The organism is Ensifer sesbaniae (assembly GCF_013283665.1).
GTDB classification, from domain to species: Bacteria; Pseudomonadota; Alphaproteobacteria; order Rhizobiales; family Rhizobiaceae; genus Ensifer; species Ensifer sesbaniae.
This window is the reverse complement of sequence record NZ_JABEKU010000003.1, coordinates 176544-289220: the sequence shown is the minus strand read 5'-3', so window position 1 is coordinate 289220 and position 112677 is coordinate 176544. Positions and strand designations below refer to the sequence as shown.

At 63.0% G+C, this 112677-nt stretch carries 101 protein-coding genes, 1 tRNA gene, 1 other RNA gene and 2 pseudogenes (2 of these 105 running past the window's edge); 52 read left to right on the top strand and 53 right to left on the bottom strand.

Going from position 1 to position 112677, the window contains the following annotated elements; all coding sequences use genetic code 11:
* From glmM to tolQ, 9 genes are all read right to left on the bottom strand, one after another.
* Positions 1-996, bottom strand: partial view of a phosphoglucosamine mutase gene (glmM, locus tag BHMPCIPO_RS29930; protein ID WP_173520459.1) — the 5' portion only. Its footprint begins 357 nt before the window's first position; only the first 996 of its 1353 coding nucleotides appear in the window; its start codon is at positions 994-996; its stop codon lies off the left edge, out of view.
* Between the two features lie 313 nt (positions 997-1309).
* The gene (gene ftsH, locus BHMPCIPO_RS29925; protein ID WP_173520458.1) at positions 1310-3253 is read right to left on the bottom strand and encodes an ATP-dependent zinc metalloprotease FtsH; all 1944 of its coding nucleotides are present in this window, start codon (positions 3251-3253) and stop codon (positions 1310-1312) included.
* A 101-nt stretch (positions 3254-3354) separates the two neighbouring features.
* Entirely contained in the window at positions 3355-4671 is a 1317-nt protein-coding gene (gene tilS, locus BHMPCIPO_RS29920; protein ID WP_173520457.1) for a tRNA lysidine(34) synthetase TilS, read from the bottom strand.
* Between the two features lie 13 nt (positions 4672-4684).
* A complete protein-coding gene (gene ybgF, locus BHMPCIPO_RS29915; protein ID WP_173520456.1) occupies positions 4685-5719 on the bottom strand; it encodes a tol-pal system protein YbgF in 1035 nt (344 codons plus the stop codon).
* 259 nt (positions 5720-5978) lie between these two features.
* Entirely contained in the window at positions 5979-6512 is a 534-nt protein-coding gene (gene pal, locus BHMPCIPO_RS29910) for a peptidoglycan-associated lipoprotein Pal (protein ID WP_173520455.1), read from the bottom strand.
* 182 nt (positions 6513-6694) lie between these two features.
* Positions 6695-8005 (bottom strand): Tol-Pal system beta propeller repeat protein TolB, encoded by a 1311-nt coding sequence (gene tolB, locus BHMPCIPO_RS29905; RefSeq protein WP_173520454.1) that lies wholly within the window; start codon positions 8003-8005, stop codon positions 6695-6697.
* Between the two features lie 78 nt (positions 8006-8083).
* Positions 8084-9163, bottom strand: coding sequence for a cell envelope integrity protein TolA (gene tolA, locus BHMPCIPO_RS29900; RefSeq protein ID WP_173520453.1), 1080 nt, complete (start codon positions 9161-9163; stop codon positions 8084-8086).
* Positions 9164-9172: 9 nt separating this feature from the next.
* Entirely contained in the window at positions 9173-9625 is a 453-nt protein-coding gene (tolR, locus tag BHMPCIPO_RS29895; RefSeq protein ID WP_173520452.1) for a protein TolR, read from the bottom strand.
* A gap of 26 nt (positions 9626-9651) precedes the next feature.
* Positions 9652-10374 (bottom strand): protein TolQ, encoded by a 723-nt coding sequence (tolQ, locus tag BHMPCIPO_RS29890; protein WP_173520451.1) that lies wholly within the window; start codon positions 10372-10374, stop codon positions 9652-9654.
* 97 nt (positions 10375-10471) lie between these two features.
* Between tolQ and BHMPCIPO_RS33925 the strand changes: the two genes are divergently transcribed.
* The 3 genes from BHMPCIPO_RS33925 to ligD are packed head-to-tail and all read left to right on the top strand — an operon-like array spanning position 10472 to position 14429.
* Positions 10472-10978 (top strand): hypothetical protein, encoded by a 507-nt coding sequence (locus BHMPCIPO_RS33925; RefSeq protein ID WP_376741734.1) that lies wholly within the window; start codon positions 10472-10474, stop codon positions 10976-10978.
* Positions 10978-11826 carry a non-homologous end joining protein Ku gene (ku, locus tag BHMPCIPO_RS29880; protein WP_173520450.1) on the top strand — a complete coding sequence of 283 codons (849 nt, stop codon included), beginning with the start codon at positions 10978-10980 and terminating at the stop codon, positions 11824-11826. The genes BHMPCIPO_RS33925 and ku overlap by 1 nt, the downstream gene beginning before the upstream one ends.
* Positions 11827-11834: 8 nt before the next feature.
* The gene (gene ligD / locus BHMPCIPO_RS29875; RefSeq protein ID WP_173520449.1) at positions 11835-14429 is read left to right on the top strand and encodes a DNA ligase D; all 2595 of its coding nucleotides are present in this window, start codon (positions 11835-11837) and stop codon (positions 14427-14429) included.
* Positions 14430-14538: 109 nt separating this feature from the next.
* On the opposite strand, the gene ybgC is transcribed toward ligD, so the two are convergent.
* Complete coding sequence (gene ybgC / locus BHMPCIPO_RS29870) at positions 14539-14994, bottom strand: tol-pal system-associated acyl-CoA thioesterase (protein WP_173520448.1); 456 nt, start codon at positions 14992-14994, stop codon at positions 14539-14541.
* A 124-nt stretch (positions 14995-15118) separates the two neighbouring features.
* Between ybgC and BHMPCIPO_RS29865 the strand changes: the two genes are divergently transcribed.
* Genes BHMPCIPO_RS29865 through BHMPCIPO_RS29855 form a run of 3 tightly spaced genes read left to right on the top strand, consistent with a single transcriptional unit; the run spans position 15119 to position 18095 of the window.
* A complete protein-coding gene (locus BHMPCIPO_RS29865) occupies positions 15119-16339 on the top strand; it encodes an NAD-dependent epimerase/dehydratase family protein (protein ID WP_173520447.1) in 1221 nt (406 codons plus the stop codon).
* Entirely contained in the window at positions 16336-17196 is an 861-nt protein-coding gene (locus BHMPCIPO_RS29860; RefSeq protein WP_173520446.1) for a glycosyltransferase, read from the top strand. The genes BHMPCIPO_RS29865 and BHMPCIPO_RS29860 overlap by 4 nt, the downstream gene beginning before the upstream one ends.
* Positions 17193-18095, top strand: a complete 903-nt coding sequence (locus BHMPCIPO_RS29855) for an NAD-dependent epimerase/dehydratase family protein (RefSeq protein WP_173520445.1) — start codon at positions 17193-17195, stop codon at positions 18093-18095. The genes BHMPCIPO_RS29860 and BHMPCIPO_RS29855 overlap by 4 nt, the downstream gene beginning before the upstream one ends.
* A gap of 21 nt (positions 18096-18116) precedes the next feature.
* Here the strand turns inward: BHMPCIPO_RS29855 and BHMPCIPO_RS29850 are convergent, their stop codons facing one another.
* From BHMPCIPO_RS29850 to ruvC, 4 genes are all read right to left on the bottom strand, one after another.
* Positions 18117-19019, bottom strand: coding sequence for a metallophosphoesterase (locus tag BHMPCIPO_RS29850; RefSeq protein WP_173520444.1), 903 nt, complete (start codon positions 19017-19019; stop codon positions 18117-18119).
* Positions 19020-20060 carry a Holliday junction branch migration DNA helicase RuvB gene (ruvB, locus tag BHMPCIPO_RS29845; RefSeq protein WP_173520443.1) on the bottom strand — a complete coding sequence of 347 codons (1041 nt, stop codon included), beginning with the start codon at positions 20058-20060 and terminating at the stop codon, positions 19020-19022.
* A 94-nt stretch (positions 20061-20154) separates the two neighbouring features.
* Positions 20155-20772, bottom strand: a complete 618-nt coding sequence (gene ruvA, locus BHMPCIPO_RS29840) for a Holliday junction branch migration protein RuvA (protein ID WP_173520442.1) — start codon at positions 20770-20772, stop codon at positions 20155-20157.
* Between the two features lie 115 nt (positions 20773-20887).
* Entirely contained in the window at positions 20888-21400 is a 513-nt protein-coding gene (gene ruvC / locus BHMPCIPO_RS29835) for a crossover junction endodeoxyribonuclease RuvC (RefSeq protein WP_173520441.1), read from the bottom strand.
* Between the two features lie 170 nt (positions 21401-21570).
* Between ruvC and BHMPCIPO_RS29830 the strand changes: the two genes are divergently transcribed.
* The gene (locus tag BHMPCIPO_RS29830) at positions 21571-22569 is read left to right on the top strand and encodes an LLM class flavin-dependent oxidoreductase (protein WP_173520440.1); all 999 of its coding nucleotides are present in this window, start codon (positions 21571-21573) and stop codon (positions 22567-22569) included.
* Between the two features lie 10 nt (positions 22570-22579).
* Here BHMPCIPO_RS29830 and BHMPCIPO_RS29825 read toward each other — a convergent pair whose 3' ends face one another.
* The 8 genes from BHMPCIPO_RS29825 to BHMPCIPO_RS29790 all read right to left on the bottom strand — a co-directional run bounded on the left by BHMPCIPO_RS29825 (position 22580) and on the right by BHMPCIPO_RS29790 (position 32142).
* Positions 22580-23209, bottom strand: coding sequence for an HAD hydrolase-like protein (locus BHMPCIPO_RS29825; RefSeq protein ID WP_173520439.1), 630 nt, complete (start codon positions 23207-23209; stop codon positions 22580-22582).
* A gap of 72 nt (positions 23210-23281) precedes the next feature.
* Complete coding sequence (locus BHMPCIPO_RS29820; protein WP_173520438.1) at positions 23282-24028, bottom strand: YebC/PmpR family DNA-binding transcriptional regulator; 747 nt, start codon at positions 24026-24028, stop codon at positions 23282-23284.
* A gap of 84 nt (positions 24029-24112) precedes the next feature.
* Positions 24113-24595, bottom strand: a complete 483-nt coding sequence (locus BHMPCIPO_RS29815; protein WP_173520437.1) for a DUF6636 domain-containing protein — start codon at positions 24593-24595, stop codon at positions 24113-24115.
* 17 nt (positions 24596-24612) lie between these two features.
* Positions 24613-25449, bottom strand: a complete 837-nt coding sequence (locus tag BHMPCIPO_RS29810) for an MBL fold metallo-hydrolase (protein WP_173520666.1) — start codon at positions 25447-25449, stop codon at positions 24613-24615.
* Between the two features lie 270 nt (positions 25450-25719).
* Positions 25720-28899, bottom strand: a complete 3180-nt coding sequence (locus BHMPCIPO_RS29805; RefSeq protein ID WP_173520436.1) for an efflux RND transporter permease subunit — start codon at positions 28897-28899, stop codon at positions 25720-25722.
* Positions 28896-30050, bottom strand: a complete 1155-nt coding sequence (locus BHMPCIPO_RS29800) for an efflux RND transporter periplasmic adaptor subunit (RefSeq protein ID WP_173520435.1) — start codon at positions 30048-30050, stop codon at positions 28896-28898. The genes BHMPCIPO_RS29805 and BHMPCIPO_RS29800 overlap by 4 nt, the downstream gene beginning before the upstream one ends.
* Positions 30051-30530: 480 nt before the next feature.
* Positions 30531-31355: a TIGR00282 family metallophosphoesterase gene (locus BHMPCIPO_RS29795; protein ID WP_173520434.1), complete on the bottom strand. Its 825-nt coding sequence runs from the start codon at positions 31353-31355 to the stop codon at positions 30531-30533.
* Positions 31356-31569: 214 nt separating this feature from the next.
* Positions 31570-32142, bottom strand: a complete 573-nt coding sequence (locus BHMPCIPO_RS29790) for a 5-formyltetrahydrofolate cyclo-ligase (RefSeq protein WP_173520433.1) — start codon at positions 32140-32142, stop codon at positions 31570-31572.
* A gap of 360 nt (positions 32143-32502) precedes the next feature.
* Between BHMPCIPO_RS29790 and BHMPCIPO_RS29785 the strand changes: the two genes are divergently transcribed.
* The gene (locus BHMPCIPO_RS29785; protein WP_173520432.1) at positions 32503-32712 is read left to right on the top strand and encodes a helix-turn-helix domain-containing protein; all 210 of its coding nucleotides are present in this window, start codon (positions 32503-32505) and stop codon (positions 32710-32712) included.
* A 360-nt stretch (positions 32713-33072) separates the two neighbouring features.
* On the top strand, positions 33073-33942 hold the full coding sequence (locus BHMPCIPO_RS29780; protein ID WP_173520431.1) for a LysR family transcriptional regulator: 870 nt from the start codon (positions 33073-33075) through the stop codon (positions 33940-33942).
* A 22-nt stretch (positions 33943-33964) separates the two neighbouring features.
* On the opposite strand, the gene ssrS is transcribed toward BHMPCIPO_RS29780, so the two are convergent.
* From ssrS to BHMPCIPO_RS29765, 3 genes are all read right to left on the bottom strand, one after another.
* Positions 33965-34123, bottom strand: a non-coding RNA gene (gene ssrS / locus BHMPCIPO_RS29775) — 6S RNA.
* A 54-nt stretch (positions 34124-34177) separates the two neighbouring features.
* Positions 34178-34555, bottom strand: coding sequence for a cell division protein ZapA (locus tag BHMPCIPO_RS29770; RefSeq protein WP_173520430.1), 378 nt, complete (start codon positions 34553-34555; stop codon positions 34178-34180).
* A gap of 11 nt (positions 34556-34566) precedes the next feature.
* A complete protein-coding gene (locus BHMPCIPO_RS29765; protein WP_065375262.1) occupies positions 34567-34836 on the bottom strand; it encodes a DUF4164 domain-containing protein in 270 nt (89 codons plus the stop codon).
* A 339-nt stretch (positions 34837-35175) separates the two neighbouring features.
* Between BHMPCIPO_RS29765 and tkt the strand changes: the two genes are divergently transcribed.
* The 5 genes from tkt to BHMPCIPO_RS29740 all read left to right on the top strand — a co-directional run bounded on the left by tkt (position 35176) and on the right by BHMPCIPO_RS29740 (position 41302).
* A complete protein-coding gene (gene tkt / locus BHMPCIPO_RS29760) occupies positions 35176-37158 on the top strand; it encodes a transketolase (protein ID WP_173520429.1) in 1983 nt (660 codons plus the stop codon).
* A 73-nt stretch (positions 37159-37231) separates the two neighbouring features.
* On the top strand, positions 37232-38242 hold the full coding sequence (gene gap, locus BHMPCIPO_RS29755; protein WP_173520428.1) for a type I glyceraldehyde-3-phosphate dehydrogenase: 1011 nt from the start codon (positions 37232-37234) through the stop codon (positions 38240-38242).
* Between the two features lie 5 nt (positions 38243-38247).
* Entirely contained in the window at positions 38248-38838 is a 591-nt protein-coding gene (locus tag BHMPCIPO_RS29750) for a putative glycolipid-binding domain-containing protein (RefSeq protein ID WP_173520427.1), read from the top strand.
* Positions 38838-40034 carry a phosphoglycerate kinase gene (locus BHMPCIPO_RS29745; protein WP_173520426.1) on the top strand — a complete coding sequence of 399 codons (1197 nt, stop codon included), beginning with the start codon at positions 38838-38840 and terminating at the stop codon, positions 40032-40034. Before BHMPCIPO_RS29750 ends, BHMPCIPO_RS29745 begins: the two co-directional genes overlap by 1 nt.
* A 242-nt stretch (positions 40035-40276) precedes the next feature.
* Entirely contained in the window at positions 40277-41302 is a 1026-nt protein-coding gene (locus BHMPCIPO_RS29740; protein WP_173520425.1) for a class I fructose-bisphosphate aldolase, read from the top strand.
* A gap of 63 nt (positions 41303-41365) precedes the next feature.
* Here BHMPCIPO_RS29740 and BHMPCIPO_RS29735 read toward each other — a convergent pair whose 3' ends face one another.
* Complete coding sequence (locus tag BHMPCIPO_RS29735; RefSeq protein WP_210266732.1) at positions 41366-41722, bottom strand: hypothetical protein; 357 nt, start codon at positions 41720-41722, stop codon at positions 41366-41368.
* Positions 41723-41944: 222 nt separating this feature from the next.
* Here BHMPCIPO_RS29735 and BHMPCIPO_RS29730 point away from each other — a divergent pair, with 222 nt between their 5' ends.
* Positions 41945-42880, top strand: coding sequence for a PhzF family protein (locus BHMPCIPO_RS29730; RefSeq protein ID WP_173520424.1), 936 nt, complete (start codon positions 41945-41947; stop codon positions 42878-42880).
* Between the two features lie 19 nt (positions 42881-42899).
* Here BHMPCIPO_RS29730 and BHMPCIPO_RS29725 read toward each other — a convergent pair whose 3' ends face one another.
* A complete protein-coding gene (locus tag BHMPCIPO_RS29725; RefSeq protein ID WP_173520423.1) occupies positions 42900-43454 on the bottom strand; it encodes a TetR/AcrR family transcriptional regulator in 555 nt (184 codons plus the stop codon).
* 104 nt (positions 43455-43558) lie between these two features.
* Between BHMPCIPO_RS29725 and BHMPCIPO_RS29720 the strand changes: the two genes are divergently transcribed.
* Entirely contained in the window at positions 43559-45073 is a 1515-nt protein-coding gene (locus BHMPCIPO_RS29720) for an MFS transporter (protein ID WP_173520422.1), read from the top strand.
* A gap of 31 nt (positions 45074-45104) precedes the next feature.
* Here BHMPCIPO_RS29720 and BHMPCIPO_RS29715 read toward each other — a convergent pair whose 3' ends face one another.
* Together BHMPCIPO_RS29715 and BHMPCIPO_RS29710 are read right to left on the bottom strand one after the other, a co-directional pair.
* Positions 45105-47042, bottom strand: coding sequence for a tetratricopeptide repeat protein (locus tag BHMPCIPO_RS29715; protein ID WP_173520421.1), 1938 nt, complete (start codon positions 47040-47042; stop codon positions 45105-45107).
* A gap of 111 nt (positions 47043-47153) precedes the next feature.
* A complete protein-coding gene (locus BHMPCIPO_RS29710) occupies positions 47154-47309 on the bottom strand; it encodes a hypothetical protein (RefSeq protein WP_173520420.1) in 156 nt (51 codons plus the stop codon).
* Between the two features lie 285 nt (positions 47310-47594).
* On the opposite strand from BHMPCIPO_RS29710, the gene BHMPCIPO_RS29705 reads away from it, so the two are divergent.
* The 3 genes from BHMPCIPO_RS29705 (at position 47595) to rcdA (ending at position 49945) form a co-directional block, all read left to right on the top strand.
* The gene (locus BHMPCIPO_RS29705; RefSeq protein ID WP_173520419.1) at positions 47595-48896 is read left to right on the top strand and encodes an MFS transporter; all 1302 of its coding nucleotides are present in this window, start codon (positions 47595-47597) and stop codon (positions 48894-48896) included.
* Entirely contained in the window at positions 48883-49071 is a 189-nt protein-coding gene (locus tag BHMPCIPO_RS29700) for a DUF1192 domain-containing protein (RefSeq protein ID WP_173520418.1), read from the top strand. The genes BHMPCIPO_RS29705 and BHMPCIPO_RS29700 overlap by 14 nt, the downstream gene beginning before the upstream one ends.
* 355 nt (positions 49072-49426) lie before the next feature.
* Positions 49427-49945 carry a protease adaptor protein RcdA gene (rcdA, locus tag BHMPCIPO_RS29695; RefSeq protein ID WP_173520417.1) on the top strand — a complete coding sequence of 173 codons (519 nt, stop codon included), beginning with the start codon at positions 49427-49429 and terminating at the stop codon, positions 49943-49945.
* A gap of 68 nt (positions 49946-50013) precedes the next feature.
* Here rcdA and BHMPCIPO_RS29690 read toward each other — a convergent pair whose 3' ends face one another.
* Together BHMPCIPO_RS29690 and BHMPCIPO_RS29685 are read right to left on the bottom strand one after the other, a co-directional pair.
* Positions 50014-51222 carry an MFS transporter gene (locus BHMPCIPO_RS29690; protein ID WP_173520416.1) on the bottom strand — a complete coding sequence of 403 codons (1209 nt, stop codon included), beginning with the start codon at positions 51220-51222 and terminating at the stop codon, positions 50014-50016.
* An 11-nt stretch (positions 51223-51233) separates the two neighbouring features.
* Positions 51234-51488, bottom strand: coding sequence for a DUF1127 domain-containing protein (locus BHMPCIPO_RS29685; protein WP_246304737.1), 255 nt, complete (start codon positions 51486-51488; stop codon positions 51234-51236).
* Positions 51489-51605: 117 nt separating this feature from the next.
* On the opposite strand from BHMPCIPO_RS29685, the gene BHMPCIPO_RS29680 reads away from it, so the two are divergent.
* Positions 51606-53117, top strand: coding sequence for a winged helix-turn-helix domain-containing tetratricopeptide repeat protein (locus BHMPCIPO_RS29680; RefSeq protein WP_173520663.1), 1512 nt, complete (start codon positions 51606-51608; stop codon positions 53115-53117).
* Positions 53118-53201: 84 nt separating this feature from the next.
* Here BHMPCIPO_RS29680 and rpmE read toward each other — a convergent pair whose 3' ends face one another.
* Complete coding sequence (gene rpmE / locus BHMPCIPO_RS29675) at positions 53202-53423, bottom strand: 50S ribosomal protein L31 (protein WP_173520415.1); 222 nt, start codon at positions 53421-53423, stop codon at positions 53202-53204.
* Between the two features lie 166 nt (positions 53424-53589).
* Between rpmE and BHMPCIPO_RS29670 the strand changes: the two genes are divergently transcribed.
* Together BHMPCIPO_RS29670 and BHMPCIPO_RS29665 are read left to right on the top strand one after the other, a co-directional pair.
* Entirely contained in the window at positions 53590-55434 is a 1845-nt protein-coding gene (locus tag BHMPCIPO_RS29670; protein ID WP_210266731.1) for an ABC transporter transmembrane domain-containing protein, read from the top strand.
* A gap of 134 nt (positions 55435-55568) precedes the next feature.
* Positions 55569-56561 (top strand): Bug family tripartite tricarboxylate transporter substrate binding protein, encoded by a 993-nt coding sequence (locus BHMPCIPO_RS29665; protein WP_173520413.1) that lies wholly within the window; start codon positions 55569-55571, stop codon positions 56559-56561.
* 239 nt (positions 56562-56800) lie between these two features.
* Here BHMPCIPO_RS29665 and BHMPCIPO_RS29660 read toward each other — a convergent pair whose 3' ends face one another.
* The 6 genes from BHMPCIPO_RS29660 to BHMPCIPO_RS29635 form a co-directional block, all read right to left on the bottom strand.
* The gene (locus tag BHMPCIPO_RS29660; RefSeq protein ID WP_173520412.1) at positions 56801-58447 is read right to left on the bottom strand and encodes an FAD-binding dehydrogenase; all 1647 of its coding nucleotides are present in this window, start codon (positions 58445-58447) and stop codon (positions 56801-56803) included.
* A gap of 163 nt (positions 58448-58610) precedes the next feature.
* Complete coding sequence (locus BHMPCIPO_RS29655) at positions 58611-59642, bottom strand: peptidoglycan -binding protein (RefSeq protein WP_173520411.1); 1032 nt, start codon at positions 59640-59642, stop codon at positions 58611-58613.
* Positions 59643-59645: 3 nt separating this feature from the next.
* Positions 59646-60749: a flagellar motor protein MotA gene (locus BHMPCIPO_RS29650; RefSeq protein ID WP_173520410.1), complete on the bottom strand. Its 1104-nt coding sequence runs from the start codon at positions 60747-60749 to the stop codon at positions 59646-59648.
* 255 nt (positions 60750-61004) lie between these two features.
* Positions 61005-61805, bottom strand: a complete 801-nt coding sequence (locus BHMPCIPO_RS29645) for an inositol monophosphatase family protein (protein WP_173520409.1) — start codon at positions 61803-61805, stop codon at positions 61005-61007.
* A gap of 316 nt (positions 61806-62121) precedes the next feature.
* On the bottom strand, positions 62122-63219 hold the full coding sequence (locus BHMPCIPO_RS29640; RefSeq protein WP_246304734.1) for a tetratricopeptide repeat protein: 1098 nt from the start codon (positions 63217-63219) through the stop codon (positions 62122-62124).
* 60 nt (positions 63220-63279) lie between these two features.
* Complete coding sequence (locus BHMPCIPO_RS29635) at positions 63280-63927, bottom strand: thiamine phosphate synthase (protein WP_173520407.1); 648 nt, start codon at positions 63925-63927, stop codon at positions 63280-63282.
* Between the two features lie 107 nt (positions 63928-64034).
* Here BHMPCIPO_RS29635 and BHMPCIPO_RS29630 point away from each other — a divergent pair, with 107 nt between their 5' ends.
* On the top strand, positions 64035-64814 hold the full coding sequence (locus BHMPCIPO_RS29630; RefSeq protein ID WP_173520406.1) for a sulfite exporter TauE/SafE family protein: 780 nt from the start codon (positions 64035-64037) through the stop codon (positions 64812-64814).
* A gap of 100 nt (positions 64815-64914) precedes the next feature.
* Positions 64915-65175 (top strand): ArsR/SmtB family transcription factor, encoded by a 261-nt coding sequence (locus BHMPCIPO_RS29625; RefSeq protein ID WP_173520405.1) that lies wholly within the window; start codon positions 64915-64917, stop codon positions 65173-65175.
* Between the two features lie 261 nt (positions 65176-65436).
* Here BHMPCIPO_RS29625 and BHMPCIPO_RS29620 read toward each other — a convergent pair whose 3' ends face one another.
* The gene (locus tag BHMPCIPO_RS29620; RefSeq protein WP_173520662.1) at positions 65437-65610 is read right to left on the bottom strand and encodes a YdcH family protein; all 174 of its coding nucleotides are present in this window, start codon (positions 65608-65610) and stop codon (positions 65437-65439) included.
* 213 nt (positions 65611-65823) lie between these two features.
* Between BHMPCIPO_RS29620 and BHMPCIPO_RS29615 the strand changes: the two genes are divergently transcribed.
* From BHMPCIPO_RS29615 to BHMPCIPO_RS29590, 6 genes are all read left to right on the top strand, one after another.
* Positions 65824-66027 (top strand): YdcH family protein, encoded by a 204-nt coding sequence (locus BHMPCIPO_RS29615; protein ID WP_057254651.1) that lies wholly within the window; start codon positions 65824-65826, stop codon positions 66025-66027.
* Between the two features lie 54 nt (positions 66028-66081).
* Positions 66082-66546, top strand: a complete 465-nt coding sequence (gene purE / locus BHMPCIPO_RS29610; protein ID WP_065375341.1) for a 5-(carboxyamino)imidazole ribonucleotide mutase — start codon at positions 66082-66084, stop codon at positions 66544-66546.
* A complete protein-coding gene (locus tag BHMPCIPO_RS29605) occupies positions 66543-67598 on the top strand; it encodes a 5-(carboxyamino)imidazole ribonucleotide synthase (RefSeq protein ID WP_173520404.1) in 1056 nt (351 codons plus the stop codon). Before purE ends, BHMPCIPO_RS29605 begins: the two co-directional genes overlap by 4 nt.
* Before the next feature lie 171 nt (positions 67599-67769).
* A complete protein-coding gene (gene ykgO / locus BHMPCIPO_RS29600; RefSeq protein WP_034806120.1) occupies positions 67770-67895 on the top strand; it encodes a type B 50S ribosomal protein L36 in 126 nt (41 codons plus the stop codon).
* A 74-nt stretch (positions 67896-67969) separates the two neighbouring features.
* The gene (locus tag BHMPCIPO_RS29595) at positions 67970-68584 is read left to right on the top strand and encodes a tetratricopeptide repeat protein (RefSeq protein WP_173520403.1); all 615 of its coding nucleotides are present in this window, start codon (positions 67970-67972) and stop codon (positions 68582-68584) included.
* Between the two features lie 502 nt (positions 68585-69086).
* Positions 69087-70103 carry an alpha/beta fold hydrolase gene (locus BHMPCIPO_RS29590; RefSeq protein ID WP_173520402.1) on the top strand — a complete coding sequence of 339 codons (1017 nt, stop codon included), beginning with the start codon at positions 69087-69089 and terminating at the stop codon, positions 70101-70103.
* A gap of 18 nt (positions 70104-70121) precedes the next feature.
* Here the strand turns inward: BHMPCIPO_RS29590 and pyk are convergent, their stop codons facing one another.
* Together pyk and BHMPCIPO_RS29580 are read right to left on the bottom strand one after the other, a co-directional pair.
* Positions 70122-71561: a pyruvate kinase gene (gene pyk / locus BHMPCIPO_RS29585; protein WP_173520401.1), complete on the bottom strand. Its 1440-nt coding sequence runs from the start codon at positions 71559-71561 to the stop codon at positions 70122-70124.
* A complete protein-coding gene (locus BHMPCIPO_RS29580) occupies positions 71561-72037 on the bottom strand; it encodes a DUF1036 domain-containing protein (RefSeq protein WP_173520400.1) in 477 nt (158 codons plus the stop codon). Before BHMPCIPO_RS29580 ends, pyk begins: the two co-directional genes overlap by 1 nt.
* A gap of 194 nt (positions 72038-72231) precedes the next feature.
* Here BHMPCIPO_RS29580 and BHMPCIPO_RS29575 point away from each other — a divergent pair, with 194 nt between their 5' ends.
* From BHMPCIPO_RS29575 to BHMPCIPO_RS29565, 3 genes and pseudogenes are all read left to right on the top strand, one after another.
* Entirely contained in the window at positions 72232-73032 is an 801-nt protein-coding gene (locus tag BHMPCIPO_RS29575) for an N-formylglutamate amidohydrolase (protein WP_173520399.1), read from the top strand.
* Positions 73033-73193: 161 nt separating this feature from the next.
* Positions 73194-73500: pseudogene (locus BHMPCIPO_RS29570) on the top strand (DUF1244 domain-containing protein).
* A 127-nt stretch (positions 73501-73627) separates the two neighbouring features.
* Positions 73628-73891: a DUF2312 domain-containing protein gene (locus tag BHMPCIPO_RS29565; RefSeq protein ID WP_065778663.1), complete on the top strand. Its 264-nt coding sequence runs from the start codon at positions 73628-73630 to the stop codon at positions 73889-73891.
* Between the two features lie 173 nt (positions 73892-74064).
* Here BHMPCIPO_RS29565 and BHMPCIPO_RS29560 read toward each other — a convergent pair whose 3' ends face one another.
* Both BHMPCIPO_RS29560 and BHMPCIPO_RS29555 read right to left on the bottom strand, forming a co-directional pair.
* Positions 74065-75933: a peptidoglycan L,D-endopeptidase MepK gene (locus BHMPCIPO_RS29560; protein WP_173520397.1), complete on the bottom strand. Its 1869-nt coding sequence runs from the start codon at positions 75931-75933 to the stop codon at positions 74065-74067.
* A gap of 180 nt (positions 75934-76113) precedes the next feature.
* Entirely contained in the window at positions 76114-77658 is a 1545-nt protein-coding gene (locus tag BHMPCIPO_RS29555) for a sigma-54-dependent transcriptional regulator (protein ID WP_173520396.1), read from the bottom strand.
* A 188-nt stretch (positions 77659-77846) separates the two neighbouring features.
* Between BHMPCIPO_RS29555 and BHMPCIPO_RS29550 the strand changes: the two genes are divergently transcribed.
* From BHMPCIPO_RS29550 to BHMPCIPO_RS29540, 3 genes and pseudogenes are all read left to right on the top strand, one after another.
* Positions 77847-79706: a M3 family oligoendopeptidase gene (locus tag BHMPCIPO_RS29550; protein ID WP_173520395.1), complete on the top strand. Its 1860-nt coding sequence runs from the start codon at positions 77847-77849 to the stop codon at positions 79704-79706.
* A 45-nt stretch (positions 79707-79751) separates the two neighbouring features.
* Positions 79752-80903, top strand: a pseudogene (locus tag BHMPCIPO_RS29545) (aminodeoxychorismate synthase component I); the annotation flags it as partial.
* Positions 80904-80968: 65 nt separating this feature from the next.
* Positions 80969-81601, top strand: coding sequence for an aminotransferase class IV family protein (locus BHMPCIPO_RS29540; RefSeq protein WP_173520393.1), 633 nt, complete (start codon positions 80969-80971; stop codon positions 81599-81601).
* On the opposite strand, the gene BHMPCIPO_RS29535 is transcribed toward BHMPCIPO_RS29540, so the two are convergent.
* Positions 81566-82516 carry a GGDEF domain-containing protein gene (locus tag BHMPCIPO_RS29535; protein ID WP_173520392.1) on the bottom strand — a complete coding sequence of 317 codons (951 nt, stop codon included), beginning with the start codon at positions 82514-82516 and terminating at the stop codon, positions 81566-81568. The two genes, BHMPCIPO_RS29540 and BHMPCIPO_RS29535, sit on opposite strands and share 36 nt — an antisense overlap.
* A 109-nt stretch (positions 82517-82625) precedes the next feature.
* On the opposite strand from BHMPCIPO_RS29535, the gene BHMPCIPO_RS29530 reads away from it, so the two are divergent.
* The 8 genes from BHMPCIPO_RS29530 (at position 82626) to BHMPCIPO_RS29495 (ending at position 91511) form a co-directional block, all read left to right on the top strand.
* Positions 82626-82841, top strand: a complete 216-nt coding sequence (locus tag BHMPCIPO_RS29530; RefSeq protein ID WP_173520391.1) for a hypothetical protein — start codon at positions 82626-82628, stop codon at positions 82839-82841.
* A gap of 193 nt (positions 82842-83034) precedes the next feature.
* The gene (locus tag BHMPCIPO_RS29525; protein ID WP_173520390.1) at positions 83035-84486 is read left to right on the top strand and encodes a homospermidine synthase; all 1452 of its coding nucleotides are present in this window, start codon (positions 83035-83037) and stop codon (positions 84484-84486) included.
* Positions 84487-84659: 173 nt separating this feature from the next.
* Positions 84660-85031, top strand: a complete 372-nt coding sequence (gene omp10 / locus BHMPCIPO_RS29520) for an outer membrane lipoprotein Omp10 (RefSeq protein WP_173520389.1) — start codon at positions 84660-84662, stop codon at positions 85029-85031.
* 229 nt (positions 85032-85260) lie between these two features.
* Positions 85261-87135, top strand: a complete 1875-nt coding sequence (locus BHMPCIPO_RS29515) for a 5'-nucleotidase C-terminal domain-containing protein (protein ID WP_173520388.1) — start codon at positions 85261-85263, stop codon at positions 87133-87135.
* 146 nt (positions 87136-87281) lie between these two features.
* On the top strand, positions 87282-88301 hold the full coding sequence (gene hemH, locus BHMPCIPO_RS29510; protein ID WP_173520661.1) for a ferrochelatase: 1020 nt from the start codon (positions 87282-87284) through the stop codon (positions 88299-88301).
* A gap of 197 nt (positions 88302-88498) precedes the next feature.
* A complete protein-coding gene (locus tag BHMPCIPO_RS29505; protein ID WP_173520387.1) occupies positions 88499-89497 on the top strand; it encodes an SPFH domain-containing protein in 999 nt (332 codons plus the stop codon).
* Positions 89498-89500: 3 nt separating this feature from the next.
* Positions 89501-89959, top strand: a complete 459-nt coding sequence (locus BHMPCIPO_RS29500; protein WP_173520386.1) for an NfeD family protein — start codon at positions 89501-89503, stop codon at positions 89957-89959.
* A gap of 109 nt (positions 89960-90068) precedes the next feature.
* Complete coding sequence (locus BHMPCIPO_RS29495) at positions 90069-91511, top strand: outer membrane beta-barrel protein (protein WP_173520385.1); 1443 nt, start codon at positions 90069-90071, stop codon at positions 91509-91511.
* 230 nt (positions 91512-91741) lie between these two features.
* Here the strand turns inward: BHMPCIPO_RS29495 and galU are convergent, their stop codons facing one another.
* A complete protein-coding gene (gene galU, locus BHMPCIPO_RS29490) occupies positions 91742-92629 on the bottom strand; it encodes a UTP--glucose-1-phosphate uridylyltransferase GalU (protein ID WP_173520384.1) in 888 nt (295 codons plus the stop codon).
* A gap of 398 nt (positions 92630-93027) precedes the next feature.
* On the opposite strand from galU, the gene BHMPCIPO_RS29485 reads away from it, so the two are divergent.
* Both BHMPCIPO_RS29485 and BHMPCIPO_RS29480 read left to right on the top strand, forming a co-directional pair.
* Positions 93028-94248 carry a lytic murein transglycosylase gene (locus BHMPCIPO_RS29485; protein WP_173520383.1) on the top strand — a complete coding sequence of 407 codons (1221 nt, stop codon included), beginning with the start codon at positions 93028-93030 and terminating at the stop codon, positions 94246-94248.
* Between the two features lie 139 nt (positions 94249-94387).
* Entirely contained in the window at positions 94388-95638 is a 1251-nt protein-coding gene (locus BHMPCIPO_RS29480; RefSeq protein WP_376741732.1) for an SGNH/GDSL hydrolase family protein, read from the top strand.
* A gap of 178 nt (positions 95639-95816) precedes the next feature.
* On the opposite strand, the gene BHMPCIPO_RS29475 is transcribed toward BHMPCIPO_RS29480, so the two are convergent.
* Both BHMPCIPO_RS29475 and gltB read right to left on the bottom strand, forming a co-directional pair.
* On the bottom strand, positions 95817-97274 hold the full coding sequence (locus BHMPCIPO_RS29475) for a glutamate synthase subunit beta (RefSeq protein WP_173520382.1): 1458 nt from the start codon (positions 97272-97274) through the stop codon (positions 95817-95819).
* 108 nt (positions 97275-97382) lie between these two features.
* Positions 97383-102107: a glutamate synthase large subunit gene (gene gltB / locus BHMPCIPO_RS29470; RefSeq protein WP_173520381.1), complete on the bottom strand. Its 4725-nt coding sequence runs from the start codon at positions 102105-102107 to the stop codon at positions 97383-97385.
* A gap of 554 nt (positions 102108-102661) precedes the next feature.
* On the opposite strand from gltB, the gene BHMPCIPO_RS29465 reads away from it, so the two are divergent.
* Positions 102662-103708: a threonine aldolase family protein gene (locus BHMPCIPO_RS29465; protein ID WP_173520380.1), complete on the top strand. Its 1047-nt coding sequence runs from the start codon at positions 102662-102664 to the stop codon at positions 103706-103708.
* A 94-nt stretch (positions 103709-103802) separates the two neighbouring features.
* Here BHMPCIPO_RS29465 and BHMPCIPO_RS29460 read toward each other — a convergent pair whose 3' ends face one another.
* A complete protein-coding gene (locus BHMPCIPO_RS29460; protein ID WP_173520379.1) occupies positions 103803-104660 on the bottom strand; it encodes a LysR substrate-binding domain-containing protein in 858 nt (285 codons plus the stop codon).
* 95 nt (positions 104661-104755) lie between these two features.
* Between BHMPCIPO_RS29460 and BHMPCIPO_RS29455 the strand changes: the two genes are divergently transcribed.
* Positions 104756-105745, top strand: coding sequence for a bile acid:sodium symporter family protein (locus BHMPCIPO_RS29455; RefSeq protein ID WP_173520378.1), 990 nt, complete (start codon positions 104756-104758; stop codon positions 105743-105745).
* A 205-nt stretch (positions 105746-105950) separates the two neighbouring features.
* Here BHMPCIPO_RS29455 and BHMPCIPO_RS29450 read toward each other — a convergent pair whose 3' ends face one another.
* On the bottom strand, positions 105951-106412 hold the full coding sequence (locus BHMPCIPO_RS29450) for an Hsp20 family protein (RefSeq protein WP_173520377.1): 462 nt from the start codon (positions 106410-106412) through the stop codon (positions 105951-105953).
* A gap of 389 nt (positions 106413-106801) precedes the next feature.
* Between BHMPCIPO_RS29450 and BHMPCIPO_RS29445 the strand changes: the two genes are divergently transcribed.
* On the top strand, positions 106802-107767 hold the full coding sequence (locus BHMPCIPO_RS29445) for an alpha/beta fold hydrolase (RefSeq protein ID WP_173520376.1): 966 nt from the start codon (positions 106802-106804) through the stop codon (positions 107765-107767).
* Between the two features lie 72 nt (positions 107768-107839).
* On the opposite strand, the gene hisN is transcribed toward BHMPCIPO_RS29445, so the two are convergent.
* Together hisN and BHMPCIPO_RS29435 are read right to left on the bottom strand one after the other, a co-directional pair.
* Entirely contained in the window at positions 107840-108613 is a 774-nt protein-coding gene (gene hisN, locus BHMPCIPO_RS29440; protein ID WP_173520375.1) for a histidinol-phosphatase, read from the bottom strand.
* A gap of 388 nt (positions 108614-109001) precedes the next feature.
* Positions 109002-109883, bottom strand: a complete 882-nt coding sequence (locus BHMPCIPO_RS29435) for an N-formylglutamate amidohydrolase (protein ID WP_173520374.1) — start codon at positions 109881-109883, stop codon at positions 109002-109004.
* Between the two features lie 199 nt (positions 109884-110082).
* Between BHMPCIPO_RS29435 and cpdR1 the strand changes: the two genes are divergently transcribed.
* The 3 genes from cpdR1 to BHMPCIPO_RS29420 all read left to right on the top strand — a co-directional run bounded on the left by cpdR1 (position 110083) and on the right by BHMPCIPO_RS29420 (position 111753).
* Positions 110083-110448: a response regulator CpdR1 gene (cpdR1, locus tag BHMPCIPO_RS29430; RefSeq protein WP_173520373.1), complete on the top strand. Its 366-nt coding sequence runs from the start codon at positions 110083-110085 to the stop codon at positions 110446-110448.
* Positions 110449-110710: 262 nt separating this feature from the next.
* Positions 110711-110785 (top strand) — tRNA-Val (locus BHMPCIPO_RS29425).
* Between the two features lie 269 nt (positions 110786-111054).
* Positions 111055-111753, top strand: coding sequence for an alpha/beta hydrolase (locus BHMPCIPO_RS29420; RefSeq protein WP_246304730.1), 699 nt, complete (start codon positions 111055-111057; stop codon positions 111751-111753).
* Between the two features lie 65 nt (positions 111754-111818).
* Here BHMPCIPO_RS29420 and BHMPCIPO_RS29415 read toward each other — a convergent pair whose 3' ends face one another.
* Together BHMPCIPO_RS29415 and BHMPCIPO_RS29410 are read right to left on the bottom strand one after the other, a co-directional pair.
* Positions 111819-112499 carry a peroxiredoxin-like family protein gene (locus BHMPCIPO_RS29415; RefSeq protein ID WP_173520371.1) on the bottom strand — a complete coding sequence of 227 codons (681 nt, stop codon included), beginning with the start codon at positions 112497-112499 and terminating at the stop codon, positions 111819-111821.
* Between the two features lie 123 nt (positions 112500-112622).
* Positions 112623-112677: the end of an adenylate/guanylate cyclase domain-containing protein gene (locus tag BHMPCIPO_RS29410; protein ID WP_173520370.1), read on the bottom strand. 3227 nt of this gene lie beyond the right edge of the window; 55 of the gene's 3282 nt are visible here — the last part of the coding sequence; its start codon lies beyond the right edge, outside the window; the stop codon is at positions 112623-112625.

Sequence of the window (112677 nt, the reverse complement as noted above, 5' to 3'; positions counted from 1 at the left end):
GTGGCCCGACTGTTCACCACCCACGTTCAAGCCATCCTGGCGCATCTGCTCGACGACATAACGGTCGCCGACCTTCGTGCGCCGCAGATCGATGCCGCGCCCTTTCAGATAGCGCTCGAGCCCAAGATTGGACATGACGGTCGCGGCAACGGCGCCGCCACGCAGCATGCCGTCTTCGGCCCAGCTGTCGGCGATCACCGCCATCAGCTGGTCGCCGTCAATCACCGTGCCGTTCTCATCGACGATCAGCACACGATCGGCATCGCCATCAAGCGCAATGCCGATATCGGCGCGCACTTCGTGGACCTTTTTCGACAGCGTCACGGGATGGGTGGAGCCGCAATCGAGATTAATGTTGAGGCCGTTCGGTTCCGTCCCGATGGTGACGACTTCCGCGCCCAGCTCCCAAAGCGCCGTCGGCGCCACCTTGTAGGCCGCACCATTGGCGCAGTCGACAGCGATGCGCAGGCCCTGGAGCGTGACGTCGCGCGGCAGCGTGCGCTTTGCGTGCTCCAGATAGCGATAGATGTCACCATCGACGCGCTTCGCCCGGCCGATGTCTTCAGACTTTGCCAGTTGCCCCGAGAGGTCCTGATCGAGCAGCGCCTCGATCTTCTCTTCGATATCGTCGGAAAGCTTGTAGCCGTCAGGACCGAAAAGCTTGATGCCGTTGTCCTGGAAGGGGTTGTGCGAGGCGGAGATCATCACGCCGATATCGGCGCGCAGCGACCGCGTGAGCATGGCGACGCCCGGCGTCGGGATCGGCCCGAGCAGGAAGACGTCGAGACCTGCAGCCGTAAAGCCCGCCACCATGGCGTTTTCGAGCATATAGCCCGAAAGACGGGTATCCTTGCCGATCACCACCCGGTGACGGTGGGCTCCGTTGCGAAAGATCGTACCGACCGCAATGCCGACCCGCATCGCCAGATCCGGCGTCATCGGAAACATGTTGGACTGGCCGCGGATACCGTCGGTGCCGAAATACTTTCGCTTCATAAAAACTCCATCGTTCTGCCGGGTCAGGGCCGGTTTGGCCAGCTCCGCCTGTCTGCGTTTTGCGCGACTGGGTTTCATTGACCGGACCTCATTCATCTCTTGGATGCCGTCTGCTTGGCGATCGGCATTCCGTTCAAGGGCAGCCATCGCAAACACGTCGTGTCTTCTTTGACACAAAAGCGCAGCAAGCGGCAGCGAGCCTAACATCAGAAATCATTACATCCCGTTACCAAATGCCAGAGGCCGAGAGGCAACGAAAAGCCGCCGTTCCACTTAAGGAGCGGCGGCTCGGATACATTGCCGACCGTGCCGGCTATTGCGGCTGCGGCTCGAATCCACCTTCGGATTCTTCGCCCTTGTTGCTCGCCGGGCCCTCCTTCTTAGAACCTGCTGAAGGAACGGCCGAGCCACGATGCGGTGGCGTGTCGTCGCCAAGGTCGCGTGCCGGCTTTTCGCCGCGGATCAGCGCCTTGATCTCATCACCCGTCAGGGTTTCGTATTCGAGCAGGCCTTCGGCAAGCGCCACGAATTCGTGGTTCTTCTCGGTCAGGATCCTGCGCGCCGTCTCATAGGCCTCGTCGATCAGGCGACGGATTTCGTTGTCGATCTTCTGAGCCGTCGCTTCGGAAACGTTCTTCTGCTGCGCGACGGAGTGGCCAAGGAAGACTTCCTGCTGGTTCTCGCCGTAGGAAACCTGGCCGAGCTGATCGGAGAAGCCCCATTGCGTCACCATCGCACGGGCAAGCTTCGTTGCCTGCTCGATATCCGACGATGCGCCCGAGGTGATGTTCTCCTTGCCGAAGGTCAGCTCTTCAGCAACGCGTCCGCCCATCATGATGGCAAGGCGCGAGACCATCCACTTGTAGCTCATCGAGTAGCGGTCGCCTTCGGGCAACTGCATGACCATGCCAAGCGCCCGTCCGCGCGGAATGATCGTCGCCTTGTGCAGCGGATCGGCCGAGGGAACGTTGAGCGCCAGGATCGCGTGACCGGCTTCGTGATAGGCCGTCAGCTTCTTCTCGGCTTCGGTCATGGCCGAGGAGCGACGCTCCGCACCCATCATGATCTTGTCCTTGGCATCCTCGAACTCGAGCATGGTGACAAGACGCTTGTTGCGGCGGGCGGCCATCAGCGCCGCCTCGTTGACGAGGTTCATGAGATCGGCGCCGGAGAAACCGGGCGTACCGCGTGCGAGCACCTTGAGGTCGACGTTCGGCGCCAGCGGCACGTTGCGTACGTGCACCTTGAGGATGCGTTCGCGGCCGTTGATATCCGGGTTCGGCACGACGACCTGGCGGTCGAAGCGGCCTGGACGCAGCAGTGCAGGGTCGAGAACGTCGGGACGGTTGGTCGCCGCGATCAGGATGATGCCTTCATTGGCTTCGAAGCCGTCCATCTCGACCAGCAACTGGTTGAGCGTCTGCTCGCGCTCGTCGTTGCCGCCGCCGAGACCGGCGCCACGATGGCGGCCGACGGCGTCGATTTCGTCGATGAAGATGATGCAGGGCGCATTCTTCTTCGCCTGCTCGAACATGTCGCGCACACGGCTGGCGCCAACGCCGACGAACATTTCGACGAAGTCGGAACCGGAGATGGTGAAGAACGGCACGTTGGCTTCGCCGGCAACGGAGCGTGCAAGCAGCGTCTTACCGGTACCGGGAGGGCCGACGAGCAGCACGCCGCGTGGAATGCGGCCGCCAAGGCGCTGGAACTTCTGCGGATCGCGCAGGAATTCGACGATTTCTTCGAGGTCCTGCTTGGCTTCGTCGACGCCGGCGACGTCGTCAAAGGTGACGCGGCCATGCGCTTCCGTCAGCAGCTTGGCCTTGGACTTGCCGAAGCCCATGGCTCCACGCGAGCCGCCCTGCATTTGGCGCATGAAGAACAGCCAGACGCCGAGGATCAGAAGCATCGGGAGGAGCGTACCGATGTAGCTCAGGAAGCCGGACGAGCCGTCGGTTTCCGGGCGAACCGTGACCGTCACGTCCTTGGCTTCGAGGCGCTCGGTCAGCGCCGTATCGACGGATGGCGCGTAGGTCTGGAAGGTGGCGCCGCTTTCGGAATAGCTGCCGATCACTTTCGGGCCGGTGATCACGACTTCCTTGACGCGGCTCGCATCCACGTCCTTGAGGAATTGCGAGAACGGAATCTCGCGCGAGCCGGTGCGCTCCGTCGGCTGCTGGAACATGCTGAACAACGCGATCAGCAGAAGCGCTATGATTGCCCAAAGGGCAAGATTACGAAAATTAGGGTTCATCGAACTCCCCGGAACCTGTCACGACCCACGCATTTCGCCGGGTCGCTGTCTTGCTCCCTAACATAGGGTTCTGGCGACGCATTGCCAAGGCAAACCGCCGTCTACCATTCCATTTCTGTCAATAGACCGTGAACCGGTGGCGGCAGGTAAGGCTGGCGTCCGAACAATCCGGCGATCCTGTCTGCCATGATCCTGTCGAAACCCGGCAAAAAGGTGTCGTAGAGACCGATCCTCGGCTCGATTGTGACAGGTGCGACACTTTTGACGTCGTCGCGGACGATGCGTGGCGCCGACAGCGACGCTCGACCCGCAACGCCCGGTGGCAAACCTGCGGCAATAAGTCTCTGCTGTTGTGGTCCGCGGCCGCCTTCCACCGTCACCATGAGGGGACCATCGCCATCGTTGCGGATCAGGAAACGTCCGTCCCAGACAGCAGTTTGCCCTGCCTGCAAGGTCAGGTCCTCGATGCCGCGCGCCTCCCGATAAAGATAAAGGCCGGTCGAGCGCCGATCGAAGACGACGCGTCCCGCGGTCAGCCGGCCCGGTGTCCCCTGCTCCAGGGCGTTCACCAACCGCTCGACAGTCCCGGCCGCCGGCAGATGTGCGCGGCCGCCGAGGACGGTCGCCAGCGTCAGCAGCGCCCGTTGCCAGTCGATGTCCCGGCCTTGATCTGCCATCGCAGGAGGGATTTGCGCGACCAACCCCGCATGCACCCTTACGTGCCGCGCGAGCAGGGCGGCTGCAGCTGCCGACGATCGCGCCCGCGATCGGGCATCCCAGACGCCGCCACCGGTCGCTGGCGATGACGCCAGCGAGGCCCGCGCACGTGCCCGCTCGAAGCGAGGGTTCGCGTTGCTCGGATCGTCGAACCAGGCGACATTCCTGGCCTCGAGAAAGGCGCGAATGGCGCTGCGTTCGACCGTGAGGAAGGGTCTGAACACCCAGATGCGACGGTCATAGAGCGTGGCCGCCGCCATGCCCGCGGCACCGGGTCCCTCCCGCCGCCGTGCGCGCATCAGGATCGTCTCTCGCTGGTCGTCGAGCGTGTGGCCGGTGACGATCGAGGATGCTTCGAAGCGTTGCGCAGCCCCCGCCAGTAATGCGTAGCGCGCCGCGCGCGCCGCCGCCTGAATGCCGGTTCCGGGCTTCGGCCCGTCCCATAGGGTGGTGAGGTGCGGCACACCCAGGCTCTCGCAGAACGCCGCGACACCGCGCGCCTCTCCGGCCGATTCCGGCCTCAACGCATGGTCGACCGTGCAGGCGGACAGGGAAAATTCTGTGGGCTTGGTTGCCTCGATCGCTTCCTTGAGAGCGAGAAGCAGTCCCTTCGAGTCGCTCCCGCCGGAGACGGCCACGAGGATGCGTGCTGGTCTATCGAAGGAGGCAAGAAATCGTTTTGCCGTTTCGACAACGGCCATTGGCGGGTGGGCCTCAGCAGCCAAAGCGGCTCTGCTCGCTCGTCACCTTTGCCTTCACCGCCGGCGAAGCCTTCGGGTAGCGCTTGTTGACCTCGCGCAGCGTCGCGCAGGCGGTTTCCTTGTTGTCGAGCGCACCGAGCGACATTCCGAGCTTCAGCAGCATCTCCGGCGCCTTCGGCGACTTGCCGTGGGCCTGGTGCGCATTCAGGAAGGTCTTGGCCGCGTCGCTGTACTTGCCCTGCGAGTATTGCGCCTCGCCCAGCCAAAAGCTGGCATCGGCCGCCTTGTCGCCCTGCGGAAACGCCGCCAGATAGTCGCCGAATTCCTGCTCCGCCGTGCTGTAGTCGCCGGAAAGAACATGGCCGTAAGCCGACTGGTAGAGATCGCCGGGGTTGTCGAGCGAGGCCGTCTGCTGGCTGCCAGGGTTGCTGTTGAGGCCACCATCGTCGGCGGGCAGTCCGGCACCGGTGTCGACGCCCGGAGGTGTGGCGTTCGAGCCGGGTTGAGCATCGGTCGTGGCAGCAACCGGATTGCCGTTCTGGTCGAAGACGATCTGACCGAGCGTGGTCGGCGCCGCGCCGCCGGAACCCTGGTCACCACTCGACGGGAGCCCGGAGGACGCCATGTCATTGCCCCCGCCGGCCGGTGCCATTGTCTGGCTATCCGTCACCCCGGGGGTGACGGACGCCTGATCGCTGGTCTTCGGCGTCTGCAACGCGCCGCTCTTCTTCGGGGAGGCCTTGCCGCTTTCCAGGTCCTGGAAGCGGAATTCGTTGTCCTCCTGGAACTTCCGGATCTGCTCCTGCATCTGCAGGAGCTGGAAGCTCATTTCCTCGATACGCCCGTTGAGCGAGCGGATCTGTTCCTCGAGCTGGCCAATCCGTGCGGTCTCGGCCGACTGCACCTTCACCACGGGCAGGTTTTGCGCACTGGTTTGGGTTTCAGTCGTTCGGGCCAGCAGCCCTGAAAGCGGCATGGCGTTCGCCGTCTGGCCCAGGCCCACAAGGGCCGTCAGACCGATCAGTCCCGCCACGACAAATTTCTTCATTTCATTTGTCCTGTTCGAATACCGGTTGTCCCACCCTTGATTCGGGGCCCGCAATACATCTCGCCGAGTCAACTGGGTGATTGCCGCACAGTTTTCCAATTGCCCTGAAAAAGCAACGGAGTTCGGCCAAAGTGTGGTAAAAAAGCAAAGGGCGGCTGAGAGCCGCCCTTATATTTTAGCAGTTCGTGATTTCGGGAACACGCTTGTGTTCCCCGGAACATGTCATGCTACCCGACCGAGCCAGGCTCGGCCGTGAGAATTACATGCCGGCGCCACCGAGGACGGTGACTGCACGACGGTTCTGCGACCAGCAGGAGATGTCGTCGCAGACGGCGACCGGCTTTTCCTTGCCGTAGGAAATCGTCTTCATGCGGTTCGCCGGAACACCCTGGCTGATGAGGTAATCGCGGGTGGCGGCAGCACGGCGGGCGCCGAGTGCAAGGTTGTATTCGCGCGTGCCGCGTTCGTCCGCATGGCCTTCGATCGTGATCGCGTAGTTCGGATACTTGGCGAGCCACTGGGCCTGGCGGGCGAGCGTCTGCTGCGCGTCGGCACGGATCGACGTGGAGTCGGTGTCGAAGAAGATGCGGTCGCCGACATTGACGGTGAAGTCCTGCTGCGAACCCGGCGTTGCAGCGCCCGCGCCGCCGAGGCCGAGCTCGTTGGCGTTGTTCGGCAGGTTCTTCTTCGATGCACAGCCAGCGATGGCAAGCGTCATGACCAGGGCGATCATGACCGGGTTGCGAGCGATGGTCTGCATGCGGCCTGCGGCCGGGGTGTCAATTCGGCTCATACGCCGGTCTCCTTGGAAGTGTCTGAATTCACGGTTGCCAGACTGTAACCGGAAGCGGTTAATCGCTTTTCAACAGTTATGGTTAACAAATCGATAATTTCGGTTCGGCGCCTGCTAGACCAGCACTTTGCGGCGAGAAAGCGGCATCGTTGCCACATTTTCCCGCCGCATATTGGATCAGCCTACTCGAGCAGCGGCGACCAGGCCGGGTCGGATGCGAAGCCCTGCGTCGGGATCGCCTGCTCGTTGTAGCCGCTCAGATCGATCGAATAGAGCTGCGGACCGCCGGCACCGGCGTTCTGTCGGAAGAACATCAGCACGCGGCCATTCGGCGCCCAGGTCGGGCCTTCGTTGTGGAAGCCCGTGGTCAGGATGCGTTCGCCCGAACCGTCGGTCTTCATCACGCCGATCGAGAACTTGCCGCCCGACTGCTTGGTGAAGGCGATGAGGTCGCCACGCGGAGACCAGACCGGCGTCGAATAGGAGCCGTCGCCGAAGGAGATGCGGCGCTGGCCGGAGCCGTCGGCGCCCATGACGTAGATCTGCTGGCGGCCGCCGCGGTCGCTTTCAAAGGCGATCTGGCTGCCGTCGGGCGAATAGGACGGCGCCGTGTCGATCGCGGCGGTGTTGGTGAGGCGCGTCGTCGTGCGCGAGCGCAGGTCCATCGTGTAGATGTTGGCGTTACCGTCCTGCTGAAGGCTCATGATGACGCGCTGGCCATCCGGCGAGAAGCGCGGCGAGAAGGTCATGCCGGGGAAGTTGCCGACGACTTCACGCTGTCCGGTTTCGAGCTGCAGCAGATAGACGCGCGGCTGCTGGTTTTCGAACGACATGTAAGTGACTTCCTGGCGGTTCGGCGAGAAGCGCGGGGTCAGAACGATGTCGTTGGAATTGGTGAGCGCACGGGCATTGAAGCCGTCCTGGTCCATGATCACCAGCTGACGCTTGCGCGCCGTCTTCGGGCCGCTTTCGGCGACATAGACGACGCGGGTGTCGAAATAGCCCTTTTCACCGGTAACGCGCTCATAGATGGCATCGGCGATGATGTGGGCGACGCGGCGCCAGTTTTCCGGCTGGGTGAAGAACTGCTGGCCGGTCATCTGCTGGGCACCGAACGTATCCCACAGGCGGAACTCGGCCTTCAGCCTGCCATCGCCTTCCTGCGTCACGCGGCCTGTGACGAGCGCCTGCGCATTGATGACCTTCCAGTCCTCGAAGCGCGGCGTGGCGTCCGGATTACTGATCTTTTCGATGAAGGCGCTCTTGTTGATCGGCGCGAACAGGCCCGACCGCTTCAGGTCGGCGGCGACCACGTCCGAGATCTTCTGACCGAGCTCGCCCTGAAGGAAGTCGGTGATCGCGATCGGCAGGGGCTCGACGTTACCCTTGTTGATGTTGATTTCGACGACGGCGTTCGCCGGCGTTGCCGCCACGAAGGCGACGAACATGCCCGCGGCCACCATCAGGGCACGGAAAAGAGAGACCTTGATCATTGAGACAAGCCTTTCAGCTTAATACGAAGGGTTTGTGCGGTGTGTTGGCTATCCGGCATGGGTTCCAATCCCGGCAGCTCAGAGTGCGAATTCCGAGGGGTCGAAGTTCAGCACGAGGGTATTCCATCCTTTTTCGCCATCATATTTTTCAGGTGGCAGGTTCTGTAGCGGCGACGAGCGGCGGAGCGCACGCAGCGTGCTGCTTTCGACAGCGCGACGCGTTCCTTCAGGTCCGCCGGTTGCCGTCACTTCCGGCGTGCCGACGATGTTGCCTGCCGGATCCAGCTGGACCTTGATCGTCACCCGGACTTCCTGAACGCCGGTGAGACCTGGTGTCAGCGACCAGTTGCCCTGGATCTGACCCTTCACGCCGTCGATCTCGTTGGCGCTGAGGCCCACACCGATCGTCTTCTTGCCGCCGAGAGCCGCCTCTTGCGTCGAGCGCTTGGCGCCACCGGCGGACGGATCCTGCCGGTTGAGCAGGGCGGCAATCTCGTCGGCGTCGAACTTGCTTTCTTCGGTGGACGCCGCCTTCTTCTGTTCCTTCGGCGTTGCCTCGTTCTTGCGTTCAGGCGTCTTGGCACTCTGGGCCGGCTTTTCGACCTTGGGCTTTGCGGCCGGGGTCGGCACCTTTTCGGGCAGCGCTTCGGCTTCCGGGTTCTCGGCCGGCTTTTCTTCGGCGGGCGTCGGGTCGGGCTTCGTCTCCGGCTTCACTTCCTGCTTGGGTTCCGGCAGGGCTGCGACCTCGGTCGCCGGTTCGGAAGCAGGCTTGGCCTCCTCGACCTTCTTGATTTCCTGCTCGACCGGATCGGGCGTCGGCTCGGGCTTTTCGTTCTTTTGCGGCGAGGCCTGGGCTTCGCTCTTCGACGGCTTGGCGTTCGGCGTCGGCGGCGTCTTCAGGTCGGTGTCGTTGTCGCCGACGTTCTCGGCCGGCTGGTTCGTCTCCGGACGCTTGGTCGGAACCGGAGACGAGGTCTCCTTCTTCGGCGCCTTCTTGTCGCCCTGCTGAACCTGGGTCATTTCCGAATAGGGAACGATGTCGACAGGCAAAGCCTCGACGTCGGCGACCTGGAAGTCAGCCGGGCTGCCAAGCGACACCAGCGCCCAGGTCAAGACCATGGCGTGGAGGACAGCAGATGTAGCGAGACTGCCCTTCATCGTGGACGATCACTTTTCCTGTTCTTGCAGCGTGACAAGGCCGAGATTCTTGAAGCCTGCGGCGGAGATGCGGGCCATGACCTTCATGACCGTGCCGTAGTCGGCATTGGTGTCGCCGCGCACATAGATGCGCTCGTTATAGCCGGTGGTGGCGATCGCCTCGAGCTTCGGCACGACTTCATCGATCGCGATCGGCGTTTCCTGCAGGTAGATCTCACCGGAAGGATTGACCGAGACGGTGATCGGTTGCGTATCGGAATTGAGCGCCTTCGCCTGCGTTTCCGGCAGGTCGATCGGCACGCCGACCGTCATCATCGGCGCCGCCACCATGAAGATGATCAACAGCACGAGCATGACGTCGACGAAAGGCGTGACGTTGATCTCGCTCATCACGGCCTTCTTGCCGCCGCGGCGGCGACGTCCGCCGCCCGAACCCTTGGCTCCGCCAACCGACATACCCATCAGCGTGGTCTCCGTATCTCTGGCGATTATTGCGCGGCCTGGCGCGGGCTCTGCAGCTTCTCGTCGATCTGCCGCGACAGGATGGCCGAGAACTCGTCGGCAAATCCTTCCATGCGTGCCGACAGCTTGCCGGCGTCGGCCGAAAACTTGTTGTAGGCGATAACCGCCGGGATAGCGGCGAGCAGGCCGATCGCGGTGGCGAGCAGCGCTTCGGCGATACCGGGCGCCACGACCGCGAGGTTGGTCGACTTCGAGCCGGCGATCGCCTGGAACGAAGTCATGATACCGACGACCGTACCGAAGAGGCCAATGAAGGGTGCGGCCGAACCGATGGTTGCGAGCGAACCGAGACGCGCTTCCAGCGATTCCGATTCACGGGCGAGCGTCACGTCCATGGCGCGATCGATACGCATCTGCAGGCCGATCGGCGACCGGGCGCCGCGCTCGAAGCTCTTCTTCCACTCGCGCATGGCGGAAACGAAGATCGCCCCCATTCCGGCGGTCTGCCTGTCGGCCAGAGTCCGGTAGAGCTCTTCCAGCGACTGGCCGGACCAGAACACCTGCTCGAAGTTGTCGAGCTGACGGCGCACGCGACCGTAGTTCAGCGTCTTGTCGACAACGATCGCCCAGGTCCACACCGAGGCGGAAATCAGCCCCAGCATGACCAGCTTCACGACAAAGCCCGCCTGCATGAACAGCGACCAGAGGGTCACGTCGTGCGTCGCAGCGGCCAATCCAACCTGTTCCATCGTCTTCAGTCCCCGAATCCAAACACCCGGCAAGAGCGGCTCATGCTCGTGACCGGGTAGCCCAAACGTCCTGTTTGCAAGAATGCCCGGCACCGCCGTGGATCGCACCATCGCGACCTTAATTAGCTTTAGGTTGCCTTCTTGCCGTCAATTTTGGTCAAAGGATGACGTGCACTGCACAAATCCTGATGCAGTGATTAAGACACCATTATGGTTAAACAACCGTTACCGTACTGTGTCTTTGCAGTATCACCTGCCGGCCGGAACTTACCTTGGCCGGGCACGTTTCTTCGGCATGGGCCAGCCGACGACACGACAGCGCGACAAACGATCTTCCTCGCCGCATTTTGATCCGCGGGACCGGTTGATCCTTGCCCTTTATGCCGAGCTCAAGGCCGAGCGGGAGACGCGGGCCGCATTGGAGGACGCTCTCGCCCATGGCGTGCTGTCGACTGATGTCCTGCAGGCGATCATTTCCGACCCGATCCCGGTCGTCACCGTCGAGGACATCGCCCATATCGAGCGGGCTTTGGCCCAGGACAGGTCGCGATCGGCCATAGTCGAAGATACGCCGAGCATTCGGCGCCTGCGTGGAGGCCGGTGATGGCGGCGCGCGCCCTATGGAAGGGGCAGCTTCGGCTCTCACTGGTGTCGATTCCCATCGAGCTCTTCAGCGCCACCCGCGCCAGCGCAAAGGTGGCTTTCCGCCAGATCCACGAGCCCTCCGGCAAGCCGGTGCACCACGCAAAGGTCGTCGAAGGCGTTGGTCCGGTCGACACGAACGATATCGTCAAGGGATACGAGTACGAGCCCGGCAAATACGTGCTGCTCGAGCCGGAGGAAGTGGACTCCATCAAGCTCGAGACGAAAAAGACCCTCGAACTCGTGCAGTTCGTCGGCGCCTGCGACATCTCGCCGATCTACTTCGACAAGCCCTACTACGTCGTGCCTGCCGACGATCTCGCCGAAGACGCCTACCGTGTGGTTCGCGATGCTCTGAGAGCCGCATCGAAGATCGGGCTTGGCCAGTTGACGTTGCGCGGCCGCGAATACCTGGTTGCGGTCCGGCCCTGCGGCGATGGCCTGCTGCTCGAGACGCTGAGATATGCCGATGAATTGAGAAAGGCGGAGCCGATGTTTTCCGACATCTCCGGCAAGAAAGCGGAAAAAGACCTGTTGGACGTCGCAACGGCGCTCATCGATCGCAAAACCGCGCCCTTCGACGCCGCCGCATTCAAGGACAATTACACCGCGGCACTCACCGAACTCGTCAAGCGCAAGATGAAGGGGAAGTCGAACCGCGTTTCCGTCGATGAGGACGAGCGTCCCGAACGCCGCGGCGACAATGTCGTCGATCTGATGTCGGCGCTGAAGCAGAGCCTTGAAGCAGGTGACGGGAAGAAGCCGGCAAAGTCCAAACCGGCGCCGTCTCGCCAGCGCAAATCCGCGTGAGGTGAAGCATGGCCACCAACCACGATCCCCTGGCCGAATACAACAGACGCCGCGATTTCCGCGAGACCCGCGAACCAAAGGGCAAGATCGGTCGCAGTCGCTCGAACCAAAGGCGCTTCCTGGTGCAGAAGCATGACGCCACACGCCTTCATTACGATTTCCGACTGGAATGGGACGGCGTTCTGAAAAGCTGGGCCGTGACCCGCGGGCCTAGCCTCAACCCGGAGGACAAGCGTCTCGCCGTTCGAACCGAAGACCACCCGCTTGCCTATGGCGATTTCGAGGGAACGATCCCAGAGAAGCAATATGGCGGCGGCACCGTCATGTTGTGGGACACCGGCTGGTGGGAACCGGAAAACGATCCCGAGAAGGGATTGCGCGAAGGCAAGCTGACGTTTCAACTTCATGGCCAGCGCCTGCATGGCGGCTGGGCACTGGTCCGCATGCGGCCGCGCTCCGGCGAGAAGCGCGAGAACTGGCTGCTCATCAAGGAGGGGGATGACGCCGCCTCCGACGATGGTGAAACTCTCCTGGAGGACCATCAGACGAGCGTCACCACCGGCCGGACCATGGATGAGATCGCCGCCGGCAAGGGCGAACGCAGGAAGCACGTCTGGGCATCCGACAAAAGTACAGCCGCGAATCTGAGGGTGGGCGCGGTCGACACACCGCCGAAGAGATCGGCCAAGGGCAAGCCACCCGCTTTTCAGAAGCCACAACTGGCAACGCTGGTTTCGGAGGCGCCAGAGGGTGACGCTTGGCTGAACGAGGTCAAGTTCGATGGTTATCGCCTGGTGGTAGCCATCGGCGGCGGCAAGGCCATCTGCCACACGCGCACCGGACTCGACTGGACCGAGAAATTCCAAAAAATCTCCAAGGCATTGGCGGAACTCGACTGCACGTCTGCGCTTATCGACGGCGAGGCCGTTGCCGTGTCCAAGGAGGGGTCATCGTTCTCCGCCCTGCAGAAGGCCCTGAAAGGCGGCGGCGAGACACGCTTCTATGCCTTCGACCTGCTTCACCTCGACGGCCGCGACCTGCGCCGCCTGCCGCTGATCGAGCGGAAGGAGACACTGAAGCGGCTGCTCAGATCCCTGCCGCCATCCAGCACCATTCAATACAGCGAACACGTGCGCGGCAACGGACCGGAAGTCTTCTCGACCATCTGCAAGGCCGGCCAAGAGGGCATCATCGCCAAACAGGCGGAGGCACCCTACAGCAATCAGCGAACCCGAAGCTGGCTCAAGATCAAATGCACAAGGCGCCAGGAATTCGTCATTGGCGGCTACTCGCCGTCGACGAAGAAAGGACGCGCCTTTGCCTCGCTTCTCGTCGGCACCTTCGACAAGGGCGAACTCATCTATCGCGGACGCGTCGGAACCGGTTTCGACGAGGAACGCATGGAGACGCTCTCGGCCGCTTTCGCCAAACGCCGTCGCGCGACCAGTCCCTTCGCGAGCGTCCCGCGCGAGATCGCAAGGGACGCGATCTGGATCAGGCCGGACATGGTCGCAGAGATCGATTTCACCGAATTTACCGATGATGGACATATCCGCCACGGCGCCTTCGAGGGGCTGCGGGAGGACAAGGAGGCAAAGGCTGTGACACTCGAAACGCCGAAACCCGCAACGAAGTCCTCAGGCAAGTCCCAGGCGGAATCCTCGAAGGCAACGAACGCAAAGGGGGGATCGACCGCAGCGGACGAAACCGTCCTTGGCGTGCGGATCACCCACCCAGACCGCATCCTGTTCGAGGGCCAGGGCATCAGCAAACTGGATCTCTCCCGCTACTACGCAGTCGTCGCCGATCGGATGCTGCCCTACGCGGCCGAGCATCTCTTGTCGCTTGTGCGCTGCCCGCAGGGCGGCAAGGGGCAGTGCTTCTACCAGAGGCATGCCAGTGACGGCTTTCCCGACGAGATCAAGGAAGTCCCCGTCGAGGAAAGCTCCGGCGAGACCGAAAGCTACATGTATGTGCGCGATGCCAAGGGCCTAGTCGCCGCGGTACAGATGGGCACTCTGGAGTTCCACATCTGGGGATCGCGCTTCGACAAGCTCGAGACACCCGACCGGCTGGTCTTCGACCTCGATCCCGACCCGAGCGTCGACTTCGACACCGTGAAGGCGGCCGCCGTCGCTCTGCGCGACGCCCTTGACGAGATCGGGCTGAAATCGATGCCCATGGTTACCGGCGGCAAGGGCGTGCATGTCATCGTGCCGCTGACGGCGCGCGCCGCCTGGCCGGAAGCCAAGGCCTTCGCCAAGACCTTTGCCCAAGGTTTCGCCGAACGCGATCCGGACAAGTTCATCGCCACCATGTCGAAAGCCAAACGCAAGGGACGCATCTTCATCGACTGGCTGAGAAACGAACGCGCCGCCACCGCGATCGCGCCCTACTCGACCCGGGCGCGCGCCGGCGGGCCGGTCGCCACGCCGGTCAGCTGGGATGAGCTTTCCGGCCTCAAAGCCGCCAACAGTTTCCGCATCGCCGATATTCTCGACCGGATCGAAAGCGGCGAAGATCCCTGGAAGGATCTTGCCGGCATCCGCCAATCCCTGACCAAGAAGATCCTGAACAAGGTCGGGGCGAAGGCGACCGACTAGAACGCACAAAGGACGCTCCAGCACTTGATTCGAGAGCATCTTCTCCGCTTTCAGTGATTCCACTTGAAAACTGGATGCTCTATGCCGCTTCTGCCCGGCGCAGCCCCGGTTATCCCACGCTTTCCTTCGCATGTTGGAACTTGTACGCCAGCGCTTCCGGCAAACGCCGCGGCCGACCCTGACCGTTGATGACGGCGATGATCACCTTGGCGGCGATCAGCAGTTGCTCACCACGGCGGATCTCCTGCTGCAGCACCATCTTGGCGCCACCGGCCTTCTCCGTGACCGTTGTAATCGTCAGGATGTCGTCCATGCGGGCAGGCAGCTTGAAGTCGATCTCCATGCGATGCACGACGAAGACCAGGCCTTCGCTGTCGCCTTCGATCGCGAGCGTCGCCTGTTCGACGCCGAGCAGCCGCAGGAAGTCGGTGCGGGCGCGCTCCATGAAGTGCAGGTAACGGGCATGATAGACGACGCCGGAAAAATCTGTGTCTTCGTAGTAGACGCGCTGGATCAGCCGATGGCCATGTTCGGTCAGTTCGCCTGCGAGCGAAATCAGGGACATGCTTTTCTCCGAAAGAATTTCCCGTTTCCTGTGCAGGAACAAAAAGCCATTTGCAAGCATTGCAGCGTTGTCACAATCCTATCCTATCACGTGACGGACTTCCTTCTCGATCAGGAGAGCGTGCATGAAGATTGCGATTCTCGGCGGCGACGGTTTCGTCGGCTGGCCCACGGCCCTTCACCTGTCCGATGCCGGCCACGATGTCCACATCCTCGACAATCTTTCCCGCCGCTGGATCGATACGGAGCTCGGCGTGCAATCGCTGACACCGATGGACTCGATCCAGGAGCGCACCCGTATCTGGCACGCCGAAACCGGCCGCCGCATCCATTTCAATCTGATTGACCTCGCCCGCGACTACGAACTGCTCAAGAACTGGCTCGCCGAACAGCGCCCGGATGCGATCGTGCATTTCGCCGAACAGCGCGCCGCGCCCTATTCCATGAAGAGCGACCGCCACAAGAACTACACGGTCAACAACAACGTCAACGCCACGCACAATCTCTTGAATGCGTTGGTCGAGCTCGAGCTCGATGCGCATCTGGTGCATCTCGGCACCATGGGCGTCTACGGCTATTCGACCGTCGGCGCGGCGATCCCCGAGGGATACCTGCCTGTTGGCATCGAGACGATGGGCGGCGAGACCGTCAGCCAGGAGATCCTCTATCCCTCCAATCCCGGCTCGATCTATCACATGACCAAGTGCCTGGATCAGTTGCTGTTCCAGTTCTACGCAAAGAACGACGGCCTCAGGATCACCGACCTGCACCAGGGTATCGTCTGGGGCACCCATACCGAACAGACGCGCCGCCACCCGCAGCTCATCAACCGCTTCGATTATGACGGCGACTATGGCACCGTCTTGAATCGCTTTCTGATCCAGGCGGCGATCGGCTATCCCCTGACGGTGCACGGCACCGGCGGCCAGACGCGCGCCTTCATCCACATCCAGGATTCGGTCCGCTGCATCGAGCTGGCGCTGAAGAACCCGCCGGCCCGGGGCAGCCGCGTCGAGATCTTCAACCAGATGACCGAGACCCACCGGGTACGCGACCTTGCCGAGATGATCGCTGCGATCACCGGCGCGCAGATCGCCTGGCTGCCCAACCCGCGCAAGGAAGCGGCCGAGAACGAACTCGTCGTCCACAATGAGAAGTTCTTAGGCCTCGGCCTCAACCCGACGCGGCTGCAGGACGGGCTGCTGTCGGAAATCGTCGATGTCGCGAAGAAATTCGCCTATCGTGTCGATCGCACGCGCGTGCCCGCCGTCTCCGCCTGGACCAAGGACATTGCGCCGCTCATCAACCACGACCCAGAGGGCAAGCGGCTGAAATCCGTTTCATGACATCCACCGACCCTTCGGAGGGGCTCCGCCCCTCCTCGCCTCCTTCTGCCGGCCATGCCTTCGTGACGCTGGTCACCAATGCCGACTATGCGCTCGGGGCCCGCGCTTTGGCGCGCTCGCTGCGCCTCTCCGGCACCGAGGCCGATATTGTGGTGCTGCATACCGGCGGCGTCTCGCTCGACGCGCTGGCGCCGCTGGCCGAGTTCGGCTGCCGCCTCGTCGAGGCCGACCTCCTGCCGCTCTCCGACGCCTTCAACGAGCGCCACCAGCGCCGGAACGTGCATGAGACGGCGCCCTTTACCAAGGGCCGCAAACCCGCCTTTCACTCGCCGCTCGACAATTTCTGCAAGCTCAGGCTCTGGCAACTCGTCGAATACCGCCGCTGCGTCTTCATCGACGCCGACGCGATCGTGCTCAGGAACATCGACCGGCTGTTTTCCTATCCGGAGTTCTCCGCCGCGCCGAACGTCTACGGAAGCCTCGCCGACTTTCACCGGCTGAACTCCGGCGTCTTCGTCGCCGAGCCTTCGCTCGCGACATTCGGACGGATGCTCGCTCGTCTCGACGCACCCGAGGCCTTCTGGCCGCGCACCGACCAGACCTTCCTGCAGACTTTCTTCCCGGATTGGCACGGCCTGCCGGTGACGATGAACATGTTGCAATATGTCTGGTTCAACATGCCCGACCTCTGGGACTGGCGCTCGATCGGCGTCCTGCACTACCAGTATGAAAAGCCCTGGGAAAAGGACCATCCCCGTGCCGAGGCCTTGCGGCCGCTGATCGACCTCTGGTTTGCCTTCCTGACCGGGGACGACATTCCGGAGATCGCTTCTCTCCCCAATCCGGTACGCCGATGACACGGGTCCTGGTCTCCGGCGGCACCGGTTTCGTCGGCCGCTTCATCGTCGAGCATTTGTTGCGGAACGGATACGAGGTGATCGTCGGCGGCCGCCATCCGCCCGACCCCGGCTATTTCACCGCCGATCTTCGCTTCGTGCCGTTGTTTCTCGATCCGGATCTCGACCAAGCCGCCGTATTCGAAGGCGTTGCCGCCTTCGTCCATGCTGCATTCGAACATGTCGAGGGCAGGTATCGCGGCGGTGAAGGCGACGATCCGCAAGGCTTCTGCCGTGCGAATATCGACGGCTCGGTCCGCCTGTTCGAGACGGCACGGGCGGCCGGCGTTAAGCGCTGCGTGTTTCTGTCGAGCCGCGCCGTCTACGGCAGTCGCCGCGCTGGCCGTCTCGACGAGACGTCGCCGCCAGACCCGGACACGCTTTATGGCCAGGTGAAGGTCGCGGTCGAAGATCACTTGCGGATGCTTGCAACCGAGGACTTCATCCCGGCAAGCCTGCGGGTCACCGGCGTATACGGTGCCGCTGGTCCTGGCCGACGGCACAAGTGGGCCGACCTGTTTGCGAGCTATCTTGAAGGAAAACCGATCCAGCCGCGGATCGGCACCGAGATCCATGGCGATGACGTGGGTGCCGCGGTGCGCCTGATGCTCGAAGCGGATAGCGCCGCGGTGCGGGGTGAGGTCTTCAACGTTTCGGACCTGCTGCTCGACGTCAGGAAAATTCTCTCGCTGGTGCAGGCACTGACCGGATGCCCGCACCCATTGCCGGAGACCGTTTCGGCGGATGGCTATCTGGTTATGGCGACTGAAAAATTGCGCCAGCTCGGCTGGCAGCCTGGCGGATCGGAGCGGCTGGCGACCTCGATCAGGGGTCTGCTCGAGGACATCAGGCCCGCGTAAAGCCTCCGGACCTCGGATCAGCTAACCAAGGTCGATGACGACGATTTCCGGCGGCACGCCGAAACGAACCGGCGCAAGCGAACAGCCGAGACCTCCGGAAACGATCAGGTTGCAATCGTTCTCGACCATATGGCCATAGGCGTAGCGATCGCCGAAGCGCGAGGGCACCACGGGCGCGTAGCCGAGAAGCCGCACCTGGCCGCCATGGGTATGGCCCGACAATGTCAACGCGACGCGTGAGGGAACGCTCGGGAAGATGTCCGGCTCGTGTGCCAGCAGAATGACCGGATCGCCATCGCTCACCTGCGCCAGCGTGCCCTCGAGATCGTCGAGACCTTTCATGCGCTGCCGCTGCCACTTCTTGCCCGGCACCAGGGCGAGCTGGTCTTCGAGACCGGCGATCCAGAAGCCCTGCCCTTCTTTCTCCAGCCGGACTGCCCGGTTGCTGTAGACGTTGATGCCGACATCCTGCAGCGCCTTGTGTCCGAAGGTCGGACCGCTTCCGTTTCTCTGCGCGGTCTTGTCCTCCCACCAGTCGTGATTGCCCATGACGGCATGGACGCCGAGCGGCGCCGTAAGCGTCGCAAGCGACTTAGCCCATTCGCTGGAGTGGACATAGCGGGTAACGAAATTCATACCGGCCGCGTAATCACCGAGAAGCACGGTTACGTCGCCGCCGAGATCATTGGCCTGGCGGCAGATCGAGGCGATGCGGCTTGCCGGCATCCAGGGTTCGCAGGCATGGATATCGGCGAGCGCGACGACACGCAATTTCAGGCCGGGTGTCCAGCCGGGCGGCGTCAGCGAGTAGCGGGTTACATTCAGCCGGGCCAATGGTTCGACGGCGAAGGCGTAACCGCTAAGCGCTGCCATGCTGGCAATCCCGCCGCCGATCATTTTCAACAATCCGCGGCGGGTAATCATCTATTCGTCCTCGAGTGTCAGCCGAAATTGTGTCGCCTCGACCTCTTTCGGCGGATTGAGGCCGATATGTTTCCAGGCATTTGCGGTCAAGATACGGCCGCGCGGCGTCCGCTGTATGAAACCTTGCTGGATCAGATAGGGCTCGATGATGTCTTCGATCGCGTCGCGCGGTTCGGAGAGCCCGGCGGCTATGGTTTCGATGCCGACGGGTCCGCCAGCGAAATTCTGCGCGATCATGAAGAGATAGCGGCGGTCGAGCTGGTCGAGCCCCATATTATCGACGAGCAGCCGTGTCAGTGCTTCGTCGGCGATCTCCTTGGTCACGGCCTCGGCGCGCGCCACTTCGGCAAAATCGCGCACCCGGCGCAGCAGCCGCCCGGCGATGCGCGGCGTGCCGCGGGCGCGACGGGCGATCTCGCGCGCGCCATCGTCGGTCATGCCGAGCCCCATCAGCCGGGCGCCGCGCCGGACGATCGATTCCAGTTCTTCGACGGTGTAGAAGTTGAGCCGCACCGGGATGCCGAAACGGTCACGAAGCGGTGTCGTCAGCAAGCCGAGGCGGGTGGTTGCTGCCACCAGCGTGAACTTCGAGAGATCGATCTTCACCGAACGTGCGGCCGGGCCTTCGCCGATGATGAGGTCGAGCTGGAAATCCTCCATCGCCGGATAGAGGATTTCTTCGACCGCCGGATTGAGCCGGTGGATTTCGTCGATGAAGAGCACGTCGCGCTCTTCGAGATTGGTGAGCAGTGCGGCGAGATCGCCGGCCTTGGCTATGACCGGGCCGGAGGTCGAGCGGAAATTGACGCCGAGCTCCTTGGCCATGATCTGCGCAAGCGTCGTCTTGCCGAGGCCGGGCGGGCCGACGAACAGTACGTGATCCAGCGCCTCGCCGCGGTTCTTGGCCGCTTCGATGAAGATCTTCAGGTTGGCGCGCGCTTCCGCCTGGCCGGTAAACTCGTCCAGCGACTGCGGGCGCATGGTCGCGTCGAGATCCTCGCCGCGCTTTTCCGGCGTTATCAGACGTGCCGCATCAGTCATGCATTCGTTCCAATTGGTCGGTCGTCATGGCGCAGGCACCCACCTGCGTCCGGCCCCTTCCGTTCTGCCTTCTGCGCCCCGCCAAGGCAAGCGCTCATCGCGCCAGTTCCTTGAGGCCGAGGCGGATGAGCTTGGCACTGTCTCCCCCCTCACCGCCATTCTTCAGCGCGGCGGCAACCGCATTGGCCGCCTGGTCGCGCGAATAGCCGAGATTGGTCAGCGCCGAAACCGCATCCGACACCGGCGCGGAGGCGACCCCTTCGCCAAGCTCCTGCTTGAGGCCGATCGACGACGCCATCTCGCCGGCAAAGGACGGTGCCTTGTTCTTGAGTTCGGTGACGATGCGCACCGCCACCTTGGGGCCGACACCCGGCGCGCGGGAGACCGAGGTCTTGTCCTGCAGCGCGATGGCATTGGCGAGTTCGCCCGGCGTCAGGGTCGAGAGCACCGCAAGCGCAACCTTGGAGCCGACGCCCTGCACGCTTTGCAGCAAGCGAAACCACTCCCGCTCGAGCGCCGTCAAGAAGCCGAAGAGCTTCAACTGGTCCTCGCGCACATAGGTCTCGATGAAGAGCATCGCCGCCTCGCCAGCCGAACCGAGCTTGGACAAGGTGCGCGCCGAACAAAAGGCGACATAGCCGACGCCATGCACGTCGAGCACGACGTGATCCTCGCCGATCTCGTCGATGGTACCCTTCAATTTGCCGATCATGTGGCGTCTCTCGCGGTGGGGGATGGTCGCTCAGACCATCGGAAAATATCTTCTCTACAGCGTCGCGCGCCTCAAGACGCGATGAAGTCGGTGTAGCACTTCAGATCTACTGCAACTACGCCATCAATGCGGCGAGCCGGCTCGTCACCGATTGCCGATTGTGGGCATGACAGATGGCGATCGCCAGTGCGTCCGCCGCATCGTTGCCCTTGAACTCGACCTTCGGCATCAGAACCTTGATCATCATGTGGATCTGCTGCTTCTCGCCATGGCCGACGCCGATCACGGCCTTCTTGACCGCGTTCGGCGCATATTCGGCGACCCTCAAGCCCGCGCGCGCCGGCACCAGCATCGCAATGCCGCGCGCCTGGCCAAGCTTCAGCGTCGCCGTCGCGTCCTTGTTGACGAAGGTCTGCTCGACCGCCGCTTCGTGCGGCTGGTAGCTGTGCACCACTTCGGCAAGGCCGTCGTGCAACTGGCAAAGCCGCGAAGCAAGATCCATCTCGCCATCGGAGGTGACCGTGCCGGAGGCAACGAAACGCAGCGAGTTGCCGAGCGTCTCGATGATGCCCCAGCCGGTGCGGCGGAGGCCCGGATCGATGCCGATGATGCGAATCATATTCTGCATGAAATTCACCCTATGACGCCAGCCTGGACGCTGCCAGCAAAAAGTGAACAAAACAAAAACATACGCACAGTTGAAACAGGGCTTCAGGAATTCTTGGTCGTCGCCCTTGGATTGAGGAAAATTGAGCTTACATAGCCTTTCATCAATTTCCCTCAATAAAGGCCTTTGCCATGGCGACTTTCTCCGTCCTCGATCTCTCCCCGATCACCGAAGGCGGCAGCGTCGCCCAATCGCTCGAAAATTCCCGCCGCCTGGCGCAGGCCGCCGAGGAGAACGGCTACAAACGCTTCTGGCTGGCGGAACACCACGGCATGAAGGGCATCGCCAGCGCCGCGACCTCCATCGTGATCTCGCACGTGGCCGCAGCCACGAAGACGATCCGCGTCGGCTCCGGCGGCATCATGCTGCCGAACCATTCGCCGCTGGTGATCGCCGAACAGTTCGGCACGCTCGCCGCGCTCTATCCGGGTCGCATCGATCTCGGCCTCGGCCGCGCGCCGGGAACCGACATGCGCACGGCCCAGGCGCTCCGGCGCAACATGGAGGCAAGCGGCAACAATTTCCCGAACGATGTCGTGGAACTGCAGGCCCTGCTCGGCCCCGTCGCCGAGGATCAGAAGATCATCGCCGTTCCGGGCGCCGACACCAATGTGCCGATCTGGCTGTTGGGCTCGAGCCATTTCAGCGCTCATCTTGCCGGCATGCTCGGCCTTCCCTTCGCCTTCGCTTCGCATTTCGCGCCGGACATGCTGCTCTCGGCGCTGGAGATCTATCGCGAACGCTTCACGCCGTCCGCGACGCTCGACAGACCGCATGTCATGGTCGGCGTCATGGGTGTCGCCGCCGATACGGACGAGGAGGCGAACTATCTCTTCACCTCGATGCAGCAATCCTTCGTGGCGCTGCGGCGCAATGCGCGCGGACGCTTCCCGCCGCCGGTTCAATCGATGGACGGGCTCTGGAGCTATGACGAAAAGATCTTCGTGGACCATTCGATGATGTATGCGGTCGTCGGCGGGCCCGAGACGATCCGCCGGAAAATCGCGACCTTCCTCGATCAGACGAAGGCCGATGAGCTGATCATCTCCCTACCGATCTTCGACATGGAGGCGCGCCTGCACTCGCTTCGCCTCTTCGCCGACGCCCAGCGCGATCTCGCGAAGGCCTGAGAAAGCGCGATCAGACCACGCCGAAAGCCGGCGCAATGTCCTCCATGCGGGTGAAAAACCGATCCGGTCCGAGCTTTTGCAGGAAGACCGGATCGGCATAACCCCAGGCCACCGCTCCCGCGGCAATGCCCGCCTTGCGGGCCGCTTCGATGTCGCGTGCTTCGTCGCCGATCGCCAGGAACCGGGTCGGGTCCAGCCCGGAATATCGGACCGCCTTCTTGAAATGCTGGTCCTTGCCGAAGAGAGCGGCACCGCACTCGAGAATGTCCACGGACGCAGCCGCCTCTCCGAGTGCGGCGCGAATCCCGTCTTCCGCATTCGAGCTGACGATGGCGATGCCGATGCCGGCGGCCTTTAACCGGCTAAGCAATTCGGCGACGCCCGGAAACAGCCGCACGGATGCGGCCTCGGCCGCCATGGCCCGGCGCATAAAGATGGCGATCTGCGGCAGCTTCCACAGGGGCACGCCGAGATGCGCGATGATCTCGCGATTGCCCATCGTCCTAAGCGACTGGAACTCCTCGATGGAAAGCTCACGGAAGCCGTAGCGCCGTGCGGCACTGTTGCAGGCAAGCATGAAGCTCGCCGCGGTGTCGGCGAGCGTGCCGTCGAAATCGAAGATCGCAAATTCATAGGTCATCGGAACCGTACAATGAAAAACCCGTGCCCTTTCGGACACGGGTGAACAATCCGGAACTTGCCGAGCGTCCAATCAGGCGGACAGCTTCGCCAGGATCTCGTCCGACACTTCGAAGTTCGAATAGACGTTCTGGACGTCGTCATCGTCTTCGAGCGTGTCGATGAGCTTCATCAGCGACTGTGCCTTTTCTTCGTCGACCGGCACGGTGTTCTGCGGCTTCCAGATCGCCTTGACGGTCTCGGCTTCGCCGAGCGTGTCTTCGAGCGCCTTGGAGACTTCGCCGATCGCCTCGAAACCGCAGATGATCGTGTGGCCTTCCTCGTCGGTGGTAACGTCGTCGGCACCCGCCTCGATCGCCGCTTCCATGACCTTGTCGGCGTCACCGGCGGACAGCTTGTAGGTAATTTCGCCGACGCGGTCGAAGGAGAAGGAAACCGATCCGGTTTCGCCCAGCGCACCGCCGGCCTTGGTAAAGGTCGAGCGCACGCTGGAAGCGGTACGGTTGCGGTTATCGGTCAGCGCCTCGACGATGACGGCAACGCCGCCCGGGCCGTAGCCCTCGTAGCGGACTTCTTCGTAGTTTTCCGCATCGCCGCCGGAGGCCTTCTTGATGGCCCGTTCGATGTTGTCCTTCGGCATCGACTGTGCCTTGGCGTTCTGGATCGCCAGGCGCAGGCGCGGGTTCATCGCCGGGTCCGGCATGCCGGCCTTGGCGGCAACCGTGATTTCGCGCGCGAGCTTGGAAAACATTTTCGAGCGCACCGCATCCTGACGGCCCTTGCGGTGCATGATGTTCTTGAACTGTGAATGGCCAGCCATGGCACCCTCTGCATGCATGATAATGTAGGGATGGGGCGCCTTATAGTTTTATTGCCGCTTTCCGTCCAGCCGGGGCGCGGCTTTTCAGTCGGCCGATACCTGCGCGCGGCTCAGGTGGAAGCTGTGTCCGTCATCACGACGACAGGAAAGGCCGGTGCGCTCCGAGGCGCAGGTGAACGGTCCCCGCGCCCAGCTTTGCCCGTAGTCGAGCACCGGGCCGGACGAACAGCAGCTCGGATCACCGACGGCGTGGTTGAGGGTGGCCGCACCCGTGCGGCCGAGCGTGGCGCGAACGTAGCGCGGCACGACGATATCGCAGGTAAGCTCCGGGCCGCCGTCGGCAGGCTGATAGACGGGCGTGCCGCCGGCCGGCGTGTAGACGCAGCCGATATTGCCCGATGGCATCACGAATATCTCCTGCACGCCCGCGGGCTCAACGGTCGGCTCCGGCTGGCTTTGCTGCCATTGTCCTTCGGGAGAGGGCATGCGTGGCGGCGGCGCGCCACCCGCTTGGGCCAGTGTCGACAGTGACAGGAAAAGCGATACGCCAACCACAAGCAACTTCATCGGGCGATCCTGAACGTTCAGACGCCCTGGAGAATATAAACCAGAGGTTTGCTTGGCAAGGAACGCAACGAGACCTTGACGCTGGCGCTGTCGGCGAAGCGTTTGTCGTAGTCGTCGCCGAACATGTCGAGAAAGGCGTCGATCGGCGGACCGCGGCGGTGCATCGGCAGGATCAGAGACGACCGCAGTCGATTGACGACCCGGCTCATGCTTTCGGCCCCCATGGTCAGACCGCCGTCGACCGGTACCATGAGCACGTCGAGCCGGCCGATGTGACGGTAGTGGCTGTCGTCAAGCTCATGATGAAGATGACCGAGATGGCCGATGCAAAGGTCCGCGACCTCGAAAATGAAGATTGAATTACCGTCACGCTCCATTGCCCCGCCGCCTGCACGGATGTCGGTCGTGACGTTGCGGATATAGGTGTCACCCACCACGAGGTCGTGACGGGCCGGTCCGCCGTCGTCGCCCCAGCCATGCAGCACGGTCCTGATCGCAGGGTCGGGTGTCAGCGTGTAGTGGCTCGAATGCGCCTTGTTCATCGTCGCGACCGTCGGCGGCGTGGGAGGCACGAACCAACCATTGTAGTCGGTGGCGATCGAGATGCCGCCGGGCGTCTCGATCAGGAAGGTGGAATGACCGAGATAAGTGATGGTCACCTCACCGGCAGTCGCCTGTCCCTTGACGGCGGCCGCGGGCGTGAAGCTGGCGAAGGTCGCCTGCGGTATGGCCTCGGCAATCGCCTGGCACTGACTGGCGTGACGCGGCTGCTGCTGCGCATGCGCGACGGACGGCCAGAATGCATGGATCAGCCATATGGCGGCGAACGTGTAGACAAGGTACCGGAGCATCAGCCTTCACCTCTCTCACTTTGCTTGCTTGACCCGGGCCTGAAGGGGCGCGGGAACTGCAGCCGTTGAACAGCGAATGCCTTTGCCTTCGCTCGGCCTGATGATGGCGTCACGGGCAGGGAGAGAATTGTTCAAGGGCCCGGGCGCGTCCAGTTACAAACGGCCGGCGCTGCTCACGTTTACGTCACCGCCCTCGACAGAGAACGAGGAATTTGGACGCTCAACGGCAAAGGCCCCGGCATCGCTGCCGGGGCATCACAGTGTCGTATCCCTCTATTCGGCGGGGTGGGGCGCCGGTTCGGTCACCACCGCCGATTTGCGCCGCCGGAACGACCGCAGCGCGACGTAGAAGACCGGTGTCAGGAACAGGCCGAGGAAGGTCACGCCGAGCATGCCCGAAAACACCGCGGTACCGAGCGACTGGCGCATTTCCGCGCCGGGGCCGGTCGCGATCATCAGCGGCACCACGCCGAGGATGAAGGCGAAGGCCGTCATCAGGATCGGTCGGAGGCGCAATTGGCTTGCCTCCACCGCCGCCTCGATCGGCGTCTTGCCCTCGTCCTCGCCCTGTCGTGCGAACTCGACGATCAGGATCGCGTTCTTGGCCGCAAGGCCGATCAGCACGATCAACCCGATCTGGGTCAGCACGTTGTTGTCGAGACCGCGGACGAACACGCCGACCAGCGCCGCGAGCACGCCGAGCGGCACGATCAGGATGATCGCCAGCGGCAAAACCCAGCTTTCATATTGGGCCGAAAGCGCCAGGAACACGAAGACGACCGACAGCGCGAAGATGAACACTGCGGTATCGCCGGTCTGGCGTTCCTGGAAGGCGAGTTCCGTCCACTCGAAGGTCGTGCCCTGCGGCAGGATCTGGGCGGCGAGTGCCTCCATCTTGTCGAGGGCCGTACCCGTCGAAACGCCGACCGCGGGGTTGCCTTGGATCGGCACCGACACATACATGTTGTAGCGCTGGACCAGCGTCGGGCCGGCGGTATCGCGGATCTCGACCAACGTACCCATCGGCACGAGCGCACCGGTCGCGGAGCGAACCTTCAGCGCGAGGATATTGTCACGCTCGACGCGGTACTGCTGATCGGCCTGCGCCCGCACCTGGTAGACACGGCCGAAGGCGTTGAAGTCGTTGACGTAGGAGGTGCCGAGATTGATCGACAGCGCCTCGAAGATGTTGGGGATCGGCACGTTGAGCGTGCGCGCCTTGTCGCGGTCGATCGCCAGGAAGTATTGCGGGCTCGAGGCCGAGAAGGTGGTGAAGACGCCCGTCAGCCCCTCCGTCTGGTTGGCGGCACCCATCATCTGATAGGCAAGCCCCAGCGCCCGGCGCATGTCCGAGTTCTGCCGGTCCATGATCTGCATCTTGAAGCCGCCGGAATTGCCGATGCCGCGCACCGACGGCGGCGGCACGGCGATGATGAATGCCTCCTGGATGCTCTGCAGGCTGCCATAGAGCTGGCCGATGATCTGGTTGGCGCCCTGCCCGTGCTTCAGCCGTTCTTCGAAACTCTCGAACGAGGCAAAGACCACGCCCGAGTTGGACGCGTTGGTAAAGGTCGCACCGTTGAAGCCGGCAAAGGCAACGGCGCTCTTCACTCCAGGAACGTCCTGGATGATCTTCGACGCCCGCTTGACCACCGCGTCGGTGCGGTCGAGCGAGGCACCATCCGGGAGCTGGATGACGACGATTGCGTAACCCTGGTCCATGGTCGGCACGAAACCGCTCGGCACGATCTGCGCCATGTACCAGGTGGCCCCGAGCAGGCCCACAAAGACGAGCAGCGCCGCGGCCACCGCCGTCTTCGTCGAAACCAGCCTGCGCACGATCCAGGCATAGCCCTCGGCCATCCGGTCGAAGCCGTTGTTGAAGCCGTTGGCAAGCGACCGACCGAAACGCGTCAGCGGATTGCGGCTCTCGTGATGTTCGTTCTCATGCGGTTTCAACAGGATTGCCGCCAGAGCCGGCGACAGCGTCAGCGAGTTGAAGGCGGAAATGACGGTCGCCACCGAGATCGTCACGGCAAACTGCAGATAGAACTGGCCGGCAATGCCGGGAATGAAGGCCGTCGGGACGAAGACGGCGGTCAGCACCAGCGAGATGGCGATGACCGCGGCCCCGACCTCGTCCATGGTCACGTGCGAGGCCTCGCGCGGGGTCATGCCGCGCGCGAGATTTCGCTCGACGTTCTCGACGACGACGATCGCATCGTCGACGACGATGCCGATGGCCAGCACCAGGCCGAACAGCGTCAGCATGTTCAGCGAGAAGCCGAAGGCGTAGAGGAACGCGAAGGTGCCGACCAGCGACACGGGGATCGCGACGATCGGAATGATCGCCGTGCGCCAGGATTGCAGGAAGACGAGAACGACGATGGCAACGAGCAAGGCCGCCTCGGCGATCGTCTTGTAGACCTCGTTGATCGATTCCGAGATGAATTCGGTCGGGTTATAGACGATCCGGTATTCGAGCCCGTCCGGGAAATCCCGCGAGACGTCGGTCATCACCTTCTGGATCTGCTCGGCGGCATCGAGCGCATTGGTGCCTGGCCGCGAGAAGATGCCGAGCGCCACCGCCGGACTGCCGTCGAGATAGCTGTTGTTGACATATTCACGCGCGCCGAGCTCGACGCGCGCAACGTCCTGCAACTGCACCAGACGGCCGCTTTCGGTCGCCTTGACGATCACGTAGCGGAACTGCCGTGCATCGCTGAAGCGGCCGTCGGTGGTCACGGTATACTGGAAAGCGCTGTCGCCCGGCGCCGGCGGGCCACCGATCGAGCCGCCGGAGACCTGCACGTTCTGCTCGCGCAGCGCCTGCACGACGTCACCGGCAGTCATGCCGTAGGCCGAGAGTTTCTCCGGGTCGAGCCAGACGCGCAGCGCATATTCGCGCTCGCCGAACAGGATGACGTCGCCGACGCCGTCGAGCCGCACCAGCAGGTCGCGGATGCGCGTACGCGCATAATTCGAGACGTAGAGCTGGTCGTAGCGCTCGTTCGGCGACAGCAGATGCACGACCATCATCAGGTCGGGCGAGCTCTTCGCCGTCGTGATGCCGATGCGCCGCACCTCCTCGGGCAGCCGCGGCTCGGCGATGGACACGCGGTTCTGCACCAGCACCTGCGCCTGGTCCAGGTCGGTGCCGAGCTTGAAGGTGATCGTCAGCGCCATCGAGCCGTCGGCGGTCGAATAGGAGGACATGTAAAGCATGTTCTCGACGCCGTTGATCTCCTGCTCGAGCGGCGTCGCCACGGTATTGGCGACCGTGTCCGCGTCCGCGCCGGGATAGGCGGCCCGAACGACGATGGTCGGCGGGGCGATCTCCGGATACTGCGCCACCGGGAGCTGGAAATAGGCGATGCTGCCGACGATCAGGAAAACGATCGACAGCACCGATGCGAAGATCGGTCGGTCGACGAAGAAGTGAGCGAACCTCATTGCTCCGTCCTCGTCGCTTGCGCTTCAGAGGGAAGCTGAACCATCTCCGGCTTCACCTTGGTACCGGGACGCGCCCGCATCAGGCCGTTGACGACGATGGTCTCGTCACCGGTCATGCCGCTGCGGATGACGCGATAGCCGTGCAGCTTCGGCCCGAGCCGCACGGGCTTGGTCACCACCGATCCGTCTGCCGTCACCTCGTAGACGATCCGCTCGTTCTGGTCGGCGCCGATCGCCTCATCGGGAATGAGCACTGCCTTGTAGGTGTTCGAGCCTTCGATCTGCACGCGGCCGAAGAGACCGGGCTGTAGCACCAGCTTCGGGTTCTCGAGACGGGCGCGCACGCGCATGGTACCGCTCTGCGGGTCGACACGGTTTTCGGCAAAGTCGAGCTTGCCCTTGAACGGCTCCTCATTGGAGTCGGCAATGGTGACCAGCACCTCGAGCGCACCGCCACCTTCCTGCAGCGCGCTGCCGCGTTCGCGCGCGACCCGTGCGTAGGAGAGCAGCCGCCGCTCATCGACGTCGAAATAGAAGTCGATCGGATCGAGCGAGACGATCGTCGTCAACACGGTCTGGTCGGCCTGGACGAGGTTGCCCGGCGACAGCAGGCGTCGGTCGACGCGGCCGCTCAGCGGCGCGGTGATCGTGGTGTAGTCGAGATCGAGCTTGGCACGCTCGACCGCCGCTTCCGAACCGCGCACCAGCGCCTGCGCCGAAAGCAGTTCCCGGCGGTGATCGTCGAGCGTCGAGATCGACAGCGTGCCCGTGCCCGTCAGCGATTGCGTCCGCTTGAACTGCGCCTCGGCGAATGCCAGCGTCGAGCGTGCCGATTCGAGCGTCGACTCGGCCTGGGAGAGGGCCGTGCGATAGGGGCGCTGGTCGATGACGAAGAGCCTGTCACCCTTCTTCACCAGCGCACCATCGGTGAAGTTGACCTCATCGAGATAGCCGCCGATGCGGGCGCGAACCTGCACCTCGTCGACCGGCTCGAACCGGCCGATGAATTCGTCACTGTCGATCACGTCACGCACGACCGGCTTGGCGACGGTCACGACGGGCAATTGCGCGTCCTGCGCTTGAGTACCAACAGCGGAAAGAAGGGAAAGAGAAGCGCCGACGATCATCGGCAAATGCCACTTAGACAACATGCACGCCCTCCGAATGCACTTTGGATCGCGACGAGAAGCCGACCGAGCGACCACCGCAACCGCTTTGAATACTTCAGAGCGGGACATGGCGGAAAATCGCCGCATTACCCTTCCGCTCCGCACAAATCCTCGGATCGGCAGCGATCCAAGAGGCAAAGTCGCACAAGCAATTAAATGATACAGCGGTCTCCGCTCTCGGCCGGCGAACGCTATTGGATCGAGATCGCCGGGCAGAGAGCGCCTGCTCCCGATTGTCCGGTGACGGCAGCACAGGTCCGCAATCCAAGACTGCGGACGGTATTCGTTACTGGAAAACACTCGAATACATCACGCCCCGGCCCGGCGTGACCTCGCGATAACCTGCCATCATTTGATGGGGTTGTCACCTTGAAAAAAATCAATTCCCGGAAGGCGATAACGGGCAGGGCGCGCCTCAACCAGAAGCGCGTTCGACCAACCGGAATTGCTGCCGGCTTCGCCCTAGGACCAGAAATCCGGGATCGTCTCGGCCAGCCGCGCACCGAGGCGCAGCGGCGCGATCTTTTCGGCGAGCCCGGTGCGGTCGGAGATCTCGACGCCGAGGCCGCAGATGGTCGCGGGGCCGGAAGCGGCCTCAAAACGCCCCTTCGGCATTTTCGAGATGAAGCGGTTGAGCGGCTCTTCCTTGTCCATGCCGAGCGAGGAGTCGTAGTCGCCGCACATGCCGGCGTCGCTCATATAGGCCGTACCGCCATTCAGGATCTGGTGGTCCGCGGTCGGCACGTGCGTATGCGTGCCGACCACGAGGCTGGCGCGGCCATCGACGAAATGGCCGAAACATTGCTTCTCGCTGGTCGCCTCCGCATGGAAGTCGAAGACGATCGCATCCGCCTGCTCGCCGAGCGGGCAGGCATCGAGGATCGCCTCGGCCGACTTGAAGGGATCATCGAGTTCCGGATGCATGAAGACGCGGCCCATGATATTGGCCACCAGCACGCGAGCGCCGTTGCGGGCGAAGAACAGGTTGGAGCCACGCCCCGGCGTGCCGGCCGGATAGTTGGCCGGGCGCAGGAACTGGTCGTGCCGCTCGCAGAAGACGACCGCCTCCTTCTGGTCCCAGACGTGATTGCCCGTCGTCACCACATCGGCGCCGGCATTGATCGTCTCGAGAAAAATGTCTTCGGTGATGCCGAAACCGCCGGCAGCATTCTCGCCGTTGACGATGACGAAATCGAGCTTGAGGTCACCGATCAGCCCCGGAAGCCGTTCCCAGACCGCCTTACGGCCCGTCTTGCCCACCATATCTCCCAGAAACAGAAGCCTCATGCTCGCTCAAATCCCACCAGGTCAAGCCCCGGGGCAAGCGCTTCAGCGATTGTGGCGTCCGGAACTGCGTAAAACAAAGAGATAGAGCGTCTACACGATCCCGACCGCGCAGGAAACGCCTTAGATGAAATGCGGGAAAACCGGGAAACGGCCTATTGCTCCCGCCTTTGCGATATCAACGTGTTAGGTCATCCCACGATCTCGGCGAATTAAGTCAGAAATGCCGAAATCCGCTCTCCGTGAGCACGGCGTCCAGTGCAACGTCGTGCGGTTCGGCCGGAATGGACGCCACTTCCTGGCAGTCGAAGGCGATGCCGATCAGCTTCGGCAGGTGCCCCTTGTTGCGCAACCGGTCGATGGCGCGGTCGTAATAGCCGGCACCATAGCCGATGCGATGACCGGTCGAATCGAACGCGGAAAGCGGTACGAGCATGATATCCGGATCGACTTCCGGTGCCTCCGGACCGGGCCCCGTGGTGCCGAAGCCCGTGGCGATGACATCGGCACCGTCGAGCAATTCGCGGAAAATGATCGTGTGCTTGTCCACGATCGCGGGCAGGCAGAGCCGGGCGCCGCGTTGCTTCAGCCGTGCCATCAGCGGCCGGATGTCGACCTCGGAGCGGATCGGCCAGAAGCCGGCGACAATGTGTCCGGGATCGATCGCGATGACGTCGCCGGCATGATCGGCCATGGTCAGGCTCGCTTCGATCCGCATCTCCGGCGACATTGCATCGCGCAATGCCAACTTCTCCTTGCGCAGTGCTGCCTTCAAATCCCTCGGTGACATCAATTCCTCGCCTGCAAACCCACCGCCCGCTATCGTCGCCGGAGAAAATCACTTCCCGAAATGGCACAAGTCCATCATCTGTCGCCGATTCCCGGGCCGGCTACCAGCCTGTTTACGCGATCGCGCCTTTCGCTCACCCACCGGCATCGCCGCATTTGCAGCAGTTTGCGACAATCATGTCACCCCCTTCCCGGTTCGGCACAGCATTAGCCTTCCATTCATCATGGGCAAGGGTTCCGCTTTCACGAAACATGGCGCACGTGCAAATAAGGTCACGATTTCAAATAATTAGCAGGAACTAATGCCCGTGTTCGATGTATGGACGCGCTCCTGCAGGCAGCAGTGGAAAAGCCGACGTCCATGAAGGACCAGATGAGTGAACTCGACCCGTTGGAACTGCGTTGCCTGACCCTCGCCGCACGCGGCCGCACGCGCCAGGACATGATGCGCGAGACCGACATTCCGCTCGATCGGATCGACCGGGCACTAACCGATGCCATGCGCAAGTTGCAGGCGAGCAATCTCGCCGAAGCGGTGTTTCGTGCCGCCAGGCTCGATCTCATCTCGTAATCCCGGAGCGGCGCGCAAAATCGCTCAGAGCAGCCAGTGCGACCGGTAGACGGCGTCTCTCGGCGGCGGTTGCATAGGCGCCATATCGCCTGCCTCCTGACAGATCCCCGCATCGCGCAGGAGCGCCGGCCTACCTGTCGGAACGGTCACAGACGCCGCGGGAAACAGGAGTTCGCAAGACCATTGCACCGCTCGGCGGCGGACTGCGATGGAGGTTTCGGAAAAGGCAAAGACGGCAAGCACGCTCATCGGGAATGCCCCTGCGCAAGGTGATCGGATCAGCGATCTTCGCCCTCGCATTGACATCTGACAAACGAATTGCAAGCATGGCTGCCATCAGAACTTCTGATGGATAGAGCCATGTCCCTTGCGCTCGACAGCGATTTGCTCAGGACCTTCCTTGCGGTCGTCGACGCCGGCAATGTCACACGCGCCGCCAATATCGTCGGGCGCACGCAGTCCGCCGTCAGCATGCAGATCAAGAAGCTCGAGGACATGCTCGGCGACGCGCTGTTCGAGCGCCACTCGCGTGGCGTCGTGCTGACGCCGCAGGGATTGCGATTGCTCGACAATGCCAGACGCATCGTCACGCTGCTCGACGACACCGCCGCCGCGATGCGCCAGCCCGCTCTCGACGGCACGGTCCGGATCGGTATCCCCGAGGAATACATCAACTCCACCCTGCCGAAAGCGCTTGGAACCTTCGCCGCCATCCATCCCGGCGTCGAGGTGACCGTTCAGCAGGGCGCTTCGATGACCAACATCGCAGCACTGGAAGCCGGCGAGCTCGATCTCGCTGTCGTCTTCGAGCCCGGCGGGCGCACGAAGAACGAAGTCCTGATGATGGACCCGACCGTCTGGGTAACCTCCGAGCAGCACCGCACCGACGAGCGGCGACCGCTGCCGATCGCCACCTATACCTATCTGGAAGGCGGCTGGTGCGACGACCTCGCCCAGCGCAATCTCAGGAAATGCCGCCTGGAAAGCCGCGTGGCCTATGTCAGCCGCACGAGCGGCGGCATGATGGCAGCGGTGGTGTCGGGGCTCGCCATTGCGCCGCTCGCCCGCAGCAGCATTCCGGCCGGGTGCCGCGAACTGACGGCCGACGACGGCTATGAGGTGATCGACCACTCGAACGTCGTATTGCGGATATCGAAAGCGGGGAACGGCAAGGACCGCATCGTCGAGGCCATGGCCGACGCCATTCGCCGGGCGTTCGCCGGAGATTGAAAGGTCGCCCGAAGGGGAGAAAGTGCGATCCACGACGACCGATGGAGAGTTTACGATCCCGGGTGCCTACTAAGTAGGTGGGCGCCGTGTGTCCGAACCCACAGGCTCGGCCAGGGACAGCTCCCTTGAGATCGTGTATGGCCCCGGGGATTGTGGTTCCTGTCGGGAAGCGCAGACCGCGGTCGATATATAAAGTGTCTCGCGGCTTCGCGCCAGAGGCTTGCCACCGAAACCTTTAGCTTGCCGCTGTCGTGGCGCGGCCGTTCAGCTTGGCGGCAATGCTGTGAATCTGCGCGGTGACTTCGCTGAGCGCAGAGGCCAGCGCCTCCTCGCTCTTCATCTGGTCGGAAAGCGCGGCATCGCGACCATGCGTCAGATTGCCGACCTCGGCCTCGAGACTCTTCAGCCGGCGATTGACCTCGCTGAGTTCGTCCATGACCATGATGCCCGCCATGACGGTGAGGCGCAGATCGCCGATCTCGCCGAACTGGCTCTTGAGGTGCCCGACATACTGATCGAAGTTGGTGGCAAGCTCGATCAGATGATCTTCCTGCCCTTCCTCGCAGGCCATCCGGTAGGCCTTGCCGTCGATCGATACTGTCACCTGCGCCATGTCGCTTATTCCTAGCGGTCGAGCACCGCCCGAATGGTTTCCATCGCCGTCACGAGGCGACGGGAAACCTCGCGGTTGACCTCCTCGAGTCGATTTGCCCGGAACTGCGACTGATCGAGCTCCTGTGCAAGCCGCGAGCGGTCGGTGTTGACGCGCCGCACCTCGCTCTCGAACTCGCCGAAATCCCGTTCCCTGTCAAACCGACCGTCGATCGCATTCTCCAGGGATTGCACTGCGTTCCGCAGTTCATCGATCGCCGCTTTGACAGTCTTTGCCGGCATGTGTTCCGAATACCTCGCCCGTGAGGCCGAATCGCCCGAATCCCGTCCGCCGCTTCGGCTCGATCTTTTTTAAACCTATTACGCAAGTCTCAACAATGCCAAGCTCCGCAAACAACTACGGAAGCTGTGGATGGATTACGTAGCCGGCTTTCTTCAACGGCAGTGCGAAAGCTCTGTTGCATTGCGAGACAAGGAGCGGGACGACCTGTCGTCAAATGGCCGCGGAAGGCCCGTATTTATTGACTCGCACGGCGCACCTGCTATGTGTCAGCCGCTTCTTGCGCGGTCTTTGGAGGATAGAGACCGTTCCCTGACCACCGAACGCAAAACGGAACAGTCATGATCTCTCGCGAAAAACACGACCGGATGGCAAATGCGATCCGTTTCCTTTCCATGGATGCCGTCGAGAAGGCAAATTCCGGCCACCCCGGCCTGCCCATGGGCGCAGCCGACATAGCGACAGTCCTCTTTACGCGCTATCTGAGCTTTGACCCCAAGAACCCCTCCTGGCCAAACCGCGACCGCTTCGTGCTGTCGGCCGGCCATGGCTCGATGCTGCTCTATTCGCTGCTCTATTTGACGGGCTACGAAGACGTCACCATCGACGAGATCAAGAATTTCCGCCAGCTCGGCGCCCGCACCGCCGGCCACCCGGAATACGGCCACGCCGCCGGCATCGAGACGACCACCGGTCCGCTCGGCCAGGGCATTGCCAATGCCGTCGGCATGGCGATCGCCGAGCGCAAGCTGCGCGACGAATTCGGCTCCGACCTGATGGAGCACTATACCTACGTGCTCGCCGGTGACGGCTGCCTCATGGAAGGCATCAGCCAGGAAGCGATTTCGCTCGCCGGCCACCTGAAGCTCAACAAGCTGATCGTCTTCTGGGACGACAACAACATCTCTATCGACGGTCCGATCTCGATCGCCGACTCGACCGATCAGCACGCCCGCTTCCGCGCCTGCAACTGGAACACCATCTCCGTCGATGGCCATGACCCGGATGCGATCGCCGCCGCGATCGAGCAGGCCCAGAAGTCCGACAAGCCGACGATGATCGCGGCCAAGACGACGATCGGCTTTGGCGCACCGAACAAGGCCGGCACCCACAAGGTCCACGGCTCGCCGCTCGGCGCCGAGGAAATCGCCGCAACCCGCGAAGCGCTCGGCTGGGAGTCCGAAGCCTTCGTCGTTCCCTCCGACGTGCTCGACGCCTGGCGTCTGGCCGGCCTGCGTTCGACCAAGGCGCGCAAGGAATGGGAAGAGCGCCTGGAAAAGAGCGAGGCCGAAAAGAAGGCCCAGTTCAACCGCCGCTTCTCCGGCGAACTCGAAGGCCGTCTTGCCTCGGCCATCGACGACTACAAGAAGAAGCTTGCTGAAACCAAGCCGTCGCCGGCAACCCGCAAGGCTTCCGAAGACGCGCTCGAAGTCATCAACGGCGTTCTCGCCGAAACCATCGGCGGCTCGGCCGACCTGACCGGTTCGAACAACACCAAGACGAGCCAGACCAAGTCGATCACGCCTGATGATTTCTCCGGCCGCTATATCCATTACGGCGTGCGCGAGCACGGCATGGCCGCTGCCATGAACGGCATGGCGCTGCACGGCGGCGTCATCCCCTATTCCGGCGGCTTCCTGATCTTCTCGGACTATTGCCGTCCGTCGATCCGCCTCGCCGCACTGATGGGCATCCGTGTCATCCACGTGCTGACGCATGACTCGATCGGCCTTGGCGAAGACGGTCCGACGCACCAGCCCGTCGAGCATATGGCCGCACTTCGCGCCATCCCGAACCTCCTGATGTTCCGCCCGGCCGACGCCACGGAAACGGCGGAATGCTGGCAGCTCGCGCTCGAAAGCCACAACCGCCCGTCCGGCATCGCGCTCACCCGCCAGAACCTGATGGCTGTGCGCACCGAGTATGAGGAAGAAAACCTCTGCGCCCGCGGCGCCTACGACTTGATCTCGGCCGCCGACGCCAAGGTCACGATCTTCGCCACCGGCTCGGAAGTCGAGATCGCCGTCAAGGCCTGCCAGGCATTGAGCGCCAAGGGCATTTCCACCCGCGTCGTCTCCGTTCCCTGCTTCGAGCTCTTCGCCGAGCAGAGCGAAGACTACCAGCAGGCGATCATCGGCAACTCGCCGGTCAAGATCGCCGTCGAGGCCGGCATCCGCCAGGGTTGGGATCACTTCATCGGCAGCGACGGCGCCTTCATCGGCATGTCGTCCTTCGGTGCCTCCGGTCCCTACAAGGACCTTTACAAGCACTTCGGCATCACGCCCGAGGCGGTGGTCGCCGCTGCGGAAGCGAAACTCGCCTGATCAAGTTGCGGGGCGCGCCGAAGGGCGCGCCCCGCTTTTTTCGTACCACGTCATACAGACAGGGAGAGACCCCATGACAGTAAAAGTCGCCATCAACGGTTTTGGCCGCATCGGTCGCAACGTGCTCCGCGCGATCGTCGAATCCGGCCGCACCGACATCGAAGTCGTTGCGATCAACGATCTCGGCCCCGTTGAAACCAACGCTCACCTGCTGCGCTATGACTCGATCCACGGCCGCTTCCCGGCCGAGGTCAAGGTCGAGGGCGACACGATCACCGTCGGCGGCGGCAAGCCGATCAAGGTCACGGCGATCAAGGATCCGGCAACGCTTCCGCACAAGGAACTCGGCGTCGACATCGCGATGGAATGCACCGGCATCTTCACCGCGCGCGACAAGGCTGCAGCACATCTCACCGCCGGCGCCAAGCGCGTCATCGTTTCGGCTCCGGCCGACGGCGCTGACCTGACGGTCGTCTACGGCGTCAACCACGACCAGCTGACCAAGGATCACCTGGTCATCTCCAACGCTTCGTGCACGACGAACTGCCTGGTTCCGGTCGTCAAGGTTCTGAACGACGCCGTCGGCATCGACCACGGCTTCATGACCACGATCCACTCCTACACCAACGACCAGCCGTCGCTCGACCAGATGCACAAGGATCTCTACCGCGCCCGTGCTGCGGCCCTATCGATGATCCCGACCTCGACCGGCGCCGCCAAGGCCGTCGGCCTGGTTCTGCCGGAACTCAAGGGCAAGCTCGACGGCACGTCGATCCGCGTCCCGACCCCGAACGTCTCGGTCGTCGACTTCAAGTTCGTCGCCAAGCGCAACACGTCGGTCGAGGAAATCACCAACGCCATCAAGGCTGCCGCCAACGGCGCGCTGAAGGGCGTCCTCGGCTACACGGAAGAGCCGCTCGTTTCGCGCGACTTCAACCATGACAGCCACTCCTCGATCTTCGCGATCGACCAGACCAAGGTGATCGAAGGCAACTTCGTGCGTATCCTCACCTGGTACGACAACGAGTGGGGCTTCTCGAACCGCATGGCCGACACCGCCGTCGCCTTCGCCAAGCTCATCTAACGCAGATGTTTCGCGCCCTTTCTTCAAAGACGGTCCGCTGGCGTCCGCTTGAAGGGGAAGGGCTCGAACACCTGACGCTGACATCAATCGATACTGCTGACGGCGCGGTCATCCGCGCCGTTGGCATTCTCATCGGCAACCGCGGCGGCACACCCTACGGCGTGCGCTACCGGATCGATTGCGACGAGACATGGCTGGTTCGGAAATTCATGGTCGACACGACCGATGGCCGGAGCCTGCATCTGCGCTCGGACGTTCCGGGCCAATGGATGACGGCGCGAGGCGCAGCCCTGCCCGAGTTCGACGGCTGCATCGATATCGACCTCGCCGGAACACCCTTCACCAACACGCTTCCGATCCGACGCCTCGGGCTCGACCGCCGGTCCGGCACCGCCAGGCTGAAGATGCTCTACGTGCCGTTCGACACGTTCGAGCCTGTCGTCGACGGCCAGCACTACACCTGCCTCGATGATTTCAGGCTCTACCGCTACGAGGCCGAGGACCGCAGCTTTGCCGCGGACTTGCCCGTGGACGAGGATGGCCTCGTCATCGACTATCCCACCCTTTTCCAGAGACTATCACCGGAGACTATCTGATGACTTTCAAGACCCTCGACGATCTGACCGACATCGCCGGCAAGCGCGTGCTGGTGCGCGTCGATCTCAACGTGCCGGTCAAGGACGGCGTGGTGACGGACGCGACCCGCATCGAACGCGTGGCGCCGACCATCCGCGAACTGTCCGAGAAGGGCGCCAAGGTCATCCTGCTCGCCCATTTCGGCCGCCCGAAGGGTGAACCGGTCGCCGACATGTCGCTGAAGACGATCGCACCGGCGGTCGAAGACGTGCTCGACCAGCGCGTTCACTTCGCGGCCGACTGCGTCGGCGACAAGGCGAACAACGCCATTGCCGAAATGAGCGACGGCGACGTACTACTGCTCGAAAACACCCGCTTCCACAAGGGCGAGGAAAAGAACGAGCCGGCCTTCGTCGAAGCACTTGCCGCCAACGGCGATATCTATGTCAACGACGCCTTCTCCGCCGCGCACCGCGCCCATGCCTCGACCGAAGGTCTCGCCCACCACCTGCCGGCCTATGCCGGCCGCACCATGCAGGCCGAACTAGAAGCGCTGGAAAAGGGCCTCGGCGAGCCGAAGCGGCCGGTCGTCGCGATCGTCGGCGGCGCCAAGGTCTCGACCAAGATCGACCTCCTGCAGAACCTCGTGACCAAGGTCGACGCGCTCGTGATCGGCGGCGGCATGGCCAACACCTTCGTTGCCGCCAAGGGCGTCAATGTCGGCAAGTCGCTCTGCGAGCATGACCTCGCCGACACCGCCAAGGCGATCATTGCCGCTGCCGACAAGGCCGGCTGCGCCATCGTCCTGCCGGAAGACGGCGTCGTCGCCCGCGAATTCAAGGCTGGCGCCGACAACGAGGTGGTCGACATCAACGCGATCCCCGCCGACGCCATGGTTCTCGACGTCGGTCCGAAATCGGTCGCTGCCGTCAACGACTGGATCTCCAAGGCCGAAACGCTCGTCTGGAACGGCCCGCTCGGCGCCTTCGAAATCGCTCCGTTCGACAAGGCGACGGTTGCGGTTGCCAAGCATGCGGCCGCCCGCACCCGCCAGGGATCGCTGGTCTCGGTTGCCGGCGGTGGCGACACGGTCGCTGCGCTGAACCATGCCGAAGTCGCCGACGATTTCACCTATGTCTCGACCGCCGGCGGCGCATTCCTGGAATGGATGGAAGGCAAGCCGCTCCCGGGCGTCGACATCCTCAAGCAGAAGTAAGCCGTGCAACCGGCGCGTGGGGCCATTCCCACGCGCCGGCAATCAAGAAAAAACCTTATTTATTCAATCGATTAAAAAAATTTAAATCGTTTTAGTCGATTTTCTTGCCATTTTCCTGGACAATTTGACCTGTTACTCGCGCCCTTGTTTGGAGCGTGGCGGTTGCCCCGTGCGCCGTCGGTCCGAAACTGTTTCAGTACTCGCCCCGATCCTGGTGATCGGCGCTGTCCAGGGAGAACAACATGAGCGAAAGACTGGAAGACATCGCTGCCGCCATGGTCGCCAACGGCCGCGGGCTGCTCGCCGCCGACGAATCCACGGCAACGATCAAGAAGCGCTTCGATACGATCGGTCTCGAATCCACCGAGACCTCCAGGCGGGACTATCGCGAGATGCTGCTGCGCGCCAGCGAGGCGATGCGCAAGTACATTTCCGGCGTCATCCTCTATGAGGAAACCCTGTTCCAGCATGCGGTCGACGGCACGCCGCTCGTCGACATCATCCGTGCCGCCGGCTCTATCCCCGGCATCAAGGTCGATGCCGGCGCCAAGCCGATGACCAACTTCCCGGCCGAGACGATCACCGAGGGTCTCGACGGCCTCGCCCAACGGCTGACGAGATATTACGAGGCGGGTGCGCGCTTCGCAAAGTGGCGCGGCGTGATCTCCATCTCCGATACGTTGCCGAGCGCAGGTGCCGTTCGCGCCAACGCCCATGCGCTCGCCCGCTATGCCGCCCTTTGCCAGGACGCCGGGATCGTGCCGATCGTCGAGCCCGAGGTGCTGATGGACGGTGCGCCGGGCGACCACTCGATCGATCGCGCGGAGCACGTGACGGAATGGACGCTGCGCACCACCTTCGAGGAACTGGCGGCGATGCGCGTCAAGCTCGAAGGCATGATCCTGAAGCCCAGCATGGTGATCGACGGCAAGAAGGCGCGCAAGGCTTCGGTCGCCGAAGTGGCCGAACGCACGATCAAGGTGCTGAAGCGCACCGTGCCTTCGGCCGTTCCTGGCATTGCCTTCCTCTCCGGCGGCCAATCGACGGAAGAGGCAACCGCCCATCTTTCGGCGATGAACGCCACCCGCGACCTGCCGTGGAAACTCACCTTCTCCTATGGCCGCGCGCTGCAGCAGGAGGCGCTCAACGCCTGGCACGGCAAGGCCGACAACATTGGTGCCGGCCAGCGCGCCTTCTCGCATCGCGCCGAGATGTGCAGCCTCGCAGCCAAGGGCGCGTGGAACAAGGGTCTCGAGAAGGCCGCATAAGGCTGAGGAACCGGGGGGCCGCGGGCCCGGCCCCCTCTTCGTCAAGTTCATCCGCGGCAAATTCTAGCCACGGATAACCCAAGCGCCCAGCACAAGCAGGAGAAGCGGCGGTCCCAGCAACATTCCGCCGAAGAGCAAAGCCGCTCTTTGCACCTCCCTGCCGGATCGAAGTCGCCGCTCAATCTCGTCGGGCACGACAACGCTCGGGGCCCCGGCTGCGGCCGCCCTTTCCCGCATGGCGGCTGCCTCTCGCTCGGCTTTCCAGCCGTCGGTGATCACGACCCAGCCTCTGATGAAGATGGAGCCACCATCTGCCACGTCTCTCCGCCGTCCTTCAAATTCCACATAGACGACCAGCGTCAGCACCCAAAGTGCAGACGCAATCAGCCACAATCGAAAGAGGCCGCGTCGGATATTCATCTGTGTAACCAGCCTATGCGCCAAGGATAACACAGCAATCGGCTGGTGCCGCTTGCGGCTTGGACGAAAATCGGCCGGTGCGCTTACCAGTTTGAATATAAACGGTTATTTCACTTTGTGAGCTCCGAAAATATTGTCACCGGAACAACTTGGCGCCTTTGACCGGCGCGAACGCTGGCTTAAGCCTTGGCTTCGCAGCCAACCCCAGAGAAAGCCGGTGCCATGACCTCCGCCGCTTCGCCGCAATCCATCGCTTACGTCACAGTCGACGTCTTTACCGCCGAGCGTTTCGCGGGCAACCAGCTCGCAGTCATCCCGGATGCCCGGGGGCTGAGCGACCGGCAAATGCAGGCGATCGCGACCGAGTTTGGCTATTCCGAAGTCACCTTCGTGTTGCCGCCGCGCAACCCTGCCAATACGGCCGAGGTCCGGATCTTCACGCCGACGGCGGAGATTCCCTTTGCCGGCCACCCGAATGTCGGCACCGCCTTCGTTCTCGGTCGACAGATGGAGATCTTCGGCCGTGCGCCCGGTGGCATGCTGCGCTTCGAGGAAAAGGCGGGGCTTGTCGAGGCAACGCTGTCGCGGGAGAAGGGTGAGGTCACCGGCGCCAGCATCGTCGTGCCGCGCAGCCTGACGGCCGGCCCGGAAATCGACGTCGGAACGATCGCTGCCTGCGCATCGCTCCCATCAGAAGCCATCGGCACTGGCACCCACACGCCGATCCGCCTTTCCGTCGGCCTCCCCTTCGCGGTCGCGGAAGTCACTGATACCGCAACACTTTCGACGGCGCGGCCGAACGTCACTGCGTTCCAGGCGGCCAATGCCCGCTACAAGCCGGAAGAAGACAGCTTCAGCCTGTTCCTTTACGTTCGCTCGGCAGAGGCGCCGTGGCAGATCCGGGCCCGCATGTTCGCACCACTCGACAACGTCAACGAAGATCCCGCAACCGGCAGCGCCTCCGCAGCGCTCTCTGCCCATCTTGTGTCACTGCTGCCGGATCAGGATATCGATGTCGAGATCACCATCGAGCAGGGCGTCGAGATGGGCCGGCGCAGCCTCATCGGCGCTTCGGTCCGTAAACAGGGCGGCGTCGTTCGTCAGGTCAGCCTTTCCGGCGCTTGCGTCAGCGCCATGCGCGGGCTGATCGACCTGTAACAGTTTTCCTGCCAGACCTTTAGGAGACGTCGCCGGGGTCGGGCAACAGCGTCAGGATATCGGCGAACATATCCCGCCACTCGGCGTCATCTATCTCGACGAAGCCGAAACCGCGCAGCAGGAAGACGCCTTCGGTGGCGAGGAAGACGAGCCGTGCCCGGCGCCCCTCCTCCGTCGTGAGGTCGATGCCATCGAGACGGGCGCGGTACCAGGCGCGGTTCTTTGCCATATGCTCTTCCCGCTGCAGCAGTGCCGCCATCATGCCCGACGTCCGGGCTCTGTCGGCCGTGTTCATCCGGGCAGTCACCAAGGCATGGGCGCGCATTGCCTTCACCGGGTCGGGGTCCTCGCCGCCCTCCGCCGCAACCGCGGTGTCGAACTCGTTGAACCAGCGCTCCATCATCGCGTCGATCAGACCGTCCTTGTTGCCGAAGCAATATTGCACGCCGCCCTTGGTGATACCGGCCGCCTTGGCGACCGCATCGATCGTCAGGCCGGCGGCGCCGACGGCGTTCACGATCGCCTCCGCTGCATCCAGAACCTTGTCACGATCGATTGTCCGACGTCGTCCCATCTTGACTTCCTATTTCAAATCCATACGTACGTATTTAAATAATGACCCTGACGTTAACAAGACTTGGCCCCCATTTCCCTGTGGGTGGCCACCCGAGGTGTACCATGCTTCCGCAAAATCGCTGGCTCGTTCTGGCCATCGTATCGAGCGCACTCCTTTTGATCGTCGTCGACATGACGGTGCTCTATACTGCCCTTCCCCGTCTGACCCATGACCTCGGCGCGAGCGCGTCCGAGAAACTCTGGATCGTCAACGCCTATGCCCTCGTCGTTGCCGGCCTCCTGCCCGGCCTCGGCACGCTCGGCGACCGGCTCGGCCACAAGAAGCCCTTCATCGTCGGCCTTGCCGTCTTCGGCGTCGCTTCGCTGGTCGCCGCCTATGCCCCCACCCCCGTGGTCCTGATCGGCGCCCGAGTTCTGCTTGCGGTCGGCGCCGCGCTGATGATGCCGGCAACACTTTCGATCATCCGCCTCACCTTCACCGATGAACGCGAACGGGCGCTGGCAATCGGCGTCTGGGCCGCGATCGCCTCCGGTGGCGCCGCGATCGGTCCGGTTCTCGGCGGTTTCCTGCTCGAGTATTTCTGGTGGGGCTCGGTCTTCCTGATCAACGTGCCGATCGTCGCCATTGCCCTCATGCTCGGCATCGTCGTGCTGCCGAACAGCCCCGGCAATCCCAGACATCCGTGGGATGCGCTCGGTTCGTTTCAGATCATGGTGGGGCTCGTTGGTCTTGCCTATGCCGTCAAGGAAACGAGCAAGCGCGAGCCGTCGCTGGAAGCCGGCTTCGCCGCGGCCGTGATCGGTGCGGTCGCACTCGTCGCCTTTGTCCGCCGCCAGCGCCGGAGCCCGCATCCGCTGATCGATTTCAGCCTCTTCCGCAACGAAGTGTTTTCTTCCGGCGTGGCGGCGGCACTGGTGGCGTCGGCGTCCATCATTGGCATCGAACTCGTCCTGAGCCAGCAGTTGCAACTCGTTGACGGCTTTTCGCCGCTCGAAGCCGGCTTCTTCATCCTGCCGATCCCGCTCGCCGCCTTCGTCGCCGGCCCCCTGACCGGCACGCTGCTTCCGCGTCTCGGAGCGGAAGTGGTGCTGCGCTCCGGCTTGCTCCTCGCGGCTGCCGGTCTCGCAGCTTACTTGCTGCTTCACGGCGTCGGCACGCCTGCCCAGATCGCCAGCCTCGTCGTTCTCGGCCTCGGGATCGGCGCCTCGATGACGGCCGCCTCCAGCGCCATCATGTTCAACGCCCCGCCGGAGCGGGCAGGCATGGCGGCATCGATCGAGGAGGTCTCGTTCGAACTCGGCGGCGCGATCGGCATTGCGGTGCTCGGCAGTGTGATGTCGATCGTCTACACGGCCTTTCTGGCCCTGCCGGAAGGTGCCGCAATCTCGCCGATGGCGCGCGACAGCCTCGACGAAGCCCTGATCCTCGCCGAAAAGCTGCCGCCGGAACTGGCGGGCGAACTGGTGATGCGCGCCCGACTCGCCTTCGAACAGGCCTTCACCGCGGTGGTGTTCGTTGCGACAGCCATGATGTTTGTCACCGGCTCGGCCATCTGGTGGCTGACGGGCGGCCGGAGCAGCACGCCGGCGGGATCCCGCCAGGCAAGCCACCATTGAACTGAAAGCGACCGCCGGCCTCCTTCGGCGGTCAGCGCAAGCCCGCCTCACATTTCGCGATCGCCGCGAGCATCGCCTGGAAGCGCACGTGGTGCCGCACCGCATCCAGATCGGAATCCTGCTTGAACCAAAGCAGCTGGTAGCACGAGCTTTGCGGCAGCAGGGTTTCGAGAAGATCGAGCGCCGCATCGATGTCGCCGAGAATGGAATAGACGCAGGCGGTATTGTACCGGGCGACCACGTCGTCGGGATCGATCGCCAGCGCGCGCGCCGCCCATTCCCGCGCCCGATCCGCCTCGCCCATATGGGCAAGTGCCAGTGCGCCGCGATGTGCGGGGCCGGAGTTTTCCGGGTTGAGTTCCAGCGCCCGCTCCGCGCGCGAAATGCCGATCTTCGCCCACTGCGTGCGTTCGGCCTCCCGGCCGAGCGAACGGTAGGCGCTCATCAGGTGGATCGGCGACAGATAGTCGTCAAGCCTGATGTCCGCTGCACGCTTGAAGAACTGGATCGCCGTTTCGAAGGCGCCCTGCATGAACAGGAAACGGGCATAGTGGAAGTTCGCCTCGTACAGGCTGGGGTCCAAGGTCAGCGCCCGCTCGAACTCGGCGACCGCCTCGTCGTCCTGGCCGTCCTGGTGGAGAACCAGACCGCGGGAGGCATGCGCCTCCGCCAGGTTCGGATCGAGCTCCAGGGCTCTCGCAGTGGTGGAAAGAATACCGTCCAGAGGGAACTCGTCCTCATGCCAGTCGCGCAGCGCCGACTCGCAATCGGCGATGCCGGCATAGGCGCGGGCAAAGTCGGGATCGAGTTCCACCGCCTTCAGGAACATGCGCCGAGCGAGCAGCAGATAGGACCGGGTCCAGGCATGCGAGAACTGCCGGCCGCGCAGATAGTAGGTATAGGCCTCCACGCTCGTGGTCGGGTCGCTTTCGATCGCACGCCGCTCCGCCGGCAGCAGCTTGATCCTGAGCTGATCGACGATGGAATGGGTGATCTCGTCCTGGATGGCGAAGATGTCGGTCAGGTCGCGGTCGTAGCGGTCGGCCCAGAGATGGGTGCCGGTCAAGGCGTCGATGAGCTGGCCGGTGATCCGGACCCGTGAGCCGGCCTTGCGCACGCTGCCTTCGAGGATGTAGCGGACGCCGAGCTCCTGAGCGACCTGCTTCACCTTCACCGACCGCCCCTTGTAGGTGAACACCGTGTTGCGGGCGACGACATGCAGCTTCGAAATCTTCGAGAGATCCGTGATGATGTCCTCGGTGATGCCGTCGGAGAAATATTCCTGCTCCGGGTCATGGCTCATGTTGGTGAAGGGAAGCACACCCACCGAGAGCCCGTAGCCGTCATCGAGCACGATGGGCCCGACCTCGCTTGGCGCCGCCGCAACCTTCGTCGGCGCACCGAGCGCCACCGAATAGACGTGAACGCCGGCGGCAATGTTCTTCAGCGCGTGTTCACCCTTGTCGATGAAGCCGACGTCCAGGCGTGCTCCGACATGGTCGCGCACGGATGCGGAGACAGCGATGCCGGATGGTTCCGCCAGGCCTTCGAGCCGGGCGGCGACATTGACGCCGTCGCCGAAAATATCGCCGTCCTCGACGATGATATCGCCGAGATGCACGCCGATACGCAGCTCGATGCGTTTCAGCGGCGGCACGCTTTCATTGCGGATGAGCATGCCGCGCTGAATGTCGACGGCACAGGCAACCGCATTCACGACGCTCGCGAACTCGACGAGAATGCCGTCGCCGGTCAATTTGACGATGCGGCCCTTGTGACGGTTGATCTTGGGATCGACGAGCTCGTTCTTGTGCCGTTTCATCGCGGCCAGCGTGCCGGTCTCGTCAGCGCCGATCAGGCGGCTGTAGCCCACGACATCGGCAGCGAGAATGGCAGCGAGACGGCGTTCCAAGAAACCCTCGAATTCACTTCCCGAATGAAAGAGGTAATCTAGCGCGTTATTCCCCATCTGTCCTGCGCCCTTTTGTAGTTGTAACGAATATACGTACAACCCAATAGCATCGGACGATCGGCCCCGGAGTTTCCAAGGAAACGGGTCTTTAGGGGCGAAATGGCCCGGTTACGGCCGGATCAAGACTGTCACCATCATCATGACGATGGCGAAGACGGCGATCTTCCAGAAGTCGCGGCGGCGGCGCAGACCCGGGATGCCGAGCGGCCACAGAAGCTGGATGGCCATTGCCAGCAGCAGGATAAGGGCGAGCGCCTTCTGCATGTTGCCCTCGTGTTCCGGGAGGCCGCCTCAACCGGCGAAGCCATCGCAACGCCGGCACCATTCGTCGCACGGAGCAGCGCCTTCCCCCAGGACTAGCGATACGTCGTGCATGGCAAAAAGGGCTAGTGTTTCCGCGGATGATTTGCAATGACCGGTCTCCTTCAATCGTCACCGATTGATGGGAAAAAACCTGCGGCAACTCGAAGCGCTGCAAAGAGAAACCGGCTGGCAATTCACCAGGCATCGCCCTAACTTGCCGACGGCAGAACGAATTTCGGATGGATGATGAGAAAGAACCTGCTCCCGGTCGCCGCCCTCCTGCTCGGTACGTTGTTTCTCTTTCTGGGCAATGGCCTCCAGGGCTTGCTTCTTCCCGTACGTGGTACCGCCGAAGGGTATCCAACCACCATCCTTGGCCTGATCGGCACGTCTTGGGCCGCCGGCTTCGTTCTCGGCTGCTTCTTCGCCCCGAATGTCGTCAAGCGCATTGGCCATGTGCGCGCCTTCAGCGTCTTTGCTTCGCTGATCGCCATCGTCGCGCTGCTGACGGGCATCATGATCGACCCGACCTGGTGGTTGGTCCTGCGCGCGCTTACCGGCTTCTCCACCGCCGGTACGTCGATGATCATCGAAAGCTGGCTGAACGAGCGCGCCACCAATGAGAGCCGCGGCGTGATCTTCTCGCTCTATATCGCCATCACACTCTTCGGCGTCGTCGGCGGCCAGATGATGATCCCCTTCGGCGACACCTTGACCAGCTTCTTCTTCATGATCTGCGGCATCCTCTATTGCCTCGCCATGCTGCCGACGCTTCTTTCCAAGGCCGCTTCGCCGCAACCGTTGAAGCAGGTTCGCCTCGACCTGCGCGCGCTTTATCGCAACTCGCCGGTGTCCTTCCTCGGCATCCTTCTCGTCGGCATCGCCAACGGTGCCTTCGGCACGCTCGGCGCTGTCTTCGGGCGACAGGCCGGCCTCTCCGACAGCACGGTTGCGGCAATGATGAGCGTGGCGATCTTCGCAGGCGCGGTGATGCAGCTCCCGGCCGGCCGCCTCTCGGACCGCATCGACCGCCGCTATGTTCTGGCAGCGCTTGCAGGCGTCGGCGCCTTCGCCGGACTGCTCATCTTCCTGATCGAGCCGAGCCAGGTCTGGATCGTGTTGACGCTGATCGCGATCTATGGTGCTGCCGCCAACGCGCTCTATCCGATCGCCGTGTCCCACGCCAACGACTTTGCGACCGCCGAAGACTTCGTGAAGGTCTCCGGTGGCCTGCTGCTGCTCTACGGCGTCGGCACCATCATCGGCCCGACGATCGGCGGTCCGGTCATGACGGCAGCCGGCCCCTACGGCCTGTTCATGATTACCGCCTGTGCCCACATTTTGATCACAGCCTATGCCATCATTCGCAGCCGGATGCGCGCGCCCGTGCCGGTGTCCGACCGCGATGCCTTCTCGCCGGTCAATGCCGGCGCGCCGACGACGCCGGAGAGCTTGCAGCTTTCACCCCGCGCTGCCCCGTTCGAGGAAGCGCGCAGCGAACCGGACAACAACCAGAGATGGGAGGATCAGACCGATGAGCCTGTTTGACGATGACCGACCACAGAAGAAGGTGGTGCACGAAATCGGTAGCGACCTTTCACTGCTTTCAGTCGATGAACTCACCCAGCGCATCACCCTGTTGACGGAGGAAATCGCCCGGCTCGAAGCCGAGCGGACGCGCAAATCCGCAAGCCGCTCCGCTGCCGAGAGCCTGTTCCGCTGAACCGTTACCGCAGCGGCCGCAGCGCAGCAAAACGAAGCGCCTTTAACGGCACATTAAGCATTATCTGCGATTGTCAGGGCATCCGGAGCTTTCCGGTTTCAGACAATTTCTCCGACTGGCGAATGGGTCTGATTTTTCTCCCTGTTTTACCTTGAGAGCCGCTTTCCGCGGCTCTTTTTTTATTTTGGCATAGCTTTCGCTAAAGAACTGTGGAGATTAACCCTTTCTTAAGAATACCCTTGCGCGAAATGCGCTATCGGATCATTCTTCGAGCATAGAGACGGGCAAGGATTTATTTCCTATATTCGTCCGCTACCTGACTGTCGTGATGCGTTTGAACCAGGGAAAACAGGTCATGTCCGAGAGAGGATTGAATACGGTCAGTTTCGCGGGACACGCGGCGTCCTCGGCACAATTCAAGACACTCTATTCGGAAGGCATGGGTCTGGTCGAGGAAACGGCCACCTATCTCGACGGCCCCGGCCGCGCTGCCTCGAAGGTTCTGCCACGCATGGCATCGGTTCTCTATGCGGCCGAGTCCATGCGGCTTACCACCCGCCTGATGCAGATGGCGTCGTGGCTGCTTTTGCAGCGCGCCGTCAACAACGGTGAGATGAGCCGCGACCAGGTGATGTCGGAAAAGAGCAAGGTGCGCCTCGACAGCTTCAACGTAGACCGCTCTGCTCCGGGCTGGGCCGAATTGCCGGAATCCTTCCGCGACCTGATCGAACGCTCGCTGCGCCTGCAAAACCGCGTCGCCCTGCTCGACCGCGAAATCTATCGCCCGCACGAAGCCGCCGCCATCGTTCCGGACAACCAGAACGGCGTCAAGGCGCAGATCAAGCTGCTGCAGACGGCCTTCGGCACCAACTGACGGCCCTTCGCCTCAGCATGCAGAAGACGAACCCGGCCATGGCCGGGTTTTTGTTTGCATCGCTGGCGTCACGATCGTGCGCGCCGTATCTTCGCCAGTATAAACATCACCAGCACGCAGCACAGGAAGCCAAGAGCCAACGGCAGTCCCCGATGCCCGAGCCACTGCATGGCCAGTCCCGTCGTAGGCGAACCCACGATGCCGCCGAAACCCCAAGCGACGGCGAAGGCCGCGTTGCCGGCGATCAGGGCCTGGCCGGTGAACCGCTCGCCAAGCTCGATCAGCGACATCGTATAGATGCCGAATGAGACCCCGCCCCAGACGAAGACGAGCGGCCAGATGAGCCAGGAATTGAAAGCCCATGGCAGCAACAGGCATCCGGCCAGCGAGACCAGGACACAGAACAACACCGCCCACATCGAGCCGATCTGCTCGGCCATGCGCCCGAGAAACACCTGCAGCAGCGCATTGCCGGCGATGAAACAGGTTATGAGGGAGGCGATCCGCTCCTCGGCGCTTGCGAACGCGGCACCATAGCTGGTGAACAGGGAAAGCAGGGTTTGCTCGAAAGCGGCAGCGGTGAAAACCGCAAACAGGAGGAGGGGCGCCAGCGCCACGAAGCCGCCGACGGAGGTTGCCTCGCCGTCATGGGGCATATTCGGCAGGCGCGGCACGACTGTCAGCAGGATCATGCCGCAGAGAAGGAAGGCCACGACGCCGATCAGGAACGGCGTCCAACCCTCCGTGCCGACGAGGCCGAGCGACAGCGGGCCGATGGCGAAACCACCGGAAACGACCGAAGAATAGAAGCCCATGATGCGGCCCCGGCGTGAGGGCGGCGTAATCGTGATCAACCAGGTCTCGCTGATCACGGACAGCGGATTGGCAAAGAAGCCGAGCAGGAAGCGCAGGGGCATCCAGGCCCAGAGGTCCTGCGTCCAGGCGATTGCGGTCAAGGTGAGCGCGGCGCACAGCGAGCATAGGATAGCAAGCCATCCCGCGCCCAGGCGCCGAACCAGCGCCGGAATGAGGGGCGCCGAAACGATGAAACCCAGCGGCGTCATCGCCGCCGACAGGCCGATCAGCCCAGGCGTCGTTGCCTGCCGCTCCAGAATGAAGCTGAGCAAAGGATAGGTCAGCCCCTGGGCGACAGCGAACACCGTCACGGTCGCGATCGTGCCGGCTATCGCCGCCCAAGGGATTGATTGCTCTTGCGAAAACGCCGTGTCGCGCCGGCGCACCACTGCGACACACGGAGGCTGCTGGTCCGATATCATTCCGGCACGCCTCAGGCTTGCCAGAAATGTTTGGCGATTTCGATCTCGACCTGCCGTCTTGTCAGGCCGATATCGTCGATCAGATGCGGGTCGTTCCTCGAAACCTGTTCGAGGTCGCGGCGGAAGCGAGCCCGCTTCTCCCAGGTCGCGACAATGCGTCTGAGCGCCACGAAGTTGGTATGCCAGCGCAACCGGTTTTCCTCCCGCGCGGGTACGGCCGGTCGCACCACCCGCTGCCGGGATACGGGAATGGGAACATGGTTCATGGCAGCCTCCATCGTCAGCCCGAAAGACGGAGGAATTCTGCAGGAGCCGAACCGGGGCGTAATTAAGCGCGTCCAAAAAGTTCTCAAAAACTTCCAAACGAATTATAGATGCGCCCCATGCAGGAAACGCGCTTTGCCTTTGGCCCCTTCGTGCTTGATCCGGGTGCGGGAACGCTCCTCCGGGACGATGACCCTGTTGCCATCGGCTATCGCGGACTAAAGCTGCTTGCGGCGCTCGTCGGTCGGCCCGGCGAAGTCCTGGGGAAGGCCGAACTGATGGACGCGGCGTGGCCGGGAACGGCCGTCGAGGAAGGCAATCTCACCGTCCAGATCGCGCAGCTCAGGAAGTTGCTTGGCCCTGCCGCCGACGGCGGCGAATGGATCTCGACGGTCCCGCGCGTCGGCTATCGCTTCAGCGGGAGCGCGAGGAAGCTCGGTGCGGCAAAGCGGCGCCCGCTGCCCCTGCCGGACAAACCATCGATCGCCGTTCTACCCTTCGTCAACGTCAGCAACGATCCGGAGCAGGAGCCCTTCACGGATGGGTTGACCGAGGACCTGATCACCGACCTGTCCAGAATTCCCGGCCTGTTCGTCATCGCCCGCAACTCGTCCTTTGTCTACAAGGGCAAGGCCGTAGACGTGCGCGCGATCGCGGATGACCTTGGCGTGTGTTACCTGCTGGAAGGCAGCGCCAGGCGCACGGCGGGACGCGTGCGCATCAATGCCCAACTGGTCGACACACTGAGCGGCGACCATCTCTGGGCGGAACGCTTCGATCGCGAACTGGAAGACATCTTCGCCGTTCAGGATGAGGTCACCGGCAAGATCGTGGAAGCCCTGCTCGGGCAATTGCGGCCACCGCCGCGGCCACGCAAGCGCCCCGGCAACATCGATGCCTACGATCTCTGTGTGCGAGCCCGCAGGCTGATGGATGATACGCCACAGGCGGCGCAGGAAGCGCACCTGATGCTGACGCGCGCGGTTTCGCTCGACCCCGATTACGCAGAGGCCTATCGCTGGCTGGCCATGAACCACTGGATGGGATGGGTGCACTCCGGCGGACCGACGGAGGCCGCCCGCGGCCTTGCCCTGGAGCTGGCGCGCAAAGCCGTTACGATCGATCCAGCCGATGCCGGCAGCCGCTGGATCCTGGCCTATCTGCTCGCCTATGAGCACAGCTTCACCGAGGCGGATGCGGAATTCGCCAAGGCGATCGAACTCGATCCGAACGAGGCGGACACCTGGGCGGCGTTGTCCGACATCGAGGTTCTCGCCGGGCGGGTCGAGGAAGGCCTCGAGCATATCCGCAAGGCGTTCCGACTGAACCCGTTTCCCGCAAGCTGGTACTATCTGGCGCTCGGCCAGGCGCAATATGCGGCCGGCGACTATGCAGCCGCCATCGATACGCTGCGGAGCGACGAGACCTATCGCACGAGTTCACGCCGGTTCCTGGCGGCAAGCCTCGCCCAGCTCGGCCGCCTCGACGAGGCGCGCACGGAAGTGGAGCTGTTTCTCGTGGCCAACCCGGGTTTTACGATCCGCCACTGGGCCGCGACCGAGCCGTTCCGTGACGACGCGATGCTCGCGCATTTCGTCGATGGCTTTCGCAAGGCCGGGCTTCCCGAATGACACACAAGCCCGGCCGCCTCTCGATCGGCCAGCAAAAAGCCCGGCGCGATGGCCGGGCTTCGAGAATGCCGAAGAGGCGTTCGATTAGAGGCCGAGGCCTTCGAAGCGCTTCTTGAACTTGGAGACGCGGCCGCCGCGGTCCATGAGCTGCTGGTTGCCGCCCGTCCAAGCCGGGTGCGACTTCGGGTCGATTTCCAGGTTCATGGTGGCGCCTTCAGAACCCCAGGTCGAGCGGGTTTCGTATTCGGTGCCGTCAGTCATGACCACCTTGATCATGTGGTAGTCGGGATGGATGTCTGCCTTCATAACGATCTTCCTAGAGTTCCAGGGTCCAATTGTCGCAAGGCATTGCGACTTCGAGACCGAACACGTAAATGAAGCCGCGGACCGGCTGAAGGGCCACGGCTTCCCAATTCGATGCCGTGCCTATACATCAAGGTCTGCGGGATAACAAGTGCCGCGCGGAAGACTCATGGGCAAACCCTTTCCTCCGTGGTTGGCGAACGGGGGTCAAGTGTCCGAACGAGAAATCCAGGCGCCAGCGCGCAAATCCATCCGCCCTCTCGCCACGCTTCTGCCTTACCTCGCCCGCTACCGCCATCTGGTCGTCGGCGCAGGCATCTCTCTGATCCTGGCCGCGGTCACGACGCTGGCGCTGCCTCTGGCCGTCCGGCGGATGGTCGACCACGGCTTTTCCAGTTCCGATTCCGGTTTCATCAATACCTACTTCTCGATGCTGATGATGCTCGCGGTCGTGCTCGCGCTGGCCAGCGCTGCGCGCTACTATTTCGTCATCACGCTGGGTGAGCGCATCGTTGCCGACCTCAGGCGCAATGTCTTCGATCGCGTCACCCGGCTTTCCGCTTCCTTCTTCGACGTCAACCAGTCCGGCGAGATCGTCTCGCGGCTGACGGCCGACACGACCCAGGTCAAGTCCGCCGTCGGCGCCACCGCTTCGGTCGCGCTGCGCAACCTGATCCTGTGTCTCGGTGCCATCGGCATGATGGTCTATACCAGCCCGAAGCTTTCGAGCCTGGTGCTGATCGCGATCCCGATCATCGTCTTCCCTCTCGTCGGCTTCGGCCGCTCCGTCCGCCGCCGCTCGCGTGAGGCGCAGGATACGCTTGCCACCGCGTCGGCCTATGCCGGCGAGGCGATTGCCGCATCACGCACGGTGCAGGCCTTCAATGGCGAGGCGCTCGCCAACAACCGCTTCGCCAGCGCTGTCGAGGATGCCTATGGCGCTGCGCGCGCCGCCATCAAGGCACGCTCGGTGCTCACCGCCTTCGCCATCACCATGGTCTTCGGCAGCGTCGTCGCGGTGCTCTGGTTCGGCGCGCATGACGTGCTTTCGGGCAACCTTTCCGCCGGCACGCTCAGCCAGTTCCTGCTCTACTCGGTCTTTGCCGCAGGCAGCCTCGGTTCGCTGTCGGAAGTCTGGGGCGAACTCTCGCAGGCCGCCGGGGCCGCCGAGCGGCTCAACGAACTGCTATCCGCGATCCCCGAGATCCAGGCACCGGCAAACCCCGTCGCCATGTCCGTGCCGGCCTCCGGCGCCATCGCCTTCGACGACGTCTATTTCGCCTATCCGGCACGTCCCGACTACAAGAGCCTGAACGGCCTCAGCTTCACGATCAAGCCGGGCGAGACCGTCGCCATTGTCGGTCCTTCCGGTGCCGGCAAGAGCACGGTCTTCTCCATGATCCTGCGCTTCTACGATCCCGCCAAGGGTGCGGTGATGGTCGACGGCCTCGACGTCCGTACGGTCGACCCGAAAGAACTGCGCGATCGGCTGGCGATCGTGCCGCAGGACGTCACGATCTTCGCCTCCTCGGTTCATGACAACATCGCCTTCGGTGTCCCCGGCGCGACCCGCGAGGCAGTATGCGCTGCGGCCGTCGCCGCGCAGGCGGACGAATTCATCGGCCGGCTCGACAACGGCTACGACACGCTCGTCGGAGAACGCGGCATCACGCTTTCCGGCGGCCAGCGCCAGCGTATCGCGATTGCCCGCGCCATCCTCAAGAACGCACCTATCCTGCTCCTCGACGAGGCCACCTCGGCTCTCGACGCCGAAAGCGAGACGCTGGTGCAGAAAGCCCTCGATGGCCTGCTGCGCGAGCGCACGACGATCATTATCGCCCATCGACTCGCGACCGTGCTGAAGGCAGACCGCATCCTGGTCATGGATCATGGCCGGATTGTCGAGGAAGGAACGCACGTTTCCCTCATCCGCCAGGGTGGCCTCTACGCCAAGCTCGCGCGGCTGCAGTTCGACCATGGCGCCGAGGCCCTGTTCGTCGCCACGAAAAACTGAGCTGCTGCGGCGGCTCGCTCCTCCTGATTTCACACCTGGCGGTTGCCGGCTGAGAAGCAAGCCCTATTGTTATGGGGCCGGCCTGCCAGAGGCCGTTCTCTGCGGTTCGCAGACATGATCGGGAGGAAATTCGCATGGCATTTTCGCAACTGACCCGGCGCGCAACGCTGACGCTGGGCCTGATGGCGCTATCGGCGCTGCCCTTTGGCACTTCGGCCCTCGCCCAGGGCTTCCCTGACCGGCCGATAACCATGGTCGTTCCCTTCGCCGCCGGCGGCTCGACCGACGTGGTCGCCCGCATCGTCGCGCAGAAAATGTCAGAAGACCTCGGCGAACAGGTGATCGTCCAGAACGTCGCCGGCGCCGGCGGCAATCTCGGCGCCGCCAATGTCGCGCGCGCCGATCCGGACGGCTACACGATCCTGATGGGAACCGTCGCCACCCACGCGCTCAACCCGCTGATCCTGAAGACCAAGCCCTACGATCCGGAAAAGGACTTCGCGCCGATCTCGCTGCTGGTCATCGTGCCCAACGTGCTGGTCGTCAATCCCGAGCTTCCCGCCAAGAACGTCGAGGAACTGCTGGCGCTGCTTAAGGCCAAGCCCGACGAATACAGCTATGCCTCCTCCGGCAACGGCACGCCGCTGCATCTTTCCGGCGAACTCTTCAAGAAAATGGCCGGCGTCAGCATGCAACACATCCCCTACAAGGGCGCCGGCCCGGCGCTGAACGACGTCATCGGCAACCAGGTGCCGATCATGTTCGACAATCTCCCTTCCTCCTCCAGCCACATCAAGGCCGGAACGCTGCGGGCACTTGCCGTGACCACGGCGGAGCGCGCGCCCTCCTTCCCCGATGTCCCGACGGTCGCTGAATCCGGTATCCCGGGCTACGAGACCTATACCTGGAACGCGCTCTTCGCCCCGGCGAACACGCCGCAACCGGTGGTCGCTCGCCTCAACGAAGCAGCAAACAAGGCCATGAAGGATCCCGCCGTCATCGAGCGCATGAAGGAGTTCAGCGCCAAGATCGTCGGCTCGACCCCTGCGGAACTCGCCGCCCATGTGAGCGCTGAATTGGCAAAGTGGACGCCGGTCGTGCGCGACGCGAACGTGCAGATGGATTGACGCTCACCTGACCGGCTCGGTGAGGCCCGCCCCTCAACCGGCTGCCGCCACCTTCTCCCCGCCCGCGGGGAGAAGGACACCGGCGGCACGCCCTGTGCCCATATTCCATGCGCATACGGCCTCGCTCGATTTGCGTGAACCTGGTTACAACCCCGCCTCGGCGGCGATTGCGAGTGAGGATGTAGAAGGCTAGTCCTCGGGTTGAACCCGAGGAGAGGGCAGCTACGAGTACGCGGCAATCATACGCCCGCGGCCCCGCGCCCCGCCACTCGGCCGGAAAAGATGCAGCCGCCGAGGAAGGTGCCCTCGAGCGCGTTGTAGCCATGCATGCCGCCACCGCCGAAACCGGCGACCTCGCCGGCGGCGTAGAGACCTGGCACCGGCTCGCCCGATTGTTCCAGCACTCGACCCGAGAGGTCGGTCTGCAAACCGCCAAGCGTCTTGCGCGTCAGGATGTGCAGGCGGACGGCGATCAGCGGCCCTGCTTTCGGATCGAGCAGCCGGTGCGGCTTGGCGGTGCGCAGCAGCCGATCACCGCGATAGGCGCGGGCGCCGCGGATCGCGGTGACCTGGGCATCCTTGGAGAAGGGGTTGGTGATTTCGCGATCGCGCGCCTCGATCTGTTGGCGAAGGTGATCGGGCGACAGCCGGTTCTCGCCCGTCAGCGCGTTCATCGCCGGCACCAGGTCTTCGAGCCGGTCCCGGACGATGAAATCCTCGCCCCTGTCCATGAAAGCCTGGACCGGCCCGGGTGGGTTCTTGCCGAGCCGCTTCAGGAGCAGCGTGATATTCTTGCCGGTCAGGTCCGGGTTCTGCTCCGAACCGGAAAGCGCAAACTCCTTCTTGATGATCGCCCGCGTCAGGATGAACCAGCTATAGTCGTGGCCGCTGTCGCGGATCGCCTGCAGGGTCCCGAGCGTATCGAAACCCGGCATCGCCGGAGCGGAAAAGCGGTTGCCGTCTGCATCGCACCAGAAGGACGAGGGCCCAGGCAGGATGCGGATGCCATGATCCGGCCAGATCGGGTCGAAGTTCCTGAGCCCCTCGGTATAGTGCCACATGCGATCCGAGTTGATGACCGAGCCGCGCGCCCGGCTGGCAATCTCCAGCATGCGGCCGTCGACGTGGTGCGGCACGCCCGAAACCATCGTTGCCGGTGGCTGGCCAAGCCGCTTGCGCGGCCAGCTGCGCCGGACGAGATCGTGGTTGCCGCCAATGCCGCCCGAAGTGACGACGACCGCGCCCGCCGATATCTCGAAATCGCCGGCGACGTCGCGCGAGCTGCGCTCACCCCGTGCGACCGGATCCTCCTTCAGCAGTGCCCCGCGGGCACCCGTCACGCGGCCGTTCGAGGTCATGAGTTCGTCAACCCTATGGCGGAACCGGAAGCGCACGAGACCGCGGCTTTCCGCCTCCCGCGTCAGGCGGATGAAGGGTTCGAGCACCGCCGGTCCGGTGCCCCAGGTGACGTGGAAACGAGGCACCGAGTTGCCGTGGCCATGGGCAAGCCCACCACCGCGCTCGGCCCAGCCGACGACCGGAAACCAGCGCATGCCGAGGGAATGCAGCCAGCGGCGCTTTTCGCCAGCGGCAAAATCGAGATAGGCTTCCGCCCAACGCCGCGGCCAATGGTCCTCCGGACGGTCGAACTGCGAAGACCCCATCCAGTCCTGCCAGGCAAGCTCGCGCGAGTCGCAAATGCCCATGCGCCGCTGCTCGGGGCTATCGACGAAGAACAGGCCGCCGAGCGACCAGAAAGCCTGGCCGCCAAGGTTCTGTTCGCCTTCCTGATCGAGAACGATGACCTTGCGCCCGAGGGCGGCCGCCTCCGAAGCGGCGACCAAGCCGGCAAGCCCAACGCCGATGACCAATACATCGCAATCCATGAAATGCCCTCCCCTGCATCCCATACGGCGACTTTCGCGTATCTTAAAAAACACGACGCTATGGAGTCGCCCTCGCCATATCCATGGCTGCAGCAACTGTTACGCGTACGTCAAGGTCAATTCAAGAGTCGGATGTCGCGCGCGGTACGTTCGGGACCGCGGCCTACTTTTCGGTCAGCTTGAGCTCGATGCGGCGGTTCTGGGCCCGGGCTTCCGGGGATTCGCCCGGCGCAATCGGCTGATACTCGCCGAAACCGGCGGCAACCAGGCGATCGGCAGGCACACCCTTCGAGATCAGGAACTTGACCACCGAGGTCGCGCGCGCCGAGGAAAGTTCCCAGTTGTCGGCATAGCGGCCGGCCCCGGAAAGCTGGACATTGTCGGTATGGCCGTCGACGCGCAGCACCCAGTTGATCTCCGCCGGAATCTCCTTGGCGAGATCGAGCAGTGCCGAGGCGAGTTTCGCCATCTCCGCCTGCCCCTCGGGATTGAGCTCACTGCCGCCGGATGGGAACAGTACCTCCGACTGGAACACGAAGCGGTCGCCGACGATGCGGATGTTTTCGCGATCGGAGAGGATCTCCCTCAAGCGTCCGAAGAAATCGGAGCGATAGCGGTTGAGCTCCTGCACCCGCTGGGCAAGCGCCACGTTCAGGCGGCGGCCAAGGTCAGCGATCTTCGTCTGCGACGCCTGGTCTTTCGCCTCCGATGCCTGGAGCGCATCCTCGATGGCGGCGATCTGGTTGCGCAGCGCCGCGATCTGCTGGTTCAGGAGTTCGATCTGGCTCATCGCCCGGGCGCTGATCTCGCGCTCGTTCTCGAGCTCCGAGCCGAGGCGCCCGATCTTCTGGTTGGCGGCTTCGCTGCTGCCGGCGCCCTGGTCGAGCAACGCCTGGAGCCGCGAACGCTCGCTTTCCGACTGGGACAGCGACGCCTGGAGGTTGGCGAGCGAATCCTCGAGATCCTGCTTGCCGCTCTTCTCGAGCGCCAGGAGCTGCGTGAGCTCGTTGATCTGGCTGTTCAGCCGCGTCAACACCTCGTCCTTGCCGCTGATTTCGCGGCTCAGCAGAAACTGCCCAAGAACGAAGACGGTGAGCAGGAACATGATCGAAAGCAGGAGCGTCGACAGCGCATCGACGAAGCCCGGCCAATAGTCGATCGTGCGCTGCGAGCGGCCTTTGCGGGCGAGCGCCATGGATTATTCTCCTCCGGTCTCGTCCAGCTGCCCGAGCTTGGCCGACAACGACGACCTTTCGCCGGCGACGGTGATCCGCTCGCCGCCACCGATGCGCGACGACAATTTGTCGAGTGTCCTGCGCATCGCCTTGGCCTCTTCCTGCTGTGCTTCGATCCAGTCGCGCAGCATCTGCTGCTCGCCGCGCATGTTCTTCACCAGGCCCTGGATACCCTCGGCAAGGCTTGCCATGGCGGCGGTCGTGCGCTGGCTCGAACCGCCCTCCTGATTGAGGCGGAGCAGCTGATCCGTGAGCTTTTTCAACTCCTCGACTGGCGCACCCGAACGCACATCGAGCGACGGCGTCAGCTCGGAGCCGACGTCGGTGACGGAAGAAAGCCAGTTTTCAAGCTCGGTATAGAAACGGTTCTGGGCGCGGCCGGCCTGCAGGTCGAGGAAGCCGAGGATCAGCGAACCGGAAAGACCAAAGAGCGATGTCGAGAATGCCGTGCCCATGCCGGTCAACGGCGCCGAGAGGCCGCTCTTCAAGGCCGCCAGAATGTCTTCGGTCGTGCCCGAACCGGCATCCAGCGATTGGATGACCGTGTTGATCGAACCGATGGTGCCCAAAAGACCCCAGAAGGTGCCGAGCAGACCGAGAAACACGAGAAGACCGGTCAGGTAGCGTGAAATATCGCGCGATTCATCGAGGCGGGTCGCGATCGAATCCAGAATCGAACGCAGCGCCGTCGTCGAGATCGCCGTCTGGCGGGCACCGATCAGCGCCCGCATCGGCGCCAGCAGTACCGGGTCGCGGCCCACCTTGTCGGCACTGCCGGCGGCGCGGAAGGAATTGAACCAGCGCACCTCGGGCCGCAGGCCGAGCACATGGTTGAAGACGAGCAGGATGCCGATCAGCAGCACTCCGAGGATCAAGCCGTTGAGCCCGGGATTGGCGAGAAAGGCGTTGTGTGCCTGCCGAAAGAGGATTGCGCCCACGAAACCGACGATGATCAGGAAGACCACCATGATCCAGAAATAGTGCATGGGACTCGAAAGCTTGTGCGGATTGTAGCCTTCTTCCATGCCTTCCCGACCGCTCCACCCGGACAGATGCAATTGCGTCATGGGTATAAGTATCTCCCGGTTTTTACTTGTCGGACCGGCGCCGCGCCGGCGCGGAGCCTACTGCATAATTCCCGAAACCGAAATCGATTCAAGGATGAAATTCAGCCGTTCCCAAAGTGAGGCCACGGCCGCAACGGCCTTAGATAGGCACAGCCATGTGGCACTGTCGTGTTGCCTCATTCCCGATCAGCCAGAAAAACAAAGCCTCCGACGCGGGCGAGCGCCGGAGGCCGAGCATCCGAATGGGGGCGCTGCTTATTTCGTCGGCACCGGGCGGTGCACGACATCCTTGAGCGCCTTGGTGATGTATTCGTTGCCGCAGACGATCGAGCCGTCGTCGATCGGCTTGGCACCTCCGTTGATATCGTGCGCCCAGCCACCAGCCTCACGGATCAGCAGCACGCCGGCGGCAATGTCCCAGGCGGCGAGATCGCGCTCCCAATAACCGTCGTAGCGGCCGGCTGCCACATAGGCGAGATCAAGCGAGGCGGCGCCCATGCGGCGGATACCGGCCACTTCGCCCATCACGTGACGCAGTTCGATCAGGTACTTGCCGTGGTTGCCGCGTCCGAGATGCGGGGTACCGGTCGCGATGACCGCGTCGGACAAATGCTTGCGCGCGGCAACGCGCAGGCGGCGATCGTTGAGAAAGGCGCCGCCGCCGCGCTCGGCGGTGTAGAGTTCGTCAGTCGCCGGGTTGAAGATGACGGCGCCGACGATTTCGCCCTGACGCTCCAAGGCGATCGAAACGGCGAAATGCGGAATGCCGTGCAGGAAGTTGGTGGTGCCGTCGAGCGGGTCGACGATCCAGCGATGCGCGCCGTCCGTGCCGACGATCTCTTCGCCTTCCTCGCCGAGGAAGCCATAGGTCGGACGGGCCTTCAGGAGTTCCTCGCGGATGAGTTTCTCGGCCTTGCGGTCGGCCTGCGAAACATAGTCGCCGGGTCCCTTGAGCGAGACCTGCAGGTTCTGGACTTCGCCGAAATCGCGGGCCAACGACTTGCCGGCCTTGAAGGCGGCCTGAACCATGACATTGAGAAGAGCTGAACGGGCCATCTGGCGATCCCTTGAAAAACGAAGGCCGATCGAACGCTTCGATCGGACGTTGAACCTGCTTTGACGGAACATAGGCCGCATTGCCGGCCCTTCCGCATTCCCTCGATCGGAAACGATCCAAGGACCGAGGGCAAGCCGCAGATTGAGCTCCGTCGTCAAAAAACCGAGTGATTGCTCACTCCGCACGTGAACCGCAACGATTATCGGGCCGCCACGTGCAAAACCGCGGCCTCAGAACCACAAATGGCCCGCAAGTTCAAGCGAAATAGCATTTCCGCCGAACGGCCGTCAAAGATTCGACCGCGACCGGAGCCGTTCAGCTCCGGCGATACTTGTTGGCGGCACTGAGCGCCTGCTTCTGCTGTTCTTCGTTGAGACCGAGATAGAAGTCTTCGAGCGCGTCATCCTTGAGGCCGGCGCGACGCGAAAGCACATACCATTTCGCCGCCTCGACCGGATTGGGTCTGGTGCCGATGGCGTTGACGTAGAGGTGCGAAAGCCGGTTCTGCGCAACCACGTTGCCGCCCTCGGCCGCCCGCCGCATCCAGCCGAAACCCTCTTCGAGATTACGGTCGCCGGCAATGCCCTCGATCATCCAGATCGCGATGTCGAGCTGGGCCGTATCGTAACCCGCCCGCGCCGCGCGGATCAGCCATTCGCGCGCCCGGGCCCGCTTGCTTTCTTCGATGCCGTCGACATTGACCAGGATCTGCGACAGCGCATATTGCGCATCCGCGATGCCCTGCTCGGCCGACTTCTCATAATAGGGCATCGCCAGCTTCAGTCCCTTGGGTCCGGGATTGTCGGCGACGAGCGTCTGGCCGTAGTTGAACTGGGCCGAGCCGTTGCCGAGATCGGCGGCCTTCTTCATCAGCTCTTCGGACTTCTTCCGGTCGCGCTTGACGTAACGGCCCTCCATCAGGATCAGCGCGTATTTGAACATCGCGGCCGGATCGCCTTTTTCGGCCGCCTGGCCATACCAGAAGGCAGCCTGCTTGGGGTCGCGCACGACGCCCAGCCCCTGCTGCAGGATTTCGGCGATCAGCGTCTGCGCCGCCGGATCGCCAAGCTGCGCCCGCGGCAGCGCCAGATCCATCGCGGTCAGATAGTAGCCCCGTTGGAATGCGCCATAGGCATCGTCGACCTTGCCGGTAAAGGGTTTTTCCGCCGGCAATGCCGGCAATTCGGCGCCCATGCGATCGAAAACGTTGACGCCGGAAGATGGCACGGTGCCATCGGCCGGTTTCTTGTTGCCGCCAGCCGACTTGTCGTCGCCTTTGTCGGTCGCGGCCGCGCCCTCCGGCATCGCCGCCCCGTTGAAGGGCGTGATGCGGCCGCGCTTCTCGACGCCCGCGTCCCCTGTCCCGGCGTTCTGCTGCTGGGCATGCGCCGGCAGTGCCAGGGCTGCGGCCATGGCAACAAGGCAAAGACCTCGACTCAATCTGGAAGGTAGTCGGCTCAACATCGACACGTCTTAATCTTCAAACCGTGGCGCTTTTTCGTCAAGAAGTGCGTTGACCGCAGCCACGACGGAAGGCGCCTGCCCGGGCTCGCCGAAGACGGCAAGGCGAAGCGCCACGAATTCTGCGCCGGTCTCCGCCACCGCGAGCGCCGATTGCGGGTCCGTGCCGCCCATGACGATGCAGGGGATCTCGATCATCGACGCCCACCATTCGGCGAGCGCCAGGTTTTTCGGATGCGCTTCCGGCTTGATGTCGCCATCGGTCTTGCCGAAGAACACGTAGTCCGGGCGCACCTCGCCGATCTCGAGCGCGTGGTGGCGGTCGGCCGCATTGCCCCCGCCGACGATCAGTTTCGGCGTGTGTTTCTCGACCGCCTCGCCAAGCACTTCCGCATTGCCGGCAATGTGCAGGCCGTCGGCCTTGGCGCGGCCGGCCACGCGGGAGTCGCCTTCGATGAGCGCTGCGGCACCCGCCTCCTGGATGACCGGCACCAGACGCTCGGCGTGTTTCTGGAACTCGGAGTCGTCCAGCCCGTATTGCGGCACGATCACGGAAGCGACGTCACCGCCCTTCAGGGCATCGGCGAGCACTTTCACGCGTTCCGCCGCATCGGGCATGTCGGGCGCAATCAGCACTAGGCGGCAACGTTCTGTTGTCATGTTCGGACATCCATTTCCGGCTGCATCCGCCAGGGTGGCGAAACCAGCGCTCGATTTCATTTGGGAAAACCGATAGACGGAGACTGCAAAAGGATCAACCGCCACCCATGCTTCCCGATCTCGACTTCTACCTTATCGCCATCCCGGCAGTTCTGCTCGTTGGGCTCAGCAAGGGCGGCATGGGGGAAGCGCTCTCGCTGATGGGCGTACCGATCCTGTCGATGGCGGTGTCACCCGTCCAGGCGGCTGCCCTCCTTCTCCCGATCCTGATCGCGATGGATATCGTCTCCTTGTGGATGTGGCGCAAGCACGGCGATCGCACCACGCTCTTCATGCTGTTGCCGGGCGCCATTGCCGGCATCCTCATCGGCTGGGCGACCTCAGCCTACGTTTCGCGTGATCTCCTTCGCCTGATCATCGGCCTGCTCACCGTGCTCTTCGTGCTCCGGTACGTATACAATGTCTGGCGCATGCGCCTCGGCATCACCATCGCGCCGAAGAAGCAGCGGATCGGGCCGGCGGCGCTCTGGGGCTCCTTTGCCGGTTACGGCAGCTTCGTGGCGCACGCCGGCGGCCCACCCTTCCAGATCTACGCGCTGCCGCTGCAGCTCGCCCCCCGCGATTACACCGGCACCATCGTGCGCTTCTTCGCGATCCTGAATGCAGTGAAGCTCATCCCCTATTTCGCCTTGGGGCAACTGGACCTGAGCAACCTGAAAATCTCGGCGACGCTCTTTCCGCTCGCCATCGTCGCGACCGTGTGCGGGGCCTGGATCGTTCGCCGCATGAAGCCGCAGATCTTCTATCCCTTCATGTATACCATGGCCTTCGTCGCCGGCTCGAAGCTGCTCTGGGACGGTATCGGCAGCTTGGCAGCGGGCGGCTGAGCCGCGACCCAAGTATTACGGAAATATTGCAAAGCAAAATTAGCATATCGCATCGCACAAATTTCTTGCTGCTTCGCAAGATTTCGCCTAACGTCCGCCCATGACGATCGCGGACCCTTTCGATGCCATTGCGGACCCGAACCGGCGCCACCTGCTGGAGGAACTGCGACGCGCACCGAAAACCGTAAACGAACTGGCGCAGGGCCTGCCGATCAGCCGCCCGGCCGTATCGCAGCACCTGAAGGCCTTGCTGGATTGCAATCTGGTCTCGGTTTCGGCGAGCGGCACCCGGCGGATCTATGCGATCAACCGGCCGGGTTTCGACCGTCTCAATCTATGGCTCGACCAGTTCTGGTCCTGAGCCCGGCAGCCCGCCTACAGCGCCGCGCGTCTCATCAGACGCGCAAAGGTCGCTGTAGCTCCTTGAATTGCTGCATGTTTCCTTTAATCGGTTACGATTGAAGGAAACATGCAGCAGGCGACGCCCGAAAGAAACAGACCGGGCGTCGAGCCCGGTCCAGCATTCCGTATCTTCCGTCGTGGGGGATGGTTCTAAACCTTGTTGCGCCTACTCAGAGGGGAGATGGCGCCTCCCGATAGTCCTGGGAAATACCGTTGATAATCAGTGAGTCGAGGAACGAAGCCTTTCGATTTCGTCCTTGATGCGCAGCTTCCTCCGCTTGATGTCATTGATCAGCTCGTCTTCCACCGACGGCTGATTCAATGCTGCATGAAGCTCCTGTTCCAGGGCGCCATGTTTTTTCTCAAGCGTTGCAAGATGAGCCTCAACAGTCATTTGGCAGTCCCTTCCTTTTGCTTGCATCCGGCATGCAAATGCCGGATGTTCCATGGTTGTAACCTTACTACTGTGCCACGCCATTTTTCATTTGTCGAAGGCGAAATGATGACGACGGATAACTTCCCGTTACCGCCCAAGATGTGATAGAGCGGCGCATGAAATTCCGGTTCGAGGAGGACTTCGCAACCGGGCTGATGGGGATCGCTTTGCATGCCGGACCAGGACCAGGCCGAACTCAGACTGACCGCCGCGCGGCTGAGGCAGGAACATGAAGATTACGACGCTGCCATCAATGCCATGATCGAAACCGGCTGCGATGCGCTGCGGATCCAGCGCATGAAGAAGAAGAAGCTGGCGATCAAGGACAAGATCAGCAAGATCGAAGACCAGATCATCCCCGATATCATCGCCTGAACGCGGAACAGGATAGACGTGATCGACACCACGACCCCACCCGTCGCCATCATCATGGGAAGCCAGTCGGACTGGGAGACGATGAAGAACGCCGCCGACACGCTCGACGCGCTCGACATTGCCTATGAGGCGCGCATCGTCTCCGCCCATCGCACGCCCGATCGGCTCGTCAACTTCGCCAAGGGCGCCCGCGACGAGGGCTTCAAGGTGATCATCGCCGGCGCCGGCGGTGCGGCGCATCTGCCGGGCATGTGCGCCTCGATGACGCCGCTGCCGGTCTTCGGCGTACCGGTGCAGTCGAAGGCGCTTTCCGGCCAGGACAGCCTGCTCTCGATCGTCCAGATGCCCGCCGGCATCCCCGTCGGGACGCTGGCGATCGGCCGGGCCGGTGCCGTCAATGCCGCGCTGCTTGCCGCAGCGGTGCTCGCACTCAGCGACGACGATCTTGCCGACAGGCTCGACGACTGGCGCGAACAGCAGACGATTTCGGTCGCCGAATATCCGGTGGACGAGGCATGACCACCATCGGCATTATTGGCGGCGGCCAGCTCGGCCGCATGCTGGCGATGGCAGCAGCCCGACTGAACTTCCGCACCGTCATCCTCGAACCGCAGGTCGACTGTCCGGCCGCACAGGTCGCCAACGAGCAGATCGTTGGCGCCTATGACGACGAGACGGCGCTCAGCCAGCTCGCTGCCGTCAGCGACATCATCACCTACGAATTCGAGAATGTGCCGGTCGCTTCCGCCGAACGGCTCGCCGCGAAACGTCCTATCTTCCCGCCGCCGAAAGCGCTGGAAGTCGCGCAGGACCGCCTCGTCGAAAAGCGCTTCATCAATGACTGCGGCATTGCGACGGCGCGCTTTCACGCCGTCGACAGCCAGGCCGACCTCGAAGCGGCCCTTGCCGATTTCGGTGGGACTGGCGTGCTCAAGACCCGCCGCCTTGGTTACGATGGCAAGGGACAGCGCGTCTTCCGCTCCGCCGAGGACAGCCCGGCCGGCGCTTTCGCGGCACTCGGCGGCGTGCCGCTGATCCTTGAAAGCTTCGTGCCCTTCGAGCGCGAGATCTCGATCATCGCCGCCCGCTCGACTGACGGCAGTGTCGCTTGCTTCGATCCGGCCGAAAACGTGCATCGCAACGGCATCCTCCACACCTCGACGGTGCCGGCTGCCGTCGGTGCGGAGGCGGCCGATGCGGCCCGCAAGGCCGCCAAGGCGATCCTCGATGCACTCGGCTATGTCGGCGTCATCGGCGTCGAATTCTTCGTCCTGGCCGACGGTAGTCTAATCGCCAACGAGATGGCGCCGCGCGTGCACAATTCCGGCCATTGGACGGAGGCGGCTTGCGTCGTCTCGCAATTCGAGCAGCATATCCGCGCCGTCGCGGGATTGCCGCTCGGCAATCCGCGCCGGCATTCCGACTGCGTCATGCAGAATCTGATCGGCGACGACCTCAACGATGTCCCGACATGGCTTGCCGAAGACGATGTGCTGGTGCACCTCTACGGCAAGACCGAGGCGCGCGCCGGCCGCAAAATGGGCCATGTCACACGGCTCGTTCGCGGCTGAAAGCCACAGAAATGCGGAGCAAGACGCCAAAATGGGGCGTCTTGTAGTTGACACGTCAGGGGTGACACGGTATTTGCCATCCCACCTTAAAGGAGCGCGCTGAACGGCGCGCTTTTGATTGTTAGAGATACCGGGCGAATTTTCGTTCCCCGAAACCTGCGGATCAGGAAAATGAAGATCAAGAATTCGCTCAAGTCGCTGAAGACCCGTCACCGCGAAAACCGTCTGGTTCGTCGCAAGGGCCGCATCTACATCATCAACAAGTCGAACCCGCGCTTCAAGGCTCGTCAGGGCTGATCCCAGCAGGGTGGTGGGCATCGCGTCGCCGATGTCCCAAAATTGATTATGAAGTTGTTCCATGGCGAGCTAACATGCTCGCCATGCGAGTTTTTGTACCCCTGATTCTGGCTTTCTCCGCCCTGCTCGCCACCTCTACAGGAGCTGGCAGTTTGTCCTTCGCGGCGGAAGCGGCGGCCCAGACGGAATCCGCCAGCCTCACCACACCCAAGCAACGACTGGATGCCCTGTTTACGGACCTCAAGAAGGAACGCGACGCCGACAAGGCGCGTGAGCTCGCCAACCAGATCCGCTTGGAATGGCAGGATTCCGGCAGCGCCACCGTCAATCTCCTGATGCAGTGGGCCGACAAGGCGATCACCGACAACAAGCAGGCGGCCGCGCTCGACATCCTCGACCAGGTCATCACGCTTGCGCCCAACTATGTCGAAGGCTGGAACCGCCGCGCGACCTTGCATTACGCGATGGGCAATTACCGAAAATCCATGTCGGACATCAACCGCGTGCTGGCAATCGAACCTCGCCATTTCGGCGCGCTTGCCGGCATGGCGGCGATTCTCGGCGCCTCCGGCAAGGACGAGCTCGCCATGCGAGCCTGGGAGCAGTTCCTGGACATCTATCCCGCCGATCGCAAGGCGCAGGAGCAACTGGGCGAACTCGCCGAGAAGCTCGCCGGCAGCAAGACCTGAGCGGCCGCGTTACAGCCGATTGCAGCGCCGGCAAATATCCCTCCCCGCCGATGAAAGCGCTCTCCTCGAGTGGCGGCGGCCGCTCGACGTTTCCTTGAGCCGATCGGGCTGGAGGGCATCAGGCCCCCGGGCGGCGATCTCCCTGCTGTCGCCGCGCAATGGACCTGCGACCACCCGAACCTGTTCCTGACCCGCACCTTGAATGCCCAAGGCGTCGACGCCGGCCGGTCTCATATCCGCCGCGGAACGCGCCTTCCAAGCCTGACAGCGGCCCTTCGGTTTCTTCCAGGGAAGGCTGGCAAAGCCACGCCCGGATCGAGCGCGGTTGATTTCATCGTCGACATCACCGCCGATCAGTTCGGCGCTGCTCCGCTCCTCGTTGTCCCCCGCACGGACACCCGTTACAAGAAGGCGATCGCAATGCCCCGTACTTGCCTGTCAACGGGAATCGCTGACGCAGGTGCGGTGAATGACAATCGACGCCGGAAGACAGATAGAGACAATGTTTCCAGCCACTCTCCTGCTCATAGGACTAACGCTCGTCGGCATCGCCTATAGCCGCTGGCACGCACGCGCCTTCGCACGGCGGTTTCCCAACGTCGGCGAGCTGATCGACATCGGCGGCTATCGCATGAATAGTGTGCACCTGCCGGCCGCAGGGAAAGCCGATCTCTTGCCTGTCGTCTTCATCCATGGCGCCAGCGGCAATCTGCTCGATCAGCTGCACGCCTTCGCCCCGGCCCTTGATGGCCGCGCCGAGATGCTGTTCGTCGATCGTCCGGGCCACGGCTATTCCGAGCGGGGCGGAGCGGAAAACGACCGTCCGGACGGCCAGGCGGCGGCAATCGCCAAGCTGATGGACAAGCGCGGCATCCGTCGCGCCGTCATCGTCGGCCATTCCTTCGGCGGCGCCATCGCCGCGAGCTTCGCCCTGCATCATCCGGAACGGACTGCCGGTCTCGTCCTGCTGGCGCCAGCGACGCATCCCTGGCCTGGCGGCATCGACTGGTACTACCGCCTCACCGCACTGCCCTTCATCGGCTGGCTGTTCGCCCATACGCTGGTGACGCCGCTGGGGCAGCGGCGCATCGAAGGCGGCACGCGGTCGATCTTTTCACCCAATCCGCGGCCCGATGATTACGTCGACAAGACCGGCCCGCATCTGGTGCTGCGTCCCGCGACCTTCCGCAACAATGCGCGCGACGTGGCCAATCTGCATGCCTATCTGACCGCGACCGCTCCCCGCTACCGTGAAATCGACGCACCGACCGTCATCATCACCGGCGACAGCGACGGCGTCGTGCTGGCGGACATTCACTCTCGTGGACTGGCGCGCGATATCCCCGGCGCGGAGCTGCTGTGGATCGGCAATCTCGGTCACAAGCCCGACTACGTGGTCACCGACGTCGTCGTCGCCGCGCTCGAAAAGATGGCGGGCAAGCCGACCGACCTCGAGGAAATAAAAAGGCGGGCCGAAGCCCGCCTGACCAGGTCGTCGGAAGCCGTCAGCCAGAGCTGACCGCTTCGCAAAGCGGCGTCAGACGCCGCTCAAACCGTCCGAGCCGATATAGGCGATGCGCAGCATGTTGGTGGCGCCAGGGGTGCCCAAGGGCACGCCGGCAGAGATGATAATGCGCTCGCCGGGCTTGCCGAAGCCTTCGGTCGCAACGATGCGGCAGGCGCGGTTGACCATATCGTCGAGGTCGATCGCATCCTCGGTCACGACGCAGTGCAGCCCCCAGACGACCGAGAGGCGGCGTGCGGTCTGGACGATCGGAGAGAGGGCAATGATCGGAACCTGCGGCCGTTCGCGGGCGGCGCGAAGGCCGGTGGTGCCGGACGAGGTGTAGCAGACGATCGCGGAGAGACGGAGCGTCTCGGCGATCTGGTGGGCGGCGAGCGAAATCGCGTCGGCACCGGTTGCCTCCGGCGGCGTGCGCTGCGCGTAGATGATGCTGGAATAATGCGGGTCGCGCTCGACGTTGCTGGCGATCGACGCCATGGTCGAAACGGCTTCCACCGGATACTCGCCCGAGGCCGATTCGGCCGACAGCATGACGGCATCCGCACCTTCGAAGACGGCAGTCGCGACGTCGGAGACTTCCGCGCGCGTCGGAACCGGTGCGGAGATCATCGATTCCAGCATCTGCGTGGCAACGACCACCGGCTTGCCGGCACGGCGACAGGCGCGCGTCAGCTGCTTCTGCAGGCCCGGCACCGATTCCAGCGGCATTTCGACGCCGAGGTCGCCGCGCGCCACCATCAGCGCGTCCGAAAGCTCGATGATCTCATCGATCCGGTCGAGCGCCTGCGGCTTCTCGATCTTCGACATCAGGCCGACGCGGCCGCGGGCGATCTTGCGGACCTCGGCCAGGTCTTCCGGCCGCTGCACGAAGGAGAGCGCTACCCAGTCGATCTCGCCGGTTGCGAGAACCGCGTCGAGGTCGGCGCGGTCCTTGTCGGTCAGGACGCCGACGGCGAGCAGCGTATCCGGCAGGCTGACGCCCTTGCGATCGGAGATCTTCGTACCGGCGACGACGGTCGCAACGATGCTCTTGCCGTCGGTCTTCTCGGCCCTGAGATGCAGCTTGCCGTCATCGATCAGCAGGCGATGGCCGGGCTTGACCGCCTCGAGGATTTCCGGGTGCGGCAGGTAGACACGGGTGTTGTCGCCGGGCACATCCTTGTCGTCGAGCGTGAAGGTCTGGCCGACCTTCAGGTCCACCTTGCCTTCCGCGAACTTGCCGACACGCAGCTTCGGGCCCTGAAGGTCGGCAAGGATGCCGATCGGCCGGCCGCAGCGGCTTTCCACCGTGCGGATGCGCTGCACCAGCGTGCGCATCACGTCATGGCTCGCATGGCTCATGTTGATACGGAACAGATCAGCCCCGGCCTCGTGCAGCTTCTGGATCATCTGCTCGTCGGAAGACGCCGGTCCGAGCGTGGCGAGGATTTTGACTTTTCTGTTCCGCTTCATCAATTCTGGCTTTCCTGCGTGCCGGGCGTTTCGGAGAGCTGAACCATCCAGCTCCCTTGCCGCCCCGTGTCGTATTCCTTGAACCCCATGCGCTGGAAGCCGCGGGCAAAGCAGTCCTGGACGCCCGTGATCTTGAACTCGTTCTCGGCGACGCACATGTTGACGTCACCGGTCCAGCGGCCGCCGCGGGCCGCATCTTCCGCGTAGAGATAATAGTATCGTGACTGAAGCTCGCCCTCGATCAGGGTCGCGCAGGTGGTGGCCGGAACCTGCCACCAGCCCTCCGTTACCCAGCCTTCCTTGGCCCGGTAACCGATCGCCACGCCGACGAGGTTTTGCGTGCCGTTGCAGACGCGAAAATCGGCGCGTGCTTCGTCGGCAAAGAGAAATGAGCTTGAGGTTGCCAGGAAAAACAGGAGGATGCCTCCCAGTGTCGTCAGCCCCGGCTTCGCTTTGGAAAAAGGATATCTGGACACGGTTTCCGATGGAACTCCGTTTTGATTTGCGTGGCACTTTCTTGCGACGGCCAGCCCCGAAAGTCAACGTAACTCTAATCGATTACAATCGGCAAATTGCTTTCAAATTGCGCTAAACAGTTGCGGGTTTCTTGCGATTGACGCGCGCGCGTGCAATCAGCGAGGACGAGGCGAGACAAACAGACTGGACGGGCATGCAACACTATTCTCCCTATGAGATTATCGAAGCCGAGCCCACAACGGGGCTCGTTCTGCTGGCCGATCACGCGATGAACCGGCTGCCGGCGGAGTACGGTAGCCTCGGCCTGCCGGCCTCGGCGTTCGAGCGGCACATTGCCTATGACATCGGTGTCGAAGTGCTGGTGCGGCAGCTCTCGCGAATGCTCGATGCGCCGGCGGTGCTCGGCTGCTTCTCCCGCCTGCTGATCGATCCCAACCGCGGCGAGGACGACCCGACGCTGGTCATGAAGATCTCCGACGGCGCGATCGTCCCCGGAAACCATCCGATCAGCGAAGAGGAATGGGAGAACCGGCTGAACCGGTTCCACCGCCCCTATCACCGCGCCGTTTCAGAGACGATCGGCCGAAGCGCCGAGGCGCATGGCGCGGCACCGCTCGTCATTTCCATCCATTCCTTCACGCCGGCCTGGAAGGGCGTGGCCCGTCCTTGGCACGCTGCCGTCCTTTGGGATAACGATCCGCGCGCCGTTCTGCCGCTCATCGAGAAACTCGAGGCATCCGGCGATATCGTCGTCGGCAACAACGAGCCCTATGACGGCGCGCTGCGCGGCGATACCATGTATCGCCATTGCATGACGCCCGGCATTCCCCACGCCCTGATCGAGGTGCGCCAGGACCTGATCGCCGACGAAGCGGGCGTTGCTGCCTGGGCCGAGCGGCTGGCGCCGATCCTTGCGGGTCTCAACGCCATGCCCGAGTTGCATCGCTACGAGCGCCACGCCTCGCGCACCGGCGACTACTGCATGATTGCTTGAATCGAGATCGATTTAAGGACAAATCATGCAGCGCTTCAAAGTGCTGCCGCAACCAAAGCGCGCCTTAAAAGATGCGCGGCGCTGTAGTAGAGCATTTCCGCTAAAGGTGCGTCGCGGTGTTGCGTGAGAAGATGCGTGGTAACTGAAGAGGATCGACGTCCATGACCGAACTGACCCCGGATCAGCAGATCGCCTTCGAGGCCGCCGCCTTTCGCCGCCTCGTCGCCCATCTGCGCGAGCGCTCCGATGTCCAGAACATCGATCTGATGAACCTCGCCGGCTTCTGCCGCAATTGTCTTTCCAACTGGTACCGCGAAGCCGCCGAGCAGGCGGGCGTTCCTCTCGACAAGGAGGAGTCGCGCGAGATCATTTACGGCATGCCCTACGAGGAATGGCGCGAGCGCCACCAAAAGGAAGCAACCGCCGAGCAGAAGGCGGGCCTTCGAGATCAACCGCCCGAAGGAATAAAGTCGTTTCGCCGGCGCCTGCCGCGGAAATGAACCGCGTTGTTGCGCATTGACCCTTGACCTTGGCGGCTGTTCGCGGCACGTCACGGCACCCAAGAAATTCAATTCCCCGTATCAAGGAGAAGACCATGTCGGATGCTCACGGCGTCGCACGCGATCAGCTTCGTGCTTTCATCGAGCGGATCGAACGCCTGGAAGAAGAAAAGAAGACCATCGCCGACGACATTAAGGACGTCTACGGCGAAGCCAAGTCCATGGGCTTCGACACCAAGATCCTGCGCAAGGTCATTTCGATCCGCAAGCAGGATCACGACGAGCGCATGGAACAGGAAGCGATCCTTGACACCTACCTCCAGGCGCTCGGCATGGTGCCGGCAGCCGACGAAGAATAAGCACGCCTAAAAGGCCGCCGACCGGCGGCCTTCGCCTGGGACGCGAACTCCGGAACAAACTGCACTTCGACTACGTCCGAAAGCGGCAGTATCGAAAGCACGGTACAGAATCAAGAAGCCCGCCGGACTGACCAGACCGGCGGGCTTTTCGTGTCTGCTGTTTGGCTCGAAGCTCAGTTGGTGCTGAACTTCTTCACTTCCATGAAGTTGACGGCAGTGCCGCTGAAGCGGGCCGTATCGACCGTCGTGCCGGCGTTGCTCGAGAAGCCGGCGGCATAGACCGTGGTCGGCGCGGTGCGAAGCGACTTGCTGACGAAGCGCGGTGCCTTGACCGGCTTGGAAAGCGTCGCCACACGGCCGGTCGTCAGTGCCCATTCGGAGATGATCTTCTGGGTCAGCTTCGGCTCGGTGCGGACCGACGAGCGGGTCGCGGCATCGGCATCGTTCTTCTTCGGTCGACCACCCTTTGCCGGCGCTTCTGCCTGGGTGTCGAAGGCATTGTCGAAGACGGCCGCGCGGGCATTCGTGGTCGACGGCGGCGCATAGGCCGCCATTTCGATCGGCTGTTGCGATACAGGTTCGCGCTGGGCCGGCGTCGGAGCGGCAAGCGCCACGCGGGTCGCAGCTTCGGCGGCAACCTCACGCGGGGGCTCTGCCGACGCAACGACCGGCCGCTCCGCGAAGGAAGGCACCACGACCTGGGCATCGGCAACGGCGGCAAGGGCTGCGTTACCCGCGGGCCGCATCGCCGGAACCGGCACGAAGCCAAGCGCCTGCACGTCCGCGGAAGGGTCGGCAGAGGCGACGAGCGTGTTCATGTCGCGACGGTCGAGCATCTGCGGTACCGGCACGTTCATCGAGCCGAGATCGGCAAATTCGCTTGGCATTTCCGAAGTCTGCGGCAGGGCAGCCGCAAGTGCGTCCTGGGCTGCGTTCTTCTGCGGCGCCACGAGCGCAACGGCTACGCCGCCATCGGCAGGTGCATCCTTGAAGGCAGGACGGACAGCCGGGACCGGGGCATTGATGTTCTGTTCAGCGGCAACCGTCGGTTCGGCAGCGACCGTCGGCTCGGCGGCAACGGAGCCCGCGACACCCGGCAGGGCTTCCTGGGCAGCAGGAGCGGAAGCCGTCTGGATCTTGGCAGGCGCAGCGCCGCCTTCGTCGTCGGCACCCGGACCAGCCGCGATCGCCGCGGGTTCTTCATCCTCGTCACCACCACCGCCGAAGAGCATGGCGAACAGGTTGCCGCGACGCTTGCCGCTTGCGCTGTCGCCAGGGCCTGTCGCGCCGCCGCCGGCGACCTCGATCGCCGAAGCACCAACGCGGCGCTTGTAGTCGGCAACCGCCTGCTCATAGCCGGGCAAGGGCTTGCCGTCGGAAGGCAGATGCATCGTCTTGCCGTCGGGGAAGAGACGCGCCAGTTCGGCGCGCGACATGCGCGGCCAGGCGCGGACGCCGCCGACGTCCATGTGAACGAAAGGCGAGCCGGACGTCGGATAATAGCCGACGCCGCCCACCTGGAATTTCATGCCGATCTCACGAAGGGTCTTCAGCTTCACGTCAGGAAGATAGAAGTCCATCGCCTTGCCGAGCATGTGCTGGCTCTTCTTGGCGACGCCCTTCGAGCGCGAACGCAGCATGCCGTTGGTTGCCGGCGAACGATAGGCCGAGACGACATGGATATAATCGCGCGAACCGCTCTTCTGGTAGACTTCCCAGACGAGGTCGAGCAGGCGCGGATCCATCTTGGTCGGTTCGTTGCGACGCCAGTCGCGGAGGAATCGGTTGATCTCCTGCAGGCCCTTGGAGTCGTAGCGGCCATTGCGCTTGAAGGTGATCTGCGCCTTTTCCTGGGTATGAATGAAATAGAGTTTCAGTGTCCGGGTCTGGCCCGCGGCCTCCACTGGAGGCGCGAAGCCTGGCGTCACGAGGGAAGCCGCGATAGCAACGGATGTAAGAACCTGCGGCACCTTACGGGTAAAGGCCGCGCAGACTCTCGCTAAGGAGCCGAGCGGCTTCTTAAAACCGAACAAATTTGGCATTCAATCCCCGTCCGACGGACAACCGTGCTTCGCTGTCTCAGATGACTGTCAAATAAGGTGACAGCATGGCAAATATGCCACAGTCGTCACCGCCCCTTATAATATAGTGAACAGTTCACTAACAAGGTCTAAACGGCGGTGACTGAATAACACGGCTAATGAATCGTGAATGCGCCGGTTTTAAGCCGCCTCCCTCAATGGATTCTCGGGATCGATGCCATAATCCTTCAGCTTGCGGTAGAGCGTCGACCGGCCGATGCCGAGCTTGCGAGCCACCTGGCTCATCTGTCCGCGGTAGAATTTCAGCGCAAAACGAATCAGTTCCTCTTCCACCTCGGCAAGCTTGCGGACGTCCCCGCCCTCGTCGACGCTGGCGATCGCGTTCTCCATGCGCGGGTCGTGCCCCGCATCGCCCTCCATCGATTTCGCCGCACTCGCGAAATCGGGATAGACGTTTGGCACCTGCTCCGACGGCGCGGCTGTCCGTTCCGGACCGGCTTCGCCCCAGGAAAAACCAGAGCGGTCGGAGACGACGTAACCCGGGATCTGGGTGGCGATCTGCGGGAAGTCCTTCACCGTCAGCTCGTTGCCTTCGGCAAGCACCACGGCCCGGAAGATCGCGTTCTCGAGCTGCCGGATGTTGCCCGGCCAATCATAGGCGGTCAGCAGCGCCAGGGCGCCGCTCGATATGGTGAGCGGTGCGTGCAGCCGCTGCTCCGCCGCGAAACGCTCGACGAAGGAGCGCACCAGGACCGGAATGTCTTCCTTGCGTCGGCGAAGCGCCGGAATGGTGATCGGGAAGACGTTGAGGCGATAATAGAGATCCTCGCGGAACCGCCCCTCGCGCACTTCGTTGATCAGGTCCTTGTTGGTGGCGGAGATCAGCCGGACATTGACCTTCTGCGGATGGCGTGCGCCGATCGTCTCGATCTCGCCCTGTTGCACGGCACGCAGGAGCTTGACCTGGACTTCGAGCGGCAGGTCGCCGATCTCGTCGAGGAACAGCGTGCCGCCGTCGGCATCGACGAACTTGCCGCTGTGTTTTTCGGTCGCGCCGGTAAAGGCGCCCTTCTCATGGCCGAAGAGAATGCTTTCGACCAGATTGTGCGGGATCGCGCCGCAGTTGACGGTGACGAAGGGCTTGCCGACCCGGTCGCTCGCAGACTGGATGGCCCGGGCCACCATTTCCTTGCCGACGCCGGACTCGCCTTCGAGCACGATCGGTATGTTGGACTGGGCGGCGCGGCGCGCGAGGTCGATCACCCGGATCATTGCCGGGCTTGCCGAAACGATGTCCTCGAAGCCGACGGCACCGCCGCGCGGGCGGCGCGAGGTTTTGACCTTGCCGTCGCGGCTTGCCATCTTCAGTGCGTTGCCGATCGCAACCGACAGCCGCTCCGGGGAGACGGGCTTCACGAGGAAGTCGAAGGCACCCGCCTGCATCGCATGAACGACCGTTTCGATGCCGCCCTGGCCGGTCTGCACGATGACGGGCGTATCGACGCCGCGCTCGGCGAGCGCTTCGAGGAAGCCGTGCCCGTTCATTTCCGGCATCAGCAGATCGAGCAGGATGACATTGATCATGCCGCCCTTGCGCTCCAGGAGTTCCAGGCCGCTGCGGCCGTTGTCGGCGAGATGCGCCACATGGCCGAGACGCTCGATCATGTTCGTCAGCAACCGGCGCTGCACCGGATCGTCATCAATGACCAGAATATGTGATGTCACGGAAGCCTCCTGCTCTGGACACGCGGTACTTTTGGCCAACCTCATGTGCCAAATCACGTCAGGCATCTGTGCCATAAAGGGCTGAACATCATGTTTTGAGAAATGCTTGCATTTTATCCATTGCCGGCGATAGCAATGGGGCCCATATCGCTTGCCTTCTTCCTGTCACGAACGAGAGAAATCCGACGATGACCTTCCGCCTCCTCGCCCCCGAGCAATCCGTTGTCCGTGCCGCCGCCGGCCAGTCCCATGGCGCTGCCGCGGATCTCGGCGACCTGCCCTCCTGGCGGCTCGAAGATCTCTATCCGTCCGCCGCATCGGATGCCTTTCGCAACGACCTGAAGAAGGCAGAGGCCGACGCGATCGCTTTCGAGACCAAGTGGAAGGGCAAGCTGGCCGAAGCCGCGACGAGGAACGGTGACGAGGGCGTCGGCGCCGCCGTCCGGGAGTTCGAAGCGCTTGAAGACGTCATGGGCCGCATCGCCTCCTTTGCCGGCCTCACCTATTTCTCGGACACGTCCAAGCCTGAGAACGGCAAGCTTTACGGCGACGTGCAGTCGAAGCTTACCGACATGTCGGCGCATCTGCTGTTCTTCTCGCTGGAACTCAATCGCATTGATGACGCGATCCTGGACAAGGCGCTCGAGAACGATGCGCTGGCCGCGCACTACAAGCCGTGGCTGACCGACCTGCGCAAGGACAAGCCCTACCAGCTCGACGACAAGCTGGAGCAGCTCTTCCTCGAAAAATCGATGACGGGCGCTGCCGCCTTCAACCGTCTGTTCGACGAGACGATGGCAAGCCTCACCTTCAACGTCGATGGCGAGGCACTGCCGCTCGAAGTCGCGCTAAACCTGTTGCAGGATCCGGCGACCGAGGTCCGCAAGAAGGCGGCGATGGCGCTTGCCGAAACCTTCAAGAGCAATATCCGCACCTTCACGCTGATCACCAACACGCTCGCCAAGGACAAGGAAATCTCCGACCGCTGGCGTGGCTTTCAGGACATCGCCGACAGCCGCCATCTCGCCAACCGCGTCGAGCGCGAGGTTGTCGATGCGCTGGCCGAAGCCGTCAAATCCGCCTATCCGCGCCTGTCGCATCGCTACTACGCCATGAAGGCAAAGTGGCTCGGCATGCAGGAGATGGATTTCTGGGATCGCAATGCGCCGTTGCCGGAAACGCCGAACGCGTTGATTTCCTGGAACGAGGCCAAGGACACGGTGCTTTCGGCATACAATGCCTTCGCTCCAGAAATGGCCGCGATCGCCCGACGCTTCTTCGACGAGAGCTGGATCGACGCGCCGGTGCGCCCGGGCAAGGCACCAGGCGCCTTCGCCCATCCGACGGTACCGTCTGCGCACCCCTACGTGCTCGTCAATTACATGGGCAAGCCGCGCGACGTGATGACGCTTGCGCACGAACTCGGCCACGGCGTGCACCAGGTGCTGGCGGGCGGACAGGGCGCGCTGATGGCCTCGACGCCGCTGACCCTTGCCGAAACCGCTTCCGTCTTCGGCGAGATGCTGACCTTCCGCGCCCTCCTCGACCGGACGAAGGACAAGCGCGAGCGCAAGGCCATGCTGTCGCAGAAGGTCGAGGACATGATCAACACGGTCGTGCGCCAGATCGCCTTCTACGAGTTCGAGCGCAAGGTCCACACCGCCCGCAAGGAAGGCGAACTGACGGCCGATGATATCGGCAAGCTGTGGCTGTCGGTGCAGAGCGAGAGCCTTGGCCCGGCAATCCGGATTTCCGAGGGCTACGAGACCTATTGGGCCTATATCCCGCACTTCATCCACTCGCCTTTCTACGTCTACGCCTATGCCTTCGGCGACTGCCTGGTGAACTCGCTCTACGCCGTCTACCAGAGCGCCGAAAAAGGCTTCCAGGAGAAGTATTTCGAACTGTTGAAGGCCGGCGGCACCAAGCACCATTCCGAGTTGCTCGCACCCTTCGGCCTCGATGCCACCGATCCGTCGTTCTGGGCACAGGGACTGTCGATGATCGAAGGGCTCATCGACGAACTCGAGGCGCTTGATAAGGCCTGATCCCGGGCAGAGGTCCGGATCACGGCGCGATCGACACGACGACTTATGAACGATACCGCACCCTATGTGCTGTTCCGGGACGACAGCGAAAACCGCACGACGGTTTTCGCTGAGCCCCTGCGCGTCGTCACGGCGCACACGAAAACCGAATTCGCCCGTGGCCTTGCCGAGCTCGAACGCGCCCACAAGGCGGGCAAGTGGATCGCCGGCTTCATGTCCTATGAGGCCGGTCACCTCTTCGAGGAGAAGCTCGCGGGTTTCGCCGAGGAGGGCCGCGAAACGCCGCTGATGTCCTTCGGCATCTTCGATGCGCCCGCCGAAGACCACCCGCTCGCCGAGCCTCAGAGGCGGACCGAGAACGAACCCTTCGTCACCGAGCCGCGCGCCGGCTGGAACTTCGACACCTACCGCGATCGCTTCGATCGCCTGCACCAGCACTTGCGGCAGGGTGATTGCTATCAGGCCAATCTGACGATGCCGATCCGCGCCCGCTGGTCCGGCGATCCGCGTGCCGCCTTCTGGTCGCTGATCGATCGCCAGCCGGTGAAATACGGGGCGCTCGTCGCGCTTGACGGGCCGATCCTGCTGTCGCGATCGCCGGAGCTCTTCTTCCGCGTCGATGCGGACGGCTGGATCGAGACACATCCGATGAAGGGTACGGCCAGGCGCGGCGCATCGGCGGCCGAAGACGCCGAGATCATCGCGGCCATGCGCGCCGACGAGAAGACCCAGGCCGAAAACCGGATGATCGTCGATCTTCTGCGCAACGACATCTCGCGGATCACCGAAGTCGGCACACTCAGCGTCCCCAAGTTGTTCGAGATCGAGACCTACCCGACGGTGCACCAGATGGTGAGCCATGTCCGGGCGAAGCTCTTGCCCGAAATCGGCCTCGAGGACATCTTCGCCGCCCTTTTCCCCTGCGGTTCCATCACCGGCGCGCCGAAGATGCGGGCCATGGAGATCCTGCACGATCTGGAAGACGGACCGCGCGACGCCTATTGCGGCGCCATCGGCTTCATCGCCCCAAATGGGGTCATGCGCTTCAGCGTCGCAATCCGCACCATTTCGCTTTTCCCCAATGGCGAGGCCGTCTTCAATGTCGGCGGCGGCATCGTCTTCGACAGTAACGCACAATCCGAATATGACGAATGCCTGCTGAAGGCCCGCTTCGCCATCGGCGACGATAATATCGCGCTCGGCGACGACAAGATCGCGCTTGGCGACGATGAAATCGCGCTTGGCGATGACGGGATCGCGCGATGACGGACTTTTCGCTGATCGAAACGCTGCGCCACGAGCCCGAAAACGGCTTCGTCCGCTTGCGCCTGCATCTGGCGCGGCTGAAACGATCGGCGCGGCGTCTCGGTATTCCTGGCGCGGAAGGCGCAGAAGCGGCCTTGCTGGCGGCGGTGGAGAGCGGCGACGACAGGGCCGCACGCCGCGTACGGCTCGAACTTTTCCCGGACGGACGTATCGAGGTGAAGACCGCGCCGTTCGTGCCGCTATCGGAAGACACGATCTGGCAGGTGCGGATTGCCGCCACGCAGCTCAATTCCCGCGATCCGCTGCTGCGCTACAAGACCAGCCGCCGGGCGGTTTACGACGCTGCCCGCGGCGAGTTTGCTGTGAGTGAGGCGGATGAGGTTCTTCTTCTCAACGAGAAAGGCGAGGTTTGCGAGGGCACGATCACCTCGGTCTTCCTCGACGACGGCAGCGGCATCCTGAAGACGCCGCCGATCGCCTGTGGCCTGCTCGCAGGCGTCCTGCGCACCGAGCTGATCTGCGGGCGCCGGGCGCGAGCCGCACGGCTTTCGCCCACCGATCTCATCGGTGGGACGCTCTATGTCGGCAATTCTCTACGCGGTCTGATCCGGGTGCGACTCCTGGTCTGAACCGGGAAGCGTGTAGCGTCTGACGCGGTCGCGGCCGTCGCGCTTGGCGAGGTAAAGCGCCTGGTCGGCGCGCGCATAGAGGTCGCTCACCGAATCGCCATCGCGATACTCCGCCAGCCCGACAGAACAGGTGTAGAAGAACTCCGGAATGTTCTCGAGCGGCCGCGAGCTCCTGACCTTTTCGAGCAGGCGGTCGAGAATGCGATTGCCTTCGCTGATGGTGGTATCGGGCAGGATGAGCATGAATTCCTCACCTCCGATGCGACCGAAGCAATCCGAGCGGCGCACGAATTCCTGCATCTGGCGCGCGAAGTCGAGCAACACCTCGTCGCCGCGCTGGTGCCCGTGACGGTCGTTGATCGCCTTGAAATAATCGATGTCGATGATCGCGACGCAACCCCACATATGCGGGTTTTCGGCGCAGTTGGCGATGAACTCGGTCAGCCGCCCCATCGTGTAACGACGGTTGGGCACGCTGGTCAGCTCGTCGACCTGAGCCGCCCGAAGCGCAAAGTCGCGGTCCTGCCGCAGTTCGCGCTCCTCGGCGTGGATGGTGGTGACATCGACGGCGATGCAAAGCATCCAGCCGTCGGAATCCACCGTCTCCGTCATCCACAGCCAGCGGCCGTCATGCAAGTCGGTTTCCATCGCACGAAAAGGTACCTTGCCGCGCCGGTGAGCCGTCGAGGCGATCCAGGCGTTGACATCGTCGGTCTTCAGGACGGTCCCCCGACCGGCGGCGTAATTGCGGCGCATGATCTCCGCCCAGGTCGGGCTCTCGTCCGGACCGACGTGGTAGGCCGCGCGAAATGCCGGATTGGCAAACCGCAATCGATCATGCTGATCGTAGAGCGCGATCAGTACGGGTGTTTTGCTCTGTAAGGCCGCAAGAGCCTTGAGATGACTACCGGTCACGGTCTGTCACGCCTCCGGGTCGGACAATATCAATCATGGCGCGAAGCGGATGCTTCGGACGAAGCTATAGCACGAAGTGCCTGTGACAAGCGTTTACGCGTGCGAAACGATGGGGATATGGTTAAATACCGCCTTGGTCCGGCCGAACGGCACGCAGCATAGGCCCTATGACGGTTCCTTCAAGCCCTTTACCGTCGGTCTTGCGCAGTTTGACCTCGGTCGCCGGATCGAGCGGCGCAGCCTGACCTTGCCGCCGGCCGCCTGCAAGAGGTTCTTCAGCAAGCGGGACGGGTCCATCGCGGCCCTGCTTTCGATCACCGGTTAAGCACCATCTCAAATAGCGGTTGACCCGCCAGCCCTTTATTGTGACAGCAATCTATGCTCTACAGCGCCGCGTGCCCAGCCGGGCACCAACGGCCGCTTCGGCACATCCATCGAGCCAGAACAGCGGCGCCAGCCGCTCCTCATGCTTAGTCACCCACCGTCACAGGGAAAGTTTTCTCAGGAGAAAGACAAAAATGGCAGATACCACCTATCCGGTTTACGGCGAGATCACCGGTCCGGTCGTCATGATCGGCTTCGGTTCGATCGGTCGCGGCACCCTGCCGCTGATCGAGCGCCACTTCAAATACGACAAGAACCGGTTGATCGTGGTCGAGCCCCGTGAGGATGCCGCCGACAACGAGATTTTCGAACGGCATGGCGTACGTCACGTTCGCGCTCATGTGACGAAGGACAACTACAAGGAACTGTTGAAGCCGCTGCTGACCGAAGGCGAAGGCCAGGGCTTCTGCGTCAACCTGTCGGTCGACACCGGCTCGCTCGACCTGATCAAGCTGTGCCGCAAGCTCGACGTTCTCTACATCGACACGGTCGTTGAGCCTTGGCTCGGCTTCTATTTCGACGCCGAAATGGACAATGCCGACCGCACCAACTATGCGCTGCGCGAAACCGTCCGCAAGGAAAAGGAAAAGAACCCGGGCGGCACCACGGCCGTTTCGACCTGCGGCGCCAATCCGGGCATGGTCTCCTGGTTCGTCAAGCAGGGCCTGCTGAACCTCGCCAACGACCTCGGCGTGAAGTACGAAGAGCCGCATCAGGACGACCGCGAAGGCTGGGCGAAGCTGATGAAGAAGGTCGGCGTCAAGGGCGTGCACATTGCCGAGCGCGACACGCAGCTCACCAAGAAGCCGAAGCCGCTCGACGTGTTCTGGAACACCTGGTCGGTCGAAGGCTTCATCTCCGAAGGCCTGCAGCCGGCCGAACTCGGCTGGGGCACCCATGAAAACTGGATGCCGAAGAACGCCAAGAAGCACAAGAAGGGCTGCAAGGCGGCGATCTACCTGGAGCAGCCGGGCGCCAACACCCGCGTGCGCACCTGGTGCCCGACGCCTGGTCCGCAATACGGCTTCCTGGTCACCCACAACGAGGCGATCTCGATCTCGGACTTCTTCACCGTCCGCGACAAGGACGGCGAAGTCACCTATCGCCCAACCTGCCACTACGCCTATCATCCGGCCAACGACGCCGTCCTGTCGCTGCACGAAATGTTCGGCAACGGCGGCAATTCGCAGCCGGTCCATCACGTTCTCGACGAGAAGGAACTCGTTGAAGGACTCGACGAACTGGGCGTCCTGCTCTACGGCCACGACAAGAATGCCTATTGGTACGGTTCGCGCCTGTCTCTGGAAGAGACCCGCCGCATCGCTCCCTACCAGAACGCCACCGGCCTGCAGGTAACCTCTGCAGTTCTGGCCGGCATGGTCTGGGCACTCGAAAACCCGAAGGCCGGCATCGTCGAAGCCGACGAGATGGACTACAAGCGCTGCTTGGAAGTCCAGCTCCCCTATCTCGGTCCGGTTGAAGGCCACTACACCGACTGGACCCCGCTCGACGGCCGTCCGGGCCTGTTCCCGGAAGACATCGACACGAAGGATCCCTGGCAATTCAAGAACATCCTCGTTCGCTAAGCTTTTGACGGAAAACGTCATCCGGCCCGGGGCACGGCCGTGCCCCGGGCCTTTTCGTCTGTACGGGAAAAGGCACCTGCAGCCCTTGGCCGCTCTTGCTTTCAACTCATGATCGCGGCATGGTCATGCCGGAATGAAACAGTCCGCTCGGCCCAATGCGGGGGAAATCGCCTATGAAGCCATTCGCAGTTCTGACCCTGATCGCAACCGCCGCGGCCTTGGCGTCCTGCCAGTCGTCACCCCGGTTCATCGATGAGGGTGGTCAGCCGGCGCGACAGGCGGCCGGCGTCGAAGGCTCCTGGGTAGATCCGAACGGCATCGTCTCGACCTTCGCGGGCGGCACCTTTTCGACCCGCACGACCGACACCAACCAGCTGCTCGCTTCGGGCAACTACGTGAACGTGAGCCCGACGCTCGTCGAGATCAACATGACCTCGCTGGTGCGCAACACCCAGTCGAAGGTCAATTGCGCCCTGGTCACCCAGAACCAGCTCAACTGCACCACCGATGCCGGCGCGCAGTTCTCGCTGGCGAGACGCGGCTAAACCGGCGCGCATGCAAGTATCTGAGCCCCCGATCGGGGGCTTTTTTCGTTGCAGGGCCGCAGCTTAACCTAGTTGCAAATTGACGAAGCGAGCTTGGTTTTAGCGCTTGAAGTAACCTTCAAGTGGTGAAAACATCCGGCCCGGCAAAGCCACTCCGACCGTGGGGAACGGTTCCGTCTCGACGGCTCCGGAAACGGTCGGCTGACAACCGGCAAAACAGGAGAACATCATGATCAGACACATGCGGACCGGCCTGATGACCGCGTCCATTCTTGCCCTCTCCTCGGGCGCTGCCTTCGCCGATTATGAGCTGAACATCCTGCATATCAACGACCTCCATTCCCGCATCGAGTCGATCAACAAGTTCGATTCGACCTGCTCGGCGGAAGAGGAAGGCAAGAACGAGTGCTTCGGCGGCGTCGCCCGCCTGAAGTCCCTGATCGAGCAGAAGCGCCAGGAACTCTCCGGCAAGAACGTGCTGCTGCTCAACGCCGGCGACAACTTCCAGGGCTCGCTGTTCTTCACCACCTATAAGGGTTTGGCCGAAGCCGAGTTCCTGAACCTGATGAAGTTCGACGCGATGACCGTCGGCAACCATGAATTCGACGAGAGCGAGGATGGCCTTGCCGGCTTCCTCGACAAGATCACCTTCCCGGTCGTCACCGCCAACGTGCTGCCGAGCCACAAGTCGAAGATCGGCGACCGCATCAAGCCGTCGATCGTGCTCGAGGTCGGCGGCCAGAAGGTCGGCATCGTCGGCGCCGTCGCCAACGACACGCCGGAACTCTCGTCCCCCGGTCCGGACATCCTGATCGGCGACGACGTGGCGACCACCACCGCCGCCGTCGAGGAGTTGAAGAAGCAGGGCGTCGACAAGATCATTGCGCTGACCCATGTCGGCTATCCGCGCGATCTCGCGGCGATCGCCAAGATCCCTGATGTCGACGTCGTCGTCGGCGGTCACTCGCACAGCCTGCTTTCCAACACCGATGCGAAGGCGGAAGGCCCCTATCCGACGATGGTCGACAATCCCGGCGGCTACAAGGTTCCGGTGGTCCAGGCAGCATCCTACACCAAGTATCTCGGCGATCTCGTCGTCACCTTCGACGACAAGGGCGTCGTCAAGGCCGCCAAGGGCGATCCGATCCTGGTCGACTCCTCGGTCAAACCGGATGAGGCCGTGCTGACGCGGATCGCCGAACTCGCCAAGCCGATCGAGGAACTGCGTTCAAAGATCATCGCCAAGACGGAGGAGCCGATCGACGGATCGCGCGAGAATTGCCGCGCGCGTGAATGCCAGATGGGCAGCCTCGTCGCCGATGCCATGCTTGACCGCGTCAAGGGCCAGGGCGTGACCATCGCCATCACCAATGGCGGGGGCCTGCGTGCCTCCATCGATGCCGGCGACGTTTCTATGGGCGAAGCCATCACGGTGCTGCCGTTCCAGAACACCGTCGCGACCTTCCAGCTCAAGGGCGACAGCATCCGCGCCGCACTTGAAAACGGCCTCAGCAAGCTCGAGGAAGGCGGCGGTCGCTTCCCGCAGGTCGCGGGTCTCAAATACTCCTTCGACCGCTCGAAGCCGGTCGGCAGCCGCGTCGTCTCGGTCGAGGTGAAGGAAGGCGAGACCTACGTTCCGCTCGACCCGGCGAAGACCTATTCGCTCGTCACCAACAATTACATGCGCAATGGCGGCGACGGCTACGACGTTTTCAAGGAGAAGGGTGAGAACGCCTACGACTACGGTCCGGGCCTCGAAACCGTGCTGGCCGACTATCTCGCGGCCCACCAGCCGTTCAAGCCCTATACCGATGGCCGCATCACCGAGGTCGCTTCGGCCGCGGGTGCCGCAGCAACGGAAGCAAAGCCCGCGGCCGGCACCGACACCACGGCAACCCAGCCGGCTGCGACCTCCGGCGCCGCCACAGCGTCCGCGGCGAGCGGCCCGCAGAAGCACGTGATCGCCAAGGGCGACACGCTCTGGGATCTCGCCAAGTCGTTCTATGGCGAAGGCGCACTGTGGAAGAAGATCTCCGAGGCCAACGGCAAGCCGGCGCCGCGCGCGCTGCATGTTGGCACGGAACTGGAGATCCCGGCAAAATAAGACAATTTGCCTCTGTCTTCAGAGCCGGCGCGGGCTTCCCCGCGCCGGCTTTTCTACTTAGAAGGACTTGAAACTGAAGGCTCCAAACGGAAGCGGTGTCCCGATTTCGGGGCCCGACGAGGATCAAGATGACCGAACAGCTTGCCATGACCGCCCCTGCCAACCACCCTTCCGTGAAATCCGGAAAGATTGGCGTTCTGCTGGTCAATCTTGGCACGCCCGACGGCACCGACTATGCCTCGATGCGCCGCTACCTGAAGGAGTTCCTGACGGACCGGCGGGTGATCGAATGGTCGCGGCTGTTCTGGTATCCGATCCTGTTCGGCATCGTGCTCAACACCCGCCCCGGCAAGGTCGGCAAGGCCTATGAGACGATCTGGAACAAGGAACGGAACGAAAGCTATCTCCGGACCTACACCCGCAACCAAGCGGACCTGATGGCCAAGACCTTCGCCGATCGTCCCGATGTAATCGTCGACTGGGGCATGCGCTACGGTCAACCCTCGATCGCCTCGCGCATGGAGGCACTGCAAAAGGCTGGTTGCGAACGCATCCTCGTCTTCCCGCTTTATCCGCAATATGCCGCCGCCACCACCGCAACGGTCAACGACAAGGCCTTCGAGGCGCTGTTGAAAATGCGCTGGCAGCCGGCGCTGCGCACCGTTCCGCCCTATCACGACGACCCTGTCTACATCGACGCGCTGGCGACCTCGATCGAGCGTCACCTGGCGACACTCGACTGGGAGCCGGAAGTGGTTCTGACCTCCTTCCACGGGATCCCGAAGAGCTACTTCGACAAGGGCGACCCCTACTACTGCCAGTGCCAGAAGACCGCGCGGCTGCTGCGCGAAAAGCTTGGCTGGTCCAAGGAGAAGCTCCAGGTCACCTTCCAGTCGCGTTTCGGCCCCGAGGAATGGCTGCAGCCCTACACCGACAAGACGGTCGAGAAGCTCGCGCAGGAAGGGGTCAAGCGCATTGCCGTCCTCAATCCCGGCTTCGTCTCCGACTGCCTGGAAACCCTCGAGGAGATCGCCGAGCAGGCGGCCGAGAGCTTCCATCACAATGGCGGTGACAAGTTCACACACATTCCCTGTCTCAACGACAGCGCGGAAGGCATGGCGGTTCTCGAACACGTCGTGCGCCGCGAACTCGCCGGCTGGCTCTAACCCATTCCTTGCCGCGCCGCTTGAAAGCGGCGCCCCGACCACCACTTCCGGATGAACGGACCGCGCATGCGTTCACCGGCGAGTGCGCGTGTCTAACGTTTTGAATCCATGCGCCACCCACGGAAACCGATTCCGGTCCGACAACTATTGCGCTAAGGTGCTGTCTCGGGTCGGGACAACAAATTGGGGGGCGTCTCTTGGGCGGACTGGATATCGTCGTCGTCGCATTCGTGGTTCTTATCGTGTTTGTCCTCTTCATGGGGATCAAGACGGTGCCACAGGGGTACCGCTACACGGTCGAACGTTTCGGCCGTTACACCAAGACGCTGGAGCCGGGTCTGAACCTGATCGTGCCCTTCATCGACCGGATCGGCGCGAAGATGAACGTGATGGAGCAGGTGCTCGACGTTCCGACGCAGGAAGTCATCACCAAGGACAATGCCAGCGTCTCGGCCGATGCCGTCGCCTTCTACCAGGTCTTGAACGCGGCGCAGGCGGCCTACCAGGTCGCCCATCTCGAAATTGCCATTCTGAACCTGACGATGACCAACATCCGCTCGGTCATGGGGTCGATGGATCTCGACGAGCTGCTCTCCAACCGCGATACGATCAACGAGAGACTGCTGCGCGTCGTCGACGATGCCGCCAACCCCTGGGGCATCAAGATCACCCGCGTCGAGATCAAGGACATCGCGCCGCCGAAGGATCTGGTCGACGCCATGGCACGGCAGATGAAGGCCGAGCGCGAGAAGCGCGCCCAGGTACTGGAAGCCGAAGGCGCCAGAAACGCACAGATCCTGCGCGCCGAAGGCGCAAAGCAGTCGGCGATCCTGGAGGCGGAAGGCCAGCGCGAGGCGGCGTTCCGCGACGCCGAAGCCCGCGAACGCCTGGCAGAGGCCGAAGCCAAGGCAACGAAGATGGTCTCCGACGCCATCGCATCCGGCGACGTCCAGGCGATCAACTACTTCGTTGCGCAGAAATACACCGAGGCGCTCGCCTCGATCGGCACCGCCAACAACCAGAAGATCGTGCTGATGCCGATGGAAGCCACGTCGCTGATCGGCTCGCTCGGCGGGATCGGCGCCATTGCCAAGGAAGTCTTCGGTGATGGCCCGTCGGGGCAGACTGTGCGTCCGCGCCAATCGGCGCCGCGCACCACGCCCGCCTTCCCGGCCGATCCTTCGCAAGGAAAGTAGCCGATGCTCGAACGCGCCATTCAAGAACTCGGGCCCTGGAACTGGTGGGTCCTCGGCTTCGTGCTGCTCGCCGCCGAACTCGTTGCCCCCGGCGTGTTCCTGATCTGGATCGGGATCGCCGCGCTCATAGTCGGAATTCTCTCGCTCATGCTTTGGGAGATCGGCTTCTGGACCTGGCAGGTTCAGTTCGTCCTCTTCGCGCTGCTTTCGGTGGTCGCGGTCCTGCTCGGCCGCCGCTTTGTTCTCTCCTCGTCCGAAGCCACCGATGAACCCTTGCTGAACCGGAGGGCGGAAAGCCTCGTCGGCCGCACCGCCGTGCTGGAGAAGCCGATCGCCGAGGGGCGCGGTCGTATCCGGCTCGACGATACGATCTGGATCATCGAAGGGCCCGACCTGCCGGCCGGCACCCGCGTCCGTGTCGTTGCCACCCATGGGCGAAACCTGACCGTGGAAAGCGCCTGATCGGCAAGCGACTGAAGCCACGACGTTTTTCGCGGCTGGAAACGATTGCTTAACCACGTCGCTTTACGATTGCGAAAGGATTGCAATCAGGCTCGTGGACAATCGGCATATGGTGCCAGGCTCATCTCGCTCGACCAAAGGAGACGCGCGGCGTTCGACCTCGCTGGCGTTGCTATTGGCCGGCACGGCACTGTTTGCGCCATCGCCATTGCTTGCGCAAACGGCCGCGGCCCCGACGACGTCCTATGGCGTCAGCACCCCGGCAGCCGTCCCGGCTACAACGCCCGCTATCGCCGATCCACAGACCACCGGCGCCGTCAGCGGCGACGACCTGCCGCCGGCGCAGAACGAGGATTACCTCCGCCTCAACCAGCGCGAGCCGACGATCGACGGCCTGCGGTTGCGGACCTATGACCCCGAATACGATCGCGCGCCGGGCGTTCGCATCGGCACCTTCACGCTGCGCCCCAGCGTCAGCGAGAGCATCAACCATGAATGGCGCAAGGACGGTGACACCAAGACGAACCGCGGCTATCTCGAAACCGGGATCCGCGGCACCCTGACCTCCGACTGGTCGCGGCATCAGTTGACCGTCACCGGCGAAGGCGTCCTGCAAAACAATATCTCCGGCGAGGGCGAGGAAGAGCCGCGCGCCAACGTCGACGCGGAACTCCGGCTCGATCTCTGGGACGAAACGATCGCGCGGCTGCGCGCCGGCTATAGCTTCGAGCGTGAAGATGCCGACGATCCGAACGCGATCTCGAACGCCAAGACCCAGTCCGCGGTCAACACCTACCGCCTTGGTGCCGCCATCGAGCGCGACTTCGGCCTGATCCGCGGTTCGGTCGGTATCGACTTCGACCGGCAAACCTACGGCGATGTCGAACTGGAGAACGGCACGAACCTCTCCGTCAAGTACCGCAATCGCAATACGGGCATCCTCACGACCCGGGTCGGCTACGAGCTGTCGCCGGCGCTGGTCCCGTTCCTTGAAGCCTCCGTCGGCAAATCGCTTTACGACCTGCGCGAGGATCCGCTCGGCTTTGAACGTTCCTACCAGACCTATGCCGGACGCGGCGGCATCGAGCTCGACCTCGGCGAGAAACTCTATGGCGAGCTGGGTCTCGGCTACGAGACCTACAACTTCGAGGACGACCGGCTCGGCGAGCTCAGTGGCCTTTCGGTCGACGGCCGCCTCAACTGGTCGCCGCAGCGCGGCACCGATGTGCTCTTCGCCGTTTCGACCGATCTCAACCCGTCGACGACGCCGGGCGATGCGGGGTCGATCGACTACAACCTCACCAACATCATCACCCACCAGATGCGCTCGGATCTGGTCGCGCGGCTGTCGAACAGCCTGACGCTGCGCAACTACCCCTCCGACGCTCGCTCGTCCGACGAAACCACCTGGCGCACCGGCGCCGGCCTGACCTACGACATCAACCGCTACCTGGCACTGACGGGCGACGTCAGCTACGAGCGCACCACCCGCGATCAGGGCGATACGACGGACATCACCCGCGTCGGCGTCGGCCTGACGCTGCGGCGCTAGAGCATATCGCGCAAAAGTGCGGAGCGATTTTGCGATAACGACATGCAAAATATCAACGGCTTAAAGCGCAAGGAGCGAATCTGAAAGATCGCGATGCGCTTTAGAGCAATTCCAGGAAAACTGTGAAACGGGTTTCCGTGCGGGATTGCGTCGATTCAAAGAAGCCCGCCTTCAACGGAGAAGGCCGCGCCTAGCGGACGCGGCCTTCTCGAGTTCATGACGAAGGCAAATTACTTCAGCGCGCCAAGCAGGCTCTTCAGCGGGCCCTCGACGCTCGGGCGGATGTCTCCGCGTTCCAGCGCAAAGGCGACGTTTGCCAGGATGAAGCCATCCTTGGCGCCGCAGTCATAGGTGTCGCCACGGAAGTGATAGGCGGCGAACTGCTGGCTGTCGGAGAGCTTGAGCATGCCGTCGGTCAACTGGATTTCGTTGCCTGCGCCGCGCTCCTGCCTTTCGAGGATCGGGAAAATCTCCGGCTGCAGGATGTAGCGGCCGTTGATGAAGAAGTTGGACGGGGCCGTGCCCGGTGCCGGCTTCTCGACCATCTTGGTGATCTTGAAGCCATCGCCCACCTTGTCGCCGACGCCGACGATACCGTATTTGTGCGCCTGGTCCGGCGCGCATTCCTCGACGGCAATGACATTGCCGCCGCTCTGCTCATAGAGCTCGACCATGCCCTTGAGGCAGCCCTTCTCGCCCTTCATGATCATGTCCGGCAGCAGCAGCGCAAAGGGCTCGTCGCCGACGAGGTCACGGGCGCACCAGACCGCGTGGCCGAGGCCGAGCGGCGCCTGCTGGCGGGTGAAGCTGGTGGTGCCGGCCTTCGGCAGAATGCTGTCGAGCAGCGCGATTTCGGCCTTCTTGTTACGCTCGCGCAGCGTCTGGTCAAGCTCGACCTGAATGTCGAAATAATCCTCGATGACCGCCTTGCTGCGGCCGGTGACGAAGATCAGATGTTCGATGCCCGCTTCCAGCGCCTCATCGACCACATATTGAATGACCGGCTTGTCCACCACCGTCAGCATTTCCTTCGGCACGGCCTTGGTGGCCGGCAGGAAACGTGTGCCCAGCCCTGCGACCGGGAACACGGCCTTGCGGACTTTACGCTTGTCGGTCATCGATACCTCCTTGATAGGACTTCACTCATTAAGTCTTGCCGGATGGTCCCGGACGGCAATCCGTCAGAACCATACAGCGCTCCGTAATGGAGCCGCAATCTCTATGCCGTCAGCTGAACACAGCATGAACCGACGGGACACATGCATATGCGAACTCCACGACCATGGCTTGACATTTTCTGCAGCGGAAGACGCCACCACAATTTCATGGTAAAGGGTTTGTTGACCACGTTTCTGTAGATTCGTTGCAATCCGGCAATGCAACAATCGCGGCCGGATCCGAACCAGGAGCCGCCGACGACTGCCCCCACCGTCCAGGCTGGCCCCAGACTGCCACCTTGCGGAGCGATTCGGGCCATGACGGCCGAAGCTCCGCAGAGAAACGGAACCGACAGCTGATGATCAGAAACCGCAGAACGTTTTTCCGTCATATCGCAGCCGCCCTCGTCCTCTCCGCCGCCGCGCTCGGTACCTCGCCTGCACGCGCCGATGCCGGATTCCAGAACTGGATCAACGAATTCTACGCCACGGCTGCCAAGGCAGGCATCACAAAGGCGACCTATCGGCAAGCCTTCTCCGGCGTGAAGACGCCCGACCAGACAGTGATCGAGAAGGCGAACTATCAGCCGGAGTTCAAGCACAAGATCTGGGAATACATCGATTCCCGGGTGAACCCCTACACCAAGCGCATCGGCCAGGAGATGGCGGCCAAGCACGCCCGCACGCTGAACGCGCTGGAAAAGCGCTTCGGCGTCGACAAGACCATCCTTTTGGCGATCTGGTCGATGGAATCCAACTATGGCGCCGTGCTCGAGAAGGATGATCGCCTGCATTACGTGCCGCGCGCACTGGCAACGCTTGCCTATGTCGATCCGAAGCGCTCGAACTACGCCAAGAAGCAGCTGATTGCCGCGCTGAAGATCCTTCAGAGCGGCGACATCACGCCGCGCGAGCTGACCGGTTCCTGGGCGGGCGCCATGGGTCACACCCAGTTCATCCCGACGAGCTACCTGCTCTATGCGGTTGACGCCGACGGCAATGGCCATCGCGACATCTGGAACTCGGTGCCCGACGCGTTGGCGACGGCCGCCAACCTCTTGAAGAAGAACGGCTGGCAGCCGGGCGAAACCTGGGGCTACGAAGTCGCGCCGCCGGCAAATGCCGCGAAATACTCCGGCCAGACGAAGACGCTCGCCGAATGGGCGTCGCTCGGTTTCGTCAGGCCGAACGGCAAGGCCTTCCGCAACGGCAGCATGCGCGCCGAGCTCAAGCTGCCGAGTGGCGGCGAGGGCCCCGGCTTCCTGATGACCAGGAACTTCTTCGTCATCAAGCGCTACAACGCCTCCGACAGCTACGCCCTTGGCGTCGGCCTTCTTGCCGATCAGATCGCCGGCTATCAGGGCATGCAGCAGCGCTGGCCGCGTCCGGACGGCTCGCTCGACATCAGCGAGAAGTTCGAGCTGCAGAACCGCCTGAAGGAGCTCGGCTACTACAGCGGCGAGGTCGACGGCAATTTTGGTTCCGGTTCCAAGGCCGCGATCCAGGCGTTCCAGTCGAAGAACGGCCTGCCGCCCGATGGAGAGCCGACCCAGATGCTGCTGCGGGCGCTGCGCAACTAGCGCACACTCGAAACGGTTTCGCGATCGCCGTATCCATGAGATAAAGTCGGAAGAGCGCGCTGCACCCGTGCGGCGCGCTTGAACGTGACAGCGGCTCATCCCCGCCGGAACACGCTATGAACGGGTAAAGAACCAGATGATGAGCAAGCGCCGCGGGCACCAGAGCCGAACGCCGTTCGGGATTGCGACCATCTGCATCGCCGCGATGGCGATGGTTGTCGCCAGCCTTTTCGCGAGCTTTGCCGAAGCACAGGAACGGGTCCAGCGGCGCACCCTGTTCCAGATGCTCTTTGGCGGGCTGGCCCGCGAACGGCCGATCTATGAGGATCGTGACTATTTTCCTGAGCAGCCGCGCCCCAAACGGCAGCGGCAGCAACAGCAGCAGCGCCAGAAGGGCCAGGGACAGCAGAAGCAGAAGCCGAAGATTGCCGATACGCCTGCCCCCGCGCCGGTGGTGGTGGAGAAGGCGCCGGACGCCAAGAAGGTGCTGGTCGTCGGCGACTTCATGGCCGGCAGCCTCGGCGACGGCCTGAAGACCGCCTTCGAGATGACGCCCGGCATCGCCATCGAGACGCGGGCGAACGGCTCGTCCGGCCTCGTGCGCGAGGACTATTTCAACTGGCCAGGCACCCTCCCCGGCTATGTCTCTGAAGTAAAACCTTCCGTCATCATCGTCAGCCTCGGCGCCAACGACCGACAGCAGATGCAGATGGGAGACGTCAAGGAAAGGTTCCGCAGCGATCTCTGGACGGAAGAGTATCGCAAGCGTGTCAACGCGCTGGCCGCCCTTGCCCGCAAGGAGAAGCTGCCGGTTCTCTGGGTCGGCATGCCGCCCTTCCAGTCCGCCGCAATGACCGCAGACATGGTCACCTTCAACGGCATCTATCGCGAGGAGATCGAGAAGGTCGGCGGCCAGTTCGTCGACATCTGGGATGGCTTCGTCGACGAGGGCGGCAAGTTCGTTCTGACCGGTTCCGACATCAACGGCCAGCAGGTTCGACTGCGCGGCGCCGATGGCGTCAACCTCACCAAGGCCGGCAAACGCAAACTCGCCTTCTACGTCGAGAAGGATATTCGCCGGCTACTCGGAGATGCCGCCGCGACGGACAAGAACGTGCCGGGAGCCAACGAACTCAAGGACCTGGTCGTGACAGCGCCGCTTGGCAACGAAGATATCGTCAAGACCCAGCCGATCGGCGTGACCGATCCGGCGCTGGACGGCGCCGCGTCCCTGCTCGGCAACGCCGCCCCGGACAAGGGCAATGGCAAGAGCCCCCGCGACCTGCTGGTCGACAAGGGCGATGTCGCCGCCGCACCGGCGGGCCGCGTCGACGACTTCCGTCTGTCGAAGCCAAGCACGGTGATCAGCAATCCGGTGATCCGCAACTAAACATGTCGCGCAAAAGTGCGCGGCAGTTTTGCGATAACTACATGCGAATAATCAGAGACTTAAAGCGCAAGCAGCGAATTTGAAAGATCGCGGCGTGCTCCGGAAACGGTGCTGTTCAATCGCCAACAAAAAGCCCTGTCGCGCGGACAGGGCTTTTCATGCTTGGGAGTAAAGAGCGTCAGCGCGGCAGGGTCGTGGACCCCATCAGCGCCTCGTCGATCGCGCGTGCCGCCTGGCGGCCTTCGCGAATCGCCCAGACGACGAGCGACTGGCCACGACGCACGTCGCCGGCGGTCCAGAGCTTCTCGACCGAGGTCTTGTAGTCGCGCTCGTTGGCGACGACATTGGTCGAGCCGCGGCGGTCGGTGTTGAGCGTCAGCTTGTCGCCGAGATCCTTCAGCACGCTGTTGGCGAAGGGACCGCGGAAGCCGATGGCGATGAAGGCGAGATCGGCCTTGATGATGAACTCCGTGCCGGCGATCGGCTTGCGGCGATCATCCACCTGGCAGCACTTCACGCCGGTGAGATTGCCGTCCTCGTCGCCGATGAATTCGAGCGTCGCCACCTGGAACTCGCGGATGGCGCCTTCGGCCTGGCTGGAGGAGGTGCGCATCTTCGTCGCCCAGAACGGCCATACGGCGAGCTTGTCTTCCTTTTCCGGCGGCTGCGGACGGATGTCGAGTTGGGTCACCTTGACCGCGCCCTGACGGAAGGCCGTGCCGACGCAGTCCGATGCCGTATCGCCGCCGCCGACGACGACGACGTGCTTGCCGCCGGCAAGGATCGGTTGGGACGGCCAGCCGACGCTGTCGATGTTTTCGCGGCCGACGCGGCGGTTCTGCTGCACGAGATAGGGCATCGCGTCATGCACGCCGGCGAATTCGACACCGGGGATGCCCGCATCACGCGGCGTCTCCGAACCGCCGCAGTAGAGCACGGCATCGTAGTCGTCGAGCAGACGCTGCATCGGCAGGTCGACGCCGACATTGATGCCGCAGTGGAAGGTGACGCCTTCGCCCTTCATCTGTTCGACGCGGCGATCGATGAAGTTCTTCTCCATCTTGAAGTCCGGGATGCCGTAGCGCAGCAGGCCGCCTGGCTTCGTTTCACGCTCATAGACGTGGACCTCATGGCCGGCGCGGGCAAGCTGCTGGCCTGCCGCCATGCCGGCCGGGCCGGAGCCAATGATCGCAACCCTCTTGCCGGTCTTGATGACGGCCGGCTGCGGTACGATGTAGCCCATCTCGTAGGCCTTGTCGGCGATCGCCTGTTCGATGGTCTTGATCGCCACCGGCATGTCTTCGAGGTTCAGCGTGCAGGCCTCCTCGCACGGCGCCGGGCAGACGCGGCCGGTGAATTCCGGGAAATTGTTCGTCGAATGCAGGTTGCGGATCGCCTCGTCCCAGTTGCCGTTGTAGACGAGGTCGTTCCAGTCCGGGATCTGATTGTGCACCGGGCAGCCGGTCGGCCCGTGGCAATAGGGAATGCCACAGTCCATGCAGCGAGCGGCCTGCTTCTGCACTTCCGGCTCTGACATCGGAATGGTGAATTCGCGGAAATGGCGGATGCGGTCAGATGCCGGCTGGTACTTTGCCACTTGCCGGTCGATCTCGAGAAATCCAGTTACCTTACCCATCGTACTATCCTGAAAGCTTTGCGTCTGAACAGGCGCTTTTCCCAAGCGCGCGTGAGGGGCCCCCGAACCAGTCTGTGATGAATCGGGAGCCTTGGTCACCGGGGCCTCCTATTCGGCCGCCTCTGCCATTTTCATGCGTTCCATATCCTCGAGCGCACGGCGGTATTCGACCGGCATGACCTTGCGGAATTTCGGCCGGTAATCCGTCCAGCGATCGAGGATCTCCTTCGCCCGGGGCGAACCCGTGTGGTGAAGGTGGTTGGAGATCAGCTGATAGAGCCGCTCCTCGTCGTGGCGCGTCATGTCGCCGGAGACGTCGACCATGCCCTTGTGCATGATGTCGCCGCCGTGGTGATGCAGCTTCTCGAGCATGTCGTCCTCTTCCGGAACCGGCTGCAGCTCGACCATCGCCATGTTGCAGCGACGGGCGAAATCGCCTTCCTCGTCGAGCACGTAGGCAACGCCGCCCGACATGCCGGCCGCGAAGTTGCGGCCCGTGCCGCCGAGCACGACGACGACGCCGCCGGTCATGTATTCGCAGCCATGGTCGCCCACGCCTTCGACGACTGCGACCGCGCCGGAGTTGCGCACGGCGAAGCGCTCGCCGGCGACGCCGTTGAAGTAGCACTCGCCCGAGATCGCGCCGTAGAGCACGGTATTGCCGACGATGATCGATTCCTGCGCGACGATCTTCGCGTTTTCCGGCGGCCGGACGATGATGCGCCCGCCCGAAAGCCCCTTGCCGACATAGTCGTTGCCGTCACCCACCAGATCGAAGGTGATGCCGCGCGCGAGGAACGCGCCGAAGGATTGACCGGCCGTGCCCTTGAGGGTGACATGGATGGTGTCGTCCTTCAGGCCCTTGTGGCCCCAGCGCTTGGCAAGCGCGCCCGAGAGCATGGCGCCGGCCGAACGGTCGACGTTCTTGATCTCGGTGTCGATCTTGACCGGCGCCTTGGTTTCCAGCGCGACCTTGGCCTCCTCGATCAGCTTGCGGTCGAGAATGTCGTCGATCGGATGCTTTTGACGCGTGGTCCAGTAGGTCTCTTCCTTCTTGGCTTCCACCTTGTGGAAGATCTTCGAGAAGTCGAGGCCGTTGGCCTTCCAATGGGCAATCGCACCGTCCTTTTCCAGCAGCTCGGATGCGCCAATGATCTCGTCGAGCTTCCTGACGCCGAGCGAGGCGAGGATCTCGCGCACTTCTTCCGCAACGAAGAAGAAGTAGTTGATCACATGCTCGGCCGTGCCCTTGAAGCGCTTGCGCAGCACCGGATCCTGCGTCGCAACGCCGACGGGACAGGTGTTGAGATGGCACTTGCGCATCATGATGCAGCCGGCGGCGATCAGCGGCGCGGTGGCGAAGCCGAACTCGTCGGCACCGAGCAGCGCACCGATGATGACGTCGCGGCCGGTCTTGAGACCGCCATCGACCTGCAGCGCAACGCGCGAGCGCAGGCCGTTCAGCACCAGCGTCTGCTGGGTTTCGGCCAGGCCGATTTCCCACGGGCTGCCCGCATGTTTCAGCGAGGTGAGCGGCGAAGCGCCAGTACCGCCGTCGAAACCGGCAACGGTGATGTGGTCGGCCCGCGCCTTGGCAACGCCGGCGGCAACCGTGCCGACGCCGACTTCCGAGACGAGCTTGACCGAAACGTCCGCTTCCGGGTTGACGTTCTTCAGGTCGTAGATCAGCTGCGCCAGATCTTCGATCGAATAGATGTCATGGTGCGGCGGCGGCGAGATGAGGCCGACGCCAGGCGTCGAGTGGCGGGTCTTGGCAACCGTCGCGTCGACCTTGTGGCCGGGCAACTGGCCGCCTTCGCCGGGCTTGGCGCCCTGCGCCACCTTGATCTGCAGCATGTCGGCATTGACCAGGTACTCGGTGGTCACGCCGAAGCGGCCGGAGGCGATCTGCTTGATCGCCGAACGCTCGGGGTTCATCGAACCATCCGGCAGCGGCAGGTAGCGGTCGCTTTCCTCACCGCCTTCGCCGGTGTTCGACTTGCCGCCGATCCGGTTCATGGCGATCGCCAGCGTCGTATGCGCCTCGCGGCTGATCGAGCCGAAGGACATGGCCCCGGTCGAGAAGCGCTTGACGATGTCGGCGGCCGGCTCGACCTCGTCGACCGAGATCGGCTTGCGGCCGACAGCCTCGGCGCTCTTCACCGTGAAGAGGCCGCGGATGGTGTTCATGCGCAGCGCCGAGTTGTTCACCATCGCGGCGAATTCGCGATAACGGTCCTGGGCGTTGCCGCGAACCGCATGCTGCAGCGAGGCGATCGCATCCGGCGTCCAGGCGTGGCTCTCGCCGCGCATGCGGAAGGCATATTCGCCGCCGATGTCGAGCGTGTTGGCCAGAACCGGATCGGCACCGAAGGCCGCCTTGTGACGGGCGACGGTCTCGGCGGCGATCTCTTCGAGGCCGATGCCCTCGATCGTCGTCGCCGTGCCGAAGAAGAACTGGTTGACGAACTTCGACGACAGGCCGACCGCGTCGAAGATCTGCGCGCCGCAATAGGACTGGTAGGTCGAGATGCCCATCTTGGACATGACCTTGAGGATGCCCTTTCCGACGGCCTTGATGTAGCGATAGACGACCTCGCTCGCATCGACCTCCTTCGGGAAGTCGCCGCGCTTGTGCATGTCGATCAGCGTGTCGAAGGCGAGATAGGGGTTGATCGCCTCGGCACCGTAGCCGGCGAGCAGGCAGAAATGGTGCACTTCGCGCGGCTCGCCGGACTCGAGCACGATGCCGACCGAAGTGCGCAGGCCCTTGCGGATCAGGTGGTGGTGCACCGCGGCGGTCGCGAGCAGCGCGGGAATAGCCACGCGGTCCGGACCAACCTGACGGTCGGAGAGCACGATGATGTTGTAGCCGCCCTTCACCGCCGCTTCCGCACGCTCGCAGAGCCGATCGAGCATTTCCGGCATGCCTTCGGCGCCGCGTGAAATGTCATAGGTGAAGTCGAGCGTCTTGGTGTCGAAGCGGTCCTCCGTGTGACCGATCGAGCGGATCTTTTCGAGATCGCCATTGGTCAGGATCGGCTGGCGCACTTCGAGGCGCTTGGCATGCGCCATGCCCTCGTGGTCGAGGATGTTCGGACGCGGGCCGATGAAGGAGACGAGGCTCATCACCAACTCTTCGCGGATCGGGTCGATCGGCGGGTTGGTGACCTGCGCAAAGTTCTGCTTGAAATAGGTATAGAGCAGCTTGCGCTTGTCCGACATCGCCGAGATCGGCGTATCGGTGCCCATCGAGCCGATCGCTTCCTGACCGGTCGTTGCCATCGGCGACATCAGGATCTTGGTGTCTTCGAGCGTGTAGCCGAAGGCCTGCTGGCGGTCGATCAGCGACACGTCGCGGCGCAGCGCGCGCGGTTCCACCGGCTTCAGCTCTTCGAGAATGAGCTGGGTGTCTTCGAGCCACTTGCTGTAGGGGTGCTTCTGGGCGAGCGAGGACTTCACCTCCTCGTCGGAGATGATGCGGCCCTGCTCCATGTCGATCAGCAGCATCTTGCCGGGCTGCAGACGCCACTTCTTGACGATCTTGTCTTCGTCGACCGGCAGCACGCCGGCTTCCGAAGCGAGGATGACGCGGTCGTCGGAGGTGACGATGTAGCGGGCCGGACGCAGACCATTGCGGTCGAGCGTCGCGCCGATCTGGCGGCCGTCGGTGAAGGCGACCGCGGCCGGTCCGTCCCACGGCTCCATCAGGGCTGCATGGTATTCGTAGAAGGCCTTGCGTTCCGGCGACATCAGCTGGTTGCCGGCCCAGGCTTCCGGGATCAGCATCATCACTGCATGCGACAGCGAGTAGCCGCCCTGCACCAGGAACTCGAGCGCGTTGTCGAAACAGGCCGTGTCCGACTGGCCCTCATAGGAGATCGGCCAGAGCTTGGAAATGTCCTCGCCGAAGAGCGGCGAAGAGACCGAGGCCTGGCGCGCCGCCATCCAGTTGACGTTGCCGCGCAGCGTGTTGATTTCGCCGTTGTGGGCGACCATGCGGTAGGGATGCGCGAGCTTCCACGAGGGGAAGGTGTTGGTGGAAAAGCGCTGGTGTACGAGTGCCACCGCCGTCTCGAAGCGCGGGTCGGACAGGTCCTTGTAATAGGCGCCGACCTGGTAGGCGAGGAACATGCCCTTGTAGACGATCGTCGAGGACGACAGCGAGACAGGGTAGAAGTTGCTCTCCTCGCCCTTGTATTCGTCATAGATACGGTTGGAAATCACCTTGCGCAGCGTGAAGAGGCGACGCTCGAACTCGGGGTTCGTGGCGGCATCGCGGCCGGCACCAATGAAGACCTGGATGTGGCGCGGCTCGGTCGCAGCGATTTCCGGCGCCTTCGAGAGCGACGAATTGTCGACCGGCACGTCGCGGTAGCCGAGCAGCACTTGGCCTTCCTCGGCGACGACGTCCTTGATCACCCGCTTGAAATGTTCGACCAGCGCATCGTCCTGCGGCATGAAGATATGGCCGACGGCATATTCGCCGGCCTTCGGCAGGGTGACGCCTTGCTTGGCCATTTCCTCGCGGAAGAAGCGATCGGGAATCTGCACGAGAATGCCCGCGCCATCGCCCATCAGCGGGTCGGCGCCGACGGCACCACGGTGCGTCAGGTTTTCGAGCATGAAGAGGCCGTCTTGCACGATCTGGTGCGACTTCTGGCCCTTCATATGCGCGACGAAGCCGACGCCGCAGGCGTCATGCTCGTTGCGCGGATCGTAGAGACCCTGTTTTCGCGGCAGGCCAGTCGGGAATACGGGCGTTTTTTCAGCCGTCGCAACGCTGTGTGCGAGGTTGAGCCCAGATTGCTGTGATGGCGAATGATCCGTCATCGGTTTCCCTCCTGTTAAACCCGGCACCGCCGGGCATGGCACCGCCCGCGCATAGCTCTTCGTTGCGCGCAAAGGCACGCCAAAAAGCCGGGGCACTCATCGTCTCATGATCCTGATCAGGTCGCAAATAAGCACGACATCATCAGGCACTGATGTCTGCGACCATCCTGACGGCAGGCGATAACAACCGGATGAAATCCGGCAAATCCCCCTGCTTCGCACGCCGGCTGCCGTTTTTTTAGGCACTCTCGGCGATTGTTCCGGTCCCTAGACCGAAATAGGACAGCAAACCTGTCCTATTTCATGTGCTCTATGCCAGAAACTACCCCCCTCCGCAAGGGGCATATCAGCAAATAATAGAGAAGATTTTGCCGAACATTGCCGGAAATTTCCGGCTTTTATAATTAAATTACGGCTTTCAAGCCTTTTCTTCCTTTTGGTTTCAAACTGGTCTCCTGTTGGCCTCTCAACCGCTGACCGTGATTGATCCGGCAGAGAACTCGGCTAAGGTCGGCAAAATCCGTCGAAAAGACTGTAATACAGGGTGGAAAGTGATGATTTTTTCGTCTGACAACTGGGCTGGCGCCCATCCAGTGATTGCCGAAAGCCTGACGGCGCATGCCGGCGGATACGCGTCTGCCTACGGCACCAGCGATCTCGACCGGAAAGTGGAAAAGAAGTTCGCCGAGATCTTCGAAAGAGATGTCGCCGTCTTCTTCGTCGGCACCGGAACCGCCGCCAATTCGCTGGCGCTTGCGACCGCCAACCGCGCAGGCGGCATCACCTTCTGCCATCGTGAGGCGCACGTCATCGCCGACGAATGCGGCGCACCGGAATTCTTCTCGCACGGCGCCAGGCTGAAGCCCGTCGATGGACCATGGGGCAAGATGGAGGCGGTGCGGCTCGAAACCGAGATCCGGCGCTATCCGCTGGACAACGTTCATGGCGGCCAGCCGGCCGCGGTGACGCTGACCCAGGCGACGGAAAGCGGCACGGTCTATTCGCTCGCCGAGATCGAGGCGCTCACCGCCGTTGCCAAGGCGCATAAGTTGCCGGTGCATATGGATGGCGCCCGCTTCGCCAATGCACTTGTCAGCCTCGGCACGACGCCCGCCGAAATGACCTGGAAGCGCGGTGTCGATCTCGTCTCCTTCGGCGGCACCAAGAACGGCTGCTGGTGCGCCGAAGCGTTGGTGCTGTTCGATCTCTCCAAGGCGCACGAGATGCATTTCCTGCGCAAGCGCTCGGCTCAACTCTTCTCCAAGTCGCGCTTCGTCTCGGCCCAGTTCGACGCCTACTTTGCCGGCGATCTCTGGCTGAACCTCGCACGCCATGCCAATGCGATGGCCGCCCGCCTTGCCGAGGGCATTGCCGCCTCGAAGACGAGCCGGCTCGCCTGGCAGGCGGACGCCAATGAGGTCTTCCCCATCCTGCGGAAGGATGTGGCAGCGAAGCTTAGACAGCAGGGCGCCGTCTTCTATGACTGGCCCGTGCCGCACGACCTCGACGGCAGCCTCGCGGAGAATGAAGGCCTCTATCGTCTCGTCACCAGCTTCGCGACGAAGGCCGAGGACGTCCAGCGCTTCGTTGCCGCCTGCTGAGGGAGTTCAGGCAAACGGCAACGCTTTTCCGTCGGCAGTTGCGTTCTCGCAAGAAACTGGATCATCCCGCCGCCTGGGCGGGATGGTCTCCGCCTCAAGCCTGCCCCTGCAACGTCCGCACATTGGAGAGGATCTCCGCCGAAAGTGCTGCACTCAGCTTGCGGTCGGCGCCTTTGCTCGGCACCAGCACGAATTCAACGTCTTCGAGCGGCGGCAGGATACCGGCCGGTATCTCCTTCAGTCCCGGCGGCACCATGCTGCGCGGCTGCACGAGCACGCCCATGCCGGCGCGCGCGGCTGCCGTCAGCCCGCTGAGACTGCCGCAAGTGCAGACGATGCGCCACGGCAGGCGGTGCCGGTCGAGCACCTCGAGAGCGACGCTGCGGGTGATGCTCGGCGGCGGAAAGGCGATCAGCGGCAGGACCTTGTCACGCCTGATCCTTTCGGGATCGCGCGCCAGCCAGACGAGCGGTTCACGGTAGACGAGCTCGCCTCTGACATCGCCAAGCCTTCGTTTGGCAAGCACGAGATCGATCTCGCCATTATCCTGCATCTGATAGAGCACGCCGCTCAAGGCGACGGTCAGTTCGAGATCGACCGACGGGTGCGCCCGCACGAAATCTTCCAGCACCGCCGGCAACCGGCTCATGACGAAGTCCTCGGAAACGCCGAGACGCAGGCGCCCGCGCAGGCTGCTTTCGGCAAAGAGCGCCCGCACCTCGCCGTCGATCGCCAGCATCGACCGGGCATGGGCAAGCAGCGCCAGCCCATCCGCCGTCAGGGCCACCCGGTGCGTATCGCGGGCAACCAGGGTCCGCCCGAGCGAGGCCTCAAGCCTCTGAATGTGCTGGCTGACGGTCGATTGTCCGAGCGACAGTTTTTCCGCCGCCAGCGTGAAGCTGCCCATCTGCTCGAGGGCGACGAAGCTGCGCAACTGCACGAGATCCAGCATAACTCATCCCAAATCGCGATAACTGTTATTCCTTGCATCCTGCTTCATAATGAGCGATCCCGGCAAGACGTTTGATGACGAGCAAGTGACCTAATATGCGCCGCTACCTTCCCGATACCTTCACCATCCTGCTTCTGGCGACGGTGCTTTTGGCATCCGTCCTGCCGATCCATGGTGATGCCGCCGTCTGGTTCGGCATGGCGACGAAGGTGGCCGTCGGTATGGTCTTCTTCCTGCATGGCGCGCGGTTGTCGCGCGAGGTGGTGATCGCCGGCATCCTGCACTGGCGGCTGCACCTGACGATCCTTGCTTCAACCTTCGCGCTCTTCCCCCTGATCGGTCTTGCGATCGGTTTCGTCCCGAACTCGGTCCTGCCGTCGACGCTCTATACCGGCATCCTGTTCCTCTGCGTGCTGCCCTCGACGGTGCAATCGTCGATCGCCTTCACCGCGATGGCCGGCGGCAACGTGCCAGCGGCGATCTGCTCGGCTTCCGCTTCCAATATCTTCGGCATGTTCCTGACGCCGCTGCTCGTCGGGCTGCTTTTTTCCGCCGGCGGGCATGGCGGCGTGACGCTCGATGCGCTGGAGCAGATCCTGCTGCAATTGCTTGCACCCTTCATCGCCGGGCAATTGCTGCAACCCTGGATCGGCGGCTGGATCCGGGCGCGCAAGGGCCTGCTGGCCCCCGTCGATCGCGGTTCGATCCTGATGGTCGTCTATCTCGCCTTCAGCCAGGCAGTGACGTCCGGCCTCTGGCAGACCTACTCGCTGACCGATCTCGGCATCTTGGTCGCCATCGAGATCCTCATGCTGGCGCTCGTCCTCGCCATCACCATGTTCGGCAGCCGCCTGCTTGGCTTCGACAAGGCGGACGAGATCGCCATCACCTTCTGCGGCTCGAAGAAAAGCCTCGCAAGCGGCGTCCCCATGGCGAGCGCCATCTTCGCCGGGCAGAACATCGGCGCAATCGTGTTGCCTGTCATGCTGTTCCACCAGATCCAGCTAATGGCCTGCGCTGTCATCGCACAGCGCTACGCCGCCAAGAAGCAGGCGTCGGCAATGCCCGCACCGGCCAGATCCTAGAGCGCCCCGGCTTCAGGTGACATCACTGGAGCGGAAAGATACTCCAGAAACAAAGGGCTAGGGCGACTTAGTGCGTTCATCTGAACGCACGGCGCTCTGCCAGCAAAGTGGCGCGATTTCCGTCCGGAATCCGCATGATTGCCAAGAGCCAATAAAAAAGCGGCGCCCCTGGGGACGCCGCCTGTCTTGGGAGATGTCTTCGCGGTTAAAGGCTCTGAGCCTCGATCTGCTTCGGCTGCGAGCCGACGGACGAAATCTCGATCCGGCGGGGCTTGGCTGCTTCCGGGATCTCACGGGTGAGGTCGATGTGCAGCAAGCCGTTCTTCAGCGAAGCGGACTTGATCTCCACGTGATCGGCGAGCTGGAAGCGGCGCTCGAAGGCGCGCTTGGCAATGCCGCGATGGAGAAACTGGCTTTCTTCGCCCTTTTCCTCGGCCTTTTCGCCCTTGACCGTTAGCGTATGCTCACGGGCCTCGATCGAAAGCTCGCTCTCGTCAAAGCCGGCAACGGCCATGGTGATGCGGTAGGCGTTTTCGCCAGTGCGTTCGATGTTGTAGGGCGGATAGGTCTGAGCCTGATCCGGCTGGCCGAGGCTGTCGAGCATCGTGAACAGGCGATCGAAGCCGACGGTGGAACGGTAGAGGGGAGAGAAATCGAAGTGACGCATTGTGTCCTCCTTGGAGCAACGGTTTGCGATGTCTGGTCGGCCACCCCATTTTGGCAGCGGCAGGACCGGTGAACGGACCCGTCTTCGGCGCCCGTGACCCTGATTTGGGGAGGCGAAATCGCGACTTCAAGACGTGAGCGCTCACGATTTTCCCGTGAACCGGACATGAATGGTTGCTTTGGCTTCCGTTCAGCCGCGGGAGGCTAGAAGGAAACCCTGGGCGGCAACTCCCAGGCTGAAGTGATACGTCCCTTCCCCTTCAGCGGCCGGAAACGGTGATCGTCCGGATTTCACCCACCGTTTCCGGCCTTTTTTCTTTGACGGCGAAGACCCTGCCGCCTATCCCTTGATGATATCGATCAACCGCTCTTCTTGGCCGCTATGACGTCATGAGTTCGATCCTGCACTCGACACCGGACAATCCGATCCCGGAAAATTACGTGGCGGGCTTCTTCGATGGCGTCGGCGGCCGCAAGATCCGCTACGCGATCTTCAAGACGAAGCAGCCGGTCGCGCGCGGCACGGTCGTCCTGCTGCAGGGGCGCAACGAATCGATCGAGAAATATTTCGAGACGATCGCCGAACTCATGGCCGCCGGCCTCTGGGTCGCAACCTTCGACTGGCGCGGCCAGGCCGGCTCCGCGCGGCTCTTGCCGAACCCCGGACGCGGTTACGTCGAGCACTTCTCCGACTATGAGCGCGACCTCAGCACCTTCCTGGAACAGATCGTGCTGCCGGACACGCGCCTGCCCTTCTCGATCGTCGCCCACTCCATGGGTGCGCTCGTTGCCCTCTCGCTGGCACCGATGCTGGCAAGCCGGATCGATCGGCTGGTGGTGCTGGCGCCCTTCGTCGGTCTCGGCGGCCAGGCGCTTGGCGAGCGCAGCATCGCCACGGTTGCGACCCTTATGCGCTGGATCGGCCTCGGCACGCTGCCGGTGCATCCGGACAAGGGCAACCGCCCGTTCGAGAACAACGTGCTGACGGCGGACCGGCGCCGCTACCTGCGCAACATCGCGCTGACCGACACACATCCGGAACTGCGGCTTGGCCCGCCGACGGCGCGCTGGCTGAGCGAGGCCTTCCGTGCCATGCGCCGGGTCAACCGCCGCGAGCATCTGACCCAGATCACCCTGCCGACGATCATCCTTGCGCCGACTGCGGACCGTCTGGTGCCGCATCTCGCCGTTGAGTGGCTGGCGCGCAATTTCCGCGCCGCCCACATGATCCCGATCGATGGCGCCCGCCATGAACTGCTGCATGAAGCGGATCGTTATCGCGCCCAGGCGATGGCCGCGATCCTCGCCTTCGTCATCCCCGAAAAGGGCGACGAACGAGAAAATACCGCCGCCTGATACAGGCGGCACTTTCGCTATTCGTTTGATTTACGGGACTCTTCCGCACCGGCGCGAAAGTGCGTGGCGGCTTCAGCCTTTCAGGATTTCCAGCGCCTGCGCATGCAGTTCGGCACTGCCGGCAGCGATGACTTCGCCGCCCATTTCCGCCGGTCCGCCCTGCCAGTTGGTGATGATGCCGCCGGCCTGCTCGATCAGCGGGATGAGGCCGCCGACGTCATAGGGCTTCAGCCCGCATTCGATCACCAGGTCGACATGACCGGCGGCGAGAAGCGCGAAGGCGTAGCAGTCGCAGCCATAGCGGAAGAGCCGGACCTTGCTCTGCAGCGCCTCGTAGCGGGTCTTGAAATCGCCGGTATAGAGATGCGGCGACGTCGTGAAGAGCACCGCGTCCGAAAGCGATTTGCAGGCGCGCGTCGAAAGCACCTGCTCACCACCGGGCCCGCGGTAAACGGTCTCTCGGCCATCGGCGAAATAGCGCTCGCCGGTAAACGGCTGGTCCATCAGGCCCATGATCGCCTCGCCATTGCGATAGAGGCCGATCAGCGTGCCCCAGACCGGCAGGCCCGAAATGAAGGCGCGGGTACCGTCGATCGGGTCGATGACCCAGACATGTTCCCGGTCAAGCCCGACATTGCCATGCTCTTCGCCGAGGATGCCATGTTCTGGGAAATGCCTTTCGATCAGCGCACGGATCGCCGCTTCCGCCGACTGGTCCGCCTCCGTTACCGGATCGAAGCCGCCTTCGAGCTTGTTGGCCACGCTGGTGCCGATCCGGAATCGCGGCAGGGTCTCTGCCTTGGCAGCTTCGGCAAGGCGGTCGAAGAAGGCGCGGTCAGGCAGCATGGCTCTCTCTCAGGGAAGCATGGAGGAAGGTACGTCCTGCATAGCCGAAATTCACCGAAAGGCAAACGACCTGAACGCGCCAGGCTGCTTGCTGTCGCTGGCATCAAGGCTGCGAAGGGACTGCGAGCCCTTGGGCGCGGCAAGGCCCCACCCTCGCCCCGATCGCCGTTTTGGCGATTTCAATCGGTTGAGATGGCGCTTCGACTGAAAAACTTTTGATGCACCGCAAAAGTTTTCAGCGAAAAAACTTGACATTTGTGCAGTGCAAAATTAAGGTTTGGGTACAGTCACCTGTGACTGTAAATACCCTCCTTGGGTGTTTCCTCCCTAGACTTGACCGCGCCGATGGCGCGGTTTTTTTTGAAGCGCCCCGACAGAAAATCCGATGTCATTCCGCTGCGAGCGGGAGGTAGGCGCCGTAGTCTTCGACATGGCGGGAAAGCGACGCGACGAAGGTCGTGAGATCCGCGACCAGCGCGCCGAAGCCGGGCTTGCGCATCAGCGTCGTCTCGTCGACATAGAGCGCGCGGTTGATCTCGATCTGCAGTGCATGCAGCCCGCGCGTCGGGCGGCCATAATGCTCGGTGATGAAGCCGCCGGCATAGGGCTTGTTGCGCACGACGCTGTAGCCGAGTTGCTGCAAGAGATCGACCGCGGCGCGCGAGAGCTCGCCCGCGGCACTCGTCCCATAGCGGTCGCCGATGATGAAATCGGGACGCTGGGCACTACCGGGCAGATGCATGTTGCCGGGCATCGAATGACAGTCGATCAGCACCGACAGACCGAACTGGACATGAGTGCGCGCGATCAGCTTGCGCAAGGTGGCATGGTAGGGCTTGTAGATCGTCTCGATCCGCGCCAGCGCATCCGCTACCGGGAACCGTCCGCGATAGATTTCCATGTTCTCGGCGACGAGCCGCGGTATCGTGCCGAGGCCGCCGGCGACGCGCATCGAACTGATGTTGGCATGGGGCGGCAACGGACCGTCGAACATGCGCGGGTCGAGCTCGTAGGGCTCGCGGTTGACGTCGAGGAAGGCGCGCGGGAAATGCGCCAGCAGCATCGGCGCTCCGAGAAAAGTCGCGTTCTGGAACAGCTCGTCGACATAGTGGTCTTCCGACCGGCGAATTGAAACGGCGTCGAGCCGCGATTGATCGAGAAAGCTCTGGGGATAGGAACGGCCGCTATGCGGTGAATTGAACACAAAGGGGATGCGCTGGATTGGAGGTTCCAGGACCTCGAATAATTCCCTCTCCGCAATTTCCCCCATCTGAACCCTTTTTTACCATATGCGGTTCGTACAATTGTCATCATGTTGCCAGTTGGTCCGCTCTGTGTCCATAGTGACCAATCACAGCCCCCGGGGAATTGACGTCCCGCGTTCACGAGATATTTACCGCGTTGCGGTTTGGATAAACCGCCGCAATCTACGCGCAATGAACTGAAAAAAGAGAAGCACGGCCGAATTCATGACTGCGAAAATCCTTCTTGCCGAAGACGACAACGATATGCGCCGGTTCCTGGTGAAGGCGCTCGAAAAGGCCGGCTACAAGGTCATGTCCTACGACAACGGCGCCAGCGCCTATGACCGGCTTCGTGAGGAGCCCTTCTCGCTTCTCCTCACCGACATCGTCATGCCCGAGATGGACGGCATCGAGCTGGCGCGCCGCGCGACAGAACTCGATCCGGACCTCAAGGTCATGTTCATCACCGGATTTGCCGCTGTCGCGCTCAACCCGGACTCCAGGGCGCCAAAGGATGCTAAGGTGCTTTCGAAGCCCTTCCACCTCCGCGACCTCGTCGACGAGGTCAACAAGATGCTGGCCGCCGCCTGAGCCACGACGGTTTTCCACAGCCTCTGCCGCTCGCGGCACGCAGTAGGAAGATTTCCGATCGACCGCCGCGATCCACAAGGGATCTGCGGCGGTCTTTTCGTTTCAAGGCCTTAGCGGGAATCCCGGAAATTCGGGCACTCGCTGGCTCGCCGCGACCGACCCTCGGACGGAAAAAACAGGCCTTCGAAATTTCTGTCAAAAAACCTTCGAAAACCCTATTGACGCGGCAACGGGTTTTGTGGTCTATGCGCCGACATCGGATGGGCGTGTAGCTCAGCGGGAGAGCACTACGTTGACATCGTAGGGGTCACAAGTTCGATCCTTGTCACGCCCACCATTCGAATTCCAAGGGCCTTTCGAGAAATCGAGAGGCCCTTTTCGTTTGCCCGTGACGTGCCGGCTGGCGACGTCTCCACTCGTTCCGATTCTCTACGAAGTTTAATGTCGTCCATCATGGAATGGCCGGGCTCCACGCCCTAGTTTGCATTCGCAATCTGATCGTATCCGCAGTCCATCGCATCCGTAGACCAACGGGCGGCAGCGCAACTCGCGCCCTGATGCGCGACGGCGACGTCGCCGGCCACATCTTCTCAGAATGAGAAAGGAATGGACAATGCCTGCCGTCAAAAACATCCTGCTCGTACACGGCGCCTGGGGCGATGCATCCCATTGGCGTCATGTGATCCCGCCGCTCCACGCCAAGGGCTACAGGATCGTCGCAGTGCAGAACCCGCTGACCTCGCTTGCCGACGACGTCGAGCGCACGCGCAAGCTGGCGGAGGCGCTCAAGGGCCCGACCCTGCCGTCGGCCACTCCTATGGCGGCGCGGTGATCAGCGGCGCTGGCCACGCATCCAATGTCGTCGGCCTCGTCTATATCGCGGCCTTCGCACCCGATGAAGGCGACAGCCTCGGCAGCATCTTTGCACGGCGCGACCCGCCCTCCGGTGCCGCCAGCATCCGACCCGACAAGGACGGGTTTCTCTGGCTGGCGCAGGACACCTTCCGCCAGAGCTTCGGCCAGGATTTGAACGAGACCGATGCACTGGTCATGGCGGTGGCGCAGAAGCCGATTGCCGGGCGTTGCTTCGAAGACAAGGCCGGGCCGCCGGCCTGGAAGACGAAGCCGAGCTGGTATCAGGTATCGCGCCACGACAACATGATCCCGCCGGAAACCGAACAGTGGATGGCCGAACGCATCAAGGCGAAGAAGATCATCACGCTCGACGCCAGCCACGCTTCGCTTGCATCGCATCCAAAGGAGATCGTCGCGCTGATCGACGAGGCGATCGCGTCGCTCGGCTAAAGCCAGCCGTGCAAAAGTGTCGCGACGAAAAACCCCGTCGACGCCAGCCATTCAAGGTCGGCGCCTCAATGCACCATGGCGGAGGCGACGGACATCAATTCGTCGCGACGGGGAACGCCGAACAGGTTCTTGCCGCCATCCGGCACTTCCGTGAAGCTCCAGCGCACGACGCCGTCGCGATCGAGCAGGAATTCGCCGACGAGCTGCCCGGCCCCCGTCGCCATCATGCGTTCGTCCGCTTCCGTGACCTCATAGCCATCAGCCTTGTCGAGGAAGACCATCGCCGCCATCGGGTCCATCGGCTCCGGCATTTCGCCCGGCAGCTTCACCTTCATCGCCATCAACGTCGATTGCGCGATCTTGCGCGGCCACTCGTCCTCATCCGCCGTGAATTCGAGGTTGGGCAGCCCGAAGGCCCGATGCGAGACCCGCTCGGGATCGGAAGCGGCCAGCAGGTTCGGCACGGGATGATAGCGGAAATAGAGGCGGGCCCGCTCGATCGGCGTGTTGACCACCGTCAGGCTCTCGATGCCCCTCTCCCGCAAGGCGCCGTCGAGTTGCGCCATGGCAGCGATCTGCCGTCTGCAGAACGGACAATGCAGGCCGCGGAACAGGCCGACCAGGACCGGCTTGCGGCCACGAAAATCATCAAGGGCGATCTGACCTTCCTGCGTGATTGCGTCGAGCACCACATTCGGCGCCCGGTCACCCGGCTGCAACGGCCGTCCACTCATCGGCTCAACCATGTCTCGTCTCCTCATCCCGGCCGGAACGGTCCCGGTACGCCTGTGGCAGGGCGGGCGCTTTCTCTCCGGCAAGCTATGCGCGGCAATGCAAAGGCGGACGCTGCGCCCCACGCAACGGAAATGTCAGTCAAGAAACGGCAGAATCATCAACGCCTCAGGATCGAGACCATGTTGCGCA

Bases quoted from the DNA above. Each gene is read 5' to 3' on its own strand.
- BHMPCIPO_RS29780 (WP_173520431.1), top strand. From the start codon at position 33,073: ATGTCCCTTGCGCTCGACAGCGATTTGCTCAGGACCTTCCTTGCGGTC.
- BHMPCIPO_RS29590 (WP_173520402.1), top strand. From the start codon at position 69,087: ATGTTTCCAGCCACTCTCCTGCTCATAGGACTAACGCTCGTCGGCATC.
- rcdA (WP_173520417.1), top strand. From the start codon at position 49,427: ATGTCCGAGAGAGGATTGAATACGGTCAGTTTCGCGGGACACGCGGCG.
- BHMPCIPO_RS29770 (WP_173520430.1), bottom strand. From the start codon at position 34,555: ATGGCGCAGGTGACAGTATCGATCGACGGCAAGGCCTACCGGATGGCC.
- pyk (WP_173520401.1), bottom strand. From the start codon at position 71,561: ATGAAGCGGAACAGAAAAGTCAAAATCCTCGCCACGCTCGGACCGGCG.
- BHMPCIPO_RS29420 (WP_246304730.1), top strand. From the start codon at position 111,055: ATGGACAATGCCTGCCGTCAAAAACATCCTGCTCGTACACGGCGCCTG.
- BHMPCIPO_RS29855 (WP_173520445.1), top strand. From the start codon at position 17,193: ATGACACGGGTCCTGGTCTCCGGCGGCACCGGTTTCGTCGGCCGCTTC.
- hemH (WP_173520661.1), top strand. From the start codon at position 87,282: ATGACCGCCCCTGCCAACCACCCTTCCGTGAAATCCGGAAAGATTGGC.
- BHMPCIPO_RS29635 (WP_173520407.1), bottom strand. From the start codon at position 63,927: ATGACAACAGAACGTTGCCGCCTAGTGCTGATTGCGCCCGACATGCCC.
- BHMPCIPO_RS29750 (WP_173520427.1), top strand. From the start codon at position 38,248: ATGTTTCGCGCCCTTTCTTCAAAGACGGTCCGCTGGCGTCCGCTTGAA.
- BHMPCIPO_RS29650 (WP_173520410.1), bottom strand. From the start codon at position 60,749: ATGACGCAATTGCATCTGTCCGGGTGGAGCGGTCGGGAAGGCATGGAA.
- ligD (WP_173520449.1), top strand. From the start codon at position 11,835: ATGGCCACCAACCACGATCCCCTGGCCGAATACAACAGACGCCGCGAT.
- BHMPCIPO_RS29785 (WP_173520432.1), top strand. From the start codon at position 32,503: ATGAAGGACCAGATGAGTGAACTCGACCCGTTGGAACTGCGTTGCCTG.
- BHMPCIPO_RS29435 (WP_173520374.1), bottom strand. From the start codon at position 109,883: ATGGGGGAAATTGCGGAGAGGGAATTATTCGAGGTCCTGGAACCTCCA.
- BHMPCIPO_RS29480 (WP_376741732.1), top strand. From the start codon at position 94,388: ATGAGCAAGCGCCGCGGGCACCAGAGCCGAACGCCGTTCGGGATTGCG.
- ftsH (WP_173520458.1), bottom strand. From the start codon at position 3,253: ATGAACCCTAATTTTCGTAATCTTGCCCTTTGGGCAATCATAGCGCTT.
- cpdR1 (WP_173520373.1), top strand. From the start codon at position 110,083: ATGACTGCGAAAATCCTTCTTGCCGAAGACGACAACGATATGCGCCGG.
- BHMPCIPO_RS29575 (WP_173520399.1), top strand. From the start codon at position 72,232: ATGCAACACTATTCTCCCTATGAGATTATCGAAGCCGAGCCCACAACG.
- ruvA (WP_173520442.1), bottom strand. From the start codon at position 20,772: ATGATCGGCAAATTGAAGGGTACCATCGACGAGATCGGCGAGGATCAC.
- rpmE (WP_173520415.1), bottom strand. From the start codon at position 53,423: ATGAAGGCAGACATCCATCCCGACTACCACATGATCAAGGTGGTCATG.
- BHMPCIPO_RS29485 (WP_173520383.1), top strand. From the start codon at position 93,028: ATGATCAGAAACCGCAGAACGTTTTTCCGTCATATCGCAGCCGCCCTC.
- BHMPCIPO_RS29685 (WP_246304737.1), bottom strand. From the start codon at position 51,488: ATGAACCATGTTCCCATTCCCGTATCCCGGCAGCGGGTGGTGCGACCG.
- pal (WP_173520455.1), bottom strand. From the start codon at position 6,512: ATGAGCCGAATTGACACCCCGGCCGCAGGCCGCATGCAGACCATCGCT.
- BHMPCIPO_RS29560 (WP_173520397.1), bottom strand. From the start codon at position 75,933: ATGCCAAATTTGTTCGGTTTTAAGAAGCCGCTCGGCTCCTTAGCGAGA.
- BHMPCIPO_RS29450 (WP_173520377.1), bottom strand. From the start codon at position 106,412: ATGCGTCACTTCGATTTCTCTCCCCTCTACCGTTCCACCGTCGGCTTC.
- BHMPCIPO_RS29495 (WP_173520385.1), top strand. From the start codon at position 90,069: ATGGTGCCAGGCTCATCTCGCTCGACCAAAGGAGACGCGCGGCGTTCG.
- BHMPCIPO_RS29415 (WP_173520371.1), bottom strand. From the start codon at position 112,499: ATGGTTGAGCCGATGAGTGGACGGCCGTTGCAGCCGGGTGACCGGGCG.
- tkt (WP_173520429.1), top strand. From the start codon at position 35,176: ATGATCTCTCGCGAAAAACACGACCGGATGGCAAATGCGATCCGTTTC.
- BHMPCIPO_RS29740 (WP_173520425.1), top strand. From the start codon at position 40,277: ATGAGCGAAAGACTGGAAGACATCGCTGCCGCCATGGTCGCCAACGGC.
- BHMPCIPO_RS29860 (WP_173520446.1), top strand. From the start codon at position 16,336: ATGACATCCACCGACCCTTCGGAGGGGCTCCGCCCCTCCTCGCCTCCT.
- BHMPCIPO_RS29660 (WP_173520412.1), bottom strand. From the start codon at position 58,447: ATGGATTGCGATGTATTGGTCATCGGCGTTGGGCTTGCCGGCTTGGTC.
- tilS (WP_173520457.1), bottom strand. From the start codon at position 4,671: ATGGCCGTTGTCGAAACGGCAAAACGATTTCTTGCCTCCTTCGATAGA.
- BHMPCIPO_RS29630 (WP_173520406.1), top strand. From the start codon at position 64,035: ATGCTTCCCGATCTCGACTTCTACCTTATCGCCATCCCGGCAGTTCTG.
- BHMPCIPO_RS29865 (WP_173520447.1), top strand. From the start codon at position 15,119: ATGAAGATTGCGATTCTCGGCGGCGACGGTTTCGTCGGCTGGCCCACG.
- BHMPCIPO_RS29645 (WP_173520409.1), bottom strand. From the start codon at position 61,805: ATGGCCCGTTCAGCTCTTCTCAATGTCATGGTTCAGGCCGCCTTCAAG.
- BHMPCIPO_RS29605 (WP_173520404.1), top strand. From the start codon at position 66,543: ATGACCACCATCGGCATTATTGGCGGCGGCCAGCTCGGCCGCATGCTG.
- galU (WP_173520384.1), bottom strand. From the start codon at position 92,629: ATGACCGACAAGCGTAAAGTCCGCAAGGCCGTGTTCCCGGTCGCAGGG.
- BHMPCIPO_RS29850 (WP_173520444.1), bottom strand. From the start codon at position 19,019: ATGATTACCCGCCGCGGATTGTTGAAAATGATCGGCGGCGGGATTGCC.
- BHMPCIPO_RS29680 (WP_173520663.1), top strand. From the start codon at position 51,606: ATGCAGGAAACGCGCTTTGCCTTTGGCCCCTTCGTGCTTGATCCGGGT.
- BHMPCIPO_RS29445 (WP_173520376.1), top strand. From the start codon at position 106,802: ATGAGTTCGATCCTGCACTCGACACCGGACAATCCGATCCCGGAAAAT.
- BHMPCIPO_RS29615 (WP_057254651.1), top strand. From the start codon at position 65,824: ATGCCGGACCAGGACCAGGCCGAACTCAGACTGACCGCCGCGCGGCTG.
- BHMPCIPO_RS29690 (WP_173520416.1), bottom strand. From the start codon at position 51,222: ATGATATCGGACCAGCAGCCTCCGTGTGTCGCAGTGGTGCGCCGGCGC.
- BHMPCIPO_RS29595 (WP_173520403.1), top strand. From the start codon at position 67,970: ATGCTCGCCATGCGAGTTTTTGTACCCCTGATTCTGGCTTTCTCCGCC.
- BHMPCIPO_RS29720 (WP_173520422.1), top strand. From the start codon at position 43,559: ATGCTTCCGCAAAATCGCTGGCTCGTTCTGGCCATCGTATCGAGCGCA.
- BHMPCIPO_RS29700 (WP_173520418.1), top strand. From the start codon at position 48,883: ATGAGCCTGTTTGACGATGACCGACCACAGAAGAAGGTGGTGCACGAA.
- BHMPCIPO_RS29565 (WP_065778663.1), top strand. From the start codon at position 73,628: ATGTCGGATGCTCACGGCGTCGCACGCGATCAGCTTCGTGCTTTCATC.
- BHMPCIPO_RS29710 (WP_173520420.1), bottom strand. From the start codon at position 47,309: ATGCAGAAGGCGCTCGCCCTTATCCTGCTGCTGGCAATGGCCATCCAG.
- omp10 (WP_173520389.1), top strand. From the start codon at position 84,660: ATGAAGCCATTCGCAGTTCTGACCCTGATCGCAACCGCCGCGGCCTTG.
- tolA (WP_173520453.1), bottom strand. From the start codon at position 9,163: ATGAAGGGCAGTCTCGCTACATCTGCTGTCCTCCACGCCATGGTCTTG.
- BHMPCIPO_RS29460 (WP_173520379.1), bottom strand. From the start codon at position 104,660: ATGCTGGATCTCGTGCAGTTGCGCAGCTTCGTCGCCCTCGAGCAGATG.
- BHMPCIPO_RS29735 (WP_210266732.1), bottom strand. From the start codon at position 41,722: ATGAATATCCGACGCGGCCTCTTTCGATTGTGGCTGATTGCGTCTGCA.
- BHMPCIPO_RS29620 (WP_173520662.1), bottom strand. From the start codon at position 65,610: ATGACTGTTGAGGCTCATCTTGCAACGCTTGAGAAAAAACATGGCGCC.
- BHMPCIPO_RS29455 (WP_173520378.1), top strand. From the start codon at position 104,756: ATGCGCCGCTACCTTCCCGATACCTTCACCATCCTGCTTCTGGCGACG.
- ykgO (WP_034806120.1), top strand. From the start codon at position 67,770: ATGAAGATCAAGAATTCGCTCAAGTCGCTGAAGACCCGTCACCGCGAA.
- BHMPCIPO_RS29655 (WP_173520411.1), bottom strand. From the start codon at position 59,642: ATGGCGCTCGCCCGCAAAGGCCGCTCGCAGCGCACGATCGACTATTGG.
- BHMPCIPO_RS29815 (WP_173520437.1), bottom strand. From the start codon at position 24,595: ATGAAGTTGCTTGTGGTTGGCGTATCGCTTTTCCTGTCACTGTCGACA.
- BHMPCIPO_RS29800 (WP_173520435.1), bottom strand. From the start codon at position 30,050: ATGTTGTCTAAGTGGCATTTGCCGATGATCGTCGGCGCTTCTCTTTCC.
- BHMPCIPO_RS29820 (WP_173520438.1), bottom strand. From the start codon at position 24,028: ATGGCTGGCCATTCACAGTTCAAGAACATCATGCACCGCAAGGGCCGT.
- gap (WP_173520428.1), top strand. From the start codon at position 37,232: ATGACAGTAAAAGTCGCCATCAACGGTTTTGGCCGCATCGGTCGCAAC.
- ybgF (WP_173520456.1), bottom strand. From the start codon at position 5,719: ATGAAGAAATTTGTCGTGGCGGGACTGATCGGTCTGACGGCCCTTGTG.
- BHMPCIPO_RS29730 (WP_173520424.1), top strand. From the start codon at position 41,945: ATGACCTCCGCCGCTTCGCCGCAATCCATCGCTTACGTCACAGTCGAC.
- BHMPCIPO_RS29530 (WP_173520391.1), top strand. From the start codon at position 82,626: ATGGGGATATGGTTAAATACCGCCTTGGTCCGGCCGAACGGCACGCAG.
- BHMPCIPO_RS29715 (WP_173520421.1), bottom strand. From the start codon at position 47,042: ATGGGGAATAACGCGCTAGATTACCTCTTTCATTCGGGAAGTGAATTC.
- BHMPCIPO_RS29550 (WP_173520395.1), top strand. From the start codon at position 77,847: ATGACCTTCCGCCTCCTCGCCCCCGAGCAATCCGTTGTCCGTGCCGCC.
- BHMPCIPO_RS29830 (WP_173520440.1), top strand. From the start codon at position 21,571: ATGGCGACTTTCTCCGTCCTCGATCTCTCCCCGATCACCGAAGGCGGC.
- tolR (WP_173520452.1), bottom strand. From the start codon at position 9,625: ATGGGTATGTCGGTTGGCGGAGCCAAGGGTTCGGGCGGCGGACGTCGC.
- gltB (WP_173520381.1), bottom strand. From the start codon at position 102,107: ATGACGGATCATTCGCCATCACAGCAATCTGGGCTCAACCTCGCACAC.
- BHMPCIPO_RS29825 (WP_173520439.1), bottom strand. From the start codon at position 23,209: ATGACCTATGAATTTGCGATCTTCGATTTCGACGGCACGCTCGCCGAC.
- tolQ (WP_173520451.1), bottom strand. From the start codon at position 10,374: ATGGAACAGGTTGGATTGGCCGCTGCGACGCACGACGTGACCCTCTGG.
- purE (WP_065375341.1), top strand. From the start codon at position 66,082: ATGGGAAGCCAGTCGGACTGGGAGACGATGAAGAACGCCGCCGACACG.
- BHMPCIPO_RS29795 (WP_173520434.1), bottom strand. From the start codon at position 31,355: ATGAGGCTTCTGTTTCTGGGAGATATGGTGGGCAAGACGGGCCGTAAG.
- BHMPCIPO_RS29465 (WP_173520380.1), top strand. From the start codon at position 102,662: ATGATTTTTTCGTCTGACAACTGGGCTGGCGCCCATCCAGTGATTGCC.
- ku (WP_173520450.1), top strand. From the start codon at position 10,978: ATGGCGGCGCGCGCCCTATGGAAGGGGCAGCTTCGGCTCTCACTGGTG.
- ybgC (WP_173520448.1), bottom strand. From the start codon at position 14,994: ATGTCCCTGATTTCGCTCGCAGGCGAACTGACCGAACATGGCCATCGG.
- BHMPCIPO_RS29765 (WP_065375262.1), bottom strand. From the start codon at position 34,836: ATGCCGGCAAAGACTGTCAAAGCGGCGATCGATGAACTGCGGAACGCA.
- BHMPCIPO_RS29515 (WP_173520388.1), top strand. From the start codon at position 85,261: ATGATCAGACACATGCGGACCGGCCTGATGACCGCGTCCATTCTTGCC.
- hisN (WP_173520375.1), bottom strand. From the start codon at position 108,613: ATGCTGCCTGACCGCGCCTTCTTCGACCGCCTTGCCGAAGCTGCCAAG.
- tolB (WP_173520454.1), bottom strand. From the start codon at position 8,005: ATGATCAAGGTCTCTCTTTTCCGTGCCCTGATGGTGGCCGCGGGCATG.
- BHMPCIPO_RS29475 (WP_173520382.1), bottom strand. From the start codon at position 97,274: ATGGGTAAGGTAACTGGATTTCTCGAGATCGACCGGCAAGTGGCAAAG.
- ruvC (WP_173520441.1), bottom strand. From the start codon at position 21,400: ATGCAGAATATGATTCGCATCATCGGCATCGATCCGGGCCTCCGCCGC.
- BHMPCIPO_RS29725 (WP_173520423.1), bottom strand. From the start codon at position 43,454: ATGGGACGACGTCGGACAATCGATCGTGACAAGGTTCTGGATGCAGCG.
- ruvB (WP_173520443.1), bottom strand. From the start codon at position 20,060: ATGACTGATGCGGCACGTCTGATAACGCCGGAAAAGCGCGGCGAGGAT.
- BHMPCIPO_RS29670 (WP_210266731.1), top strand. From the start codon at position 53,590: ATGGGCAAACCCTTTCCTCCGTGGTTGGCGAACGGGGGTCAAGTGTCC.
- BHMPCIPO_RS29500 (WP_173520386.1), top strand. From the start codon at position 89,501: ATGCTCGAACGCGCCATTCAAGAACTCGGGCCCTGGAACTGGTGGGTC.
- BHMPCIPO_RS29640 (WP_246304734.1), bottom strand. From the start codon at position 63,219: ATGGCCGCAGCCCTGGCACTGCCGGCGCATGCCCAGCAGCAGAACGCC.
- BHMPCIPO_RS29705 (WP_173520419.1), top strand. From the start codon at position 47,595: ATGAGAAAGAACCTGCTCCCGGTCGCCGCCCTCCTGCTCGGTACGTTG.
- BHMPCIPO_RS29665 (WP_173520413.1), top strand. From the start codon at position 55,569: ATGGCATTTTCGCAACTGACCCGGCGCGCAACGCTGACGCTGGGCCTG.
- BHMPCIPO_RS29745 (WP_173520426.1), top strand. From the start codon at position 38,838: ATGACTTTCAAGACCCTCGACGATCTGACCGACATCGCCGGCAAGCGC.
- BHMPCIPO_RS29525 (WP_173520390.1), top strand. From the start codon at position 83,035: ATGGCAGATACCACCTATCCGGTTTACGGCGAGATCACCGGTCCGGTC.
- BHMPCIPO_RS29805 (WP_173520436.1), bottom strand. From the start codon at position 28,899: ATGAGGTTCGCTCACTTCTTCGTCGACCGACCGATCTTCGCATCGGTG.
- BHMPCIPO_RS29540 (WP_173520393.1), top strand. From the start codon at position 80,969: ATGACGGACTTTTCGCTGATCGAAACGCTGCGCCACGAGCCCGAAAAC.
- BHMPCIPO_RS29625 (WP_173520405.1), top strand. From the start codon at position 64,915: ATGACGATCGCGGACCCTTTCGATGCCATTGCGGACCCGAACCGGCGC.
- BHMPCIPO_RS29790 (WP_173520433.1), bottom strand. From the start codon at position 32,142: ATGTCACCGAGGGATTTGAAGGCAGCACTGCGCAAGGAGAAGTTGGCA.